This window comes from Streptomyces sp. PH9007, assembly GCF_059813725.1.
The window spans coordinates 2,431,767-2,547,109 of record NZ_CM187440.1; the positions used below are offsets into that span (position 1 = coordinate 2,431,767).

94 protein-coding genes, 2 tRNA genes and 3 CRISPR repeat arrays (2 of these 99 cut by a window edge) are annotated in these 115,343 nt (G+C 69.7%); of the genes, 45 read left to right on the forward strand and 51 right to left on the reverse strand.

The features are described from left to right. The 5 genes from ACTFAP_RS11060 to ACTFAP_RS11080 form a co-directional block, all read left to right on the forward strand. Positions 1-1,013: the 3' portion of a VgrG-related protein gene (locus ACTFAP_RS11060; RefSeq protein ID WP_500468929.1), read on the forward strand. Its footprint begins 847 nt before the window's first position; the window shows 1,013 of its 1,860 coding nt (coding positions 848-1,860); its start codon lies beyond the left edge, outside the window; it ends in the stop codon at positions 1,011-1,013. Positions 1,014-1,124: 111 nt separating this feature from the next. Continuing rightward, positions 1,125-1,562: a GPW/gp25 family protein gene (locus tag ACTFAP_RS11065; protein ID WP_390124176.1), complete on the forward strand. Its 438-nt coding sequence runs from the start codon at positions 1,125-1,127 to the stop codon at positions 1,560-1,562. Next, on the forward strand, positions 1,562-3,520 hold the full coding sequence (locus tag ACTFAP_RS11070; protein WP_400012839.1) for a putative baseplate assembly protein: 1,959 nt from the start codon (positions 1,562-1,564) through the stop codon (positions 3,518-3,520). Before ACTFAP_RS11065 ends, ACTFAP_RS11070 begins: the two co-directional genes overlap by 1 nt. Continuing rightward, on the forward strand, positions 3,517-4,074 hold the full coding sequence (locus ACTFAP_RS11075; RefSeq protein WP_453856904.1) for a phage tail protein: 558 nt from the start codon (positions 3,517-3,519) through the stop codon (positions 4,072-4,074). Before ACTFAP_RS11070 ends, ACTFAP_RS11075 begins: the two co-directional genes overlap by 4 nt. Beyond that, a complete protein-coding gene (locus ACTFAP_RS11080) occupies positions 4,071-5,300 on the forward strand; it encodes an NADase-type glycan-binding domain-containing protein (protein ID WP_500468930.1) in 1,230 nt (409 codons plus the stop codon). The genes ACTFAP_RS11075 and ACTFAP_RS11080 overlap by 4 nt, the downstream gene beginning before the upstream one ends. A gap of 65 nt (positions 5,301-5,365) precedes the next feature. Here ACTFAP_RS11080 and ACTFAP_RS11085 read toward each other — a convergent pair whose 3' ends face one another. Continuing rightward, positions 5,366-5,866, reverse strand: a complete 501-nt coding sequence (locus tag ACTFAP_RS11085; protein ID WP_495684408.1) for a peptidase inhibitor family I36 protein — start codon at positions 5,864-5,866, stop codon at positions 5,366-5,368. Between the two features lie 387 nt (positions 5,867-6,253). On the opposite strand from ACTFAP_RS11085, the gene ACTFAP_RS11090 reads away from it, so the two are divergent. From ACTFAP_RS11090 to ACTFAP_RS11105, 4 genes are read left to right on the forward strand one after another with little or no spacing between them, the layout of a single operon-like run. Further along, positions 6,254-7,171, forward strand: coding sequence for an ABC transporter ATP-binding protein (locus ACTFAP_RS11090; RefSeq protein WP_500468931.1), 918 nt, complete (start codon positions 6,254-6,256; stop codon positions 7,169-7,171). Further along, positions 7,168-8,037: an ABC transporter permease gene (locus tag ACTFAP_RS11095; protein WP_500468932.1), complete on the forward strand. Its 870-nt coding sequence runs from the start codon at positions 7,168-7,170 to the stop codon at positions 8,035-8,037. The genes ACTFAP_RS11090 and ACTFAP_RS11095 overlap by 4 nt, the downstream gene beginning before the upstream one ends. Positions 8,038-8,072: 35 nt before the next feature. Beyond that, positions 8,073-8,765, forward strand: a complete 693-nt coding sequence (locus tag ACTFAP_RS11100) for a response regulator (protein ID WP_495684411.1) — start codon at positions 8,073-8,075, stop codon at positions 8,763-8,765. Further along, entirely contained in the window at positions 8,762-10,246 is a 1,485-nt protein-coding gene (locus ACTFAP_RS11105; protein WP_500468933.1) for a sensor histidine kinase, read from the forward strand. The genes ACTFAP_RS11100 and ACTFAP_RS11105 overlap by 4 nt, the downstream gene beginning before the upstream one ends. A gap of 128 nt (positions 10,247-10,374) precedes the next feature. On the opposite strand, the gene ACTFAP_RS11110 is transcribed toward ACTFAP_RS11105, so the two are convergent. Both ACTFAP_RS11110 and ACTFAP_RS11115 read right to left on the reverse strand, forming a co-directional pair. Beyond that, entirely contained in the window at positions 10,375-10,545 is a 171-nt protein-coding gene (locus ACTFAP_RS11110) for a hypothetical protein (RefSeq protein ID WP_500468934.1), read from the reverse strand. Then, complete coding sequence (locus ACTFAP_RS11115) at positions 10,542-11,240, reverse strand: methyltransferase domain-containing protein (protein WP_495684414.1); 699 nt, start codon at positions 11,238-11,240, stop codon at positions 10,542-10,544. Before ACTFAP_RS11115 ends, ACTFAP_RS11110 begins: the two co-directional genes overlap by 4 nt. Before the next feature lie 296 nt (positions 11,241-11,536). Here ACTFAP_RS11115 and ACTFAP_RS11120 point away from each other — a divergent pair, with 296 nt between their 5' ends. Continuing rightward, a complete protein-coding gene (locus ACTFAP_RS11120; protein WP_495684415.1) occupies positions 11,537-12,034 on the forward strand; it encodes a helix-turn-helix domain-containing protein in 498 nt (165 codons plus the stop codon). Between the two features lie 197 nt (positions 12,035-12,231). Here ACTFAP_RS11120 and ACTFAP_RS11125 read toward each other — a convergent pair whose 3' ends face one another. Next, the gene (locus ACTFAP_RS11125) at positions 12,232-12,828 is read right to left on the reverse strand and encodes a helix-turn-helix domain-containing protein (RefSeq protein ID WP_500468935.1); all 597 of its coding nucleotides are present in this window, start codon (positions 12,826-12,828) and stop codon (positions 12,232-12,234) included. 105 nt (positions 12,829-12,933) lie between these two features. Between ACTFAP_RS11125 and ACTFAP_RS11130 the strand changes: the two genes are divergently transcribed. The 3 genes from ACTFAP_RS11130 to ACTFAP_RS11140 are packed head-to-tail and all read left to right on the forward strand — an operon-like array spanning position 12,934 to position 15,136. Then, positions 12,934-13,554, forward strand: a complete 621-nt coding sequence (locus ACTFAP_RS11130; RefSeq protein WP_500468936.1) for an SAM-dependent methyltransferase — start codon at positions 12,934-12,936, stop codon at positions 13,552-13,554. A 29-nt stretch (positions 13,555-13,583) separates the two neighbouring features. After that, entirely contained in the window at positions 13,584-14,072 is a 489-nt protein-coding gene (locus ACTFAP_RS11135; protein WP_500468937.1) for a DinB family protein, read from the forward strand. Between the two features lie 29 nt (positions 14,073-14,101). Beyond that, entirely contained in the window at positions 14,102-15,136 is a 1,035-nt protein-coding gene (locus tag ACTFAP_RS11140; RefSeq protein ID WP_500468938.1) for an alpha/beta fold hydrolase, read from the forward strand. A 348-nt stretch (positions 15,137-15,484) separates the two neighbouring features. On the opposite strand, the gene ACTFAP_RS11145 is transcribed toward ACTFAP_RS11140, so the two are convergent. Continuing rightward, a tRNA-Tyr gene (locus tag ACTFAP_RS11145) sits at positions 15,485-15,585 on the reverse strand. 29 nt (positions 15,586-15,614) lie between these two features. Between ACTFAP_RS11145 and ACTFAP_RS11150 the strand changes: the two genes are divergently transcribed. Continuing rightward, positions 15,615-16,121 (forward strand): hypothetical protein, encoded by a 507-nt coding sequence (locus ACTFAP_RS11150; protein WP_500468939.1) that lies wholly within the window; start codon positions 15,615-15,617, stop codon positions 16,119-16,121. Between the two features lie 149 nt (positions 16,122-16,270). Further along, a CRISPR array of direct repeats spans positions 16,271-20,202; the repeat unit is 29 nt; unit sequence CGACCCACCTCCGCTCGCGCGGAGAGCAC. 18 nt (positions 20,203-20,220) lie between these two features. On the opposite strand, the gene cas2e is transcribed toward ACTFAP_RS11150, so the two are convergent. From cas2e to mobF, 9 genes are all read right to left on the reverse strand, one after another. Next, positions 20,221-20,529 (reverse strand): type I-E CRISPR-associated endoribonuclease Cas2e, encoded by a 309-nt coding sequence (gene cas2e, locus ACTFAP_RS11155; RefSeq protein ID WP_500468940.1) that lies wholly within the window; start codon positions 20,527-20,529, stop codon positions 20,221-20,223. Positions 20,530-20,554: 25 nt separating this feature from the next. Next, positions 20,555-21,553: a type I-E CRISPR-associated endonuclease Cas1e gene (gene cas1e / locus ACTFAP_RS11160; protein ID WP_500468941.1), complete on the reverse strand. Its 999-nt coding sequence runs from the start codon at positions 21,551-21,553 to the stop codon at positions 20,555-20,557. Next, on the reverse strand, positions 21,550-22,224 hold the full coding sequence (gene cas6e, locus ACTFAP_RS11165; RefSeq protein ID WP_500468942.1) for a type I-E CRISPR-associated protein Cas6/Cse3/CasE: 675 nt from the start codon (positions 22,222-22,224) through the stop codon (positions 21,550-21,552). The genes cas1e and cas6e overlap by 4 nt, the downstream gene beginning before the upstream one ends. Then, the gene (gene cas5e, locus ACTFAP_RS11170; RefSeq protein WP_500468943.1) at positions 22,221-23,084 is read right to left on the reverse strand and encodes a type I-E CRISPR-associated protein Cas5/CasD; all 864 of its coding nucleotides are present in this window, start codon (positions 23,082-23,084) and stop codon (positions 22,221-22,223) included. Before cas5e ends, cas6e begins: the two co-directional genes overlap by 4 nt. Continuing rightward, the gene (gene cas7e, locus ACTFAP_RS11175) at positions 23,081-24,262 is read right to left on the reverse strand and encodes a type I-E CRISPR-associated protein Cas7/Cse4/CasC (RefSeq protein ID WP_500468944.1); all 1,182 of its coding nucleotides are present in this window, start codon (positions 24,260-24,262) and stop codon (positions 23,081-23,083) included. The genes cas5e and cas7e overlap by 4 nt, the downstream gene beginning before the upstream one ends. A gap of 60 nt (positions 24,263-24,322) precedes the next feature. Beyond that, entirely contained in the window at positions 24,323-25,057 is a 735-nt protein-coding gene (casB, locus tag ACTFAP_RS11180) for a type I-E CRISPR-associated protein Cse2/CasB (RefSeq protein ID WP_500468945.1), read from the reverse strand. 50 nt (positions 25,058-25,107) lie between these two features. Then, positions 25,108-26,664, reverse strand: coding sequence for a type I-E CRISPR-associated protein Cse1/CasA (casA, locus tag ACTFAP_RS11185; protein WP_500468946.1), 1,557 nt, complete (start codon positions 26,662-26,664; stop codon positions 25,108-25,110). A 231-nt stretch (positions 26,665-26,895) separates the two neighbouring features. Continuing rightward, positions 26,896-29,745, reverse strand: a complete 2,850-nt coding sequence (cas3, locus tag ACTFAP_RS11190) for a CRISPR-associated helicase Cas3' (RefSeq protein WP_500468947.1) — start codon at positions 29,743-29,745, stop codon at positions 26,896-26,898. 171 nt (positions 29,746-29,916) lie between these two features. Further along, positions 29,917-32,325: direct repeats of the CRISPR family, unit length 29 nt; unit sequence GTGCTCTCCGCGCGAGCGGAGGTGGGTCG. An 85-nt stretch (positions 32,326-32,410) separates the two neighbouring features. Next, positions 32,411-32,988: direct repeats of the CRISPR family, unit length 29 nt; unit sequence GTGCTCTCCGCGCGAGCGGAGGTGGGTCG. Positions 32,989-33,172: 184 nt separating this feature from the next. Further along, positions 33,173-37,111, reverse strand: coding sequence for a MobF family relaxase (gene mobF / locus ACTFAP_RS11195; RefSeq protein ID WP_500468948.1), 3,939 nt, complete (start codon positions 37,109-37,111; stop codon positions 33,173-33,175). A 242-nt stretch (positions 37,112-37,353) separates the two neighbouring features. Here mobF and ACTFAP_RS11200 point away from each other — a divergent pair, with 242 nt between their 5' ends. Beyond that, positions 37,354-37,728, forward strand: a complete 375-nt coding sequence (locus ACTFAP_RS11200; RefSeq protein ID WP_500468949.1) for a hypothetical protein — start codon at positions 37,354-37,356, stop codon at positions 37,726-37,728. A 69-nt stretch (positions 37,729-37,797) separates the two neighbouring features. Here the strand turns inward: ACTFAP_RS11200 and ACTFAP_RS11205 are convergent, their stop codons facing one another. The 8 genes from ACTFAP_RS11205 to ACTFAP_RS11240 form a co-directional block, all read right to left on the reverse strand. Continuing rightward, positions 37,798-38,139: a hypothetical protein gene (locus ACTFAP_RS11205; RefSeq protein ID WP_500468950.1), complete on the reverse strand. Its 342-nt coding sequence runs from the start codon at positions 38,137-38,139 to the stop codon at positions 37,798-37,800. A gap of 145 nt (positions 38,140-38,284) precedes the next feature. Next, positions 38,285-38,923 carry a hypothetical protein gene (locus ACTFAP_RS11210; protein ID WP_500468951.1) on the reverse strand — a complete coding sequence of 213 codons (639 nt, stop codon included), beginning with the start codon at positions 38,921-38,923 and terminating at the stop codon, positions 38,285-38,287. Between the two features lie 451 nt (positions 38,924-39,374). Beyond that, the gene (locus ACTFAP_RS11215; RefSeq protein ID WP_500468952.1) at positions 39,375-40,082 is read right to left on the reverse strand and encodes a hypothetical protein; all 708 of its coding nucleotides are present in this window, start codon (positions 40,080-40,082) and stop codon (positions 39,375-39,377) included. Positions 40,083-40,165: 83 nt separating this feature from the next. Next, positions 40,166-40,912 carry a hypothetical protein gene (locus ACTFAP_RS11220; protein WP_500468953.1) on the reverse strand — a complete coding sequence of 249 codons (747 nt, stop codon included), beginning with the start codon at positions 40,910-40,912 and terminating at the stop codon, positions 40,166-40,168. A gap of 422 nt (positions 40,913-41,334) precedes the next feature. Continuing rightward, complete coding sequence (locus ACTFAP_RS11225) at positions 41,335-54,459, reverse strand: helicase-like domain-containing protein (RefSeq protein WP_500468954.1); 13,125 nt, start codon at positions 54,457-54,459, stop codon at positions 41,335-41,337. Positions 54,460-54,463: 4 nt separating this feature from the next. Further along, on the reverse strand, positions 54,464-54,988 hold the full coding sequence (locus ACTFAP_RS11230; protein WP_500468955.1) for a hypothetical protein: 525 nt from the start codon (positions 54,986-54,988) through the stop codon (positions 54,464-54,466). Continuing rightward, complete coding sequence (locus ACTFAP_RS11235; RefSeq protein WP_500468956.1) at positions 54,985-55,515, reverse strand: hypothetical protein; 531 nt, start codon at positions 55,513-55,515, stop codon at positions 54,985-54,987. The genes ACTFAP_RS11230 and ACTFAP_RS11235 overlap by 4 nt, the downstream gene beginning before the upstream one ends. Continuing rightward, positions 55,508-57,310 carry a type IV secretory system conjugative DNA transfer family protein gene (locus tag ACTFAP_RS11240; protein ID WP_500468957.1) on the reverse strand — a complete coding sequence of 601 codons (1,803 nt, stop codon included), beginning with the start codon at positions 57,308-57,310 and terminating at the stop codon, positions 55,508-55,510. Before ACTFAP_RS11240 ends, ACTFAP_RS11235 begins: the two co-directional genes overlap by 8 nt. A gap of 77 nt (positions 57,311-57,387) precedes the next feature. Here ACTFAP_RS11240 and ACTFAP_RS11245 point away from each other — a divergent pair, with 77 nt between their 5' ends. Next, a complete protein-coding gene (locus ACTFAP_RS11245) occupies positions 57,388-57,879 on the forward strand; it encodes an NUDIX hydrolase (protein WP_500468958.1) in 492 nt (163 codons plus the stop codon). Between the two features lie 5 nt (positions 57,880-57,884). On the opposite strand, the gene ACTFAP_RS11250 is transcribed toward ACTFAP_RS11245, so the two are convergent. From ACTFAP_RS11250 to ACTFAP_RS11270, 5 genes are read right to left on the reverse strand one after another with little or no spacing between them, the layout of a single operon-like run. Further along, complete coding sequence (locus tag ACTFAP_RS11250) at positions 57,885-59,255, reverse strand: putative type IV secretion/conjugal transfer ATPase (RefSeq protein ID WP_500468959.1); 1,371 nt, start codon at positions 59,253-59,255, stop codon at positions 57,885-57,887. 5 nt (positions 59,256-59,260) lie between these two features. Further along, positions 59,261-60,760, reverse strand: coding sequence for an SCO6880 family protein (locus tag ACTFAP_RS11255; protein WP_500468960.1), 1,500 nt, complete (start codon positions 60,758-60,760; stop codon positions 59,261-59,263). 3 nt (positions 60,761-60,763) lie between these two features. Further along, positions 60,764-62,299: a proline-rich domain-containing protein gene (locus ACTFAP_RS11260; RefSeq protein ID WP_500468961.1), complete on the reverse strand. Its 1,536-nt coding sequence runs from the start codon at positions 62,297-62,299 to the stop codon at positions 60,764-60,766. After that, the gene (locus ACTFAP_RS11265) at positions 62,277-63,026 is read right to left on the reverse strand and encodes a DUF8175 domain-containg protein (protein ID WP_500468962.1); all 750 of its coding nucleotides are present in this window, start codon (positions 63,024-63,026) and stop codon (positions 62,277-62,279) included. Before ACTFAP_RS11265 ends, ACTFAP_RS11260 begins: the two co-directional genes overlap by 23 nt. A 41-nt stretch (positions 63,027-63,067) precedes the next feature. After that, positions 63,068-63,388, reverse strand: coding sequence for a DUF8827 family protein (locus ACTFAP_RS11270; protein WP_453856853.1), 321 nt, complete (start codon positions 63,386-63,388; stop codon positions 63,068-63,070). Positions 63,389-63,600: 212 nt separating this feature from the next. On the opposite strand from ACTFAP_RS11270, the gene ACTFAP_RS11275 reads away from it, so the two are divergent. The 9 genes from ACTFAP_RS11275 to ACTFAP_RS11315 all read left to right on the forward strand — a co-directional run bounded on the left by ACTFAP_RS11275 (position 63,601) and on the right by ACTFAP_RS11315 (position 72,787). Beyond that, entirely contained in the window at positions 63,601-64,665 is a 1,065-nt protein-coding gene (locus ACTFAP_RS11275; protein ID WP_500468963.1) for a hypothetical protein, read from the forward strand. 30 nt (positions 64,666-64,695) lie between these two features. After that, entirely contained in the window at positions 64,696-64,878 is a 183-nt protein-coding gene (locus ACTFAP_RS11280) for a hypothetical protein (RefSeq protein ID WP_500468964.1), read from the forward strand. Positions 64,879-64,941: 63 nt separating this feature from the next. After that, positions 64,942-65,685 (forward strand): hypothetical protein, encoded by a 744-nt coding sequence (locus ACTFAP_RS11285; protein ID WP_500468965.1) that lies wholly within the window; start codon positions 64,942-64,944, stop codon positions 65,683-65,685. 668 nt (positions 65,686-66,353) lie between these two features. Then, positions 66,354-67,184, forward strand: coding sequence for a quinone oxidoreductase family protein (locus ACTFAP_RS11290; RefSeq protein WP_500468966.1), 831 nt, complete (start codon positions 66,354-66,356; stop codon positions 67,182-67,184). A 31-nt stretch (positions 67,185-67,215) separates the two neighbouring features. Continuing rightward, complete coding sequence (locus ACTFAP_RS11295; RefSeq protein ID WP_500468967.1) at positions 67,216-68,031, forward strand: IclR family transcriptional regulator; 816 nt, start codon at positions 67,216-67,218, stop codon at positions 68,029-68,031. A gap of 154 nt (positions 68,032-68,185) precedes the next feature. After that, positions 68,186-69,775, forward strand: coding sequence for a hypothetical protein (locus ACTFAP_RS11300; RefSeq protein ID WP_500468968.1), 1,590 nt, complete (start codon positions 68,186-68,188; stop codon positions 69,773-69,775). Between the two features lie 162 nt (positions 69,776-69,937). Further along, positions 69,938-70,972, forward strand: a complete 1,035-nt coding sequence (locus ACTFAP_RS11305; RefSeq protein ID WP_500468969.1) for a helix-turn-helix domain-containing protein — start codon at positions 69,938-69,940, stop codon at positions 70,970-70,972. Positions 70,973-71,006: 34 nt separating this feature from the next. Then, the gene (locus ACTFAP_RS11310) at positions 71,007-72,242 is read left to right on the forward strand and encodes a helix-turn-helix domain-containing protein (RefSeq protein ID WP_500468970.1); all 1,236 of its coding nucleotides are present in this window, start codon (positions 71,007-71,009) and stop codon (positions 72,240-72,242) included. A gap of 125 nt (positions 72,243-72,367) precedes the next feature. Further along, a complete protein-coding gene (locus tag ACTFAP_RS11315) occupies positions 72,368-72,787 on the forward strand; it encodes an ATP-binding protein (protein ID WP_453856844.1) in 420 nt (139 codons plus the stop codon). A gap of 104 nt (positions 72,788-72,891) precedes the next feature. Here the strand turns inward: ACTFAP_RS11315 and ACTFAP_RS11320 are convergent, their stop codons facing one another. Continuing rightward, a complete protein-coding gene (locus ACTFAP_RS11320; RefSeq protein WP_500468971.1) occupies positions 72,892-73,050 on the reverse strand; it encodes a hypothetical protein in 159 nt (52 codons plus the stop codon). Between the two features lie 342 nt (positions 73,051-73,392). Between ACTFAP_RS11320 and ACTFAP_RS11325 the strand changes: the two genes are divergently transcribed. Genes ACTFAP_RS11325 through ACTFAP_RS11335 form a run of 3 tightly spaced genes read left to right on the forward strand, consistent with a single transcriptional unit; the run spans position 73,393 to position 75,082 of the window. Then, complete coding sequence (locus ACTFAP_RS11325; protein WP_500468972.1) at positions 73,393-74,466, forward strand: hypothetical protein; 1,074 nt, start codon at positions 73,393-73,395, stop codon at positions 74,464-74,466. Beyond that, on the forward strand, positions 74,457-74,717 hold the full coding sequence (locus ACTFAP_RS11330; protein WP_500468973.1) for a hypothetical protein: 261 nt from the start codon (positions 74,457-74,459) through the stop codon (positions 74,715-74,717). The genes ACTFAP_RS11325 and ACTFAP_RS11330 overlap by 10 nt, the downstream gene beginning before the upstream one ends. 2 nt (positions 74,718-74,719) lie before the next feature. After that, a complete protein-coding gene (locus ACTFAP_RS11335) occupies positions 74,720-75,082 on the forward strand; it encodes a hypothetical protein (RefSeq protein WP_500468974.1) in 363 nt (120 codons plus the stop codon). A gap of 75 nt (positions 75,083-75,157) precedes the next feature. Here ACTFAP_RS11335 and ACTFAP_RS11340 read toward each other — a convergent pair whose 3' ends face one another. Genes ACTFAP_RS11340 through fxlM form a run of 5 tightly spaced genes read right to left on the reverse strand, consistent with a single transcriptional unit; the run spans position 75,158 to position 81,496 of the window. Continuing rightward, complete coding sequence (locus ACTFAP_RS11340; RefSeq protein WP_500468975.1) at positions 75,158-75,967, reverse strand: thiopeptide-type bacteriocin biosynthesis protein; 810 nt, start codon at positions 75,965-75,967, stop codon at positions 75,158-75,160. Continuing rightward, the gene (locus tag ACTFAP_RS11345) at positions 75,949-77,088 is read right to left on the reverse strand and encodes a lanthionine synthetase C family protein (RefSeq protein WP_500468976.1); all 1,140 of its coding nucleotides are present in this window, start codon (positions 77,086-77,088) and stop codon (positions 75,949-75,951) included. The genes ACTFAP_RS11340 and ACTFAP_RS11345 overlap by 19 nt, the downstream gene beginning before the upstream one ends. Then, a complete protein-coding gene (locus ACTFAP_RS11350; protein WP_500468977.1) occupies positions 77,085-79,982 on the reverse strand; it encodes a lantibiotic dehydratase in 2,898 nt (965 codons plus the stop codon). Before ACTFAP_RS11350 ends, ACTFAP_RS11345 begins: the two co-directional genes overlap by 4 nt. 30 nt (positions 79,983-80,012) lie before the next feature. Then, positions 80,013-80,204 (reverse strand): FxLD family lanthipeptide, encoded by a 192-nt coding sequence (locus ACTFAP_RS11355; RefSeq protein ID WP_495684464.1) that lies wholly within the window; start codon positions 80,202-80,204, stop codon positions 80,013-80,015. Positions 80,205-80,257: 53 nt separating this feature from the next. Continuing rightward, positions 80,258-81,496: a methyltransferase, FxLD system gene (gene fxlM, locus ACTFAP_RS11360; protein ID WP_500468978.1), complete on the reverse strand. Its 1,239-nt coding sequence runs from the start codon at positions 81,494-81,496 to the stop codon at positions 80,258-80,260. Positions 81,497-81,663: 167 nt separating this feature from the next. Between fxlM and ACTFAP_RS11365 the strand changes: the two genes are divergently transcribed. The 4 genes from ACTFAP_RS11365 to ACTFAP_RS11380 all read left to right on the forward strand — a co-directional run bounded on the left by ACTFAP_RS11365 (position 81,664) and on the right by ACTFAP_RS11380 (position 87,034). Further along, positions 81,664-82,452: an aminotransferase class IV gene (locus ACTFAP_RS11365; protein WP_500468979.1), complete on the forward strand. Its 789-nt coding sequence runs from the start codon at positions 81,664-81,666 to the stop codon at positions 82,450-82,452. 30 nt (positions 82,453-82,482) lie between these two features. After that, positions 82,483-83,433 (forward strand): SUMF1/EgtB/PvdO family nonheme iron enzyme, encoded by a 951-nt coding sequence (locus ACTFAP_RS11370; protein ID WP_500468980.1) that lies wholly within the window; start codon positions 82,483-82,485, stop codon positions 83,431-83,433. Between the two features lie 1,680 nt (positions 83,434-85,113). Further along, entirely contained in the window at positions 85,114-85,563 is a 450-nt protein-coding gene (locus tag ACTFAP_RS11375; protein ID WP_500468981.1) for a hypothetical protein, read from the forward strand. A gap of 103 nt (positions 85,564-85,666) precedes the next feature. After that, positions 85,667-87,034, forward strand: a complete 1,368-nt coding sequence (locus ACTFAP_RS11380) for a VanZ family protein (RefSeq protein ID WP_500468982.1) — start codon at positions 85,667-85,669, stop codon at positions 87,032-87,034. A gap of 364 nt (positions 87,035-87,398) precedes the next feature. Here the strand turns inward: ACTFAP_RS11380 and ACTFAP_RS11385 are convergent, their stop codons facing one another. Continuing rightward, the gene (locus ACTFAP_RS11385) at positions 87,399-87,611 is read right to left on the reverse strand and encodes a hypothetical protein (protein WP_500468983.1); all 213 of its coding nucleotides are present in this window, start codon (positions 87,609-87,611) and stop codon (positions 87,399-87,401) included. A 73-nt stretch (positions 87,612-87,684) separates the two neighbouring features. Next, the gene (locus ACTFAP_RS11390; RefSeq protein ID WP_500468984.1) at positions 87,685-88,026 is read right to left on the reverse strand and encodes a hypothetical protein; all 342 of its coding nucleotides are present in this window, start codon (positions 88,024-88,026) and stop codon (positions 87,685-87,687) included. Positions 88,027-88,164: 138 nt separating this feature from the next. On the opposite strand from ACTFAP_RS11390, the gene ACTFAP_RS11395 reads away from it, so the two are divergent. Both ACTFAP_RS11395 and ACTFAP_RS11400 read left to right on the forward strand, forming a co-directional pair. Beyond that, on the forward strand, positions 88,165-89,247 hold the full coding sequence (locus ACTFAP_RS11395) for a hypothetical protein (protein ID WP_500468985.1): 1,083 nt from the start codon (positions 88,165-88,167) through the stop codon (positions 89,245-89,247). A 797-nt stretch (positions 89,248-90,044) separates the two neighbouring features. After that, positions 90,045-90,557, forward strand: coding sequence for a hypothetical protein (locus ACTFAP_RS11400; protein WP_500468986.1), 513 nt, complete (start codon positions 90,045-90,047; stop codon positions 90,555-90,557). Between the two features lie 235 nt (positions 90,558-90,792). Here the strand turns inward: ACTFAP_RS11400 and ACTFAP_RS11405 are convergent, their stop codons facing one another. After that, positions 90,793-91,446 carry a hypothetical protein gene (locus ACTFAP_RS11405; protein WP_500468987.1) on the reverse strand — a complete coding sequence of 218 codons (654 nt, stop codon included), beginning with the start codon at positions 91,444-91,446 and terminating at the stop codon, positions 90,793-90,795. Continuing rightward, positions 91,443-92,486 carry a hypothetical protein gene (locus ACTFAP_RS11410; protein ID WP_500468988.1) on the reverse strand — a complete coding sequence of 348 codons (1,044 nt, stop codon included), beginning with the start codon at positions 92,484-92,486 and terminating at the stop codon, positions 91,443-91,445. The genes ACTFAP_RS11405 and ACTFAP_RS11410 overlap by 4 nt, the downstream gene beginning before the upstream one ends. A 347-nt stretch (positions 92,487-92,833) precedes the next feature. Between ACTFAP_RS11410 and ACTFAP_RS11415 the strand changes: the two genes are divergently transcribed. Both ACTFAP_RS11415 and ACTFAP_RS11420 read left to right on the forward strand, forming a co-directional pair. Beyond that, positions 92,834-93,022 carry a helix-turn-helix transcriptional regulator gene (locus ACTFAP_RS11415; protein ID WP_500468989.1) on the forward strand — a complete coding sequence of 63 codons (189 nt, stop codon included), beginning with the start codon at positions 92,834-92,836 and terminating at the stop codon, positions 93,020-93,022. 65 nt (positions 93,023-93,087) lie between these two features. Beyond that, positions 93,088-94,458: a site-specific integrase gene (locus ACTFAP_RS11420; protein WP_495684477.1), complete on the forward strand. Its 1,371-nt coding sequence runs from the start codon at positions 93,088-93,090 to the stop codon at positions 94,456-94,458. Between the two features lie 172 nt (positions 94,459-94,630). Here ACTFAP_RS11420 and ACTFAP_RS11425 read toward each other — a convergent pair. Next, positions 94,631-94,712 (reverse strand) — tRNA-Tyr (locus ACTFAP_RS11425). A gap of 152 nt (positions 94,713-94,864) precedes the next feature. Between ACTFAP_RS11425 and ACTFAP_RS11430 the strand changes: the two genes are divergently transcribed. Then, positions 94,865-95,353 carry a YajQ family cyclic di-GMP-binding protein gene (locus ACTFAP_RS11430; RefSeq protein WP_030736462.1) on the forward strand — a complete coding sequence of 163 codons (489 nt, stop codon included), beginning with the start codon at positions 94,865-94,867 and terminating at the stop codon, positions 95,351-95,353. On the opposite strand, the gene ACTFAP_RS11435 is transcribed toward ACTFAP_RS11430, so the two are convergent. The 13 genes from ACTFAP_RS11435 to ACTFAP_RS11495 all read right to left on the reverse strand — a co-directional run bounded on the left by ACTFAP_RS11435 (position 95,340) and on the right by ACTFAP_RS11495 (position 106,907). Next, on the reverse strand, positions 95,340-95,657 hold the full coding sequence (locus ACTFAP_RS11435) for a hypothetical protein (RefSeq protein ID WP_500468990.1): 318 nt from the start codon (positions 95,655-95,657) through the stop codon (positions 95,340-95,342). The two genes, ACTFAP_RS11430 and ACTFAP_RS11435, sit on opposite strands and share 14 nt — an antisense overlap. A 301-nt stretch (positions 95,658-95,958) precedes the next feature. After that, positions 95,959-96,363 (reverse strand): YccF domain-containing protein, encoded by a 405-nt coding sequence (locus tag ACTFAP_RS11440; protein WP_495684479.1) that lies wholly within the window; start codon positions 96,361-96,363, stop codon positions 95,959-95,961. A 12-nt stretch (positions 96,364-96,375) separates the two neighbouring features. Further along, entirely contained in the window at positions 96,376-97,236 is an 861-nt protein-coding gene (htpX, locus tag ACTFAP_RS11445) for a zinc metalloprotease HtpX (protein WP_386539699.1), read from the reverse strand. A 123-nt stretch (positions 97,237-97,359) separates the two neighbouring features. Beyond that, positions 97,360-98,841 carry an NADH-quinone oxidoreductase subunit N gene (locus ACTFAP_RS11450; protein WP_390124216.1) on the reverse strand — a complete coding sequence of 494 codons (1,482 nt, stop codon included), beginning with the start codon at positions 98,839-98,841 and terminating at the stop codon, positions 97,360-97,362. Continuing rightward, complete coding sequence (locus ACTFAP_RS11455; protein WP_495684480.1) at positions 98,838-100,391, reverse strand: NADH-quinone oxidoreductase subunit M; 1,554 nt, start codon at positions 100,389-100,391, stop codon at positions 98,838-98,840. The genes ACTFAP_RS11450 and ACTFAP_RS11455 overlap by 4 nt, the downstream gene beginning before the upstream one ends. 10 nt (positions 100,392-100,401) lie before the next feature. Further along, a complete protein-coding gene (locus ACTFAP_RS11460; protein WP_500468991.1) occupies positions 100,402-102,318 on the reverse strand; it encodes an NADH-quinone oxidoreductase subunit 5 family protein in 1,917 nt (638 codons plus the stop codon). Next, on the reverse strand, positions 102,315-102,644 hold the full coding sequence (gene nuoK, locus ACTFAP_RS11465) for an NADH-quinone oxidoreductase subunit NuoK (RefSeq protein WP_030736481.1): 330 nt from the start codon (positions 102,642-102,644) through the stop codon (positions 102,315-102,317). The genes ACTFAP_RS11460 and nuoK overlap by 4 nt, the downstream gene beginning before the upstream one ends. Further along, complete coding sequence (locus ACTFAP_RS11470; RefSeq protein ID WP_390124223.1) at positions 102,644-103,159, reverse strand: NADH-quinone oxidoreductase subunit J family protein; 516 nt, start codon at positions 103,157-103,159, stop codon at positions 102,644-102,646. The genes nuoK and ACTFAP_RS11470 overlap by 1 nt, the downstream gene beginning before the upstream one ends. Beyond that, positions 103,156-103,632: a 4Fe-4S binding protein gene (locus tag ACTFAP_RS11475; RefSeq protein WP_046725576.1), complete on the reverse strand. Its 477-nt coding sequence runs from the start codon at positions 103,630-103,632 to the stop codon at positions 103,156-103,158. The genes ACTFAP_RS11470 and ACTFAP_RS11475 overlap by 4 nt, the downstream gene beginning before the upstream one ends. 47 nt (positions 103,633-103,679) lie before the next feature. Continuing rightward, a complete protein-coding gene (locus tag ACTFAP_RS11480) occupies positions 103,680-104,639 on the reverse strand; it encodes a complex I subunit 1/NuoH family protein (RefSeq protein WP_500468992.1) in 960 nt (319 codons plus the stop codon). Beyond that, entirely contained in the window at positions 104,639-106,000 is a 1,362-nt protein-coding gene (locus ACTFAP_RS11485) for an NADH-quinone oxidoreductase subunit C (RefSeq protein ID WP_500468993.1), read from the reverse strand. Before ACTFAP_RS11485 ends, ACTFAP_RS11480 begins: the two co-directional genes overlap by 1 nt. After that, positions 105,997-106,500: an NADH-quinone oxidoreductase subunit B gene (locus ACTFAP_RS11490; RefSeq protein ID WP_390124373.1), complete on the reverse strand. Its 504-nt coding sequence runs from the start codon at positions 106,498-106,500 to the stop codon at positions 105,997-105,999. Before ACTFAP_RS11490 ends, ACTFAP_RS11485 begins: the two co-directional genes overlap by 4 nt. A 35-nt stretch (positions 106,501-106,535) precedes the next feature. Next, on the reverse strand, positions 106,536-106,907 hold the full coding sequence (locus tag ACTFAP_RS11495; RefSeq protein ID WP_030736494.1) for an NADH-quinone oxidoreductase subunit A: 372 nt from the start codon (positions 106,905-106,907) through the stop codon (positions 106,536-106,538). A 138-nt stretch (positions 106,908-107,045) separates the two neighbouring features. On the opposite strand from ACTFAP_RS11495, the gene ACTFAP_RS11500 reads away from it, so the two are divergent. The 8 genes from ACTFAP_RS11500 to ACTFAP_RS11535 all read left to right on the forward strand — a co-directional run. Next, on the forward strand, positions 107,046-108,242 hold the full coding sequence (locus tag ACTFAP_RS11500; protein WP_500468994.1) for a sensor histidine kinase: 1,197 nt from the start codon (positions 107,046-107,048) through the stop codon (positions 108,240-108,242). Further along, positions 108,239-109,588 (forward strand): sensor histidine kinase, encoded by a 1,350-nt coding sequence (locus ACTFAP_RS11505; RefSeq protein WP_500468995.1) that lies wholly within the window; start codon positions 108,239-108,241, stop codon positions 109,586-109,588. The genes ACTFAP_RS11500 and ACTFAP_RS11505 overlap by 4 nt, the downstream gene beginning before the upstream one ends. A gap of 68 nt (positions 109,589-109,656) precedes the next feature. After that, a complete protein-coding gene (locus ACTFAP_RS11510) occupies positions 109,657-110,316 on the forward strand; it encodes a response regulator transcription factor (RefSeq protein ID WP_030736500.1) in 660 nt (219 codons plus the stop codon). Between the two features lie 161 nt (positions 110,317-110,477). Next, positions 110,478-112,406: a 2-oxoacid:acceptor oxidoreductase subunit alpha gene (locus ACTFAP_RS11515; protein ID WP_390124238.1), complete on the forward strand. Its 1,929-nt coding sequence runs from the start codon at positions 110,478-110,480 to the stop codon at positions 112,404-112,406. Further along, positions 112,396-113,481, forward strand: coding sequence for a 2-oxoacid:ferredoxin oxidoreductase subunit beta (locus tag ACTFAP_RS11520; protein WP_500468996.1), 1,086 nt, complete (start codon positions 112,396-112,398; stop codon positions 113,479-113,481). The genes ACTFAP_RS11515 and ACTFAP_RS11520 overlap by 11 nt, the downstream gene beginning before the upstream one ends. 103 nt (positions 113,482-113,584) lie before the next feature. Then, complete coding sequence (locus ACTFAP_RS11525; RefSeq protein WP_495684489.1) at positions 113,585-114,181, forward strand: Uma2 family endonuclease; 597 nt, start codon at positions 113,585-113,587, stop codon at positions 114,179-114,181. A 129-nt stretch (positions 114,182-114,310) separates the two neighbouring features. Continuing rightward, complete coding sequence (gene rarD, locus ACTFAP_RS11530; protein ID WP_453874557.1) at positions 114,311-115,228, forward strand: EamA family transporter RarD; 918 nt, start codon at positions 114,311-114,313, stop codon at positions 115,226-115,228. Between the two features lie 10 nt (positions 115,229-115,238). After that, positions 115,239-115,343, forward strand: the 5' end (the start) of a protein-coding gene (locus ACTFAP_RS11535) for a phosphotransferase family protein (protein WP_500468997.1). The gene runs 801 nt beyond the window's last position; only the first 105 of its 906 coding nucleotides appear in the window; it begins with the start codon at positions 115,239-115,241; its stop codon lies beyond the right edge, outside the window.

A 115,343-nucleotide genomic window follows, 5' to 3' on the forward strand; every position in this document is an offset into this window, starting at 1 on the left:
CGCAGGTGGAGCGGGCGGCCAAGGCGCTGGCGGACGATGTGGCGTCCTCGTTCGCCGAGTTGGAGCTGTCGGTGCACGGCAACCCGGAGCTGCGGCCCGGCCTGCCGGTGTACCTGGACGACGTGGGCAAGCCGTTCGAGGGCCGCTACACCGTCACCTCGGTGCAGCACGTCTTCGGCGAGGAGCCGTACCGTACGCTGGCCACCGTCAGCGGCCGGCAGTGGCGTTCGCTGTACGGGGTGGCCTCCGGCGGCGGTGCGGGCGGCCAGGGGGGCGGCGTGCAGCTGCCCAGCGTGGTGATCGCGATCGTCACCGATGTGCGCGACCCGCTGAAGCAGGGGCGGGTGAAGCTCAAGTTCCCGTGGCTGGACGACACCTACATCAGCGACTGGTGCCGGGTGACGCAGTGGGGCGGCAAGGGTGGCGGCGGGATCTTCCCGCTCGATGTCAACGACGAGGTGCTGGTGGCGTTCGACCGCGGTGCGTTCGACCATCCGTACGTCGTGGGCGGGCTCTACAACGGGATCGACAAGCCGACGCCCGTCAAGGACGTGCCGCTGCACGACGGCCTGAAGAACGAGGCCGCCCGGCACACCCTGTCCGACCGCCGGGGCAACCGCGTCGATCTGCTCAGCCAGCGGCCGGGCAAGAACGGCGTGCGGATCGCGAGCGGCGACGACAAGCTCACCATCCACCTGGACCGCTCCAAGACGAAGATCATCGTGAACAGTGACGGCGCCGTCGAGATCAAGGGCGACGGGGCCGTGTCGGTGGAGGCGGGCAAGAACCTCACGCTGAAGGCCGGCCGCAAGCTCAGCCTCTCCAGCGGCGGGAACCTCGACATCAAGAGCCGGGGCAGCGTCAACGTGGAGGGTCTCGGGGTGGTCGGCGTCAAGTCGATGGGCCTGCTGAGCCTGGACGCGATGGGCCTCGTCAAGGTGAACGCGCAGGGCGCGGTCCTCATCAAGAGCATCGCCCCCTCGCTGTTCAACAAGCTGCCCTTCCCGCCGTGACCGACCCGGCCACGGCCGGCGCCCGGCCACCCGGGCCGCCACCGCCGTGGCCGCCGCCCCGTGTCACCACCCCCTCGCAACAGCGCCCGGAGAAAGGCAGGTACGCGGCCCATGGCCGAACAATTCGTCGGATCGGGATGGTCGTTCCCGCTGCGGATCTCCCCCACCGGGGGCATCGCCCTGGTCAGCGGGGAGCAGGAGGTCGAGGAGTCGATCCGGCTCGTGCTGGCCACCGCGCCCGGCGAGCGGCCGATGCGCCCCGAGTTCGGCTGCGCCATCCACGACATGGTGTTCGCCCCGGTCAACGAGCAGACCGCGGGCCGGATCCAGCACGAGGTGCACACCAGCCTGGACCGGTGGGAGCCACGGATCGACGTGCACGAGGTCGAGGTGACGGCCGGCACCGACCGCAGCGTGCTCTACATCGACATCCGGTACGCGGTCCGCGGCACCAACAACCCGCGCAACCTCGTCTTCCCCTTCTATGTCATTCCGTCCCACGACGAGCCGCACACCGCTTCAGGTCCGGCATCCGAAAGCGACCACTGATGGCCCTGCCCTCCCCCAATCTCGACGACCGCCGCTTCCAGCAGTTCGTCGACGACGCCAAGCGCTACATCCAGCAGCGCGCCCCCGAGTGGACCGACCACAACGTCTCCGACCCCGGGGTCACCCTGGTCGAGACGGTCGCCCACCTCGCCGACCAGATCGTCTACCGGCTCAACCGGGTCCCGGAGAAGAACCAGCTGGCGTTCCTGGACCTCATCGGCATCAGCCTGTTCCCGCCCACCGCCGCCCGCGCGGACGTCACCTTCTGGCTCTCCGCGCCGCAGGAGGAGACCGTGACGGTGCCGGTCGGCGCCGAGGTCGCCACCTCCCGCACCGAACACGAGGACGCGGTGGTCTTCGCCACCGAACGCAGCCTGGCCATCGTCCCCTGCGAGCTGCGGCACCTGGCCGTGCAGCACCGGGGCGAGGCGGTCACCGACCGCACCACCGACCTGGCCGAGGGCAAGGGCCCGATGTGCTTCAACGAGGCGCCGTCGCCCGGTGACTGCATGCTCATCGGGCTGTCCGCCGCCGTGCCGAACTGCGCGGTCGGCATCGAACTGGACAGCCGGGTGGACGGTGTCGGTGTCGATCCGCGGCAGCCCCCGCTGGTGTGGGAGGCGTGGACCGAGGACGGCTGGGCGGAGTGCGAGGTCGGGGAGGACGGCACCGGCGGGCTCAACCGGCCGGGCCACGTGGTGCTCCACGTCCCGGGCGGGCACGTGCGCTCCCGCAGCGGCGGCAAGACGGCCGGCTGGCTGCGCTGCCGCGTCACCGAGCCGCGATCCGACCAGCCGTTCTATACGACGTCGCCGACAGTGCGTTCGGCGGAGGCGTTCACGCTGGGCGGCACCACGCCGGCCGTGCACGCCGACACGGTGTACGACGAGGCGCTGGGCGAATCCACCGGGCTGCCCGGTCAGCGGCTGCGCGTCGCGCACCCGCCGGTGGTCGGCGATGACCCGCCGGTGCTGCTCCAGACCGCCGAGGGCGAGGGGTGGGCCGACTGGGACGTGGTGCCCAACTTCGCGTCCTCGCTGCCCCGCGACCGGCACGTCACGCTGGACGCGACGACCGGCGAGATCGCGTTCGGCCCCAGCGTGCGCGAACCGGACGGCTCCCTGCGGCAGTACGGCATGGTCGCCCCCAAGGGCGCCGTCATCCGGGCCCGCCGCTACCGCACCGGTGGCGGGCGGTCCGGCAATGTGGCGCGCGGCGCCGTCCGGGTGCTGCGCACCTCCGTCCCCTACATCTCGGAGATCATCAACCGGGAGGCCGCGCTCGGCGGGGTGGACGGCGAGACGGTCGAGGAGGCGAAGCTGCGGGCGCCGATCTCGCTGCGCGCCCAGGAGCGGGCGGTGACCCTGCGCGACTACGAGGAGCTGGCGCGGCGGGCGGCGCCCGACACGGCGCGCATCACCTGCCTGGAGGGCGAGGAGTCCGAGCACGGGGCGTACGCGGTACGGGTGCTGGTGGTGCCGCAGGCGGTGGTGGACCGGGGCGGCCGGCTGCGGTTCGAGCAACTGGTGCCGGGTGACGCGCTGCTGAGCCGGGTGGCCCGCTACCTCGACGAACGCCGCCCGATCGGCACCCGGTTGGCGGTCGGCCCGCCCTACTACCAGGGGCTCACGGTGGTGGCGACAGTGCACGCGTACCGCGGGACCGACATCGACCAGGTACGGCAGCGCGCCCACGACGCGCTGTTCGAACACCTCGACCCGATCACGGGCGGCGCCGACGGCACCGGGTGGCCCTTCGGGCGGCCCGTCCAGGCGGGCGAGATCTTCGCGGTGCTGCAGCGCGTCCCGGGGGTGGAACTCGTCGACCAGGTGAGCCTGCACCCGGCCGATCCGCTGTCCGGCAAGCGCGGCGACGCCACCGACCGCGTCAATCTGGGGCCGGGGGCGCTGCCGTTCTCCTTCGACCACCGCGTCCGGGTGATCGGGGACAGCGCGTGAGGGGCTCGGTCGACGGGCTCGGCTCGTCCTCACCGATCGGTACGATGCTGCCCGCGGTGTTCGCCGACGACGATCTGGCGCAGCGCTTCGTGGGCGGGCTCGACGACGTGCTCGCCCCGATCCTGAACACACTCGACTGCCTGGACGCGTACTTCACCCCCTCGCTCGCGCCCGAGGACTTCACCCGCTGGCTGGGCACCTGGGTCGGGGCGGAGACCGACGGCACGGAGCGGGAGGAGCGGCTGCGGGCGACGGTCGGGGCCGCCGCGTACCTGCACCGGATCCGCGGCACCCGGCGCGGCCTGGCCGAGGCGGTGCGGCTGACGTTCGGGGCCGAGCCGGAGATCACCGAGAGCGGCGGCACCGAGTGGAGCGCCCGCCCCTACGGTCCGGTGCCCGGCGAGCGGCGCCCGCGCCTGCACGTCCACCTGCGGTTGCCCCACCCCACCCCTGCGGACGAGCACCGGCTGGACACTCTGGTGGCCGCCGCGCGCCCCGCCCACATGCCGTACACGGTCCAGGTGACGGCCGCTGAAAGGACCTTGGAGAGATGAGTACCCTCAACTGCGCCGACTGCGGCACCCGCGCCGAGCCCGGCCAGTCGTTCTGCGAAGCGTGCGGGGCCGTACTGAGCTGGCGGGAGGAGCGCGACACCGGCGCGCGGGCGGCGGAGGCCGCCGGCGGTGCCGCGATGCTGGGTACGGAGGACACCACCAGCCGGGTGGCGCGCGGCGGTACGGCGACGGTGTCCCGGCTGGGCAAGGGCGGGGATGAGGCGGAGGACCCGGATCTGACGCCGACCCCGGCGACCGGCACGGATGTCTCCGCGGCCGTGGAAGCGCCGGCGCCCGCGCGGGAATCGGCGGAGGAATCAGCGGAGGAGTCGGCCCGCCGCGCGCGTGAACTCCTGGTGCCGGTGGCCGATCCCGCCGCCCCGGCCGAGGTTCCGGCGGCGGTCGCCCCCACCCTGCCGGGGCGGCCCGCCGCCGCGCGGCAGCAGGTACGCGGCCCGGGGCGGGAGACGGACGCCGAGGGCGGCGTCCCGTGCCGCTGGTGCGGCATCCACAACCGCCCCGACCGGCACTACTGCGCGCGCTGCGCCATGCCCATGGTGACCGAGCAGCGGGACGACGAGCGGCTGCCCTGGTGGCGGCGGCTGCTGGACCCGAACAATCGCGAGACGCCGTGGGCCGGTGACCGGCCGCGGCTGAACCGCAGCTTCGGCCACATCATGAAGTGGGTGGCCGCCGGGCTGGTGGCGGTGCTGGCGATCTTCCTGATCGTCCGCATACCCGACGGCATCCAGGCGACCCGGGACCACTTCGCCAAGCGCGCGCCCGTCTACCCCGACAGCGTCGACGCGTCCCGCTCGTTCCAGGAGCACGGCCCGGAACTGGCCTTCGACACCCGCAGCAACACGTGGTGGGGCCCGGGGGTCTCGCATGCGGGTGAGGGCGAGTGGATCGAGGCGCGCTTCACGAACCCGACCGACCTGCTGGACATGGTCATCACCCCCGGCGTCTCCGCCCGTGCCGCCGACCTCAACGAGTCGGCGCTGCCGCGTGTGCTGGAGGTGACGGTCACCCGGGCGAACGGCTCGGAGGCGACCCACGAGGTCACCCTCGACCAGGGCGCGGGCGGCCAGTTGCGCAAGCTGCGGGCCAAGGAGGTCGTGCAGATCCGCTTCACCCTCGTGTCGGCCCACGGCATGTCGGACGAGAAGCAGGTCGCCATCGCCGAGATCGAGTTCTTCGGCCGCTCGGCGGACGGCCTGTTCTGACCGGGCGTGAGCCCCTGACCGTCGCGGTGACGGTCAGGGGCTCACGGCTTTCCGGGCCGGACCGGTCAGTTGGGGCAGCCGCTGGCGTTGTGCCGGCACAGTGATCCGATGAGGTAGTTGCCGGCGAGGTTGCCCCGAGCGCCACTGAGGGTGCTGCCGATCCGGTTCTTGAAGTTCTTGTCCAGGTAGTAGTGGTAGCGGTAGGACGTCCGGTTCCAGACGGACTTGGCGGCCGTCCCGCTCTTCATCCAGGTGCACTCGGGCCGGGTGTCGGGGTTGAGCGCGGCGCACCACTGACACTTGCCGCCCCCGCCCCCGGTGGCGGAGAAGAAGCAGATGTACCCGTCCTCGCAATCCTCGTAGGCGAGTGCCTCGGTGTCCTCGAACCCGACGGCCTCTCCCGGGGCGAGTGCGAAGCCGGCCTCGGCGGCGGCCGACGCCTCCTGCTGAACGGCCACGTCCGCCTCCGTCGCGGCACCGGCCGGACCCACCCCCGAGCCCAGCAGACCGCCCAGCGCCGGCGCGGTCGCCGCCGCCGTCATGGTGAACCTCTTCCGCCGCTTCATGCCGTCCCCTCCTGTCATGCGCACGGCTGTACACACCCCTACGCTGCCCGCCGCGCCGGCCGGCCGGAGGTCCTTTCACTTCTGCGTGAAAACTGACTGACGCGGCCACCCGCGTGGCAGGGCCGCACCCGGGCCGACCCCGACCGCCGAGCGACCCCGACCGCGTCTCCGCCGGCCGCGGGGATGTGAGTTCGCTGTGTGCCCCGCCCCTGGGGAGCGACACCGCTCCGGACCGAACGCCCCGGCCTGGGCGTCTTCGGCCTCCCGGCGGCCACCGCTCCCATGCGGCACACAGAATTCCCCAGGTGCTCCCAGAGACCGCGGGCAGTCTCGGTCCCGGACGCACCGCGGCGGTGTGCCATCCGAACACCGCACCTGGAGGATTCAGTGATCGACGTTCATGGACTGACCAAACGCTACGGCGAGGTGACGGCCGTCGACGGCCTGAACTTCACGGTCCGTCCCGGGGAAGTCACCGGCTTCCTGGGACCGAACGGCGCCGGCAAGTCGACCACCATGCGCATGATCCTGGGCCTGGACGCACCCACCTCAGGAACCGCCACCGTCGGCGGCCGGCCGGTTGCCGCCCAGCCGGTGCCGCTGAGGGCCGTGGGCGCGCTGCTCGACGCCGGCGCGCTGCTGCCCAGCCGCAGTGCCTACCACCACCTGCTGGCGCTCGCGGCAAGCAACGGACTGCCGCACCACCGTGTCGACACGGTCCTGGAGGACGTGGGGCTCTCGGGCGTGGCCCGGCGGGCAGCCGGCACGTACTCGCTCGGGATGAAGCAGCGGCTCGGCATCGCCGCGGCCCTTCTCGGGGACCCTCCGATCCTCGTGCTCGACGAGCCGCTCAACGGGCTCGACCCCGAGGGCATCGTCTGGATCCGCACGCTCATGCGGCGCATGGCCGCCGAAGGGCGGGCCGTGATGGTGTCCAGCCACCTGATGGGCGAGATCGAGCTCACGGTCGACCATCTGGTGGTCATCGGCCGGGGGCGGCTGATCGCCGACTCCGGCATGGCCGAGTTCATCGACGCGCACTCCGGCCGGGAGGTGGTCGTGCGCAGCCCGCAGGCGGAGGCGTTCGGCCGCCGGCTCACCGCGGCGGGCGCCGCCGTGCGGACCGACAGCCGGGATCGCCTGTGCGTGACCGGCCTCGACTCCGCCGGGATCGGCTCGCTGGCCGCGTCCGCAGGCGTCGAACTCCATGAGCTGACGGTCCGGCAGACCCCTCTCGAAGAAGTCTTCATGGAACTCACCCGGGACAGCGTCGAGTACTCCGCCGACAAGGAAGTGGCCCGATGAACAGCACCACCCTGCTCCGCGCGCCGCGTCCCTCCCGGCGGAGGGTGCGGAACCGGCCGCCGTCGCCGGCCCGCCGACCTGCGGGCCGGGCCGCGTTCCGGCACTCCCTGCACGCCGAGTGGATCAAGATCCGCTCCATGCGTTCGACGCTGTACGTCATCCTCGGCACCCTCGCTCTCGGCGCGGCGCTCGCGACGCTCAACGGCTCGTCCGCCGGGGGCGAGTACGCCACCATGACGGCCGCGGACCAGCTCGCCTTCGACCCGCTGGCTCTCAGCCTGAAGGGCTACCTGGTCGCGCAGATCACCATCGCGCTCCTGGGCGGCCTGATCATCACCGCGGAGTACGGCAGCCGCACGGTCGTCAGCACACTGAGCGCCGTCCCGAACCGGAACCGGGTCCTCGCGGCCAAGGCCGTTGTCCTGGCCGCGATCGCCTTCCTCACCGGGCTGTTGACCACCTTCACCGGGTTCCTGGCCGGCCAGGCGGCGCTCAGGGGCGCTGACGCGCCGCATCTGCTGCTCTCGGACCCCGGCGCGGCGCGGGCCATCCTCGGCGGCGCTCTCTTCCTCACGCTCGCCGGGCTCCTCGGGCTCGCCGCGGGCACCCTGATCCGCAGCACCACAGCCACCGTGACCACGCTGTTCGCCGCGTTGCTGATCATGCCGGCGTTCGGGCCCGCGCTGCCGGGCCGCCTCGCGGACTGGGCCGCCAAGTACTGGCCCCCCACGGCGGGCGGGCAGATCATGACCGGCTACCGCGATCCGGCGCTGCTGGATCCGTGGCCCGGTCTCGGCGTACTGGCCGGGTGCGTCACGGTCCTGCTGACCGCTGCGTTCCTCACCTTCCGCACACGGGACGCATAGGAAGATCGGAAGGAGCCGATCAGGAGGGTACGGCCATGACAGAACACCTCTTGGTGGTGGAGGACGACACCACGCTGCGTGAACTGCTCTCCGCGAGCCTGCGGCTGGTCGGCTTCACCGTGACACCGGTCATGACCGGAACCGAGGCGCTGGCCGCCGTGCCACAGGTGCGGCCCGATCTGATCGTGCTCGACGTGATGCTGCCGGACGTCGACGGCTTCGAAGTCGTACGGCGACTGCGCCGGGAGGGCTCGCCGCCGACCGCTCCACCGGTGCTGTTCCTCACCGCACTCGACGCGGCCGAGGACCGCGTCAGCGGGCTGACGGCCGGCGGGGACGACTATGTCACCAAGCCCTTCAACCTGGAGGAGCTGATCCTCCGCATCCGGGCCATCCTGCGCCGCACCAGCGGCCAGCAGCCGGACGGGCTCCTGGTCGTCGGTGACCTCACGCTCAACCCCGAGAGCCGGCAGGTGACACGCGGAGGGCGCACGGTCCCGCTCTCGCCCACCGAGTTCAACCTGTTGCGCGTGCTGATGGAGCACGTCGGGCAGGTCCTGTCGAAGGATCAGCTCCTCGACCTGGTGTGGCACTACGACTTCGGCGGGGACGACAGCATCGTGGCCTCCTATGTCAGCTACGTGCGCCGCAAGATGGACACGGAGGAGCCCAAACTGATCCACACGGTGCGCGGCACCGGCTACGTGCTCCGCCGGCCGCCGCGGTGACCACGGGGGGCACCCGCCGAAGCCGGGGACTCTCCCTGCGCGCCCGGCTGCTGGCCATCACCCTGCTGTTGCTGGTCGCCGCGCTGCTCGGCAGCAACGGTCTGCTCCTCGGCCAGCTCCACCGCGATCTCGTCGAGCAGATGGACGAACGGATCAGGGGCGTCGCCGCGGTGACCACCCGCCTGCCCGAGCTGCCGGACCTGGTCGGTGAAGACGCGCCGGAGGTGCACCACCTCGTGGAGCAGGAGTGGATCCGGGACGTCCACATCGTCTACGTCGGCCCCGGCGGCCATGTCGAACGTGTCCTGCGGGCCGCCACGGGACCGCTGCCGTCGCTGCCCCGCCTCGACGAGGCGGCGGTCGACGAGCGTGACGGAGCCCCCTTCACGGTCGCATCCCCGGACGGTGGTGACCGGTGGCGCGTCGTGGCCGTGCCGGTCACGGCGAGCGGGGCCGGCCCGGCCACGGGCAGCGTGGTGGTGGCCGGATCGCTCAGCGCCGCCGACGCGTCCATGCGGCACCTCACCGGCCGGGTGCTGCTCATCGACGCGGCGGTCCTGGCCCTGCTGGGCCTCGCCGGATGGTTCGCGGTGCGGGCCGGGCTGGGCCCGCTTCGCCGGATCGAGTCCACCGCCGCCGCCATCGCTTCCGGAGACCTCTCCAGCCGGGTCCCGGAGCTGGCCGCCCCCCGCACCGAACTCGGCCGGCTGTCCACGGCGCTCAACGGCATGCTCGACCGGATCGAGGCAGGCGACGCCGCCCGCGCCGACGCCGAGCAGCGCATGCGCCGTTTCATCGCCGACGTCAGCCACGAACTGCGTACACCGCTCGCCGGCATCAAGGGCTTCACCGAGCTGTACCGGATGGGCGGCATGCCCGAGCGGGACGACGTCGACGCCTCGATGAGGCGCATCGAGCGCGAAGCGGCACGGCTGGTCGACCTGGTGGAGGAGCTGCTGCTCCTGGCCCGCCTCGACGAGGACGGCGCCGCCGCACAGACCCTGCAGCTCACTCCCATGGATCTGCGCACGCTGGCGGTCGACGCGCTGCACGACCTCCATGCCCTCGACCCGCGGCGTACCGTCACCCTCACCGGACTCGGCGGCGGGCCACCCTCCCCGGCACCCGTCCTCGGCGACGAGGCCAGACTCCGTCAGGTCACGACCAACCTCATCGGCAACGCCGTCGCCCACACCCCGTCCAGCGCTCCGGTCCGCATCGGCGTCGGTACCGAGGACAGCCTCGCGGTCCTCGAATTCCAGGACGAGGGGCCCGGCATGACCCGGGAACAGGCCGAGCGGGCCTTCGACCGCTTCTACCGCGGGGATGTGGCCCGTGCCCGTGCCCGTGGAGGGGCCGGCGCGGGCCTGGGGCTGGCCATCGTCGACTCGCTCGTACGCGCCCACGAGGGCCGCGTCGAGATCCACACGGCTCCCGGCGCCGGTGCGACCTTCCGCGTCCTGTTGCCGCCGCAGCGCTGAAGCGCCCTGCTCGTCTCGTGCGGTTACCGCGAGCGAGCGGCCGGCACGGCTTCCAGGCGTGATCGCTCGCGGAGCGGTGGCGGACGTACCCCGTTGTGTGCGGGTCCCTTGCCAGTAACCGGTGCTCCTCAGACCGCTGCCCACGTAGTGGCGATCTGGTTGACCAGGGCGAGGACGTCGGCCGGGTCCCGGGCGGGGCTGAGTTCCCCGGCCTGCTGAGCCTGGCGGAGCTGGCCGAGCCTGCGGGTGCGGGCCGCCGGCTCCTGAGCCGACGGCCCGCACCTGCGGGCGGAGGTCATGCCTTCGTGAGGACGAAGAACAGGAAGCACGCGAACCTGCCCGACTCCCGCTGCTCGAAGATCTCGGGAAACCGTTCGCGGGCGCCGGGCCCCGGGGCCGGTTCACTCAGGACGTCGATCCGGAAGCCGGCTGCGGTGAACGCGTCGGTGATCGCGTGCAGCGGCCGGTCCCAGAAGGTCATCAGGTGCTTGGTGCCGCCGAGTTCCCACCACTGGGAGGTGGGGCGGATCGCGAAGTAGTCGGTTCCGGGCGGTGCCGTCATGTGCTGGACGAAGGGGTGGTGGATGGACCCGATGAGGCGGCCGCCGGGCTTCAGCACGCGCCGCAGTTCCGCCAGGGCCGTCGTCCAGTCCTCCAGGTAGTGCAGGACCAGGGAGGCGACGACGTCGTCGAACTCGGCGTCGGTGAAGGGCAGCGGGCCGCCCAGTTCGGCGCGTTCCAGCACCACGCCGTCGCCGAGCCGCCGCCGGGCCAGCGCCAGCATCCCGGCGCTGGAGTCGAAGCCGGCGACGACGGCGCCCCGCTCGCGCAGGTCTGCGGCCACGGGGCCGGCGCCGCAGCCGGCGTCGAGGATGCGGCGGCCCGCCACGTCGCCGGCCAGGTCCACGATCGCGGGGCGCGCGTAGTAGGCGTTGAGCAGGCTGGTCTCGTTCCCGGCCGCGTACGCCTCGGCGAAACTGTCGTAGTCGTTCACCCTCTCCCCGGGCCCCGGAGGCGCCTCGACGGGACTGACCCAGGACGCCGTCTGCCGGTTCGATGGGACATCCGCGTGTTCTGCGGGGCTTTCGGGAGCGGCGGTCCCGCCGGTGGTTCCGGGGCGGTTCGACATGGTTGACCTCGTTCGTTCGGGCCACGGTGGGCGTGGCGGGAGATCCGCGGATCCCCGGGCTGCGAAGGGCACAGCGAAACCCTGAACGAGTGATTGGGTTTTGTCAATCACTCGTGTCCGGCCCTTCCCCGGGCTGCCCGCTCTTCAGTACGCTGCTGGTCATGACCGAACGCCGGCCGGCTACCGACGCGGAGGCGAAGGCACTCGCCTCCGCCCTCCGCCTGCGCATCATGCGCATCTGCGTACGGAAGCCACACACGAACAAGGAGATCGCGGCGATCCTCGGCCGAGACCCGGCCAGCGTGCTGCACCACACCAGAACGCTGGTCCGTACCGGATTCCTGGAGGCGCAGGAAGAACGGCGCGGCGCGCGCGGCGCACGGGAGATCCCGTATCTGACGACGCACAAGAGCTGGCACCTCGAAGGACCCGCGCTGGACCGGCCGATGATCGACGCGTTCCTGGAGGAACTCGCCCTCGTCCCCGAGGCCCAGGCCGAGGGCACCAGGATGGCGCTGCGCCTGCCACCGCCACAGATGGAGGAGTTCCGCACCCGGCTCAAGGATCTGCTGGACGAGTTCGCCGCCCGCCCGGACGACCCGGCCGCGCCCGCCTGGTCGCTCTTCATGGTGGTGCACTCCGACCCGAACCGGCCCTGACGACGGCGTACGGCGGCAACCCCCGCCCAGGCCCGGCGCAACGAGCCGACGGGCAAGCGTCCAAGGCCAGTCGCCGCTGTGCCCGCGCCCCGCACCGAGCGCCGATCCGGATCGGGTACGCCCGCACGTCCACCGCCCGCCAGGAACCGGCGAGCCCGCCCGAAGCCTCCACCGGGCGGAATGCCACGGCCCCTGGTTCACGTCTCCTGTGGTGCCCGGCCGGGACCGGCGCGCAGGTGCGCACGTGTCCCCTGCGGACCGAACAGGACGAGGAGTTCGACCGCGCCGCCGTCCGCGCTGCCCAGCCAGTGGGGCAGTGCCGTGTCGAATTCGGCCGCCTCGCCGGATGACAGGACCAGGTCGCGCTCACCGACCAGCAGCCGCAGCCGCCCGTTGAGCACGTACAGCCATTCGGACCCCTCGTGGGTCTGCGGCGTCGGCACCAGCGGTTCCGGGCTCGCCGGGATGATCATCTTGAAGGCCTGGGTGCCACCCGGCCGGCGGGACAGCGGCACGAACACCATGCCGAACCGCCGGATCGGCTTCAGGTGGATGCGGGGATCGCCGGTGCGCGGGGCGCCGACGAGGTCATCCAGGGGGACGTCGTAGGTGCGGGCCAGCGGGAGCAGCAGTTCCAGGGTCACCCGGCGGCGCCCGCTCTCCAGCCGGGACAGGGTGCTCTCCGAGACCCCGGTCACTTCCGCGAGTGCGGCCAGGGTGATGCCGCGTTCGCGGCGCAGCGCCCGCAGCCGGGGCCCCACGGAGCCGAGCGCGTCCTCCGGTTCACCGTTCATCACGCCATCTTGCAGGAACTGCAAGATGGCGTGCCAATTCACGACGGGCCGGGCAAGAGTGGGCCGCGTTCCCCGCAACGGCAAGAGACGAAGAAGGAGCGCTCGATGAGCACCACTGATCCGGTCGCGTTCTGGAACGGCCTGTACGCGGGCCGCCCGGCACCCGCCGATCCGCAGCCGAACGCCACGCTCACCGAGACGGTCAGCGGTCTGCCGCCCGGCACCGCGCTGGACCTGGGGTGCGGCGAGGGCGGTGACGCGCTCTGGCTCGCCCGTCAGGGGTGGCGGGTCACCGCCGTCGACGTGTCGGCCGTGGCGGTCGGGCGCCTTGCCGGCCTCGCCGCCTCGCACGGACTGGCCGGGCGCATCGCGGCCGAGCGGCACGACCTGCGCGAGACCTTCCCCGGCGGCACGTTCGACCTCGTCTGCGCCCACTACCTGCACACCCCCTTCGACCTGGACAAAGCGGCCGTGCTGCGTACGGCCGCGCACGCCCTGCGCCCGGGCGGGCGGCTGCTGGTCGTCGACCACGGCTCGGCCGCTCCCTGGTCATGGGAGCAGGACGCCCGCTTCCCGTCCCCGCGGGAGGTCGCCGCCGGCATCGCCCTGGACGCGGGGACATGGGCGGTCGAGCGTGCCGCCGCGCCCCGCCGGACCGCCACCGGCCCCGAAGGGCAGACGGCCGAGGTCACCGACCACGTACTGGTCATCCGCCGCGCCGGCTGAACCTGCCCGGCCCACCGAGAGAAGGCACGATGCCCGCCGCCCACCGCCGCGACACCCCGCCGCCCCGCACCGGAAGCAGTGAGACCGAGGTCCTGCGCGGATTCCTCGGCTACCTGCGTGACTCGATCGCCGCGAAGGTCGAGGGCGCTCCCGAACCGCAGGTCCGCACGTACAGAACGCCCTCGGGCACGAATCTGCTCGGCCTGCTCCACCACCTCACCGCCGTCGAGCGGGCCACGTTCCTCGGCGAGGAGGTCGCCGACTGGCAGGCGACCTTCGACGCCCCCGCCGCGGACAGCGTGGCCGATGTCGTCGCCCGCTACCGGGAGACCGTCGCGCGCGCCGACGCCGTCCTCGACGCGTGCACCGGCCTCGGCGCGCCCGTACCCCGCGCGCGGACGCGCGGACCCGCTCCCAGCATCCGCTGGGCACTCGTCCACATGATCGAGGAGACCGGCCGCCACGCCGGGCACGCGGACATCCTGCGCGAGCTGACCGACGGCACCACCGGACGCTGACCCACGACCGCACCAGAATCACAGGACACATGACCCCCGCAGAACGACGCTTCAGCCGCCGCCCGTCCCGCCTCACACGCACCCTGGCCGCCACCGCGCTCGCCTTCGCGCTGACGACCGGTGCCACCGCCTGCGCCACGCAGGACGCCGGCGTCCCCGCCCACGCCGCCGCCACCCACGACGACCCGGAGTTCACCGGCACCTTCCAGCACGAGTTCGCCGACGTCGAGGACGTCCGCATGCACTACGTCAAGGGCGGGAGCGGCCCGCCGGTAGTACTGCTGCACGGCTGGCCGCAGACCTGGTACAGCTGGTGGGAGATCATGCCGGAACTCGCCGAGCACCACACCGTCTACGCCGTCGACCTCCCCGGCCTGGGCGACAGCACCGGCTCGCCGACCGGTTACGACAAGGCCACCCTGGCACGGTACGTGCACACACTGATCGCCGAGCAGCTCGGCGTGCGTGACGCCCGGGTCGTCGGACACGACCTCGGCGCCGCGGTCGCCTTCCAATACGCCGCCCAGTTCCCCCAGGACACCGAACTCCTCGGCTACCTCGACCTGCCGCTGCCCGGGCCCGCGCTGGACGGCGCCGCGTACCGCTCACTGAGCTGGCACATCGCCTTCCACTCCCAGCCCCGCGTCCCCGAGGCCGTCGTCGGGGACAACGTCCGCGACTACCTGGAACTGTTCTACCCCCAGGTCGCCTACGAGGGATCATCGTTCGGCGGCACCGCGCAACAATCCCCGTTCAGCGACGAGGAGATCGACGAATACGCGCGCACCTACAGCCGGCCCGAAGTCCTGTCGGGCGGCTTCGAGCTCTACCGCAGCCTCGACCAGGACGCCGCCGACACCGAAGCGGCCGCACCGGTGGAGACCCCGGCCCTGCTCATGACGGCACAGGGGCAGCTCGAGGGCGTGCGCTCCACCGTGGCGGGGCACATGACCAACATCGTGCGGGCCGTGGACGTGCCCCGGGCCGGCCACTGGCTGGTCGAGGAGAACCCTGGATTCGTCACGGAGGAGTTGCTGCGCTTCCTCGGCGGCACCCGGTCGTAATGCCGCCGGCCCAAGCGCCGCACCACCGGGCTCTCCGGGCAACTCAGCGCGGGCATCGCCCGGCGTGCCGGCCACAGCGTCGAGGTGCTGCTCCGGGTCTACGCCCGCGTCATCCACGACACCGACGACGACGCCAACCGCCGCATCAGCGACTGGTTCCAGCAGGGGGGACAGGCCCGCTCGGCACCCCGTCTCCCGTCCACGCATAGTCCACACGCAGCGGACAAGAAGTGGATTCCAGCGGGACAGAACGGGAAATAGAGCCTATTTGGCCGATCCCGTCTGAGTGCTCCAACAAGTAAGCCCCCGACCGCGTTTCCGCTGGTCGGGGGCCACTCTCACCCAGTGTGGCGGCGCCAGGATTCGAACCTGGGAAGGCTGAGCCGGCAGATTTACAGTCTGCCGCCGAAATGCCCCTGACCAGGCAGTTCTTGGGCCCTGGCGCCTCCCACCCCACACCCACCCCACAGGCACCGGAATGCCCATCTCCACCACGCTCTGGCACACCTGGCTGACCGACCCAACCGTCCTGGCCCGCTTCGAGAAGAAGCGCTACCGCCCCTCCCCCACGGCCTGCTGGCACTGGCTCGGCGCGATCTCCTCAACCGGCCACGGCAGCTTCCGCGCCGGTACCCTCCCCGGCCCCACCCGCCGAGGCACCATCCCCGCCCACCTCTTCGCCTACCACCTCCACCACGGCCCACCCACCACCACCGACCTCGTCCTCTGCCACCAATGCGACGAAGCCGGCTGCGTCAACCCCACCCACCTCCGCCCCGGCACCAAAGCCCAAAACCGAACCGAATGGTCAATCCGCCGCCACAACCCCCACAGCCCCCTCGCCGACACCCGAGGCCCCGCAGCAAGATCCCGAGCCATCGCCAAGGCAATCCGCGCCGCCCGCACAGCTGGCGAACCCGCAGACACTATCGGCATGCTTATCGGGACGGTGCAGGCTGACGGCCGCCCACTTGTCCTGTGGTGAATGGCCAGGACACTTCGGATGTGGCCCTTGGACAAAAAGTCCACTGTGCAACGACCAGACATGAGCTCGTCTCGTGAAGCTCGTGCCGCCCGATCTCTGTACTCGCACGGAGATCAGGCGGTAGCGGCACCCGTATCTGTTGGGCAGGGCGACCAACCTCCGTTCGCGCGGAGAGCGCCACCCTGTAGGGAATCCGGATGGTTACTGGCCCGACCCACCTCCGCTCACGCGGAGAGCACTGCCACCAGACCCAGGCCGGGTGCTGGCCCGGCGACCCACCTCCGCTCGCGCGGAGAGCACCCAGCTCCATAGAGGCGGGCTATATCCGGCTCCGACCCACCTCCGCTCGCGCGGAGAGCACCGGGCCACGACGGACGGGCTCCGGATCTTCAGCGACCCACCTCCGCTCGCGCGGAGAGCACACGACCGGTACGGGGGTGCGGCGGATCAGGTGGGACCCACCTCCGCTCGCGCGGAGAGCACCCACCCGGCGACCTGGTCGCCGCACAGGGCGGCGACCCACCTCCGCTCGCGCGGAGAGCACCCACATCTGTCCCGGGGGGGCCAACGTTGTTCGACCCACCTCCGCTCGCGCGGAGAGCACGTAGTCGGGGGCCTCGAAGTAGTGCATGGTCACGACCCACCTCCGCTCGCGCGGAGAGCACGCGAACTCGTCGCCGGTGGCGCCGCTGACCGCCGACCCACCTCCGCTCGCGCGGAGAGCACCTCACCCACACCCTCGCCGCGGCCCGGTCGCTCGACCCACCTCCGCTCGCGCGGAGAGCACTCCTACCTGCTCCAGCACACCGACGGCCGCACCGACCCACCTCCGCTCGCGCGGAGAGCACCCGGCCCCTCGTCGTCCTGCGACACGGCGAACGACCCACCTCCGCTCGCGCGGAGAGCACATGATGGCGCACGAGACGAACGCCGCAGTCATCGACCCACCTCCGCTCGCGCGGAGAGCACCACCACTCCGGCTACCGCCTGCTGCTGCTCTCCGACCCACCTCCGCTCGCGCGGAGAGCACCCACATCTGTCCCGGGGGGGGCCAACGTTGTTCGACCCACCTCCGCTCGCGCGGAGAGCACCGGACGGCGTGGCAGTGGTCGATGTAGCCGGTCGACCCACCTCCGCTCGCGCGGAGAGCACTCCGTCTCCACCACCGTCAGCGCACACCAACGCGACCCACCTCTGCTCGCGCGGAGAGCACGGTCTCCTCCTGGGGCTCCTGGCTCCAGTCCTCGACCCACCTCCGCTCGCGCGGAGAGCACCGTGTAGACCGGCTCGTGCCCGGCGAGGTCCGCGACCCACCTCCGCTCGCGCGGAGAGCACACATCCCCTGACCCTGCCGAACTCCCGCTCCGCGACCCACCTCCGCTCGCGCGGAGAGCACGACACCGCCCCCGGGTTGCCCCCCGGGGGCATCGACCCACCTCCGCTCGCGCGGAGAGCACTGGTGAGCTACCGGATGATGCAGTGGGCGCAGCGACCCACCTCCGCTCGCGCGGAGAGCACTCGGCGGTGTTGTCACGGACGTTTTCGACAGCCGACCCACCTCCGCTCGCGCGGAGAGCACTCGTTCTGCGTGCCCTCGGACCGCAGCGCCGTCGACCCACCTCCGCTCGCGCGGAGAGCACCGCGGGTTGTAGGCGTCGGCGTCGGAGACGTCCGACCCACCTCCGCTCGCGCGGAGAGCACACCAGTTGCTGGCCCTGGCATCCGCGGCACCGCGACCCACCTCCGCTCGCGCGGAGAGCACCGTAGTCCTCGTCCACCGGGCAACCCCACGAACGACCCACCTCCGCTCGCGCGGAGAGCACTTCGGCCACGGCTCCATCGACACCGCCCACGTCGACCCACCTCCGCTCGCGCGGAGAGCACGGCGTCGAGGTCCAGCTCACCCTGCCCGCCGGCGACCCACCTCCGCTCGCGCGGAGAGCACGCGCGAGTGACGCCGGGGAACAGGGTGCTGCACGACCCACCTCCGCTCGCGCGGAGAGCACAGCACGGCCGCGCGGAAGCGCCGCCGATGCGTCGACCCACCTCCGCTCGCGCGGAGAGCACACCCCGGACCGCAAGGCCAACGTCCTCGCCGTCGACCCACCTCCGCTCGCGCGGAGAGCACGAGAAGTGCTACGCCTGCCCTCGCATCAGGCGCGACCCACCTCCGCTCGCGCGGAGAGCACCGCGCTATTGCGGAGGGGCGAGACCTGCACAGCGACCCACCTCCGCTCGCGCGGAGAGCACCACGCCGCCACGCACGTCACGGTCTGCGGCGCCGACCCACCTCCGCTCGCGCGGAGAGCACCACGCCGCCACGCACGTCACGGTCTGCGGCGCCGACCCACCTCCGCTCGCGCGGAGAGCACGCGGCCAAGGTGGCAAAGGGGCAAGCGAGGAAGGACCCACCTCCGCTCGCGCGGAGAGCACCATGTCTTCCCGGCCTTCGCCGGTGAACTGGGCGACCCACCTCCGCTCGCGCGGAGAGCACCTCTCCCTTCGGGAACGACGTAGTACAGAGCGCGACCCACCTCCGCTCGCGCGGAGAGCACGTCGTCAGGGTGGGGATGACCTGGGGATATATCGACCCACCTCCGCTCGCGCGGAGAGCACGAGTTCATCGACCCGAGGCAGGGCGACATCACCGACCCACCTCCGCTCGCGCGGAGAGCACTCCCGGCGCCCCTTGCCTGCTTTGGACCGGGATGACCCACCTCCGCTCGCGCGGAGAGCACTGGGCCAAGGCGATCGAGTCCCACGCTGCGAACGACCCACCTCCGCTCGCGCGGAGAGCACGTGCGGCTCCCACGCCGGTACGGGTCGATCTGCGACCCACCTCCGCTCGCGCGGAGAGCACGCACGCTCGGATATCGCGTACCGCCTGGCGCGCGACCCACCTCCGCTCGCGCGGAGAGCACCGCCCCGGCGAACTCGTCATGGTCCATGTACCCGACCCACCTCCGCTCGCGCGGAGAGCACGAGGTCACCTTCTCGCTGCACGACTGCGAGGACGACCCACCTCCGCTCGCGCGGAGAGCACAGCCGGGCCAGGTGGTGAGGTCGCCCCACCGTCGACCCACCTCCGCTCGCGCGGAGAGCACGACCTCGCTCCCGATGGCGGTTGCCAGCTCGGTGACCCACCTCCGCTCGCGCGGAGAGCACCTCTCCGGGCTGTTCCTGCTGGTCAACCTGGTCGACCCACCTCCGCTCGCGCGGAGAGCACGAGCCGTGAACGTCGACGAGTTCCTGGATCGCCGACCCACCTCCGCTCGCGCGGAGAGCACATGCCGAAGCAGGCGGCATTGTCCGAGTGCTGCGACCCACCTCCGCTCGCGCGGAGAGCACGACGGCGTTGCGGGTGAGCTGATCCGCTCGTACGACCCACCTCCGCTCGCGCGGAGAGCACGTCCCACACCTCGCCCGTGACGCGTTTGATGGTGACCCACCTCCGCTCGCGCGGAGAGCACCGCAGACGGGCGCCGGTAGAAGTGGGGGTACGCGACCCACCTCCGCTCGCGCGGAGAGCACTGGCCGTTTCCAAGCGCCTCCGCTACGAGATCCGACCCACCTCCGCTCGCGCGGAGAGCACCCGCCCTTGAGCAACCTGTAGACCTGCGGGGCCGACCCACCTCCGCTCGCGCGGAGAGCACCGAGAACTGGGAGGCGTTCGTCGATGAGCTGTCGACCCACCTCCGCTCGCGCGGAGAGCACCCAGGACGAAGGGCTGATCCCGCCCGGACAGTCGACCCACCTCCGCTCGCGCGGAGAGCACATCGCCGACCTCACGCCCGAGCAGAGGCTCACCGACCCACCTCCGCTCGCGCGGAGAGCACGTGCTCAACTCATTTTTTTCGGCAGTTTATTGCGACCCACCTCCGCTCGCGCGGAGAGCACTGCTGCGCCACCGCGACGGCTTCGAGATCAGGCGACCCACCTCCGCTCGCGCGGAGAGCACCGGCTCCTGGGCGATGCGCTCGGACAGGTCTACTGACCCACCTCCGCTCGCGCGGAGAGCACGCTGTCCCCTGCCGCAGGATCCGCGACAACTCCGACCCACCTCCGCTCGCGCGGAGAGCACCCTTTTTGACCTGGGCTTCTAGGAGGGCTTTGCCGTTTCTTGACCTTTCTGGAAGGCGATGAGGGTGAGGCCGTCGAAGTCCATGGGATTGCGGCGTCGGGTTCCTGCTGTGCGGAGGGTGAAGCCCTGTTCGTTGTTCTCCGGATGGATGAGGACAGCGTGGCCGTCGCCGATGGTGGCGGTGACGGCTGCCCAGAGTTCGTCGCGCACGCGGGCGGAGACTGTGCCGGCATACAGCTCCGGTGTGACTTCGAGGAGCCAGCGGGCCAGCGCCCCGCGAAGGTGATCGGGGACGGCTGTGGCAGAGATGACGATCATGGACGACATGTGTCACGACCTCTAATCTGAGCGGTCATGTTGCCGTTCCGTGGTTTACGCCCCCTGGGACGATTCCCGTGACGGGGTCCCACAGGTCGACGAGCTCTTCCTCGGGGTCTGGCGTTTCGTAAGCGTTCTCCGGGTCGAGGAGTTGCTGGAGGTCGGTCACGATGCGCGGCAGCAGTTTGAAGAGGCGCAGGCCGTTGCGGAAGGAGCGGCGTGCTTCGGCTTCAGGGTTGGTCGAGTCGTGCAGGGAAAAGGCCAACGGGATGGTGAGTTCGGCCTTGTAAAGGTCACCCAGGTCATAGACGAGGGACTGCTGGTTCCCGCTGTGGATGTAGCCGAGGGCCGGCGAGCAGCCAAGGGCGAGGATGGCCGCGTGGACGATGCCGTAGAGGCAGCTGTTGGCTGAGGAGAGAGCGAGGTTGACGGGGTCCTGGCTGTCCCAGGAGTCGGGGTCGTAGGAGCGACGGAATCGGCCGATCTTGTACTGGCGGGCCAGCAACTGGTAATGGGCCTTGACCCGGGCACCTTCCATGCCGCGCAGTTGGTTGTATGTTGCGCCCTCGGTGACGGATCCCGGGCCGAAACGGAGTTCGTACATCCGGCGTGCGACGGCCAGACGCTTCTCGTCGTCAGCCCATGCCCGGACCTGTCGTTCGAGCCAGAGCGTGGTGAGGGAGCCGGGCGTGGTTGCGGCGTAGCACCGTACGCCGCCGGAGCCCGTGATCAGCACGGTGGTTCCGTGCCGGGCGAAGGTGGCCAGTGCGCGGGAGGTGATGGAGGTTCCGGGCCCGAGGAGGACGCAGCTGAGGGCGGCGGTGGGGATGTAGACGCTCTCTGCGCCCCGTTCTTGTGTGGTGATCTCCGCGCGGACGCCGGTGTCGTCCTGGTGGATGCGGACGACGTCGAGGTAGAGGAAGGACAGTGAGTCCGCCATGCGGGGCAGCATGGCGAGGGTGGGCGCGGCGAGTCTGCGGCGGGCTTCGGTGGGGGTGTGCCGGCGTGGTTCGGGTGTGGTGGTGCGCTTCATCCGGCGGCCTTGGCGGGGGCGATGCTCAGGAGTCCGCATCCGTAGGGTTTGCCGCGGCCGATGCCGTGGGTGATCTTGGTGCGGAGCAGGTTGGGGTCGGTGATGGTGGCGGTGCCTTCGAACTGGGTACGGGCGTGCCGGATGACCTGTTCTGCGGCCGGCCCGTGCGTACCTCGTCGGCCGTGAACGGTGTCGAGCGGCACGGCGTTGAGGGTCAGGGGTTTCAGTCCAGCAGCCTCGGCCTGACGGTTCCACCAGTCGTCCGCCGCGTCGCCGGTGAGGGGGACGACGGCGGGCAGGTTGTAGAGGGCGCGGGTGGTGGCGCCGGGCTTGCGGATCGGGTTGGCGACGCAGCGGTAGCGAACCGGGAGTCCGGCGCGCACGGCGTTCAGCAAGGGCTCCAGGGAGCGGGTGATGGCCGTTCCGTACTCCTCGGGGAGGCGGCTGAGGTCGGGCTCGTGCGTGCTCTGGAGCAGTAGGTGGGTGCCGGCGGGGGTGTTCTCCGTGCGGAAGAGCACTCCGTAGTGGGCTCGGGCGTCCTCACCGGCGTGGTCGGGGAAGAGAGACATGAGGCGGCGGTGCAGCCGGATGCCGCCATCCTTGCGGTGGACTTCGCGCTGGGCGTCGACGAAGTGCGGGTTGGGGACGATGCGTGTCAGCCAGAGGGTCACGTGAGGCTCCCTTCCGGGCCGTCGAGGTGGTCGCGGAGGTAGTCCGCGAGGCGGGTGAGCTGCTGGGTGCCCATTCCTGCGTACTGCGTTTCGGGCAGCAGCAGGGTCCGCCGGTACAAGTCGCGCTCTCGGTAGGCGCGCTGCCGTGCGTGGAAGGTCAGGGGGTCGTCCTTCACCTTGCCGGACGGATGGGAGGCATCGTGGCTGTCGGGTGTGGTCAGCTCGTCCGGGACGGGGAGGCGGTCCAGGGGCTGGTCGGAGAGGAACTCGACTCCCACGCGTGACTGTGACTTCGGGGGATTGGCAGCCAATGGAAGGGAGATGAGGTGCCGGAGAGGGTCGCCGGTCAGGCCCAGGAGTACGGGGCCTTCCGGCGGACAAGAGCGGCGTCCGAGGTAGAGCGGCCATTGTGGGGAGCACAGCGCGCGGGCACAGCGGGACAGGGTCTCGGTGTCCTGGGTGTTGTCCGTGCCGGTGATGGCGACGGTGAAGGCGGCGTCGGCCAGGTAGTCACGGCGGGTGACCAGGGTTCCTGTGCCGCCGCTGCGCTTCTTGCCCTCGGCCGTGGTGACCGTACCGCTGGGCGGCAGGCCACCGCCGACGGTGTGGAAGTCCGTCAGGACGACGCCGGGCCGGTCTGCGCGCACGGTCAGGGAGAGGCGGACGAGATCGTCCAGTGGTTCTCCTCGGCGGCGTCCCAGCGCGGCGGCCAGCAGCCCGATGACTCCGGACCGGGTGGGAAAGCGTGCGGTGTCACGGTCGTTGTAGTGGCTGTGCTCGCCCCAGGACTGAAGAGGGCCGGAAAGGCGCAGCAGCAGCCCGGGGCCTGTCGTTGTCTTCCGCGTGTTGTCGGTGGTCACGCGGTGGCCCCGGTGGTGTCCTGGTTCAGGGCCGTGTTCACGGCGGCGGCGATGAGATCGTCGAATGCGTTGTGCTTCGTGCCCAGGCCTTCCAGCTCTGTGTGTTCCGGGCTGGCCCAGCCGCTGGTGAGGATCCGTCCCGTTCCGAGGAGGGTGTTCGCCTTCAGCGCGTAGTCATCGAGGTGTTTGACGGAGGGGGCTTCGAAGCCGCCACCGCGCGCGGAACGAACGGGCTTCTCGAACGCGGCGGCGAAGGACAGCGGGCGGTCGGAGCGGACGGCCAGGTGGACGAGGCCCGGGATGGTGTGGGCCGCGGTGGAGTTCTTCTTGGCCTGGGGCAGCGATTCGATGAAGGACCCGAGGAACGCGGTCACCAATTCACGGGCGGCCCGTTCGTCGTCGCCGATGTTCGCGGCGAGGTCGCGCAGATCGACCGTGGCGAAGCGGTAGAAGGTGCCGGCGCTGAATTCGGCGTGCCCCATGTGGCCGCTTCCGGTGCTGTCGTCCCAGGCGGCGGTGACGTCGTCGACGGCGGAGAAGTAGTCGAGTTCGACGTCCGTTTCGTGGGTGGTGAGCGCGTGCGCGACCTGGAGGGCGCCGTCGACGCCGGCGTCGTCGACCTCGGCGAGCATCCGGCCGAACAGGTTGATGACACCGTTGCGGGAACGCAGGATCGCCTCGATGCGGTCCTTGGGCAGGACGCTCTTGTCTGCCGGCTTCTTGATGTCCTTGGCCGCTTCCAGGGCATCGCGGTGCTCGGCGGCGAGGTCGGCCAGATCGCTGACGGCCGCTTCGGGCACGTAGACCATGGCGTTGGTGAGGACCTTGTTGGGAACGGTCTGCTTCGGGTTCTCGCGGTCCTTGGCGAGTTCGAACTTGATGCTGCTGCCTGCAGCCGCGTGGGCGCCCGCCCGCTGGGCGAGATCGGTGGGCCAGCCCCGGCTCTCCAGCTCCCGGGTGACCCGTTCGCCGATCCGGCGAGTGCGCACGGCTTCCTGCCCGATGCGCTCCTGGAACAGTTCACGGGCCGCCCTCTTCCAGGACTGGCTGCTCACACGCGTACGCAGAACATTGCCATACTGCACGCTTTTCACACTATTGAGATCATCACGGTTCAAATTGGCGAACGGAACCGACTGGAGAAGGTGGATATCGATGAAGCGGGCAGGCTGAATCACTGTGCTCTCCCTGGAGACGCGGATGGGGTTGTACGGAGCTGGTGACGGCGGAGCGGAACGTCAGTCCTCGGCGTCGCCGGGATCGGGGACCTGCTGCTCGTCCTTCTCTTCGTTCAGGCGTTCCTCTTCCCGGGTGCGCAGGCGGTGAAAGTCCTGGAGCCAGCGACGGGAGATCCGGCCGGACTGCGTTGGCCACCTGATGAGGTCCTGGAGCAGTTGCGCCCAGTCCACGGGAACGTCCAGGTCCCGCAGGTACAGCACGGCTGCGGGCAGATGCCGGTGGAGGCCGTTGGTGCTCTGCCGGGTCAGCAGGTGCAGAGTCCGTTCTGCGGTCTCGGTGCGCATGAGACGTTCGCGTGCTGGTGCGTCGATGGCCGCGTGTGCGAAGGCACTGCCAAGGCTCTGACCGTAGGGCGCCGACTTGGCGGGGGCAGTGGAGAGAGCGGCGGCCCCGTCGGCGTCCGCGTGCTGGTCCGGGTCCTGCGATCCGCTGTCGGCAGCCGGCACGGATTCTTCATCCGTGCCTCGCCGAATACGGGGCTGGGCCGCGATCAGAGCGGCCACCGTGTAGTACGCCCGCTGCTCTTCATCGGAAGCGCCCTTGGGGAGCCACCTGGTGACGTAGCGGTGCATTGGCTGGACACGCTTGTGGTCCAGTGGCATCCGAAGCCCGCCTGCGAGCTGCCTGCGCATCCCGGGGTCATCCCGGCACCTCTCGGCAATCCAGGAGGTGTAGCGCAAGCGCATCTGACGCGGAGCGGGCGGGTTGCCGGAAACGGTGAGGGGTGTCGTCATCGTGGATACTCCTTCGCGGATCTCGGGGAAGTCATCGCGGACTGCATCGGCTACGTGCTCTGGCCGGGGCGGCGGAGAAGGAGCCGGGCATCGGCCACAGCCCTGGCACCGCGTTGGGTCCGGACCACGGTGCGGGTGACCGTGTCATAGGCGTCCTCGGCGATCCTCAGGAATGCCCGTCGCGCCGCCGCCTCGTCGAGTCCGGCGTTCAGCACCTGCCCTGTCTGGTCCAGGCGGCGGAAGCGAGCCCAGAACTCTTCCTCGGCACCGGGCCAGTAGCGAGCCTCTGCTTCCTTCACCCAGGTGTCAGCCTTCGCCTTCGGGTCCTCGCGGTAGGCGGCCCAGGCTTGCCTCACCGCTCGCCGCAGTCGGAACCCGTACCGTTCGCCGAGCTGGCGCAGCGTGGCAACAGCCGGCGCGGTCTGCGGGGACTTGGCCTCGACGAAGCCCAGCACCGGAGGGGTCGAGGCGTCGACGAACTGGACGTCGCGGGCCTGGCCGTCCTGCTCGAATCCCAGGGCCCGCACCCGCAGATCTTCCGAGACCTCGGCAGCGGAGTCGAACACCCTGGGGTGCTTGGGCTGAGCCGAACCCACGGGATGATGCAGAAGCAGCGCGTCCAGATCCCGCCACAGAGCCCGCCGTGAATCGGCCGGGCGAGGGTAGGGGTTGTTCTGCTGGCTCGTCTGCCAGATCAGGTAGGCGTCGCCCCGCGGAATACGCCCGGTGCGATACGCCCAGGTGATGAACGCGTCACGCACGAGTTCCGGGTCTTCCTCGTCCTGGACCAGGAGCAGGGCGTGCTGAGAGCACGCGGTCCACCGGGAGCAGGGGCCCTTGGGCAGGCGGGGCTCACCGGCGGGGTCCGGCATGTCCTCCCACTCCCAAGGGCACTGATCCTCATCGGGATTGACGGAGGTGGAGGGCGGCAACAGTCCAGCCAGCAGCGTTTCGAAGAGGTTTTCGCCCTCGGGGTGGTAGGACAGCGCTGTCCGCAGAGGCCCCGCTGCGGTGTTGGCACTGGACTTCCCGTTCACCTCACGAGCCGAGCAGCGTCCCGACGGACCCCAGTAATGCCAGATCAGCAGATTCATCACGGCCTCGGGGGCCCCCGGGAGGTCCGGGGAGGCGTCGGTGCCGTGCCGGAACCAGGCGTGGTTGTTGCCTGAGGGGCGGGTGACGATCAGCTTGTTGACCCCGGCGGACTTCTTCGGGTCACACTGTGTCGCCAGCCGTGCGTCCTGCATCCACGGTCGCCCGCCGCCCGGATCGAACACGTAGAACCGGTGATGGTACCGACTGACGTACTCGTCGATGCCGTTCAGCGGCAGGCAGCCCGCGTCCTGAACCGTCTCGCGCCGCTCACCCCAGTCGGTGGTGCCTGCGCGGTCCAGCCCGGTCACCCGTGCAGTGAGCGCGTACAGGATCCGCAGCAGCGCAGCGTGTGCCGGCGGCTCGGGAACCGCCAGTCCGGCGATCTCCTGGGAGCGCCGCAGCAGTTCCTTCAGGCCGACGCGAAGCGGCAGATCGCTGGAGGGAGGAGCGCCTGCCTTGGCGCCCCATCGCACGGGGATCCACTGCTCGTCCAACAAATTATAGGTACTCATGGAGGTGTGGCTCCTGTCACAGTCCACAATGAAGGCGAAGGGTCCCCGTGGATGAACGGGGGTCAGTCGGCCATCGGCGATGGCGGCTTGGGCCCGGCGTTCCCCATGCCCGCGCAAGCGGGTGCACGCTCCGGTTGGTGGGCTTCCCCGTGCACGCGGGAAGCCCACCAACCGGACAACGTCATCGTATGGCCAAAGGCCATAGGCGAAGGAGGCACAGGTGAGAACGCGTCACGCAACCTCGAGTCCCACTTCCGAGATCCGGATGGTTCGTTCACCGTGGTCACAGGTCCACGCCCCCTCACCGTCCGGTCGCATCACCAGCGCCACCAGGTCCTCCAGGATTGGCCGATTTCTCCACCCTGCGGGCCGGTTGAAGTCCTCGTCGGCTCCGGTCAGCCACCTACCGGGAACAGGAACGGTGCAGGAGATGATCTGGGCGAGCTCCTTCGGCGTTGGCCCCTGGGAACCACCGAGCGGAAGAGGTAGCTCTCCGGAAGCGTCGAGGGCGAGACGGCCGTTCGCCTGCTCGTACAGGCAGAGCACCCGCCCGGTATCAGCACCGAGACGCGTGGTGAGCAGTTCCTCGGTCACCCCGAAGTCTCGCCGACTCAGCTCGTAGAGGTTCCCCCTGACATCTGCGGGACTACAGATGGAGACCATCTCGGCGAGGTGTTCCTCGGCGGACTGCTCAGCCATCCGCTCGACATCCAGTTCACGCAGCTCGCGGGCGGTGGCCGCGTCGAGCCCGTCGACGAAGTCGTCTGCATACACGGCGTCAATCAGACGCTGGACATTGCCGGGCACCTCGATGCCGTCCTGCTCACACTCACTCAGCAGCAGCGCGGTGCGGCGCAGCAGCCCTTCGTCGTACACGGCTGCCATCCCTGGGGGAACAGTCATCACTCCCTCGCCATCCACGGGCTCCAGGACCACCAGCTGCGGACGGTTCTCCGGCATCGCCCACTCGGGCCGGCCTCGCTGGCCGCGGTGATGGCGGCGGCCCCGGCCGGCGCGCTGGAGGAGTTGTGCCAGCGGTGCCAAGTCACTGATGACCAGGTCGAAGTCCAGATCGAGCGACTGTTCGACGATCGCTGTGGCCACAAGAACGGACGCCGGACGCGGAGACAGCTCATCTGCCGGCTGGGTGGATTTGCCATATGCCGCTTCGCAGTCGGCGGTGATCCGTTGCCGCTCCACGCCCGGATAGCGCGAGTGCAGCAGCCTCAGTCCTCCGTCGTGGCGAACGAGTTCAGGGAATGCCTCGCAGAGATAGCGATACGTGGCCTGTGCTTCGGCCACCGTCGTACAGCACACCAGCGCGGTCCCGCTGCCCTCCGACACCAGCGGGCGCAGTGCCTCCTTCAGAGCTTGCCGCCTGCTACCCGCTCGCACCGGTGAAGCCGGCTCCTCGCGCGTATCCCAGAACACTGGCCGGAGCGAGAGGTCCAAGGTTCTGGGGCGCTCGGTTCCGGTACCGCGCGGTTCGATCACCTTGCCGGTGCCGACATCGGCAAATACCCAACCCGGATACCGTGGCTCGACAGCCGAGGGCTCGACGAAGCCGGCCCCACGACGGTAGGCGTCAACGAGCGAGGCCGCTGTCTTGCCCGTCAGCGTGGCGGACAGCAGAACCACCGGCGCCCGCAATGCGCCCAGCCACTCCAACAGCCGTAGGAGCAGCTTGTGCATCCACGGGCCGTAGGCATGGGCCTCATCCAGAACGAACACCTTGTCCGCCAGCCCGAACAGGCGCAGCGCGTTGTGTTTCACCGGCAGTACGGCGCTGAGCACTTGGTCGATCGTGCCTGTCCCCAGTGAGGCGAGAAGTGGCCGCTTCGCCCCCCTCAGCCAGGCGCCCGCTTCGACCACCGTCGCGCTGTCGCTGCTCACCTCCACTTCTTCTGTCTCGCGATCGGCATTCTCAGCGGCGGTGTAGACGGGGCTGAGCCAGGCCATCGAGTGCAGCAGGGTCAGCGCGCGCTCACCGGTGAGCGACTTGTCCGCGAAATCAGCCACCCGGGGGAACATGGCGTCCGCTGTGGCCATGGTTGGCAAGGCGAAATACAGGCCCCGGGCATCGGCGGCCCGGCCCAGAACCGATGCCGCGAACAGCGCGGCCTCCGTCTTGCCGTCCCCTGTGGGTGCCGTCACCAGGACCAGCCCCGGGCCTCGCTCGGCGACGTGGCGTGGAAGGTGCTCCTCGATATCTCGCTGAAGCGCGTTGGGGTGGAACGGAAACATGTCCGTGAACCGTTCGGCCGCGAAGGCGGCCCGCCCCAGCCGCGCATTCCTGACCCAGTCAGGGGCGGATTCCTGAGCCCTGCGCCAGTGATCATCGAGTTCTGCCGGAGTCCCTCGCCATGCCGCTGGCGGCTGCATCGCCTCAACGTGCGCCGTCGAACTCGCCAGCCAGTCAGCCACGACCACCAACCCGCTGACGACCACAGCCAACTCCGGAGGAAGCCCGCTCTTCGGCACGGCTGCCGCACCGATCACACGGCCCACCCCATCGAAGTGAGCGCGACGTTGCCTCGCCCATCCCTCCTCACCGAGACCACGCTGATAGGCACTCCCCGCAGCCAACTCCTTGGCCTTCAGCACCGCGCCGTACCGGCCGTGATGGCCCCCGAGCAGCTGCGCAATCTGATGGCTTACCGCCCGCCGCATCTGGCTGGAGCTCGGATATCCCACCTCCGCGAAGAGCCCAGCGAGGGCCCAGTGAGTCGCCATCTCATGGCGGAACTGCTTCAGCCCGTCCGCCCCCGGCGCGAAGAGGTAGGTGGGATCGTCCCGAATCGGGCCGAACGCCTCGGGCACCTGTGCCTGGAACGGTGGCGAGATCTTCCCGATGTCGTGCAGCGCCGCCCAGAAGGACAACACCGAGCGCGCCTCAGAGGTGGACAACCCGAGAGCCCCGGCGATCCGCCTGCGCATCCGGCCCCCCAGGACAACATCCCAGAGCACCCCGAACACAGCCCCCGAATCCAGAAGGTGTCCCACCACGGGGTACGGGCGTTTCAGCCCCTTCTGCTTCCCCCAGAACCGACAGTCCACAGGCACGACATCGCGACGATCCATCACGACAGCATGTCTAACAGCCGCCACTGACAGCGGCCTTCGAGCAACCTGTCCGGCACGGGAACCGAAAGCCCGTGTCATACACTCCCCGCCATGTTCTGTGCTCCTCAAGCGCTGCGATCGAAGCGTAAAGAAACAGCAAAGCGCCTCTAACGCCGCAGTTCAGAAAGGGTGCTCTCCGCGCGAGCGGAGGTGGGTCGCCCCGCCCCTGACCATGAGAGGGGGCGGGGCTGTGCTCTCCGCGCGAGCGGAGGTGGGTCGCCGAAATGCAGGCTGCATCGCTGGCGTAGAGGGTGCTCTCCGCGCGAGCGGAGGTGGGTCGTTACACCTACGCACACCCAGCACTCTGGGAGCGTGCTCTCCGCGCGAGCGGAGGTGGGTCGATCCTCAAACGGGTACCGCTCAACGTCCAGCGGTGCTCTCCGCGCGAGCGGAGGTGGGTCGTACGTCCGCGCCTCCGCCATGCCGATCAGCAGGTGCTCTCCGCGCGAGCGGAGGTGGGTCGGCCGGCCTGCCGACGCCGCCGTTCGCTCCGTCGTGCTCTCCGCGCGAGCGGAGGTGGGTCGGCCGCGGCCCGCCGCATGGTGCAGCTGGGCATGTGCTCTCCGCGCGAGCGGAGGTGGGTCGCCGTCCAGCGCCTTATCCAGGGTCCCGCCCAAGTGCTCTCCGCGCGAGCGGAGGTGGGTCGCGGTTCGACGAGAGCTGACCCACCCCGCTCCGGTGCTCTCCGCGCGAGCGGAGGTGGGTCGCGGAAGGCGTAGGTGCCGGCGGGGACGATCTGGTGCTCTCCGCGCGAGCGGAGGTGGGTCGCTGCGGCCTTCCAGGGGCGGGGCGTTCAGCATGTGCTCTCCGCGCGAGCGGAGGTGGGTCGCCCCCTGAACTCCGCAACCACCGCGCACCGGAGTGCTCTCCGCGCGAGCGGAGGTGGGTCGCCGCGGTGCTCTCCTGGCTGGGCGACATCTCCGTGCTCTCCGCGCGAGCGGAGGTGGGTCGCTCCCGTCGATCCCGCGGATTCGTCGAATCGAGTGCTCTCCGCGCGAGCGGAGGTGGGTCGACGGCGCCGGAGGACATCGGGCCCGAGCCCGAGTGCTCTCCGCGCGAGCGGAGGTGGGTCGCTCCGGCGTGTCGCTTGCTGCGGCTAGTTGTGGTGCTCTCCGCGCGAGCGGAGGTGGGTCGGCCAGCGTGCTGCCCGGCGCCCACATCCACGTGTGCTCTCCGCGCGAGCGGAGGTGGGTCGCGCTGGCCTGATGTGTAGGGAGGCGGGACGATGTGCTCTCCGCGCGAGCGGAGGTGGGTCGGCACTCGGGCCGGACAGGTAGGCGTTGGCGGCGTGCTCTCCGCGCGAGCGGAGGTGGGTCGGAGGCCGCCACGGCCAACGCACCGCTGCGCACGTGCTCTCCGCGCGAGCGGAGGTGGGTCGCTCTACGAGGTCGGCCCCACCTTGATCGGCGCGTGCTCTCCGCGCGCGCGGAGGTGGGTCAGACGGGTGCGGCGGGCTCGCTGTGGGACGTCCGTGCTCTCCGCGCGAGCGGAGGTGGGTCGCCCTTGCCGGGGATCTCCAGGAAGACCGGCGCGTGCTCTCCGCGCGAGCGGAGGTGGGTCGCTGGCGGGTCCGATTTTCTCCGGGCTCATGTCGTGCTCTCCGCACGAGCGGAGGTGGGTCGTCACGCACGGCGAGGCCAACGGATGGCACGCGGTGCTCTCCGCGCGAGCGGAGGTGGGTCAGTCGAGCCCGTACCGGAATGAGGCCGCCTACCGTGCTCTCCGCGCGAGCGGAGGTGGGTCGCTCGACAAGCGCAACGACGACCAGGTCGCCGCGTGCTCTCCGCGCGAGCGGAGGTGGGTCGCACTTGGAGCAACTGGCCTGGTGGGCTTCGCCGTGCTCTCCGCGCGAGCGGGGGTGGGTCGGTGTACGGCGCGTCCTGGTGGCGCGGGCCGATGTGCTCTCCGCGCGAGCGGAGGTGGGTCGTTCGTGCGGGCGGGCAACGCGGCGCTCGGTCTGTGCTCTCCGCGCGAGCGGAGGTGGGTCGATGCGCGTCCCGTCGGGCAGGGTCACCTTGATGTGCTCTCCGCGCGAGCGGAGGTGGGTCGATGGGCACCGGGCCGCAGTGGCAGCTGTCGTGGTGCTCTCCGCGCGAGCGGAGGTGGGTCGTACCTGGTGGCCAGCACCCGGTACTCGTAGGTGTGCTCTCCGCGCGAGCGGAGGTGGGTCGACCCGGACCAAGCTGGCCCGTCAGCGCGCCAGGTGCTCTCCGCGCGAGCGGAGGTGGGTCGGAGGGGCACGGCCCGCGACCCGACCCACACCAGTGCTCTCCGCGCGAGCGGAGGTGGGTCCGCGTCATAACGGCCGGGTCTGAACCCCACGATGTGCTCTCCGCGCGAGCGGAGGTGGGTCGGCCGCCGCCGAGCGCGAAGCCGCCGAAAAGCGGTGCTCTCCGCGCGAGCGGAGGTGGGTCGTCAGAGCCGCAATCGCAGAGATCACCGACTCCGTGCTCTCCGCGCGAGCGGAGGTGGGCCGCGGCCCTGGACGCCGGGCGGACCACGCAGTACGTGCTCTCCGCGCGAGCGGAGGTGGGTCGAGGACGTAGACCACGGGCACGCGGGGGCCGACGTAGACCACGGGCACGCGGGGGCCGACGTAGACCACGGGCACGCGGGGGCCGGGGTGCTCTCCGCGCGAGCGGAGGTGGGTCGCTGGTCACGCAGAGACTTGAGGTGGTCGACCAGTGCTCTCCGCGCGAGCGGAGGTGGGTCGGTTTCCGTTGCTTCGAAATCGCCCATGGTCTCGTGCTCTCCGCGCGAGCGGAGGTGGGTCGAACCATGTCCCATCCGGCGTTTCCGCCAGATAGTGCTCTCCGCGCGAGCGGAGGTGGGTCGTCGGTGACGGTGGCGTAGAGGGCGCGGAGGGCGTGCTCTCCGCGCGAGCGGAGGTGGGTCGGCGCCGGTTAGGACGTCGTGCCGGTGCATGGTGTGCTCTCCGCGCGAGCGGAGGTGGGTCGATCTACGTGAACGGGCGCAGCTCGGACCAGAAGTGCTCTCCGCGCGAGCGGAGGTGGGTCGGCCGCGGTCACGCCGCTGCTGCTGGCGGTTGAGTGCTCTCCGCGCGAGCGGAGGTGGGTCGGCCGCGGTCACGCCGCTGCTGCTGGCGGTTGAGTGCTCTCCGCGCGAGCGGAGGTGGGTCGGCGGAAAACGCTGATACCGGGGCCGCCGCGTCGTGCTCTCCGCGCGAGCGGAGGTGGGTCGCGCTCGGAGGAGCGCTGCCGCGGAACAAGGGGGGTTCCCCGGGCGAGTGGGCGTGGTTCGTGGATCATGGGCGGCAGCGCCGTGACCCAAGGGTTTTCCCGCGCGAGCCAGGGCGGTCCGGACTGAGCAGCGCGGTTCCCGCTCGTGCAGGGCTCTTCCCACCCGGGCGACGGCCATCCACTCGTCATGGGTGAATCCTGCGACATGCCGATGCCCGTGGGGCGTCCGAGTGAAGAACGCTCGGCGGCTTGTTGGACGAAGTCCTGGCGAGTGCCGGTGCACGGACGCGGCGAGCCGTCTTTTGAATGCGCTCGTGGAGCATCGCCCAGGCACAAGCGTCCTCGGGTTTCGTGGGTTGGTCTCCGATGCCGGGGGTATCAGGGTTGGTGACGCCATTGCGGATTCGCCAGGCTTCGGCCAGGGCTGCCGTTTCTTCCCATCCTGCGCGGAGTGGGCTGTGCCGGTCCGGAACGGGGCCGATGACAGCTGCCCAGCGGGGAGGGGTCAGGGCCAGAGCGGAACCGTTGTGGGCCAGGCGGTCCGCCAGCGCGGCGCGGCGTTCGGCGAGGTGGGTTTTCCATTCGGTCGGAGTGTCGGGGCTGTGCAGCGCCCCTGTTGGGGCCAGCCATTCCGGCACGGCTCCTGAGTGATCCGCCTGCGGTGGTGGACCGTCGGGAAGGCGGCTGCGGAGGCGTTGCTCGGCGCGGATGCGTTCGGTGATGGCCGGCCCCGGCTGTTGGTGGGCTCGGGGTAGGTGGGCGAGTTCTTCGGCTGCTGCTCGGACGGCTTCGGGCTCGTGGGTGTGCTGGGCGAGGCGGAGTCGGTGGCGGGCCTCGGCGATCGCGTCGCCGGGGCTGGTCTGACTGAGGCGGGCGAGGGCTTGGTCGCTGAGGTGTTTCAGCGGGCGGGGGCGGTGGTCGGTGCGTTCGGCGGTGGCGCGGGCTTCGGTGATGTGGGCGTGGATGCGCCAGGCCAGGACGGCGGCGGGGTCTTGGGCGTCGGTGAAGCCGCTCATTGCGTAGGCGCGGGTGAGGATGCGGGCGGTGGTCCAGCCGTCCGCTTCGGCGGTCCGGAGGGCGCGTTCGACGGCGGGCCAGGCGTCGGCCGTGATGAACTGCTCGACGGCCCGGCCGAGGGTGCGGCGGGCCAGGTTCTTCAGGCGTTCGGTGTCGGCGCGGTGGTGGGCGTCGGTGTACTCAGCGGCCAGCTGGGCGATGCCGTAGGCGTGGTCTTGTTCGGTGCGGATGGTTTCGTGGGCGGAGATCGAGGGCCGGCTGGAGTGGGCGACGGTGTCCAGGACGTCGTGCATGGTCTGGCCCTCGTCGGCTGCCACGTGCAGGTGGTTCGTCCGGCGCCCTCGGGTGGCCATGACGTAGGCGGCTTCGCGGCTGGTGCGGGCGGTGATCAGGCCGTGGGCGGTGTCCACGGTCAGGCCCTGGGCGCGGTGGGTGGTGCTGGCGTAGCCGAGTTCGACGTGCCGGTGCAGGTAGCGGGCGGGGAGGGTGGTCCGGCCCCCGTGGGCGGTGTGGCGGACACGGGCGTTGCCTGTGCGGTCGAGGTGTTCGATGTGCCATTGGTCGCCGTTCTTCACGAAGTCGCGGGCGCCGTTGACCGGGAGGCGGCGTTCGTTCTTGCGGGTCACGATGACGTCGCCCACGGCTGCGTGGAGCTGGTCCCGTAGCGGGATCGTGCGGCTGAGGTCGAGGTAGCCGGAGGCGATCTGGAATGCCTGGGCGCGGGCGTTGAGCGCGCGAACGCTCTCGGTGTCGTCCGCCATCATCAGCGACCCGAGACCGGCCTCTGTGTCCGTCTGCCAGGCGGTGAACACGGAGTCCAGCATCGTCTCCGCGTCGCCGCCCACCACGCGGTTGTGGGCGGCGTGCCAGCGGAACGCCTCCTCTGGAGCGCCGTCCCGCAAGGTGAGGGTTGCCTCTGCCTCGCCCTCCGTTCGGAAACGGTGCAGCGCCTCCAGCTCAACCGCGCCGACCTCGTGGGCGACCAGGCGCAAGGCTCCACCGGACTCCACCGCGCCGAGCTGCGCAGGGTCTCCGATCAGGCGGACGAGAGCGCCTACCTGTTCAGCCTCGGCGACGATACGGGCGAGGTTTCGTGTTCCGGCCATTCCGGCCTCGTCCACCACGATCACGTCGCCGGGGTGGAGCTGGTAGACATCCTTGATGCGGCGGCCTTCGGCCAGGCGGTCGCGGTGTGCGAGCCAGCTGTGCAGGGTGTGGGCGGCGGTGCTGAGTTCGTTCTCCAGTACCTTCGCCGCCCGGCCGGATGGCGCCAGGCAGATCAGGCGTCCGCCGCCAGCGGCCACCGCGTCGCGTACCAGCCGGAGCGCGGTCGTCTTGCCCGAACCGGCCGGGCCAATACCGGCGGCGACCTGTTTGTCCGAGCAGGCGAACACTTCGGCCAGTCGCTCTTGGCCGGCGTCCAGCCGGGGCCCGTTCCATCGCTCGGCCGCGACCCGGAACCGTTCCCGAGAGCAGGCCGGGGCGACCGTCCGACGAGCCGCGTGCAGGACGCGTTCCTCGTTCATCAGGACCTCGGCGGAGGTATACAGCTCGGACTCACGACGGCGGTAGATGCTCGTGCCGTCCGCCCGCTGGAGCGGCGCGAACGGGGTGTGGAGATCTGGCGGGGTGATGTTCAACGAGCCCTCGTCGAGCGCACGCTGCGTGATGATTTCGGCGAGTCCAACGGTATCTCCCCGGCCTCCGGTGATGCGCACGATCTGGCGACGTGCTTCGGCAAGGACGTGGCGACGGCCCCACACGGCGCGTTCGCCCGACACCACCTCCAGCACGACGTTCACCGTCTCGGCCACGTCCACCTCGGCGGCCGGTGGGGTCGCCGTGCGGCGGCTGGTGTCGAGCAGGCTGATGACGCGGGTGGCACCGAATAGGCGGATCGCTTCAGTGCGCCAGGTGGCGCGGAGGTCGACCAGCGCTCGGGCCTTCTTCTTCGGTGGCCGGGTCTGCTGCGCGGCGCGTTCGATCAGGGCCATGCGGGCACGGACGTCCGGTTCCTTGCCGTGGCGGGCGCGGTACTCGTCCAGGAGGGGTTCGAGGTGGGCGCGGATGTCCTGGGCGCGTTTGGAGAAGGCTTCCATCAGGTCGTCGTCCAGGCCGCTGATGGCCATCACCGGGCGCTTTCCCGGCGTGACCTCGCGTTCTTCGGCCCGGACACCCAGGCGGCGGCACAGCTCCTCGACGACGCGCTGGTTGTACAGCTCGCTGGCCGCCACGCCCATCGCGTACAGCAGCTTGCCGTCGATGGAGCGCCACTTGCCGTCGAGGCCGCGGACCTTGTTGGCGACGACGACGTGGTCGTGGAGCAGCGGATCGCCGAGCCGGCTGTCGTAGTGGCGGTATCGGGTGGCGATGAGTCCGCCGCGTACGTCTTCCTGGGCGATGCCGTTGATGCCGGTGCGGGTGGCGAGGGCGTTCTTCTCGATCCAGGTGAGGGTCTCGGCGATGGCCTGTTCGTGGGCGGCTTCGACCTGGAGGCGGGTCTCCTCGTCGCCCAGGGCCCACAGGATGGAGCCGTACTTGTTGCGGAAGACGAGGTCGTAGCCGGCGACCGGCTGGCGCTGGCAGCGGGTGTTCGCGGTGATGTACCTGCTCAGCTCCTCCGCGTTCTTCGGGGAGCGGCCGAAGTCCTCGCGGAAGGCAGAGGCGCCGACCGTGCCCCGGAGCCTGCGGCGCTCCTCTTCGGTGGCGGGCCGGTCTTTCCGCGCTTCGAACTGCTCGATCGCGTTCTGGATGCGGGCGGCCAGGGGGCCCTCGGTCTGCTCGTAGCGGTAGTAGCGGCGGCCCAAGCGGGCGCGACGGATGGCCTCGGGCGGCGTGCAGCCCTGGTCAATGGCTTCTTCGATGATGCGGTCGGCGTCGGGGTGGAGTCCTTCGCCGAACAGGGCCTTCATCTGGTGCTCGGAGACCGTGCCGGACACTCCGAGTTCGGCGGTGCCGGAACCGGTCCACACACCGGGGGGGTTGCCTTCGGCCGTGTAGTAGTCGCTCAGCTCGCGACGGCCGGACCGGCGTTCATCGCCGGTGGCGATCTCGCGCGTGTAGTACAGATAACCGTCACCAGCGGTCAGCTTGTGAATGGTCATCATGGAACGCACGTTACCTCGTGACATTGTGAATGCAAGAGCTTCGACCGTTTTCCGTCCGGGGCGTTTTACCCCGGACGGAAAACGGTCCGCTCCGCGCCGCATGGTGTCCCAAGTGAGTTCTCCTGAGCACACTTGGGACACCATGCCACGACGATATCCACCGCGTTGCCGACTTTCCCTTCCACTCGCGGCATCATCTATCCAAGAAGGCTGTAATTCGGCGTCATGAAAGGAGAAAGGGAATGGCGGGACGCAGGAAACCACGAGCTGTCGAGGCGCGCGAGAAGGCCCGTGCCCGGACTGTGGAACGACGGGCGCGGGAGCAGCGACTGGAGGACCTGGCGACCAACTGGTTCGCAGCGGAGGACGAGATCGCCGAGATCGAGGCAGGGGCGCGGCGCAGGGTCGAGGCGTACGCGGCTCGGGTCCGTGCCGAGTCCGAGAAGGATGTCGGCAGGTTGCGGGAGGGCATGGCGCAGATCGTCGCTCAGATGCTGACGTTGGAGCGTGTTCGCTCCGTGGCCGGGCGGCTGGGCGTTGCCGAGTCGGCCGTGCGCGCCTTCAGGATCGCCGAGGGAGCGGCTTCGGAGCGCGAAGGCGCTGCTGTCAGCTTGTGATCACGGCGGTGGCCCCGCTCTGACGTTACGGCGTCAGAGCGGGGCCACCGGTTGTTTGTGCTGTGGGTGCTATCGGTGCGCGGTAGCCGGCGGCATCCAGGCCGGGTGTGGGTGGAGCGGTGCGGGCTGCGCGGGTGGTGCCGTCGGCACCGGTGGGGCTTGCGGCGGGTAGAAGTCGTTGGTCCGGCCGGCTGCTTCCTGTTTCATCGCGCAGACGATGCGGTTGCCGCCGTGGATCTCTGTCCGCCAGGGGTGCTCGGTGCTGAAGAGGATCCAGATCGGTTGGTCGTCGCGTACGGTCTTCTCGTATCGGGCGAGGCGGAAACCGGCGCGGGTTCCGTCCGGGGTGCTCACTTCCATGGCCACCCCGATCAGGCAGGGGTTCAGTTCTTCGATCGGCAGCTCGATCATCCGGTTCGGTGTCACAGTTGCCCTTTCCATGCGTACGCATTGTGGGTGCGGTGCGATGGGTGACAGCATCACGGTATACGCGGTCACGTGGACGGATATCCGAACCGAGTCGCGGACGGAAATGGGAAAGCCGTCTCGCCCTGTTTCAGTCGGGGTTTTTCCGTGCGGTATTGAGAATACGGTTCCAGGTGGAGCGCGACGCGGGATGTTCGTTCTGCAACCCGGGGATGAGTTCGGAGTTGCGCGCTGCGGGGCGCTCGGCGAGCGCTCGGCGGGCGAGTTCGATGCGCGAGTCGTGCCCGGATCGGGGTCGCCGACCGCCCTGCTGCCCTCGGTAGGTGCGGCGATCCGCGTACGCCCACATCCGGCCCAGCTTCCACTGAGGGCGTCGCCTGCCGCTGGGCAGGTCGATCCAGGTGTCGGGCTCGGGGAAGCCGGCGGGCGGTTCGTTCAGCCAGTGGCTGATGGTGGAGGTGTCGGCGTGGCCGCAGGCGCGGGCGAAGTCGGCCGGTCCGCCGAGGTCGTCGGGGCTGCCGGTGCGGCTGGTGTCGCCTCGGCGTTCGGCGAGGTATGCCTCGTACCATCGGCCCCATTCGCTGACCGTCCAGCGGGGGCGCGGCGGGCCGGGTCGGCCGGTGGAACGGGTGACGGGCGGCGGGTGGCCGTTGGTGTCGCGTTGGGCCCATAGGCGTTCGAGTGTGGAGACGCTGACACCGAACCGTGCGGCGAGTTCGGCGCGGGTGGCCAGCTGCGTACCGGCGTCGGCTGCGGGCGCGGCGTCCACGGGGTCTCGTTTCGTCGGGCATGGATCGTTCGGTGTGCAAGTGTGACGCAACGAAGGGCTGCTCGCTTACGATGGGGGCTCCTACGGTTGCGTTGTTTCCTTGGTGAAGGGGATTCGCTCAGTAGGCGGACGGTCGGCCGGTTGCCCGCTTGTGCCGACCGTCCCTTTTCATACGGCAGTGCGCCGCAGCCCGTGGGTGGGCTGCGGCGCACTTCTCTGTGGTCGTGGGTCAGTTCTCCTCGCCGGTCGGATGTGGGAGCGGCCAATCGGGGGAGGGGGTTCCGCCGGTCTGACCGGGCTTGCGGCGCCCGGGAATGGGGAGCCGGGGGATGGCGGGCTCGTTCCAGTCCTCAGGGTCTGGCTGGGCGGGGTGGTTCATCGGGTGGCCTTCTCCTTGGTGAAGGGGGGTGGTGGCGCGTTGCCCTACGCCGTTTCGTGGTGCCCGTGTGGTTCAGGAGAACGAGAGGTCGGTGAGGGACCACAAGCAGTACGACAGCTTCGTCTGCGCGATCCCCCGGTACCTGGTGTGCGCCTTGACGGTTCCGGCGATCTCGACGGTGGCGTGCCGATCGGGGATCCGTTCGGTGGTGGCCTGCCAGAGGTAGATGTTTCCGCTGGTGTCGCGGAGCTTGACGAGGTGGGGGTGCTGTACGGCGTTGCCGTAGTACCGTTCCGCCAGCCGGATCACGGCGACGACTTCAGCGGTGAAGGTGAGACGTTCGCCGAGCTGGCCCCGGTAGCGGGAGCGGCGGGCGTCGAGGGCCAATTCGGTCTCGATCTCCTCGCGCTGGCGGTCGCTCAGCCAGGCGCCCACGGCCGACGCGACGAGGGCGAGATCCTTCTCCCCCATGCGGCCGGACTTCACCAGCCGGGCCAGCCGCGTACGGTACTTCGTGCCTTCACTCGCCCCGGCGATGCACCAGGCGCACACGGCGGCGGCCGTGTCGGCGGCTTCGGCGACGGCGGCATCGAAGTGCTCGCGGTCCTCCGGTGCGGCCAGCTCGGCGCCGGAGAGATAGTTCGCTACCTCCCGGGCAGTCGGCACCCCGGTCTCTCCGGTGCAGCGGACGGACCGGTAGCCACCGCGTACGGCGACGACGGCGGCAGCGGCCCTGATGACGTCGAGCGGGGTGAGGGTGAGTGTGGGGATGGTGGTCATACGAATACCTCTCCTCGGTGAAGGGGTGGGATGGGTGGTCGACGCGGGGCGCGGAGGTTGCCCTCTCCGAGCCCCGCATCGGGTCAGAAGATGCGGAATCCGACGCGTCCAGCACAGGCATGCGCCGGGCAGGCGATGGTGCCGTCGCGGTGGTCCTCGGCGGCGTCGAACGACCACGAGGCGTCGCTCAGCCGCTCCGGGCGGAACTGCCACGATCCGTCCTTGGCCCGCCACCGGCCGCCGCACGTTCGGCACTCGGCCTGGGCGCGGGACACACCGGGGCCGCTCAGCTGCGGCGCCTGCTGCGTGTAACCGATCGCGCGGATCGTCATCCGGACATCGCCGGTGGAGGCGATGACGTAACTGCCCGCCGGTACGCCGAGCACGCCCGTCAGTGTCCAGTCGTGCCCCGGCTGCCCGTCACCGTGCCGGTAGGCCACCGTCACCACCTTGAACGGCTTCCGGACGCTAACCGCCTCGAAGGCACGACCAGTGTCGAGGTACGTGTCGTGCGCTGCGTCGTGGCGTACGACGGTCGGGCGCCCGGCCAGATACCCGGCCGAGGTCAGGCACGCCACGGCGTCGGAGCTGCTGGCGCGCCAGGGCATTTCGAGTACGTCAGCGGGGACCACTCCGCCCGGAGCCACTTCGTCGCGGCCCAGCACGCGGTCACTGTCCATGACGAACACGGCCCGGTCGTGTCGGGCGAGGAAATGCAGCAGGTCGCCCCACAGGGCTCCCCGCCGGGTGTCGAACTGACGCATCGCCACCCTGATGGTTTCCACAGCGGAAACGCTGAGGTTGTGGCGCGCGACGGTCATCGTCGCCATATGACTCTCCTTGGTGAAGGGGAGGTACCCAAGGGGCGATTGCCTCTTGGGGGTGTTGAACGGGGTTGCCCTCCCGACCAACACCTTTATTGAACCACCTTTAACGGCGTGTCAGGGGTGGCGGCGCACGGGCCGAACGGGTGATGTGCCGAAGATGATCAGCGGACTGGCACGACGTGCCGGCGCGCGCCCGCCCAGGGGGAGGCCGAGTGGGGTGGGGTCCCTCCTTGGGCGGCGATCACGGTGTGGCCGGGCGTCGCCGGGGGCGCGGTTTGCCCCCGGCGACGTCTGGCAAGGTGCGGAGCGGCGTCCGAGGAGGGACCCCGCTCCGCGAGCCCTCACCGCCACCACCCACCACCGGAACCCGACCGAGGCGTCCATCCCCCTCCGCAGGGTGGCCCGCCGGAGGCGTTCTTTATCGGTTACCGGCGGCCGGTCGAGACGCCGGCCAGGTGTCGTTGCGGATCGTGGAGCTGTTGCTGGGAATGTCGGCTCCGGTCAGGGGCCGGGGGTGCTTTCTTCGGGACGCGCGATCGGTCCTGCGCGGTGGTCTCCGTCTCGGCTGCGGAGTGGGTCGGGGCGCCTTCCCCCTGGTGTTCGTCCTGCCCTGCCAGCAGTGCCGGGATCTCGTCGCTCCGGCCGTTCAGGTACAGCTCCATGGCCTGGTTGGCTCGCTGGCCGGCGTCGTCCCGGTCGGTCTGGCCGAGAGCGACGCGGCGGCTCTCGTGGAAGAGGAGGTTGATCACGTCGCCGCGGGTGAGGCTGCCCTCGGGTACAGGTTCATGGGGAAGTGTCTGGCGAACCTCGGTGAACCAGCGGGTGCGGAATGGCTCGTGGGTGGGGTTCCACCTCGGTGCAGCGTCCTCTGCGGCGCGGGCTTCGTTGATGACGCGGGTCGCTTCCTCGGAGGTGGTCAGGACTTCGCGCAGGCGTGCGCGTTGCGGTGACCCGACGATTCCGAGGTCTTCCAGGCGCTGGAGCAGTCCGCCCGCCTCGGCGTAGCTGATGTCCATCCGGCTCTGCAAGCTCACCGGTGAAGCGACGTCGGCCTCGCTCACGATGTCGGCGGCGCGTTGGAGTCCGTCCCAGCCTTCGGCGCTGGGGGCTGGGTTCTCGGAGGCTGCCGAGGCGGCTCCGGGCTCGTAGTACGTGCCCAGGGGGCTGTTCTCCTCGGCGGGGAGGTATCCGCGTAGATGGGAGAGGTGTTCCTCGGTGGTGTGGTGGAGGAGGTGGAGGGTGTTCCAGCGCAGGCCGTCCCGATTGCCGCTCCGGTCGAGCCGGTCCAGGAGCGCGCGGGCTGCCTGGGCGATCAGCTCGACCGTGCGGGTCCACAGCATGCGGACGGTGCCCAGGGTGGTGTCGTCCGCCGACAGGCGGTAGGTGCCGAGGCGGGCCTTGTCCAGTACTTCCTGGGCGGTTTCGAAGGCGGTGGTGGCGCGCTGCCACAGGGGGTGACGGGTCAGCTCGCCGAGTTGGTCGGCGGTGGCGTGGTAGCGCTGCTTCACCGACTCGAAGCCGGTCGCCATCAGGATCTGTGCCTTGGCCGGTGCTCCGCTGGTGGCGGTCATGCGGGCGGAGAGCCGTTGCCATGCTTCGCGGACCTCGATGGGGCGGTCGATCCGTTCGTCGGCGGGGAGGTTGCCCGCGAGCCGGTCCGCCTGGGTGGTCGCCGTGCGGTGTAGCTGCCATACGGCGTTCCAGGCGTCCGTGTCCCGGTGGCCGGCTGCGTCGAGGCGTCGGGCGAGCGCGAACGCGTCGTGCGAGAGTGCCCTCGCGGTGAGCGACCGTACGGTACGGTCCAGCTCCGCCGTGGATACGAAGGAAGCTGCCGCTCCGGAGCCGATCGCGGTCATCAGGTCCTGCTCCGCCTGCCGGAGCCGGCCGATGCTCTCCCATTCGGGCGCGTCTGCGAACTGCTCCGACTCGTCCTGTGCTGCCGCGAGGGCGGCGTCCAGTTCGGTGTCGTCAACGGCGGGGAGCACCACTTTCGGTGTGATGGTGCCGATGTCGGAGCTGCCGAGAACGCGGTTCAGCAGGTCGCCCACGGCCTTCAGCTGGGACAGGAGCTGCGTGTCGTCCCTGTCCAGGGCGGCGGCGATGCCCTCGACGTGCTGGCTGGCGTTCTCCGGTGCGGGGGTGGCTGGGACCTTCTCCTGCGTCTTGATGGGTGCGCTGGGCTTCTCCGGTTCGCCGGTCTTCCCTGGAGCAGCGGGAGCGGGCTTCGTGAGGTTCGCCGGTTGGGCGTCGCCTTCGCCGACATGGCGGATCCGGTCGAGGGAGCCCATGTCCTGCTGGCTGGCGTTCTCCGGTGCGGGGGTGGCTGGGACCTTCTCCTGCGTCTTGATGGGTGCGCTGGGCTTCTCCGGTTCGGCGGTCTTCTCGGGAGCAGCGGGAGCGGGCTTCGTCAGGGTCACCGGCTGGGCGACGCCTTCCCCGACGTGACGGATCCAGTCGAGGGAGCCCATGTCGAGTTCCTTCTTGGCGCGGGTCACCGTGACGTACGCCAGGCGCAGTTCCTCGGCCGGAGGAAGGGCCACTTCGCCGGTTTCGGTGTCCTCCTTGGGCTGCGGGAAGTCCCCTCCGATACGGACCCGGTCCCATTCCCGCCCTTTCGCCTTGTGGGCGGTGGAGACCACCAGGTCGGGCTTGTTCTCCGGGTCTTCGCCGCTCTCCGGTACCAGGTCCGCGATCAGGCGGAGAAGTCCCTCCGGGGAGTACCGGTCAACCAGCCGGACGAACGTCTGGAGGGTCGCGTCCGATTCCGTCTCCGCGTACTCCCGCACCTCCTGCCAGCTGCTGAAGCCGCCCAGCTCCGGATGGTTGGTGCGGCGCCCCCGCTGGAGGTCGCGCGCGGCCCGTGCGGTCTCCTCGATCTCGCGTCCGCCACCGACGAGAGCGACCCGCTGGCCGGCTTCGAAGCCGGCGAAAACGGCGGCGATCGCCCCCACGTTCGTACGGGTCAGTACGGCATCGATGTCGCCCGCCGGACCCACCGTGGATTCCAGGGCAGGGTTGCCCTCCAGCGTGAGTTCGGAGCCGAGCAGCCGCAGGTAGCTGTTACCGACCTCCGCGACTCCCGGGCCGAATCGCCAGCTCTGGGTGAGCGGGAGGACAACGTCCGCCGGCCAGTCCTTGAGCGCGTCGACGGCGCCCCGGAACTCGTAGATGCTCTGGTTGCTGTCCCCGACGACGATCGTCTGGGCGCGCTGGTCCTGGATGACCTTCTTGAGGACGGGGTTGATGTCCTGCGCCTCGTCGAACAGGATCACGTCGTACGGCAGCAGGGGGTTGGACAGGGCCCACAGTTTCAGGTAGTCGTCGTGGGAGAAGAACAGCTTGTCGCCGATGGGGTCGGCGATGTCCGCCCAAGCGCTGCGCGCGAGATCCACCAGGGCGTGGGCGGCCGGGCCCCAGGCCATCGGGTTCTTGCCCAGATGCTTCGCCGTCAGCTCGGGGTCGGCGCTCTCCCGGAAGCTCCGTACGGCGGTCATCACCATCCGGGCGGCGTTCTCCGGCTCGATGGTGCCGGTCTGGAAACGGAGGGGGGCTGTCAGGCCGAGCGCCTCGGCCACGTCCTTGGGGCGGCGGGCGCCGCCGTTGCGGCCTGCCTTGCTGATCTTGTCCATGAGCGGGGTGTTCCGCATCGCCGCCCGGGCGAAGGAGTGGCTGGTGTCCGCCGTGACGTTGGGCGGGAACTTCCGCTTGGCCTCGTCCGCGATGCTGCGGTTGAACGCGACGTACGCGATCCGCTTGTCCGCCATCCGCCGGGTGACCATCTGGAGGGTAGAGGTCTTGCCGGTGCCGGCCAGGGCCTGGACCGCGACATCCTGCCCGGCGACGCAGGCGTCGATGATGCGCTGCTGTTGCGGGGTCGGCGGATATTCCGGGGCTGCGGCCCGTGCGGTCTTCGTGTCGCGTGTGTCCCGGTTCCGCAGGTAGGCACGGACCTCGTTGATGACGGTGTCGCGGTCGGCGCTGTTGCCCTGGTACTTCCAGCGTCCGCCTTTGAAGGCGAAGTTGCGGTTCTTCTTCAGCAGCGAGCGCAGCTCGGCTTCCTCGGCCCAGTGCTGGCCCCCGGTCCCCGTGATGTACGTGGCCCGCCCCTCGGTGACGATCTGGATCCTGCCGGACCACGAACTCACTGTTACCGGTGACGCGGGAGGGGGCACCTGCTTCTCCTTGTGATGTCCGACCGGCAGATTGCGGGGGATGTCCCACTCGTAGACGTCGTCGGGGTCGTCCACGGCAGCGAGATTGATCTTGATCAGGCCCGGCCGCATCGGCTCGCCCACGTCGAGGACTTCCAGCAGCGGGGCGTCCGGGCTGGTGCCCCAGCGGATCCGGTCCCCGACGCGCAGCCGGTCCGCGTACTCATGACCTTCCGGGGGCGGCGTCCGGTCCGGGTGTACGGCCAGCAGCTTCCAGACCCGGATGGCGGAGGACGTGTCGGGGCTGAGGCCCAGCCGCCGGTCGAAGATCGCCCGCTGTTCGAGGACTTGGCGGTCCAGCTCGAAACGGGCCGAACCCAGTTGGTCGGGGGAAGGAAGCGCCGCCCAGTCGACAGGTTCACCGAGGCTGTCTCTGAGCGCGGTGAGCCGTTCCGCGAAGGCCACCGCTTCCGCCTCGGAACGAAGCCCCGTCATCACCTGGGGCGGGGATTCCGGCAGATTCGCGTACGAGTCGACACGTCCGTACCCGGCGGAGCCACTGCCCGTCGCGATCAGCGACCATCGGTCGCCGGGGCTGTCCTGGACGATCCTGAAGGGCTCCCGGCCGGCGGACCGCGGGGCACTCGGCGGACTCTGTGCGGGACCCAGGGGCAACGCTTGCCGTGCCGCGTCCGGCGTCATCGCGGCGAGTTCCCCGACCTTGCTCCAGGGGACCGGCGCGGCCAGAGGAAGCACGCGGGCGTCCGCCATGGCGAGCAGGTCGGAGAGGAAGTAGCGGCCGTCGAGGCTGGTGGAGACGAGGCTGTTCGCCGGCACGATCTGTGCTCCGTGCACGATCGTCTCTCCGCCTTCGAAGTCCTCCGTCTCCACCGAACGCAGGAGCAGCAGGGCGCCATGCACCTCTCCGTCCGGGAGGTGCAGTGTGGTGACGACGGCCAGCCGCGCGTCGTCACCCGACCCGTGTGGAAGTGCTTCCAGGTGGTGGCGGGTCAGGCACGGGCCATCTGCTGGGGGTTCTTGATCCGGTGGGGTGAACAGGGTGTCCTGCTCGGACTTCGGTTCCGGTTCGGTTGCGGGTACTTCGGTGGCGCTGGTGGGCGGCGTCTCCTCAACCACGCGCCGTGCGTAGACCTCCCGCTCGACATCGGCGAGCGCCGGCCGGAAGCCGCCCTTGGCCGTCCGATCCGCGTAGTGTCCGGCGACGGATTGCGCGGCCTGGTACCGGTAGCGTCCGCGCCGCTGCTCCCACACCAGGTTGAACTTGCGTGGCCCTTGATCGGTATGGGCCTCCAGGGACAGCTCGTAGAGGGAGAAGTAGCTCTTGTTGTCCCACTTCTCCCCCACCTGCCACCCTCTGGCCCGGGCTTGCTTCACCAGCAGCGCGGCCCGTTCCGGGACGGGCCGCTCCGGTCCTGGCTCCGCGACCACCGCACCAGCGCGGTCCTCGGCACGCTGGTTGGCGACGCTCGGTGTGGTCACGGTCTCGGCCTCGGCGCGCTGGTTCTCCTTCGGCTCGCTGAACAGCTGGTCCCACAGGCCGTGCTGCTGCACCGTGGCGTTGATACGGGAGGCCAGCAGCGTGGCGTACTCGGTCATCACCCGGAAGTGACGCTGCGCCACCGGGTCCTGGTATCCCTCGCTGGCCCGGTTGGCGGCCAGTGTCTGTGCCGCACGGGCGAGTTCCGTGCACCGCCGGGCCACGTCAGCGCCAGGGTGTGCGAACGGGTCACCGCCACCGGCCGCCGGTCCTTGCCGCAGGTCCTCCAGCGCCAGAAAGACCGCTCTGCCGTCCGGGCGGGCATCGGCGTGCCTGGTGATCAGAACGCGGCCGACGTGGGTGTCCTGCATCCTCCGGTAGCCGCCAAGCATCGCCTCGAAGTCCCGGGTGGCCTCCGCCTTCGACGCGTACGGTTCACCGGCCGGGATCCCGGCCTCGGGTTCCGCCACCCGGTGGGGGCAGCCGAGGTGGGTCAGTTCGTCCAGCAGTTTCCGTACCCAGGTGTTCCGGCTCGCCTCGGACATGCGGGTGGGCAACTGCCAGTGGCCCTGCTCGGCGGAGAGCTCGAAGCCGTGGCGGCCAAGGGCTGCTCGTACAGCTGCGTCGGCTTCGCTGTCCGTGGGGCCTCGTACGATCGTGGTGCGGAGGCAGTGCTCGATCTCGACCGGTGTAGCTGGCCCCGCGTCCTGGGACGCTGGTTCGGGTGCGAGGCTTTTCCGCCGTTCTGCCAGGTCGTGGAGTACGGTCGCGACGACTTCGGGTACCTGGGCCGAGGCTTGGCAGCTGGCCGCGTGCTCGTAGCAGGTCCGCACGAGTCGGGTGAGGTGTTTCTGGTCGCCCGGGTCTCGGTAGGCGTCGTCCCGCAGGCTGAGCACCAGCGCGTAGGCGGTGTGCGCGAGCTTGGTGGTGCGGCGGGTGAGTTCGTCGAGTGTTCCGTCGTCCGCTCCGGCCGTGTCGGCCGCGTATCGGGCCTCGCGGAGTTGTTCCATCCGCTCGGTCAGGTGCCGAGCGGTGGCCGTCTCCAGCCAGGTGTTCCATGCCGAATCGACCTGCTGCACCCCGGCCGCGAAGGTGTTCCCGAGACCGTACGGGGCCGAGCTCGCGGCGGCCAGCTGGCAGGCGGCCAGGCTCTGCTGGTGCCGGTACGCCCGTTGCGCCACATCGCGCAGCACAGTCCGGCTCTCCGGTTGGCCGGCCTCTTCGGCCGCCGACAGGGCGTGGGCGACGATCTGGTTCCAACCGGTCAGCGCGGTCCCGACATCAGTGTCGGACATCTGCCGGATGTCCCACATGGCGCGGCGCAGCTGGTTACTTGCCTCGCCCTCGGTTCCACCGTTGACCTGGGGCCATCGGTCGTAGGCCTCGAAGATCAGGCTCCGGGCGAAGTTCAGCTGTTCGCTGTCGAGGTAGGCGGTGGGCCGTTCCTTCAGGGGGTCGTTGCGGGACAGCAGCTCCCATGAGTTGGTGTCGAGCGCGGCGGCGTCGAGCAGCAGGTCGTGCAGATCGTCGCCGGCAGCGTGCAGTCGTCCCAGGTGGCGCTCGGTGCGCTGGGTGAGTCGGCGGGCGCGTTCGGCGGCTTCGCCTTGTGTGGTGTCAGCGAGCTGCTCCGTGGCGGCAGCCAGCCGGTCGTATCGGGCGAGGACATCCGGTGGTGAGATCTGCTCGATGTCGGAGAGCGCGTCGCTGGCGCGGGCGAACTCCGCCCGGGGTGCTTCCGTTGCGGTGCCGGGGTCCAGAGTGTCCCGCAGTTGAGAGATGGACTGGGTGATGAGTTCGCGGCCGGCCGCCAGCTCTCCGCCGCCCGTGTAGTGGCCCAGCAGGACGGCCATGCGCTGTGCCCGTGGGTTCGACGAGCCGGGCGTGTGGGGGGTGAGGGGGATGATCTCGAAGCGGCTGCCATCCGGTGCGGCCAGGGTTAGTCCGCGCCGGCCTTGCTGAACGGTCAGTCCGTCCGCGATGAGCTGGGCGATGCCCGCTGCGAGGTCCACGCCGTTCGCCGGGTCTGTGCGCCGGCCATCCGGCCCGGTGACGGTGTACTGCTCGAACAAGGAGATCCCTGGGATGGACTCGGCCGCTTCCGCGTCGGCGACGGTGATCGGCTCCTCATCCGCTGCCCAGCGCTGGATGGCCGCGCTCTGCGGGCTCTCGAAGGTTGCGCGGTAGCGGGCCGCGTGGTCACGGACCTTCGCGTACATATCCCAGGTGCCGCTGACCGTGCGCGGCCCGCGCTGTTCCCGGTCCCACTGCTCGGCGACGGCGCGGGCACGGTCAGCGAGGTTGTCGGTGAGCTGCCCGTCCGGGTACTCCACCAGGCCGAGAAGCCGGGCACGTCGCGCCTCCTGGCTCGCGGCCAACATGGCTGTGGCGACCGGCGCGAGGGCCCGTTCCGGTTCGCTGCCTTCCAGCAGCCGCGTGCCGTACTCCTGCGCCCATTCCCGGTAGGCCGCCAGCGTGGACTGCTCAGCCTTCCAGTACTCGGCGCGGTCCGCGTACGGGGCGGTCGGCGGCTCTAGCGTCGGAGCCGCAGCCGCGGAAGGTGGTGACTCCGGCTCCGAGTCCTGCGTGTCGGGGGCGTCTGGCACGTACGCTTCGATCTCGGCTTCGAGACGGGCCTGGTCGGCGCGGGCGCGGAGCAGCTTGTCCTTCTTCGTGAAGGGCTGATCGACCAGCTTCTGCGCTCGGTGGATCTCCTGCTTGAGTTCGTTCTGAACGGCCAGCAGGGTGTTGTGCAGGGCATCGAGCTTCTCGACCTGGTTCTCCAGCCGGGACACAAGGCCCAGAGGCGGCTTGTCCTCGCGGATCAGTCCGTAGACGTCATCGATGACGAAGCCGGCTTGTCGAACGTCGCGCAGGCCGTCGAGCGTGAACTGTGCTTCGTCGCCGCCGGTGCTGATCCGGACGAGGAACCGCTGGCCGCCCAGGGTAGCGGCGTGCTGCCAGGGGGAAGCGCCTCCGTACCCCTGGTTGTACATCAGCATGAGCTTGCGGCGCAGCGCCACGGCAGCGTCCTGGCGCTTGGTCACCGTCGTGCCGTCCGGCAGTTCCATCCGGAAGGCGTCGCCCTTGGTTTCGGTCCTGCGCCGGCCCGCCTGCTCAGCCACATCGGCGAGCCGCTGCGCCTTCGCCAGCGTCTCGTCCCCGGTATCGACAACGGTCCGCAGATGCTCGTTGGTGCGCCGCCAGCTCTGGTACGCCGCCTCCAGCTGGCGGACTTCCTCGTCCGCCTGCAACTTCTTCATCAGCAGCGGGTTGCCGGTGGCCAGCGCCTTGATCTCGCCGAATTCGAGATAGTCCTTGCCAAGGTCACCGTCGAGCGCCCGGTCCTGCTCGTCCGGGTCCCGGCCAGTACGTACCTGGTCGATGAAGCGGGCCTTGCGCTCCACCGTCTGCCACATGAAGGAATCGAACGATCCTTCCTTCACCCACCGGTAGAGATGGACTGGGATGTTGAGGGAGAAGTGCTGGTTGAACTGGCGGAGGATGCGGCCCTCGCGCTGGGTGACGTCGCTGGGCCGCCAGGGGCAGTCAAGGTGGTGCAGGGCGATGGCACGGTCCTGCACGTTGACGCCGACGCCCATGGTCTCGGTCGAGCCGATGAGCACGGCGACCTTGCCCTTGCGGCAGTCGGCGAACAGCTGTTCCTTCTCCTCGGCGGTCTGGGCGCTCTGTGCGAACCGGATGCCGTCCTCGGGGACGCCGCGCGCGATCAGTTGGTCACGCAGATACGCGTAGGCGATGAACTTGCCCTTCTTGCGGGCGTCATCGGACGGTGTGCCCCGGTCGGCGAACACCAGCTGGAGTGCGCCGGGCAGCGGACTCGGGGTTCCTTCGCGGTCGGTGTAGGAGTGATGTCGGTACTCGTGCCAGATCTGGGCGATCTTGTCGGCCGCCGCGTGCAGCTTGCCGGGGCCGTCCGGAGTCAGCCCGACCATCCGCAGGTCCATCGCGGCCATCCGGCCGTCGTTGGAGATCTTGAGGAGGTTGTCCACGGTCGCGTCGACCATGCCGTCTCGTACCAGCTCGGCGCGGTCGGCGATGTCTTCCATGTACGCACGGTCGTTGCCGGTCGCCGGGACGACGACGGTGTCGCTGGTGTGGCGGGGTACCGGGAGCTGGATGTCGTGCTTCGTCTTGACATCCGCCATGGACTTCCACAGCTGGCTGAACTGCCGGGCGTTGCGGAAGGCTCCGATGCGTTCCTTGATGCGCGGAATGCCCTCGGGGGAGATCTCCGGGGCGACCACTTCCATGAGGTACTGCGCCTGGAAGGAGGAGAAGGCGGAGATCTCGGCCGCTGTCAGCAAGTCCGGGCGGAAGTAGTCGAGCATGACGTACGCCTGGGGCATGGCGTTCGGGAACGGCGTGCCGGTGGAGCCGAGCCCGACCTTCGGGCCGTGCGCCTTGGCCATGGTGCGCAGCTTGACCTTGAGGCCCCGGGCCTGGGCGGAGACGGGCAGTGACAGCTCACTGTTGTTGGCTCCCACCGCAGCGTTGGCGAAGTCCTGGACCTCGTCGACGGCGATGAAGTCGATGCCGGTCTGTTCCCACGAGACACCGGCCGCCGACTGCTTGACCAAGTTCCTCTCGGCGCGCCGGCTGTGGCGCTTGAGGTCCCCTTGCAGGTTCTTGACTGTGTTCCGGGCGGTTGTGGGAAGGCGCGCGCCCTGGGCGCTGTGCGCGGCGGCGGCCACCCCCAGGGCGTCGGCGATGAGCGGATCGCCGCCCGGGTTGTGTTCCTCGGAGAGTTCCGCGTCGCTGCCCGTCAGCATCTTGTGGATGCGGGCCCGGTACTCGGCGGTCTGGTCGGCGACGAACTGTGCCTGTCCGCGCCCGGACATCGGGATGCGGTTGAAGAGGCTCTGGGGCAGGATCACCGCGTCCCAGTCCCCGTTCGCGATCTGGGCGATGTAGGCGGCGGCCGTCTCCTTGGTGAACTCGGCGCTGTCGATAGCCAGCACCCGCGCCTGCGAATAAGCGCGCAGGAAGTCGTTGCGGAAGTCGTTGACGGTGGGGTTCTTCACCACTACGCAGGGCTTGGCGGCCATGCCCAGGCGTTTCATCTCCATGAGCGTCATGGCGATGGTGAGCGTCTTGCCGAACCCGACCTCGTAGTCGAAGAAGCTCCCGCCCGGCTCGACCAGCGCGCGGGCGACCCCGGCGCGCTGGTGCGGGCGCGGGGTGATCGCGTCGGACAGCCCGGGGAAGGTCAGGTGGCTGCCGTCCCCCTGGTAGGGGACGTAGGAGTTGTGGAGCCGGTTGTACGTCGCCAGGACGTACTTGGTGCGCTCGGGTTCCTGCCACAGCCAGTCGGCGAACAGCCGGTTGAGTTCGTCGGCCTTGGCGACGACCTGCTCCGTCTGCTGGGCTGCCCAGCGTTTTCCGTCCTGGATGTCCTGCGGGCTGGCGTCGTCGTCCTGCTTGGGCGGGTGGACGACGAGGGAGGCGCGGCGCAGTATCCGATGGGCGAGTTCGACGGCGTTGCGCTTCTCGGTGCCGTACACCTTGGTCGCGGCCCGTGATGTGCGTACATGGCTGGGTGCGTCGATCTCCCAGTCGGCACCGGAGGTGCGGGTGACGGTCAGATACCGGGTTTGGAGCAGCTGCTGGAGGAACTGTTCGTAGTACTTGGGGTCGATCCAGGTGGCGCCGATCCCGACGTCCTCGATGTCTCCCGGCTCCTTGTCCGGCGGGAGTACCCGGCGCAGTGCGGCGACGTTGCTCTGCAAGGGATGGTTCGGCCGGATCTCGTCGGAGACCATCCGCAGGATCTGTTCGGCCTTCTCCAGCTTGTCCCGGACGTTGCCGCTCAGGTACTCAGCCGCCGGGATGAGCCGCTGACTGCCTGGTTCGTTGAAGACCAGATCCCCGAGCGCTTCCCGGGCCGTGTCCAGGGAGTCGGCGCCCAGCAGGCGCGCGATCTCGCCCAGCCGGACCTCGCCGTGGGTGTTGAGGCTGATGGCCAGGGCGTCCTGGGCGGTTTCGGCGGTCGTCGCCTCCACCTGGGGTTTCCCGACCGCCCGGGTGAAGATCGCGGACTTCTTCGCCGTGCCGCTGTCGCGGTCGTAGATCTCCAGCGCGTACACGCCAGCGGCATACGGGTCGGACCGGAAGGCACCATGGGTCGAACGGCGGTCCCGCCTGGTCTCACGGGCGTTGAGAAAACCGTACTTCGCGGTGTGGCCGGCGTAGCGCTGGTCCAGCTGGGCACGCAGTCGGCCGGCCGATTCCTCCTCCCCCGCGGATTCGGCGCCCAGCAGGCCGACATAGATGTCCCGCAAGCCGAGCAGCGAGCGCAGTTCCTCGACAGCGTTACTGAAGACGGGGCGCTCGGCGAGTTCGCCGCCAACAACCTGGAGGAACGTGCCGTCGGCCTGGTCGATCAGAGTGCCCTCAGCGCGTTGGAGTTCGTCGCCGAACATCTCCTGAGCCCGGCGGATCCGTTCCATGCGTTGTTCGACCGCTGTGCGCTGGGCGGCTTCCGGGGCCGCGCTCATCGTCAGGCCCGTCTCCCGAGCCTGGTGGGTGATCGTGGTCAGGGCTTCGGATAGCGCCGTGGACAGGTCGGCCCCGGGACGAGGCCGAACCGTGACGTCGTCCCTGCCGTACGGGGTACTGGTCACCCCGATGGTGCCGAGGACCATCTCGGGGTGCTCGGCAAAGTAGCGGTTGACCAGAGCGTGGCTGTCGGAGCCGACTTCCACCGGGGCCAGGCCGACCCATGCGGGATGGGCGTCCCGGTGATCGCCGTCGCGGCGCCGCAGAATCAGCACATCGGTGACCGCGTCCGTACCTGCGCTCTTGCGGTGCGCCCCGGCCGGGAGGCGTACGGCGCCGACCAGGTCCGCCCGGTCGGCGATCTCCAGCCGGGCGGTCTTGCCCATGGAGTCCAGGGTGTACCGGCTGGTGACCACGGCGACGAGGCCGCCGGGGCGGGTGAGGTTCAGGGCCTTGACGATGAAGTGGTTGTGGGTGGCCAGCCGCAGCGGGTTGTGCACGGGGTCGGTGAGGGCGATCGCGTCGAACGGCACGTTCCCGATGGCGGCGTCGTAGTAGCCGTCGGGGACGCGGGTGGCGACGAAAGACTCCGCCCGGATCTCCGCGTCGGGGTGGAGCGCGGCGGCGATCTCGGCGGTGACGGGGTCGAGTTCGACGCCGGTCATCCGGGCCTGGGCCGGGGCGGCGGCGAGGAAGTTGCCGCTGCCACAACCGGGCTCCAGCACCCGTCCGCCCTCGAACCCGAGGTCCCGCAGGGCCTGCCAGATGGGTTCGACGAGGGCGGGATCGGTGAAGTGGGCGTTGCGGGTGGTCGCCTCGGCGGCGTGCCATTCCTCCTCGGTCAGCAGGGAGCGCAGCTCGGCGCGGGGCTTGTCGTACTCGGTCGCACGCGGGTCGAAGATCTTCGGGACGGCGCCCCACGAGCTCCAGCGCTCCAGCGCCGCTCGTTCGGCGGCTGTGACCGGGCGTTGCTCTTCGCGCAGGGTGTGGAGGGTGCGGAGCGCGGCGAGGTTCGCACGGATGCGGGTCATCGGGCCGGAGGGGGCGGGGCTGCGGGTGATCTCGGCGAGGACGCGGCGCTCCGCTGCGGCCGGCTCGTCGTCTGCGGCAGCGGTTTTCAGGGTCTCGGCGAGCCGGATGAAGAGGTCTTCGGCCGGCTGACCGTGCGGGATGTGTTCGGGTGTCGCGACCTCGTGAACGGTGTTGTCCTCATTCACCCGCACGAGAACGAAGGGATCGCTCCCGGAGCGCTCCGGGCCGACACCATAGAGGCGGTACTCCCACGGGGCGGCGTCCGGGGCAGTCGCGGCGCGCAGGGACAGGGCTCCGCTGTGCGCGCCATCGTCCAGCGCGGAGCGGGTGCGGGGCGTCTCGTACCTGGTCATCGCGTTAGATGCGGCGGCCTGCGGCGTGCAGGTCCTCGATGGAGGTGCCCAGCAGCCGGAGGAAGGACGGGGTCAGATAGTCCAGGATCTGCCGGACCTGTTCGTCGTCGAGGTCGTCCAGGGTGACGGTGCCGTCGATGAGCGCGTCGGCGGTGGTGCCGAGCCATTCGGTGTGCTCCTCCACACGCCGCATGCGCGCGGCGAACTGTTCGTCGCTCTCCAGCAGCTCGTCGTCATCCACGTCGTACGCGGCGCCGGCCTCGGGCTCCAGCCGCACCATGTCGCTCAGCACCTCGTGCTCCGCCTGCGCCTTGAGCAGGCCGAGGCGCCCCACGCGCTGCTCGTGGGTCTCGTCGGCGGGCACCGGGTCCGCGATCACCAGCTGGTCCCACAGGTCGCCCACCTGCTGCTCCACCTGTTCGCCGAGGTTGGTGAAAAAGGCGATCGGGTCGGGGAGCGCCGCACAGCGCTCGGGCAGCCACCGCCGCCAGTACGCCTGGGCCTCGACGCCGTATCGGTTCATGGTCATGTCGTCGCTCCTTGTGTGGTGAAGGTGAGGATGGGAGTGAGGTAGGGGCCATCGCCGGACCAGGCGGTGCGGTGCCGGTCGCGGTGCTGGCCGTTGCGGCAGGGGCCCAGCCAGTGGCGGCCGATGCGTTCGATGGCGCGGGAGAGCGCGTCCTGCCACAGGTACGGGGCGGCGCCGGCGTCCTCATCGCCTCCGTACACCGAGCGGTGCGAGGTCCACAGCGCGGTCAGTTCCTCGACCACCGCGCCGTGCCGCCACCAGCAGGCGCTCGGCAGCTGGTCGGTCGTCAGCTCGTACCGGTCGGCGAGCCAGACCACCCAGGCGACGAACTCGATCCAGCACGCGGGCCGCTCGTCCGGCGACATCTCCGCCCAGTTCACCGGGGCACCGGCCGGACGCCCGCTGTCCTCCGGAGCACCGGGCGCCGGGGCCAGCTGCTCCAGGACCAGGACCCGCTCACCGAGCAACGCCAGCTCGCCGCTGACGGCGGTCAGCTCGTCGAAGAGGTCATCGGATGGATCAGCCATGGCCGACCGCCTCCACGAGATCGCGGGCCCGGCGGGTCGCCTGCCGGATCTCCTCGGCGCGCGGGCCCTCATGGGCACGCACGAAGGACACCAGGGTCGCGGGCGTCCGCCGGTGGATGACGATCCCGCCGCGTTCCGGAATCATCCGGATGTCCGCCGGTTCCAGCACGGGGCGGCGGCGCAGCGCGGTGGAGACGGAAACGTTCCCGACGTGGTCGGCGCTGACCGTCTCGACATCCTCGTCGAACTCACCGGTCAGCGTGCTGTACGCCTTCAGCTCCTCCGGGTCCGAGATGCCGCCCAGGAAGATCTTCACCGTGCCGGCCGCGTACATCTTCCGTACGCCGAGCTGGCCCCAGCGCTCCTCCGCCTGGGCGTAGGACTGGAGGACGGCCATCACGAAGATGTTCTGCGACCCACTCACGCTCATCAGGCTCGGGATCTCCGGGAGTGGTGCGACGTTGGCCAGCTCGTCCAGGAAGCAGCCGAGCGGGAGCGGCAGCCGTCCGTTGGGGGCGCGGCCGGCGATCGTCTTCGCCGTGTCGAAGAGAGCCTTGGCGAAGGCGGCGTTGAGCGGGGCGAGGGCGCTGCCCTCCTCGTCCTCACCGATGAGGAAGAGGGTGCCGCCCTCGGTGAGGTACTGCTCGATGTCGAAGACCTCGGTGTCGTCGGCGTCCGGGGCGAAGATGGCGGCGACCTGGTCGTCGTACAGCGCGATGAACGGCTGCTGTGCGGTCCGCCAGGTCGCGCTGCGCTCCTCCTCAGCTGCGGCGTGCTGGCCGGCGAGCGCCTCGGCCAGCGCGTGTTTGCCCTGGCGGGCGAGCAGGTCCACCGCTTCCCGGTTGTCAGGGTCGGCGGCCCAGCTCAGTACGTCGGACACCGGGCAGCCGTTCAGTGCGGCGGCGTGCAGCCAGCAGGTGATGAGGGTCTTGGCGTTGAGGTTGAAGTACCCGCCGTTGCTGGTGCCCTCGTCGCTCTTGGTCGTGCCGACCAGCGTCTCGGCGCGTTTGCGGGCGACCTGGTAGCGCTCGCAGCTCGCGGTGAGCGGCCAGCGCAGTTGATGCGGCCAGCCGGACAGGCCGGTCGGGTCGAGAACACGCACCGGTCCGTACGGTTCGCGCAGTACCGCCGTCGCGTACAGCACATCCGTCTTGGAGCTGGTGGCGAGCACGGTGCCCTGGAAGTCGAGGATGCCGGGGAGGATGATCTGGCTAGTCTTTCCCTCCCGGGGCGGGGCCACCAGGACCACGCTCTCCTCGATGGGCGCCCACAGCGGGATTCCGGCCGGCTCGGAGCTGCCGACGTGTACGGCAACATGCCGGACGGTGACGGCGTCCGGGTCCTCGGCGTGCAAGGCAGGGCGCAGGGATGCCGCGCGGTTCAGGGCCTGGTGCTCGCCCATCGCGCGCTCCAGTTGAGCAGCACCGGCCCGGCCGTTCGCGCCGTCCGGGCCACGGCGCAGCCACCACGCCCACAGCAGGCGTCCACCGGCGGTGGTGGCGACAAGCAGCACGGTGAAGCCGCTCCAGAAGGCGAACGGGCCGCCGATTCCACTCCCCGGCGGCCATGCGGCGGCCGGGTCACCCGGGTGCCTGAGCAACGGCAACAGAGCTGCCGACACGGATTCCCAGCTGGTGAAGGCCGGGCGGCCATAGGCCAGTACGCCGGAGGTGGCGGCGGCCAGCCAGATGAGCAAGGTGAGTCCAAAGGCGACCACGAGCGGCACCATCCACACGGCGTCGCGGCCGAGCCGCAGCCGCCCCGCCGTCATGGGCACGGCAGGTTTCGGCATCATGCGGCGGGTCCCTTCCGCAGCGGGATCACCGGGACGGTCGGCCTTCCCCGCGAGCAACCCCTGCCATCGTGTGTCCCATGGGTGAACTGGTAGAGCGGGTCGATGAGCGGGATCAGGTCGTGGCGGTCGTCGACCGTGGGGAGGCGATTCGGGAGAAGTGGCCACACCGCGTGGCGACGATCGTGTGCCGTGACAGCGAGGGACGCTTCCTCGTGCACCGCCGTCCGGACGACGCGTCCCGCTTCCCGGGTCAGTTCAACTGGATGCTCGGCGGTGCCGTCAACGTCGGTGAGTCGTACGAAGAAGCCGCGGCACGCGAACTGGCCGAAGAACTGGGGGTCAGCTCCAGCCCCCGCCTCGTCTTCAAGTTCCTCTGCGCGGGCGCGATCAGTCCATACTGGCTGGGCCTTCACGAGGTCGTCATCACGACGCGGATTGAGCCCGACCCCCTGGAAGTCGCCTGGTGGAACTGGCTTACTGAGCCCGAGCTCGCGGTCCTCGTCCGGAGCCAGGTGTTCGTCCCGGACGCCCGTGAGGCGCTCGACCGCTACCAGGCGCTGCGCGGCTAGGTTCGTCATCGGCCTGCCGCCCTTGGGTTCATGGGGATCAAGACGTCGGTATGTGTGAACTCGTGCGCCTTCTCGGTCATGCGCCGGTTGGTGTCGGTCAGCCGGATCTCGGTGGCGGTGCGGATGTGTTCCACCAGGTTGATCCGGGATCCGACCTGCCAGATGGCGCGGCCGGGGGCGCAGATGTTGGCGCCGTCCGGGAGGGCCTTGCGGGCCCAGGCGGTCAGCCCCAGGTAGTCGGCCGTCACCTCGGCTTCGTCGCGGTCGAGGTGGTACAGCACCCTGGTCGCCGTCAGTTTCAGAATCGCGGCAGCCTCCGGAGCCTCTTCCAGCGAGAGGTCGGCGAGGTGGTGCAGCACCGCCCAGAACGACAACCCGAGCCGGCGCCCGTACCGCACGAGTTCCTCGAAGAGCCGGGCAACAGGTCGGTGGCTGAGGATGTGCCATGCCTCTTCGACGATCAGCGTCCGCTTGACGGTGTCGCCGGGCTTGATCCAGCCGAAGCGGATCCAGGGTCCGATGACCGCCATCAGCAGCGGCATGGCCTCGCCCTCACGCGGCAGGCGGGTCAGGTCGAACACGATGAGCCGGGCGTCGAGATCGATCCCCTCGCTAGTCGGGCCGTCGAACAGCCCGGCCAGTTCGCGTTCGGGGTTGCACAGCTCGTCCAGAGCGAGAGCCGCCGGCCGGCCCCACTCGGTGAGTTCGTCCGGGCCGACCCGCTGCTGTCCGAGCCGGGCCTGCCGAGGCGCGGTGAGCGCGTCGAGCACGTCGGAGAGGACCACCACCCGCTGCTGCGCGCGGGCCGTCGCCACCGCCATCCGGTGTGCCTCGGCCAGGGCGAACCGGGTCGTCGACGCCAGCGGGCCGCCGCTCAGGATCTCCATCATCGAGAGCAGCACCTTGAACTGGTGCTCCTGGGGGATGCGCGGATCGAGCGGATTGATGCGGACACCGTCGCGGGCAGCCGTGTCCCCGTACACCAGCCGGATCGGGGTGATGCCCAGCTCGCGGGCGATCCCGTCCCACTCCCCCGTGCCGTCCTCGCCCTGGGCGTCGAGCACGCAGAAGCTCCGGTCGCGGAACCGCAGCTGGCGCAGGACGTACGTCTTCTCCAGCGCCGACTTGCCGTGCCCGCTCTTGCCGAGCACCAGCACGTGCCCACTGGGGAGCCGGACGCGGGCCTTGGGGTCGTAGAGGATGAACGGATCGAAGATGTACGCCTTGCCGCTGTACGCCTCCCGCCCGATCACCACGCCCCGCGGATCCATGCCGGCGGCTCCGACCGCCGGGTACAGGCCGCACGCGTTGGCCGTGGTGGAGCGGATGGCGCGGCGGCGGGTCTGCGTCTGGGTGCGCAGCAGGTCCAGCACCACCGTGATCAGCGCCCTTCCGGAAGCAGGCCGCCGGCGAACGGCAGCGTGTTGGCGAAGGCGCGGTGGTGCTCGCGGTCGCACCACTCCAGGCGCAGGCCGCTGCGGGTGGCGGCGTGCCGGATGGTGTCGGCGTCGCGGCGCAGCGCCTCACCGCTCGGGGAGGTGACGGTCACCCAGCCGGTAAGACGGGTACCGGCGGCGCCGTTGGCGATCTCCCGCATGGTGGCGAGCGATGCCTGCTGGGACTTCTGCTCGCGCGGATCCTCGATCTTCCCTGCGCGCTTGTCGGCCTGGCCCAGCTCGTTGGTGGCATCGGCCATGGCCTCGGTGATGGCGCGTTCCGAGGGGACGAGGTCCATGGTCACGGCGACCGAGACGATGACGTCCTGGACGTACAGCAGCAGCGGAGCCAGGAAGTTCACCCCGGCGGGGAGCAGCGGCCACTCCTTGACCCACGCGGTTCGGGAGTGCCAGGCGTTCTCCGCCGACTCCCAGCTCCGGGAGACCATGTGGCCGGCGGCGCGCGCGTCCAGCTCGGCGGGCCAGGCGGTGACCCGGTCCATGCCGGTGGTGTCGTCGATCCAATGCCCGGGGTCGTACGCGTGGTGCAGGTACGAGGCCAGCGCCCCTTCGTCCAGGTTGCGGACGTGCCGGAGCTGTCCGCGCGCCAGGTTGCGGATGAACGCCTCGATCTCCTTGCCGAGCGCCACGGCGTATCCCTCGTGGAGGGTCGTGTACCGACGGGCCTCGGCCACCAGCTCGGGGGTGTACGGGATGCCCAGGGCGAGGATGAGCCGCCGGTCCTCTGCGGTAACAGCGACCTGGCGGATCAGCTCGGCGTACGAACGGTCGAGCCAGGTGGGGGCCTCCGGGTCGCGGCGCGCGGCGGCGTCGCGGGCGTGGGTGTTGGGGTCGGTGGGGATGATCCGGGTGATCCACTGGAGTCGGCGGATGCGACCGCCCCCGTCCGCAGTGGCCTTGAGCAGGAATTCGTACGCCTTGATCAGCGATTCCTTGTCGTCAGTGTCGAGGCTGCCGAAGTCGCGCATCGCCTCGACCTCGATGGCGGCCGTGAACATCCGCTCGTGCGGCTGGAGGAGGATCGCGATCTCGCCGAACGCTGTGCGGGCGGTGATCCACTCCAGGTCGCGCGGGATGCCGGGCGGTACGTCGATGGCGATGCGCCGACCGTGCCCGTTCCGGCCCGCGTGCGGTGCCCTGGACCGGTAGAGGAGGGAGCCGTCGCACAGGAGTCTGCGGTGGGTGCGGTTGATCTCGTACCACTGGAGGTACGTGCGCCCCCGGTAGGGCGCGAGAGCGGCCCAGGCGCAACCACCCGCGAAGAGGCCGAAGACGGCGATCTTAGGGATGGTGCCGCTGATCACCCAGGCTGCCATGAGGCCACCGGTGAATCCGGCGCCGAGCACCAGTTGTTCGTCGCCTTCCAGCCGGCGCCCGAGAAGTCCTCGTGGCCGGGGCCGGGGGAAGGAGAAGGTTCGGGCCATCGGTTATCTCCCGCTGTTTTCCGGTTGTGGTGGGGTGCCTGATTCGGGCTCGGCGGTGGGCTGCGGTCTCTGGCCGGGGCCTCGGTCCGGGGGCCGAGCGGTCTCCGGCGGGTCGGCCCAGGGATCGGCCGTGTCGGTGTCCGGCCGCTCGCGCTGCGCCCCAGCCGGCTGTCCCCGTTCTGGTGGAGCCGGAGAAGGCGGGATGTCCGGGGACTCCGCCCCGGAATCGCGGCTCTTCGAGTCGGCGGACTCCTCCTGAGTGGCGGTCTCCACGCCGCGCTCGGCGGTCCGTTCCACGTGCTCCTCGGCCGCGTCGACCGTCTTCTTTCCCGCCACGGCGACGGCGCCGACGCCGGTAGCAGAGGCCGCGGCTTCCCCTCCGCCGACCCCGGCCTCGGCACCTGCACCACCACCGGCGGCGTCCGCCCCCTCTCCTTCGCCGCTCTCGCCACCGAACCGGCCGCTGAGTTCGCGGAAGGTGTCCCCGCCCTTGGCTCCGAGGTTCTGGGCCCGGCCGGTGAACTCGTCCCGCGCCTGGTACAGCCCCTGGATGTCATCACCGAGCAGCGGAAGGAACTTCGACAGTTGGAAGGGCAGGTAGAGCGCCAGCCAGAGCAGGGCGATGGCGGTGAAGACCGTGGCGAAGGACTGCACGATCGACGTTTCGCCCCCGGCGTCGCTCGCGAGCATGCCGGTGGCCAGGGCGATCGTCGTGAGCACCACGTATTTGCTCGCGATGATCGCGCCCATGACCCCCACCCAGCGCTTCACGTGGCTCCACAGGCTCCGGTCGACGAGCCCGCTGAAGACCGTGGCGCCGAAGATGAGTCCGGAGAGGATGAGGGCGTCGCGGATGATGAGGATCATCCAGACCCCGGAGACGGCTGCGAGCAGCGCCAGAGCGAGGAAGGAGACGATGATCGGGCCGCCGGGCGTGACCATCAGTGCCGCCATCGCGGCGGTCACCGTGACGACGAGATCGGCACCGTCGTCCGCGACCGGTGCGAACATGGCCTCGGCCGCCCGGTCGAACAGCTCCGTCACATAGGCGATCGCGGCGGGAGCCAGCGCCGTGGCGACGACGGACAGCAGGAGGAAGCCGATCGACTCGGTCACCGCCTGAAGGGCGGGCGTCCCCTGGATCACCCGCTTGGCGACCGCGATCAGCCACAGGATCACGGTCAGGACCGAGGAGACGGCGAACGCCATGCCGTACGTACGCAGGAAGCCCGCGTCCGACCAGTCGATCCTGGTGGTCGACAGCAGCGCGTTCATCATCGCGCCGAACACGAACGCGACCGCGTCGTGGAACATCGCGGCCAGGTAGCCGACCGGGTCGCTGGCGAACTCGTACACCTCGCGGGCGTTACTCACGACATCGCACAGCGTGTCCGCGAAGGGGATGGAGTCGCACCAGCCGGTGCGTACCGCGGCCTGAGCCTGTCCGGCGACGAACAGCGTGTGCAGGCCGGTCAGAAGTCCGACGGTGATCACACGCCATCGGCCCTGGCCCGGATCAGCGGAGATAGGGAGGCGCATCGAACTCCTTGTCCGCGCGGCGGAAGTCGTCGACCGTGCTGGGCGTGCCGCCTCCGGAGGCGAGCGGCGTCGGACCGGGCTCGGAGCTGACCGCGGCGAGCTTCCAGTCGTCCTGCTGCCACTGAAGGGTGAGGGTGTAGGTGTTCCAGGAGGCGGAGACCGGCAGCGGGGCGCTCTTGCCGGTCGTGCCGATCACCCCGGCCACCCACACCTGGACGGTGGCTTCCCGATCGGAGAAGCCGCTGAGCCTGACCCCCATCGGCGCGGCTCGGGCGACGAGGGTGTCAGCGGCGCGCTTACCGACGCCGAGTGAGACAAGGGCCAGGTCCATGGCGGCGTCGTCGTTGCGTTTGAGGGTGGCGAGGGCATCGGAGGTCGCCATACCGGTCAACACTCGGCTGCGGGCCGATCGGTCCACGATGTACGAGACCGATGACCGGGCGAGCTGGTAGTTGACGGCGGCCCGGGTGGCGCCGGACTCGGTTCGGGGATAGCCGACCGGCGGCCCTTCGTCCGGTTCACGAGCGGCCGGGAGCGTCTCTCCTCCAGCGCCGTCCTCCACCGGGACGACCGCCGTGCGCTGAACGGAATCGTCGGGATCGGGAGACGGAAACGCATGCAGGAGGACAGCCAGCACCAGCAGGCCGACGAATCCCCCACCCGCGATGGCGGCGCCGCGCCACCAAGGTCTGCCTCCGACGCCCGGCGCCTCGTCGCTCTGGAGCACGGTGGTTCCGCGCCGTGGTTGTGACTGTACGTCCGGCATGCTCAGATCCCCATGCCGTAGACGATCGTGAAGACGGTCCCGAGGGACGCCACCACGAACGCCCCGACGAGGGCCGCGCCCACGTCCTTCTTGCCCTTGGACACCTGGGCGACGTCGTGCTGGCTCTCTCCGATCTTGATGTGGAAGGCACCGAAGGCCGCGCGGCCGAGAAGCGCCACGATGACGCCGGCCATGATCACCTGAACCACGGTGCGAGCGGTGTCACCCAGCGCGGCGAACGGACCCCAGTCCGGGGCCACGCCATTGACCAGACTTCCGATGCCGCCGTTGGCGGCCAGGACCAGCGTGTGTGCGAACGACACGTCACTGCCTCTCATCCATCGTCGGGATATACCCGGCATATACGGAATGCGGCACAACGTACCTGACACGTCGTTGTCAACACACGTTTATGCACCGGCGAGGCGTTACGCTGCAAAAAACTCGGTCCGATGATCTAGAGGGCCGTCTCCGATGCTTACCATTCGGGGCGACAACTCGTCGAAGCTATACACATTTGTTTACGGGGAGGACAGTGAAGACGACGCGCGCGACCGCCATGACGCTGCTGGCCGCCAGCTGCTCCCTGCCGCTCCTGATGACCCTGACCGTTGCCGGAGCCGCCACCCCTGGGGGCAGCGGGCTCTGCTCAGATCAACGTCCTCACCTCGTGGGCGATGGCGAAACGATCGCTGTGCCGCTCAGCCCCCAAGGGGCGCAGACCGATGCGAACTGGAGCGACGAGCAGGTCCGCAACGCGAACACCATCACCGACGTAGCCCGGTCCCGTTCCTTGCCACCCCGGGCAGCCGTGATCGCCGTCGCGACGGCCATGCAGGAATCGAGCCTGCACAATCTGCGCCACGGTGACCGGGACTCCGTCGGGCTCTTCCAACAGCGGCCGAGCCAGGGGTGGGGGACAGCCGCCGAGCTGAGGGACCCGGTGTACGCCTCCGGAAAGTTCTACGACGCGCTCCTGGACGTGTCCGGATGGGAGAGCGCACCACTCACCGAGGTCGCGCAGTCCGTGCAGCGCAGCGCGTTCCCCGATGCCTACGCCCGCTGGGAGAGGGCAGCCGGAAAACTCGTGGCGGAGAGCTGGGGCTCCAGCGCGACGACATCGGAATTCACCGCCTGCGCCGGTGAAATCGGCGACGAACCGACGGCGAACTTCTCCGCCACCAATCCCCGCTCTCCGGCACGAGCGATCGCCGCCGCGCGGGAGACCGCTGGAGAGACCGGCTGGTACCGGCGTTGCGGCCAGTTCGTCGCCGAGGCATACGGCTACGCGTACAGCGGCTCGGCCACGGCAGCGATTCATTGGGACCGGCTCCGCGCAATGGGTCTCACTCATTCCGGTGAAGAAGCCCCTCCGGCCGGCGCGCTCCTCTTCTACGAGACCGGCGAGGCCGCGGGGCACGTGGCCCTTTATCTCGGCAACGACCTGGTGGCGAGCAACGACATCATGGACAGCTATGTAGGAGAGGGCAAGATCGCGCTCGTTTCGCGACGGGAACTGACGGATGGCCAGTGGCGTTTGCGCTATCTGGGATGGGCCGAACCAGCATTCCCGGGAGCGGGTGGCACCAGCACCATCTGACCGGAGAATCACCGAAAGAAGGACCCCGCCATGAGCCTCATCCGTCGAGGGCGCACCGTTCTCTTCCTGCTTCCCTACGTTCTCATCCTCTCCGGCGTTCTCGTCGCCGGGAAGGCGGTCGGTTCGCCGGGAGGGACACCGGTGGTTCTCCAGGCGCTCATCGTCGTTTCCATCGGAGTCGCCTGGTCGTACGTGCGTGCCCGTCGCTCCTGACCTCCCGCCGTCAGGACGAGCGATAGGCTCTCCGCGACCGCTTACCGGAGGAGGGAGAAGCCGATGGCAGACGACGTCCGCCGGCCGAAGACCCTGGCGGAGAAGATCCAGTGGCTCCGCGAGCTGAAGACGCCCAGAGGCGAGCAGCCACCCTCCTACGAGGCGACCGCCCGGCAGGTTTCCGACAGCACGGGCATCAGCATCTCCGGCCCCTACGTCTGGGAGCTGGCCACCGGGCGCACAACCAACCCAAAGCTGCATCACCTTCAGGCGCTGGCGAAGTTCTTCGCCGTGCCGATCGGCTATCTCAGTGACGACGAAGCAGACTTCACGCAGCTCGAAGCGGAGCTGGAACTCCTCCGCACCCTCAAGCAGCGCGGCGTCCAGAACATCAAAGTGCACGGGGCTGCGCAGGAACCCGCCGACCTCGCCACGGTCCAAGAACTCCTCGGCCGTCTCAGGCAGCTCGAACTCACCGAGGACAACGAGGTGCGGGACCGCCTGAGGTCACTGGGCGCGGACCAGCGGGAAACCATCCGGGGTGTCCTCGACGACACGACGGTGCTCAGGGCTCTCGGGGACCCGGGCCTGCGGGACCTCACCCGCGCCGCCGCACCGCTCACCACTGAACAGGTCGCGACTGCGGGCGCGGTGGTCCGCGCGCCTCGCCTTCTCGACGCCGTCCAGGAGGACAGCGTCCGGGAGATCGCGATGGGGGCTGCCGTCCTCACAGAGCCAAGCCGAAAGGCCGTCCTCGCCCTCATCGCCCATCTCCAGCAGGTCGAAGAAGCAGCGTCCACGGCTTAGGGGAGACCGCCGACCGGCCACCCCAGGACCTCGGCGATGAGTTCGGGCGACAGGCTCGGCATGAGCCAGCTCGCGGCACGCAGTGCTTCCTCGCGTCCTCTTTCCCCACCAGCGCCACCCGAAGATGCCAATACCAGGTGGGTCACTCCTGCGGCATCACTTGCGGCCGAGATCGGCAACCGGAGGCTGTCGCCCTGATCCGTGCTCAGCCAAACGCTGACTGGCCCATGCCGTTTCCCTTGAGACGAGCCAGGAACATGGTCTTCGAATTCGGTTAGCACATTCTGCTGATCACACACTTTTCCCGCGACTGCATTCATGACTCACCTCAGATGCCTTCCGCGTCAAGAGCCGAACGCGCTCTGTCTATCTTGACAAAACACCCATGTCAACACAGAGTTGGCGAGCCGGGAGTTTTCGATCCCGTTTCTCGCGTGACGAGAAGGTTGAATATTTTCCCTTCTCGTCACGCGAGAAGGGAAACATCCTCCAGGGCAGCCACAGCAAACAGAAAGGCATGCATGGGATAGCGTTTCAGGAGAAAGGAGAAGATCATGCGAGCTATCACCATGGAAGAATTCGGCGGGCCGGAAGTCCTACGGCTGACTGAAGTTCCCGACCTTGAGCGGCGAGCCGGTCATCATATTCTCAACGTCATTCGTTCGGGAGTGAACTACGCCGACGTCCACGTACGCGGGAACACGTATCTCGCCCCGGTGGAACTGCCCTACATCCCGGGCAACGAGGTTCTGGGCACGGCACCGGACGGTCGCCGGCTGGTGGGTCTCACCCGGGGTGGAGGCTACGCGGAGCAGGCGCATCTGCACCGCCGCGTCGCCTGGGAGGTGCCGGACGACATCAGCGACGACCAAGCCGTCTGCCTGGCGCTCCAGGGCCAGTCGGCCTGGCACATCCTCTTCACCAGCGCCGGCGTCCAGGCCGGCGAGCGCGTGGTGATCCCCGCGGCGGGCGGCGGGCTCGGGTCGCTCGCGGTGCAACTGGCCAAGAACGCCGGAGCGAAGGTCATCGCGCTCGCCAGCACCGAGGAGAAGCGCCTTCTGGCCGCCAACCTGGGCGCGGACGCGACCGTGGACTCCACCACCGACGACCTGACCGGCGCGATCATGGAAGCGGCCGGTGGGCCAGTCGAGGTCGCGCTGGAGATGACCGGCGGGCCGGAGCTGCCCGCCGCACTCGCCGCCTTGGCGCCCCGGGGCCGGCTCGCCGTCTACGGCTTCGCCTCCGGACAGCAGGGCAATCTGCCTCTCCGTCTTCTGATGGAGAAGTCCATCACCGTCTCCGGCTTCTGGCTCCCCAGCCTCTACGGAGACCGCACGGCTCTCCCCGCCAGCATGGAGGAGCTGTTCAACGCGGTACGCACCGGCGACCTGCGCACCATCACGGGCGGGGTCTATCCCCTCGCCGAGGCGGCGGTCGCTCACACGACCCTGGCGACCCGTACCCACAGCGGGAAGCTGTCGTTGGACCCCACGAAGTGAGGGTGCTGCCTCGCCCGACCCGAGGAGACGCATGCACAACAACGCCGCCGCCTCATCCCGCTCCGGAGGAAGCGGCCACGCCGAGCGCGTGTTCCGCGTTCAACGCGCCTTCACCGACCTCGGCGGGAGCGTTCACGGTCCCGGAGAACTCGCGGAGAAGTCCGGACTGGACGACTCCACCGTCTTCCGCATCCTCCAGTCCGGCGTCTACCAGGGCGTCTTCGAACGCGTCGGGCGAGGCAGATACCGCCTCGGCACCAGCACCGCGCACCTCTCCCTCCACGCCCTTGCCCACGCCCCGGGCAACGGCGCGCACGCCGCCCTGGAGGAACTACGCACAGCGACCCACGGCGGTCTCGTACTGCTCTACATGCTCGCCCCGTTCAGCGGCGCGCACCGCCAGTGCGTCGACATGGCGGTAGGCGACTCGGACCTCGCCGAACTCGGCCTGACCACCCGGGAAGTCCTCACCGTCACCCGCTCCCTGCGCACCGGCGCGAGCGGGCGAACGATCCTGGCCTATCTCCCCGAGGGCATCCAGTACCGCGTTCTCGCCGAGCCCGTCCCGGATGGTGCCGGCCCCGGGGTCTACCGCGACAACGACGCACTCCTGCGCTCCCTCGCCGACATCCGCGACCAAGGCCACGCCACCGGCTACCAGGAGTGCATGCCCGGCTGGAACAGCTGCGCCGCCCCCATCCTCTGGCACGACTCGATCGTCGGCTCCACGCTCCTCCTCAAACCGGCCCACCTCATGCCGGAACCACCCCTCGCGGTGATCGAAGCCACCAAGACCACCGCCGCCAAGCTCAGCAGTTACTCGTCCACTCCGTTCCCCTTCAACTGAGAAGAACCGCCTTCGAGCACACACGTCCGGTGAACGAGCCACGAAGCAGAAAAGCTGCTGCTCCTGAACATCCGATGAGACAACTGTTTTGTCAGACCCTGCTGGTTCCATGGTCCTCGCGATGTCCGACCAAATGAGGAGCGAGCGGGCCACCATGCCACACAGCGACAGGCCAGCCAGGACTACCACAATCAGCCAACTCGTTGAAGTGCAGGGCGGGACAGAAGCCTGGGCAAAAGCGGAAGACGAGTTCGGAAAGCTCGGCTGGGGGTTGCGAGACCCCACTCCACGCGAACGACGTATCGCGCGACGTGCTTACGGCACCGATGGCGACACACGTTTCCATTGGGTGGACGTGCCAGTACCGGGTTCGCCTTGGCGGGCCCACAGGCGTGCATCATGGATGATTGAGGATGTGGGCCAGCGGGCCGAAGTTGTCATGCATGCCCGGCTCCCTCGGCGCAAGATAGCCGATCCGACGATGCAACCAGCGTGGCAAGTTTATTCCACCAAGCATCAGCCCCCGGCTCAACCGTCGGCTTCGTCGCCCCTTTGGACCCGGTCGCTTTGGCGAATACGACACCGAATTCACCAGACTGCTGTGCACCTCGGCGCGTATGACCTCCCCGGCGAACGCATTACCGGAAGGCGAGAGGCCGCACTGAGGGTGGCGAGGGAGATTTCTTCGGGTACCCCGCGTACTGACATCGATATCCGCCCGCTGAACGGACTGGGACGCCCGGGCACCGTACTGATCGGGGAAAAAGCGAATCAGACCGCAGGAATGATCTTCATAGGGCTGCTGCTCGCCAGTGGGTTTTTTCTCGTTGTCGCGCGTGAAGCGCCTACAGCGGGGAAAGTTCTGTTTGGCAGCCTTGCCATCACTTCGCTGGCAATCGGCTGGTGGAAGGCGCTGAAGCTTCCGATTGGGAGAAGCCGCCGCGAGACGGTTCTTATGGCCTCGATAAGTACTCTGGTGATCCTCTCAGTTTTCCTCGGAGTCCCGGGCCTTTCAGAGGGATGGTCCCGGAAGGACGCTGTTGTGCTCGCAGCGGCAGTATATTATCTAACGGGACTGGTTCTACTCGTCCGACGCTGGCGCTGGCAGGGACTTCTCGTTGGCGTGCTGCCTCTACTCGTCACCGTCGTGGCTGCTGCGCTACCGATAACCAGCAGAATGCTGCACGACATGTACGCCGACGCGCTCCTGCTCACCCCCAGTGAAACGGCAGTGAGCACGACTTGGCAACTTATGGCAGCTGTGAAGCTTCTATGGCCCACGCTACTTTCTGTACTTGGTGTCGGCGCCGGCTGGGGGCTACTGCGGTATCTCAACTACATTCGCCCAGGAAGCGTACTGGGGCTAAGTGTCTTTGCTTTCATCATGGTGATGGCGATATTGACGGCAGCCACCCATGCAATGGAATCGCCGCGTGATGCCGCATCCGCACTGCAACGCGCCGCGACCGACCGCACTCCAGCACCGCCTTATTTCGGTGTGCGCACTACCTGGTCTTGCGTTAGACCGACGGTGGCCTTGCCCGAACTCGCGGAGAAGGGAGGCCAGCTGAATCCCCGCCTTCCCTATCTTTCCTTTGGTATCGCGGACGGTCATGTCGTCCTGTGGAACGCGCATGCTGCCGCGCCGCTACGCATTCCGGCCGAACAGGTTCGGCTGACCTCGACGAGTACCTCGGAGCGCATCGAGGGCAAATGTCAAGATTATGAGCCTTCTGCCCGTTAATCACCCGTGGTGGCAGGACGTGGCTCGTTCGCCGAGGCAGGGCAACCCCTGCCCCAGACCGTCGACCTCGGAGCCGCAACGTCCGGGCCCGAATGCTCGCCTTGGTTTGTATCCGCTCGGCGCTCGCCCGGCAGTGCGGTTGACGCACTCCACTATGCGACGATGCGGAAGATGGACAGGCAAGGCACCACCGATTCCCCTGGCCCGATAGGTGCTGCTGTTCAGCGCATCAGGGCCAGCTGGCAGATGACGGTTGACGAGCTGGCGGTGCGCGCTGACCTCGGTGTTGCCACCGTGAGTGATCTCGAAGGTGGGCGTAGCTGGGTCGCGTCGTACGGCTCTTTGATTCAGCTCGCGGACGCTCTGGGGGTGAGCGCCGTCGAGTTGTCGGGCAGACCTGCTACGCCCGGCGGCCAAGCCGAGGCTGAGCTCCTCAGCACGGCCTTCTTTGTCCGCCGTCTCCTGGTAGACAGACCCGTCCGGGCCGTTGATGGCCGCGAGCGTACTTTGGACCGGCTCCTCCTTGCCGAATCGGACGGGGACGAATCCGATCTCGCAACGGAGTTGTTGGTCTGCATGAGCGCCGGTTGCTCGCGACCGGAGATGTACACGGCGGGCGCCGGGCTGCTGCGGCGGCTGGGCTACGTGGATCTGGCCTGGCTGATGCTGCATCGAGCGCGCGCACCGGAACACCGTGCTGTCCTCACTGAGGAGGCACGCCTGCTACTGGAACTAGGCCGGCCCGAGGCTGCCCTTATCCGGGCGGGTCGGGCGATGTGCGCTGAGACGCTGATCGTACAGGCGACGGCACACGCCTTCCTCCGGAACCATTCCGCGGCGCATGCCGCGCTGGCGGCCGCTGCGCAGCAGGCCGAGTCAGCGGCAGCGGCGGACCGCGTCCTGGCGGCTCGGGCGTCGGTCGCACTCGAACTCGGCCGGCCCGACGAAGCCCTCGACCACATAGGGCGCGCCATGGACGGGTCTTTGCCCCGCGCTCAGCGGTACGACGTTCTGGTCGTCGCCGCCCGCGTCCACGCCCTACTGGACCGCAGTCTCGACGCCGCCGAACATCTCGATCAGGCCCACGGCTACGCCCCGCTCCGGCTCGCCTCCGACCCACTCGCCCGCGAGGTGCTGCACCACCTCTGGCGAACCGGGGTAACCACCCGAACGCCTCGGTCCGATCGCGTACGCTGAGACATACATCACTTACCCAAGGCGGGTGTCGGCGATGGATGACGAGCGAGCTCAGGCGATCGGTTCACGGGTGCGCATGGCCCGGCTGCGGCGCGGTCTGACAGTCAAGGAGACGGCGCAGGCGGCCGGAATCTCGGTCGGCTTCCTGTCCATGGTGGAGAACGGGAAGCGTCTGCTGGACAGCTCGCGCCACATCGCCTCGCTGGCCGAGGTCCTCCAGACGACACCGGTCGAGCTGGCTGGCCGTCACCTCCCCCCGTCCGACCGCGTCTCAGCTGACGCTCACGCCGCAATCCCGGCACTCCGGCTCGCCCTGATGGGTGCGGGTATCTGGTCCCGGCCCCCCGGGCCTCCTCCGCCGGAGCAGGTACTGGCCGAGCGCGTGGCCGAGGCCAACCGTCGATACCACGCGGCGGGATTCGGAGAGCTCTCCGCCACCCTGCCCGACCTCCTGGCTGATCTCCACGCGGCGGTCGACACCCACACCGGATACCAGCGCCGACGGCTCCTCCGCTTGCTGATCGCCGCCTACAACCCGGCCACCGTCATGCTGCTCAAGTACCTGGGTTACACCGACCTCGCGTTCCTCGCGGTCACCAGGGCGGCCGACCTCACCGCGGAGTTGGAAAACCCGGCGTACAGCGCCCTGTCGGGCTTCTTCACCGCCCACGTGCTCATGGCCGCCGGCGCACCCACTCAGGCGCTCCAGCACGCCACCGATGCCGCCGACACCCTGGAGCGGCATCTCACCACCCCCGCCTCCCAGGCTCTGCTCGGCGAGTTGCATCTGATCCGTGCCACGGCGACCACCCTCGATCGTGCACGCTCCGGGAAGAGCCGCCTCACTGATGTCAGGGACCACCTGGCCGAAGCCACGAAGCTCGCCGACCGGATCGGCGAATCGCGCGCCTGGTACCTCAACTTCGGCCCGGCGAACGTCGGCATCCACCAGGTCAGCCTGAATACCGATCTCCACCAGTACGGGACGGCCATCGCTGCCGGGACCGGCCCCCACGCGGATCTGTCCGTTCTACCCGCCGGGCGTCGAGCCGCATTCCACACCGACCTGGGCCGTTCCCTCGCCCACACCCGGGGCCGCGAAGCCAGCGCCGTCGCCGCGCTGCTGACCGCCGAGCGCCTCGCCCCGCAACGTGTCCGGGGCAATCGGCTCATCGCCGAGACCGTGCGAGAACTTGCCCGCCGCCGGCTCACAGACCGCATCCGCCGCGATGTACAAGGGCTGGCCCACCGCATCGGTATCGCCACCTGACACCTCGTCGCACAGCGGGTTCACCACGGTGAACCTTCAGGCTCCTTCGGCCCCTACTTTCGGTGGCGGCAGCCCGGAACACCGTTCCGGCCGGACCGAAGGACCGCTATGTCGGGCGAGGCGCCATGACAACGACTTCCGTACGAGCCACGTACGACCAGCACGTCTACGGACAGTCCCTGATCGTCAATGCAACAGAGATCGCACACTGGCGCCGGGCAGCGGCCGAGGTACTGCTGCGCTGGGGCGCACATGACCAGGCGGTGGAACTCGTACGGCTCGGCGTCAGCGAGTTGCTGTCCAACGTCGCCAAGCACGTGGACCACCCCCGCTGCTATCTGCGGATCACCCGCATCGGGAAACGGGTGACCGTACAGGTCTTCGACCGTTCCCGGAGGCTCCCCCGCGTCGATGCCGAGCCCGACTGGGAAGCCGAATCCGGACGCGGGCTCTGGATGCTCCGCGAGATGGCCGCAGCCTTCGGAACCGAACTCACCGAACGCTGTGACGGCAAGATCGTCTGGTTCAGCTGTGACCTGGTCTGAGGGCCGCGCCCTCCCATCCCCCACGTCTTCTCCGTTCGGAGGCCCTTGTGTTCGCTGAACACCGACCCATCCTTCACCAGGACAGAACGAGCAGATCCCACCTTCTACTGGAACGCCGCGTCGACGCGCTCATGCGGGAGCTGGAGAACGCCTACCGAGACGCTGCTGTCACCCCGGGCGGGGTGAGCTGGCTGGACGTCCACCATGTCCCGGCCCGACGACTGCTGACGCAGATCGTGCGGCACGTCCTGTCCACGCGGCATGATGACGAGCGGCCTCCCCCGACATCCAGGGGCGGGACGACTGCCCTGCGCGGCTCATGGTTCACGGACACCACCGGCGAAACGGGCCTCGGGTACGGGCGCCCGCCGAGGCAGCGACCTCAACTCGCCCGATACGATCATCGGCCACCACCTCGCACCTCCAACCGGGCGCTCGTCACAGCCATCTCCTGCCGCAGACCACACGCGGAAACCCTGCTTCCGATCCTCGACGACCTGGCCCGGCGTGGCATCACCAGCAGCGTGATCGATCTCGCCGGCGATACGCACCACCGGTTCCCCGTACCATCGCATCCCGCCATCGCGATCATTCGCCCTCCGGATGTGATCCCCCAAGGCGGTCTCCCCGTCGGCTCGCTCCACGCGATCCGCGACGAACGGACCGTACGGGTGGGATTCCACGACCTCCCCGTCTCCGGGGTGGCGGATCTGATCGCCCGCACCATCACCCGGTCCTCGTCCGTCACCGGGCCATCCTGGGCAACCGCCGTCGCCATGGAACGGTGGTTGGACAACGTGCTCGGCACCGTCCGGCCGAAGGCGTTCCTGTGCGCCGACGACACCAACCCGCCTGGACTGCTCGCCACCCGCTGCGCCGAGCGTGTGGGTGCGGAGACCGTCTACGTCCAGCCCGGTGCCTGGGTAGAGGGCGAGGTCGCCTGGCGGGCGCAACACTGCAAACACATCGCCCTCATGGGCCCCCGAGACCTGGAGCGATGCAGCGGCTGGCAGCGCCACCACCGCGAGACGCGACAGTACGTGACGGGTCAGCCTCGCTTCGACGGGCTGGCCGCTGTGGACCGCCGTGCCCAGCGGGACTATCTGGAGGCGCTGTTCACCGTCCAGGCGGGGACGGTCCCTCGGCGCATGCTGGTCTGGGGGACGCAGCCGCACCCGGAGGGCCGGCTACTCGCTCACTTCCGCGTACTTCTCGACTCGCTGCGGCAGATCGGCCCGTGCTGGGGCCTCGCGATCGCTCCCCATCCCGCACAACGCCTGACCGCGATCCAGCCGTTGCTCCGGTTCGCTGGAGGAGAGCCCGTGGTCCTGGCCGGTCCGCACGTCGGTGCCCGCGGCTGTGTGGCCGGGGCCGACGCGTTCGTCACGGGCTACTCCAACTCGGCGCTCGAAGCGCTTCTGCTGAACATCCCCGTACTCGAACTCGTACCGCCCGGCGATCCCACACTCGCCCTCGCGCACCACGGCGCTGCCCAGCGCTGCGCGGGGAGTGACGGAGTCGCCGCGGCCCTTCGCCACATCGAGCGCATGCCGATCGGCTCCCACGTGCCGACGACGGTCAAGGACGAAATCTGCCGCTGGACCGGAGACAGCGCCCGCACCGTGGCCGACCTCGTGATCCGCGTCCTCACTCCGGAGAAGGAGTCCCCGTGTTCGTGAACGTGGAACTGCACCTGCCGGTGGAAGCGGTTCGAGCCCGCGACGTGATCTCGGTAGCCGGGCAACCGGAGACGGTGATGTCCGTGACGGTGCTGCACAACGGCCGCAGGCTGCACACCCTGAACGGCAACCATCTGACCTTGTGCGCCGGCCGGGAAATGACGGTGCTGCGGAGAGTGCTCACCGGTCCGGGCCAGGTGGACGAGTCCACCGCCGATGCACCCGCCGCTCAGCTCACCAGGAGGTACTGACGATGCCTGTGGATTCTCCCTGTCACGTCTACGTGGAGACCGACCTCGTCGCCGGCTGGACTGAGAAGGGCCGCTGCCTGATGTGCGACCGGGACGGAGTCGACGTGCTGTGGCTCGGTCCCGTCATCAATCTCGGCCGGGCCAAGCCCTTCCACGCCTGCATTCGCTGCACCGAACGCCTCACTCTCTGGGTTCGCGACATCGACCCCCCACGCGGCCCCACCCACCACGGACGCGGCTTCCTCCGATTCATCCCCACTACGTCAGCGAACGTCGCCACACACGGCGCCTCGACGGCCGTCACCATGATCTGCGTCGCGACGCTGGCGGCGAGCGTGGCCAGCGTCTGGTGGGCCTTCGCCTGAACACCCCAGAACTCCTCGGCCCCGGTGTGTGACGGCACCGGGGTCGAGGCAGCGGCTGTCAACACGGCTGGAAGTTCAGCGGTCCCGTCCTGGGTCCGGTCCCGGTACGGGCTGGTGGAGGATGGCACTCATTGCCGCGTGGGCCAGGGTGGATTGTGTTCGTGTGGGCAGGCCGAGGCGATTCCAGTGGAAGATGATCTGGTAGGCGAGGACCGCACGCAGTCCCCTGGTCAGGGTTCCTGTGTGGGCAGCTCGGCCGAGGAACGTGCCCGCCCGACGAAAGTCGTCAGCCCAGGTGACGGCGAAGGAACCCGGTCCGCCCCGTCCCCAGACACCTCCCGACGCAGCCGTGTCAGCGCGAAGTAGAGGCCGGACAGAGACGGCCAGAGCCGCGAGGGAATCCGGCTCGATCCCCATGGCTACAGGCCGTTCCGAAGCGACCCGGTGCCAGACGTCGCCCATCTCGTACCACTCCAGGCGGGCAGCGCGTAGCAGGGTGGAGCACAACAGGAGGGACAGTTCCTTACGGCCGAGTGGGCTGCCCTGGCGGTTGGTGGTGAGGATGGCCCGGCTGTCGGCGTGGAACAGAGCGTGGGCGGTGTCCATGGCCGCCGGCCCTCCGAAGGCAGCGATCTCGGGTTCGTAGATGACCTCCCGGTGGCTCACCACGCTGCCTGCGGAACGCATCGCGGCCAGCGTCTGGTGCAGCTCATCCGTGATCGAGGTTGCTCTGAGGCGCCAGCAGGGTTGTTTGCGGATGAACCACCAGGAGGATCTGGTCCGCTCAAGCACGGGAGCGAGTCGAGTCGACATCGTCTTCTCCGCCTCGGCCCAGTCGGCGAACTCAACGTTGATCTGCCGCCACATCAGCTGATCAGCAGGCATGCGTCCCATCCCGTGTGCGGTGCGTGGTTGGTGGTTGCGGTGAGCAGACCGAGGCCGGTTCCGGCGGATCCGGTGAGGAATCCCGGGTCCCTTTCCGAGGAGAGGGCGTGGTGGTGCAGCCGTTCGGCCAGGACCGGCAGGCGCTCATCGATGTGCCTCGTGGCGGCGTCCTGGTTCGCTCGCCAGGCGGTCTGGTACGTCCCGGCCCAGCCGTGGCAGAGTCCCGCGTCGGTGAGCCGGTCAAGTTGTCGGTCGTCGGCCAGGCATCGGACGAGGGCGTTCTCGTATCGGAGCTGCCGCGCCGGTTCCCGGAGAGCGCGAGCGGCGAGCTGGCAGGCTCGGGCGATGCCGGGCGTTCCATAGCACCAGCTGGGGCGTGCCGGGCCGCGCTGGGTGGGCCGGCCGCTGCGGACCTGGTCCAGGGTGAGGTGCTCCGGCCACCATGGCCCTTCGTCCGCTTCCTGCTGCCAGGTGTCCATCCAGTCGAGGATGGCGCTGATGGCCTCGCGCTGACCGGGGACCTGCGCGCCGGCCGACCGGGCGAGGCTCAGCAGCGCCAGCGGGCCGCAGATGCCGTGTGCCACTCCGAGGTTGGCGTGGCCTTCCGCGTAGCGGCTCGCCGTCCGCGAATGAGGGTCGTGGCCCACCCACCAGCCGGGGACCGCGAGTCCGTCGAGGCGGAGCGGTCGGGTCAGGGCGACCAGATAGCGCAGTACCGCCTCCAGCGCGCTGCTGCCCGGGTGCCGCAGCAACAGGAGCGCGCCGATGCCGGCCAGCCCGGTGAAGACGTCGTACTCGCGAAACGTGGCGGGCTCGCCGCGTTCGACACGGGCCATCGCCGCGGCCGACCTCCGGTGGGCAAGACGCGTCAGGTGAGGGTCCAGGGCGCTCAGCGCCGTTGGGTAACGGCCGACGGCGTGCAGTACGTACGTGATGGCCGGTAGGCCGTGGAACAGTCCGGCCGCGTCGTCCGCGATGATGTCGGCCGCCGTGGACCGGCTGATCCAGCCGTGGGCGGTCTGCCAGTCGCCCAGGCCGCGGTGCGCGCGTTCAACATGGAGCAGCGCGGTTCCGGCGGCGCCATCGGTCAGTGACTGAGGGGGCGAAGAACGGCCTGTCACGCGGCACCTCCGGTGGCGAGCAGGCGCTGCGCGCCGGCCCGTGCGAGGTGGCATACCGTGCGGTGGACGGCGCGTTCGTGGCCGAGTGCCCGGACAATGTGGGCGCGGATCAGGGCGGGAAGGCGCCCGAGGATGTCCGTGTAGCCGGATAGCGCTGCGCCGCGCGCCATCCAGGCCCGCTCGACCTCGGCGCCCCCAGGGAACGCCCCGACATGGTTCCCGAGCGCGCGGACCTCGTCATGGAGTGTCCGGTCCACCGGGACGGGGTCGTGCGGAAGGGCTTCAATGAGCTGCGCGACCCCGAAGCCGCGGGAGGCCCTGAGCAGGCCGGCCGCCGCGATGGCTTCGCGGCGGAACTCCCCGCGCGCCGCGAGACGCAGCTGGGCAAGAGAGGCGACGGAGTCGGTGGCGAACACCTCCGCCAGACCGGCATGCCCGTCCGGTAACGCCTCGCTGACAAGAACCCTCGACACGAGATTCTTCGCCCGCAGAGTCCGGGCCCAGTTGTTCACCAGCCCAGCGGTCTGCGCGTACTCCTCGTCCCGTCGCAGCGGCAAGGTGAGGAGGAGCAGACTCTGGGCGTCCGGGCGCGGTGCGGCGCGCTGCCGGGTGAACCACCACGGCGCCGCGCCGAGATCCCGGAGCAGTTCGGGCAGCCAGTCCAGCAGGATCTCGTCATAGCGGTCCGGGTGCCCGTGGATCTGCGCTGTCAGGGCGGTGGTGTCGCAGGCGCGGCGTGCCGTGCTGGGAGCGGGTGCCGGCCGTGGTGCGGTGAGGCGCAGCGGGATGAGGAGTTCGTGCGGTCTGCCGAGCCATCCCGTCGCATCCTCGGCCGGTGTCTCTCGCAGACGCAGTTGGCCGGCGGCGTTGAGTCGGCGGCGGAGGAAGAGCCGGTGTACGGGGTGGGTCAGGTCGAGCCGCAGGCGTTGGTCGTGGTCCGCGAGCACCACCGTCTCGGGTACGCGGAGCCGTGACCTCCAGGTCGCGAGGCCGCTTTCCCACTCCCCCACTGGCCCGCCGGACGAGGGCAGGTCGTCCGCGTCCAGCAGCCAGCGGGCCTCGGCGAGCGTCGTGCGGCGGTACCGGACGCGCGGCAGGTACGGCAGCCGAGCAGCTGCGCCGAAGTCGAAGGATCGGTAGACGGCGCTTCGCGCGTTGGTGATTTCGGCGAGGAAACGGGCGAGCGGCGGCGTGCGGTGGACGGCTTCGAGCGCGTGCGGCACGCGGGGCTCGATGAAGCGGCCGGAGGACATCTGGATCAGCTGGAAGTTCGTGCGGTCGGCCGTGACTCCGATGTCCGTCAGGGCGATCACTCCTGGGCCGGGCGCGTGGTGTTCGCCCAGCGGGATCACGTGCGGCAGCAGCCGGCCGGTACGGGTGATGTTCCCGCTGCGGCTGCGCCGTGGTGGGAACGACAGCTGGGCCGCGATGGTGTCGGCGCGCGTGCTGGTGAAGGTCTCCGCGATCGCTGCGCGTTCGTCTGCCGTCAGCAGTGGGGCGAACCGGCCGGCCATGCTGCTGCCGGGCCGCGGGGTGCCGGTGACGGTGAGCCGGAAGTGTCCGCGTGCCAAGGCGTCGATCGTCGGGGCATGTACGGCGACCGCGATCTCGATCCGGTCGGGGACGGCGCGAGCGGGCTCTCCGGCGAGCTGGTCGATGAGCCGGTCCGTGAGGACGATCTCGTCGCGGCCCTCCAGTTGTACGCGCTGAAGCAGGGCGAGGAGGTGTTCGTCCCGTGCGGTGAGCTGCCCGGCGGGGCGCTTCCACGGACTGCCGGGGAAGCCGGCTGGGAGACCGAGGCCACTGTCGGCCACCAGCTCCAGGAGCGGTACGACGGTGCCGCTGCCGTATCGAGCGCGGAAGCGGCCGTGGTAGTCGCGCCACGCGGGATTCCCGAACGGGTGGGGAGAGAGCCGGATCAGCGCGGTTGCGGCATCCCGCGCCTCCTGCGCGACCGCTTCGGGCACGCCGACCCGGCAGTCGACAACCGTGTCGACGGCGACGGGCACCGCCGGTGTGGGGCACCACTGGGTCATCTCGCCGATCACGGCCGAGGGCGAGACTGCGTTCAGGGAGCGATGGATGCGACGGAAGGCAGCCGCTTCCTCGGCGCCCACCTGTTCCAGGACGGTGCAGAGGTGGTCCAGCGGGTCGGTGGCCGTTCTCGGTGCACGGAGCGAGGCGATCAGCAGCCCGCTCTCCACCAGGCCCCGCAGCAGCGCATCGACGCGATCAACGGCGACACCCGGCCACCGTTCAATGAGCGTTGCGCGCAGCCGCCCGTACGGGACCGACTCGCGGGCCGCCGCTACGGCCTGCGCGACGGCCTCCGTACAACGCACCGATACCTCGTCCGCCGTCTGCGCCGAGATCACATAGCGGCCGCCCCGGATCTGAGCCTCCGGAGCGGTCTGAACGCGGAGCCGTTCGAGCAGATGCGGCTGCCGCTCAAGGCGTTCCGTGACGGTCGAGACCCACTGGGCGTCCGCCCGTACGACGTGCTGGTGTCGATCTCCCCAGCGCACTTCCGGCACGCCGCCGCCCATGCGCACGGCGGCCACGCCGGCGAACACCCCAAACGGTGTGGGCCGCTGTTGCCAGCGCAGCAGGTAGCCGACGACGGCCAGCACCGAACGGCGCACCTCGCGGGCGTCACGGGAAGGGCCGTTCAGGATCCGGTCGATCTGCGTCTGCAAGGACGGGCTGGTGAGGGCGATGGCATCGCGCACGTCGTCCCGCCCCCAGACCTTCGCGAGCCAGGCGGCGCCGTCCTCGACTGCCCGTTCACCGGTCAGATCCAGATCGCGCGGCACCTCAGGAGTGCCGGGGTCGGTGGTGACCCGCAGCAGAGCACCGTCCCGCCACGAGTAGTCGGCATCGGATGGAGCTGTCACCGCGGGCCTCCTCCGGCTCCAGGGCGTAGGTCAGGCAGGTTCCTCGATGAAGGAGTCGCAGGCGCTGGCGCCGTTCTCGCAGGTGGCGCCGCAACCGTCGTCGGTGGGGCAGTTGTTGTGCAGAGGGCTGCGCTGGGCGGCCAGGACGACGCGCACGTCGAGCGTGAAGTCGTCGTCCTCGTCGATCGGTGGCAGCAGGTCGGCCGTTGGGCTGTGCGGCATGGCACACCTTCCTTGTGGTCGAGGTGGTGCGGTGGCCCGGCCACCGGGCAGGGTCAGGAGGCCCTGGTCCGGGGCCAGGAGATCGTGACGCGGCTGTGGACCTTGTCGATGGTCCGGTGGACCGTGTCGGCGGGCTCGGGAGCGTCGGTCCCGGCCGGGTGGACAGTGAGCCGGGGCCCGGGACCGCCGCGCTGCTCGCGGTCCCAGTCGCGCAAGTGCTGGACGGTCGCCTCGGCGAGCGATGCGGCTCCGGGCCCGAAGGCGTGGACGCCGTACTCGAATGACTGGCCGTCCGCCGTCAGCCTTGGGGTGATGTAGGCGAAGTCGGCCCCCCGGACGGTTGCCATCGAGAACCGCTTGTTCCTGGGCTCGACCTCGCCGGTGTCCCGGTCGGGGTCGACGGACAGGGTGCAGAAGCCGTCCAGCGCGGTGGCGAGGTAGAGCTGGAAGGTGTCCTCCATGGTTCCGCGCGGAATCGTCACGCCCGACCAAGCCTCCACGCGGGGCGTGCGGATGGCGTTGTCGAGCAGACCCGGATCGGCCGGAAGTCCTTCGTCGAACCGCAGCCGGACGCCACCGCCGGCGCCGTCCACGATCAGCAGCTGGTCCTGGTGCTCGCCGGCTCCTCGCATCGAGACGAACCCGCACACCCGAGTGGACACGCTCTCCAAGTGGTCGCCTGTGCGGTCGAAGGCGATGCTCCGGGTCAGCCCCTGCACGCGCAGCGGCACCACCAGGCGCCCAGTGGGCGTGAGCTGTTCGACCCACGCGGGCGGGATGTCCCACGCGCCGACCGTCACCAGGATGCGGTCGTACGGGGCGTCCTGCGGTACGCCTCGCTCGGCGTCGGCGAGAATCACGCGGACCCGCCCGTAGCCGTTCTCCGCGAGGAGCTTCTCCGCCCGCTGCGTGACGTCCGGGTCGATGTCGACCGTGGTGACCTCGCCGCTCTCGCCGACCAGCTCGGCGAGATAGGCGGCGTTCAGTCCGCCGGAGCCCACTTCGAGGACGCGCATCCCCTCTTCGACCCCGGCCTGCTCCAGCATGATCGCCTGGATCTGCGGCGCGGACACCGAGCTGACCGCGATCCCGTCCTCGTCCCGCTTCGTCACCACGGCGTTGTACGGGTGGTACGCCTCGGACAGCGGCGCCTCGGGGGTGAACCGATGCCGCGGGACGGCACGCATGACGGCCGCCACCCGCTCCGAGGTGATCCAGTCCTGCGCGATCAGCTCGTCGATGACGGATGCGCGCAGTGCGGTGCCGCTGTCGGGGGCGAGGGAGTCGGTCATCCAGGTGTTCTCCTGCTTCGTGCTGGGTGGGGAGGATCCGGCCCGACCAGCATGCCCGTGGCCGGTCACCGTTCCCAATGAGCCAGCACCGCCCCAGCCCTGAACCGGCACCGAACTTCCGTCTCGGAGCCGTCTGTCGGGGTACGGCGGGATGACAGACTGGCCGCATGGCGGAACTCGACGGCAGGCCGGTTTCACCCGAGCAGTTGCAGACGCTCGCCCTCGTCAACCTCGGTCACTTCACGTCCATGCGCGTGGAGGACGGCGCGGTGCGCGGGTTGACGCTCCACCTCGAAAGGCTTGTGCGCGACTGCCGCACGGTCTTCGACGCCGACCTGGACGCGGTGCACGTTCGTACCCTCGTCCGCCAGGCGCTGCTCGCCCAGGACACCCCCGGGTCCTGCACCGTACGGGTCACCGTCTTCGACCCGGCCCTGGACCTCGGCCACGCCGGCCGCGACGCCACCCCGCACATCCTGGTCACGATCCGCCCGGCCGCCGCCTTTCCGCCGCCACCGCTCACAGTGCAAGCCCGCCCGTTCCAAAGGGACCTGGCGGCCGTCAAGCACACGGGCCTGTTCGCCTCACTCCACCACCGCCGCCGGGCCCAGCGCGCCGGCTTCGGCGACGCGCTGTTCACCGGCCCGCACGACGGGCTGGTGAGCGAGGGTGTCACCTGGAACGCCGGGTTCATCGACACGGACGGCAACGTCATCTGGCCAGACGCCGACGTCCTGCCCGGCGTGACCCTCCAGCTGCTCAGGGACGCCGGACACGGCATCACGAAGCCGCTGCACCGGGACGCCTTCCCCACCCTGCAGGCGGCGTTCGCGACCAACACCAGCATCGGCGTCCGCCCCATCGCCGCCATCGACCACATCCCCCTGCGCACCGACCACCCGACGCTCACCGCTCTCCAGGAGAGCTACGCGAAGATCGCGGCGGAACGCGTCTGAGGCCCGGCGCGCACGGGGAGGAGGGGCGCGATGGTCACGGTCATGACCTGGACGGGACGGGAAATCCGGGCGTTACGCCAGGCCAAGCGGATGAGCCTGGTCGCCTTCGCCCAGCACATCGGCGTCAGCGAGCGCATGGTCTCCAAGTGGGAAGCACGGGGAGCATCGATCACCCCCCGCCCCGCCAATCAATCCGCCTTCGACGCCTCGCTCTCCCTCTCTCCTCCGGATGTGCGCGACCGCTTCGCCGCGCTGATCGCCGCGACTGTGAGCAGCGGCCACCGGGCCGGCCCTTCGGGCCCGGACCAGGTTCTCCACCCGCTCAGCGGAGTGCCCATGGCCCGCGTCCCGGAAGGGCTGTTCCTGTCCGGCCCCGACGACGAGCCGGTCTGGCTGTCCGACTTCTGGATCGACGTGCACCCGGTGACGAACGCCGCATACTCCTCGTTCACCACGGCGACCGGGTACCCCGTCCCTCAGCACTGGAGGGGCCCAGAACCACCCGCCGACCTGGCGGATCACCCGGTTGTCTGGGTCACTTGGGACGACGCCAGCACGTACGCCACCTGGACCGGCCGTACCCTGCCGACCGCGTTGCAGTGGGAGAAGGCAGCGCGCGGCCCGGCCGGCGCTTCCTACCCGTGGGGGAACACCGACAGCATCGGCAAGTGCAACGTCCGCGAGTCCGCCATCGGGCGGACCACCCCCGTCCACCGCTTCCACTCCGGCACCAGCCCGTACGGCGTCTACGACCTGTGCGGCAACATCTGGGAATGGCTCGCCAGCCCTACGACTCCGGGCCGCTACGAACTCAAAGGCTCCGCCTTCACCAGCCCCTTCGCCCGCGCCGCTCCATCAGCGTTCAACGACGCCGACCACACGATGTGCGACGACGACACGGGTTTCCGATGCGCGACCGCCGCGCTGGGCAACTACGCGAAGCTCGTCTCGGCGAAGGAGTACCCACCGCGCTCCGCGTGAGGAAGAACCCGCCGGGCGGCCAGTCGTGGGGGCTGCCGGCCGAACTGACGAAACCCCGCCGCCCGGAACTTCAGGTCGAAGGCGTGCCCCTCGATGTGCCACAGCGGCTCCGCCGAATCGTCCCCGGTCCCCGCAACGCGTAACTGACGTCTACCCCGAAGACGCCGCTCATCCTTAGCAGGAAAGCCAAGTGCTTCGAGCTCTGGCCTGGCCTTTGATCACCACCATCCACCTCTGGGGAATCCGCCACGTCGACCCGCAGCCGGACGCCCTCCGCATCACCTTCGAGGATCTCCTGTGAACCGCTGGTTCGCCAGCACTCCAGGGCCCGCGAACTCGCCCGCAGTCTCGTCCCCTCCATCCACTCAGACAGCGAGGTCACGGGAGTGCCCGCCTTCGGGCCACGATCGAGGGCCGCAACGTCGCACTGCGCACGCTGGGTTCTCCCGCATCCATCGTCCTGGATGGCGTCATGCCGAGGGACTGGCAGGCCGCAGTCGAAGCCGAGTAGTGCGAGGCTGCCTTGGCCGGGTCGCTCCCCTGCCACCGCGAACGTCCACTGAACTGGCGTCCATCTGAGCGAGTTCACGCACGCGACCCACGCCACGCGTTCGGCATGGCTCGCCAGCGGACTCCTTCGCCGAGTCGGCATCCTCCGAACCGCTGGCATCCCCTTCAGTACCACGGCCGGAGCAACCTCGTCCGCAACGGTGGTGAGGAATGGATCGTGGACCACATCCATGCACCCCAGCAAGACACCCTCGGCTTCCGCGACGCCACCGCAGCTCGCCTCACCCACTCTGAGTGGGGACTGCCCATTGCCGAGACCCGGGCCGTTGCACATGCGACCTGGAGCAGGGACCCGCCGCCCTCAGCGAATGCTGCGTTCAACTCGCCTCGACCGACCACCCCGGTGTGCTGCAGCTACGCTACACCCGCTGTCGGGGCAAATCCTGCGACGGCACCGCGCCGACGATGACCAGTACCCGGACCGCCAGGAGCTGTATGTGCGGTCGTTCCGGCCCAACCACGTGAGCCGAGTGGGCAGTGGCATTAACCGGGTTAACGGCCCGACGGTGCCGGGTCGCCGACGGACGCCAATGCCGCCGCAGCATCCTCAGCCGTGGCGTGCTACCACCCGGCATTAGACGGGGCGGCTTTGCCCAGTCGCCGGGTAACCCAGTACTCCCACCGGCGGGGCCCAGAGTCGACCCGCGCGCCGCCCCTCACCAGCGGCGATCGAGAGACCGACGAGCAGGAAGACGTTACGGCTATGACTTTGAGCAGTAGCCGGGCATGGATCTTGTGCCCTCCACTCGCACCGTCTTGCACGCGCTGGCTGTGACGGCTAGTCGGTGACCTGCGCGCATGCACGGGAGGCGCGCTGGTTTCAGCCAAAGATTGACCTGATCACTTCACTTGTTTCGGCTTGCGGGCCAATTGGCTGCCTCTCTCATCGATGCCCCCCGGCCTCAAGATCCTTGCGGGTAAAGGCCTGTTCAAACTGTCAAGCACGCCTGAGCGCCTGCCCGCCATGTCCGCCGGGCGTCGTTGACGATCACTCACCGGGACTGCACGATTACGTCGCTCAAGTGATCATCTGACTGACAAGTTCACGGTTCCTGCACATCGAGGGGCCCGATTTGTCATGTCTGTCTTCATGTCGGAGGGAAATACATCATGACAAAGCGACTTCGAGTCCTGAGCGCGATCATCGCCGCCGTCGCCGCCCCCGTCTTCGCCGCCCCCGCAGCCATGGCCGACTCCACCGAGATCACCCCCATGCACCACTGGGGGAGCTGCAGCAACAGCGGAAACACAAACGATGCGGGCGCCCGATGCACAAGCCTGAGCAACGGCACCCTCTACATACGGAAGACCAGCGAGCCCTCGGTCACCGTGCAGTACTACAAGAGCGGCGGCAGCAGCATCTACGCCCGTCTGGGCTTTGAACAGAACGGCACAAACACCTGGGACACCTACAAGACGATGACCTACGCCTCGGAGGTGGCCAACCGGCACTTCAGCAGATCCTGGAACAAGGACTTCGTTGGGTGCACCCCCGTGATCGGCAAGCTCCACGTGCAGAACGGGACGACCTACCCGACTCCCACCATGGGCATGTGCTAAGCAGGCGACTCACCACTTGACGTACTAGCCGTTGGGCCCAGCGCGTTCCAGCACTGGGCCCAACGGTTCTCCCAGAAAGATCTGCACACCTGTGCTTGACGCTGTGTTCAGCGGACACCTCGGCTTCGTGGTCGTGGCCTGTCTCATTGCCGCCGCCGCCAGCTATCTGACCTACAAGGCAACCCGCACGAGATGGCACCGTCCGGCCATCCATGCCCTGTGGGCTTCATCAGCAGTCAGCGTCGTCCTGCTGACGATGTGGAGCCCTGGGGGCGGCATATCCCCCGCCAGCGAATGCGTGATCAACAAGGACGTGGCCGAGTCGTTCACCCAGACCCAGGGGCTCATGAACATGGGCATGTTCATACCCTTCGGCCTGCTGGGCGTCCTCGCCACACGGCGCCCCGGTTTGGTGCTTCCTGCCGGGATCCTGTTGTCCGCCACCATCGAGATCACGCAAGCATCAGTCCCCTTCCTCAGCCGAACATGCGACACCACCGACTTCCTCTCCAACTCAGCCGGCACGGTGATCGGTGTCGCCCTCGGCCTGCTCCTGACCCTGTCTGACCGCCAGACACCCTCACCCACGCGACTCCCCGGACGGCACCTGGCGATAGGCATCGTGGCCATCACAGCAGCACTTGCTGGGGCATGGACTCTGTTCGTGACACCTGTCGTCATCCAGTGGAGCAATAGCGCGACCTCCGCCTCCGCCGAACAGCGCCGCGCCATTGAGGAATCGGTTCAGCAGGCTTTCGACGGCCACTACACCGTGAGGTCAACCGAGTTCGTCCGCGGGCAGGACGGCACGGGAACGATCACAGCCATCCTGGACTCCGGAGTTGAAACGGCATCCGGCTCTGCGGAACTCAGTTGGCCAGATCAAGAGACCTTCGATGTCCACGTGCTGCCCAGCGTCTTTGAAGCCGGGCACTCCTACCCGATAACAGAGACTGCAGGGTCCGTCTCCACACAGGAGGAAGCCGAGACCATCGTCAAGGCCTACGCCGAGCGCTTCATGCCCTGGGGAGTGCAGGACTCCGAGCTCATCATCCAGCCCGTGGAAAACGGAAACCTCGGCTGGCTGGCCAGCTGGCGACGCTGGGACGGTGACGTCCTCCTTCCGATGCGCCTGGACGTCACGATCGAAGCCGATGGCAACCTGACCGACCTGCTGACCCGACAGGTCGATGACCCCGAACTGCCGGAGGTCACCGTCACCGAAGACGCAGCCTGGCAGTTGCTCGAAGCACACTTCTCCCTTGACCCCGCGGACACAGAGCGCTTTGAGCCTGTGCACTTGGCGGCACGGTACGAGGGTGAGTGGCGTGTGCACTGGCTCATGAACCTGGAGACCGATACCGAGACGATCTATGGCACCGTCGACGCGACCACAGGGGAGATCCACTCAGACGGTCGCTACGAGACTCCCGCCGAAGATGATTCCGAGTTTGCCTACTCCCGGCCCTGAGATGCCACTGAATGGTGACACAGCACGGCATGTGAACGCCATCGATCCAGCAACGTGGAGCGGGCTCGGGGGTCGTTCTGCGTCGACCCCGACCGGGTGGGTAAGGGCTCTCTCGTGCGCCAACCGTGTTGGTGACCGACGAGGTTAGAGGAAACCGTCCGTAGAGGCGCAGTTCTTCAGGGCGGACCTCTCAGAGCGCCCCCTCCGCCCTTCGCCATCGGCAGTCCATTCCCCGGGACATCGTCCCGGCACTGACGGCCCGCGTCGTCTACGTGCGGATGCCCGGGTGGTTGTTGTCCGCGGACAACAACCACCGAGGCGTCTCCGTGCCTGCTACTCGTGATGCAGGATGACTGGTCCCGCATCACCTACTCACCGGCGGAGGCTGTGTCCGTGGCACGGCTTCCTTTGCTTCCATCACCCGCCGCAGCCCGTCCACCGTCAGCTCGGGGAACCAGCCGGAGAAGTCCAAGTCGGTCACGTCCTCGAACACCAAGATCGCCGGCGCAACCGGGTGGACCCACTGAACGATGCAGTCAAGATCGAGCACATCCCATGGATGGTGACGTCGTGCCACGACATCACCTCCAGGTCGGCGTCGCCCCAGATCGCCTTCCGCAATCCGGACGCCGGGTGATTGCCGCTCTCCATCAGTCCCTGCCCGCCAGCACGGCATCGTGCCACTGCGGAGGAACGAAAATCGCTGCTGGCCGACCGTAGCGGGTGATGGCGGCATGGGCGCCCTGGTACTCGACGGCGTCCAGCACGCGCGTCAGATCCTCGCGCCCATCTCGTGAGGTCCACGACTGCGGTTCCGGCGCGGGGTGATCCCGGCGGGCCTCCTCGTACCACGTGGGCGGCACCAAGACCGCGCACACCCGATCGTTGCGGGTCACCTCGCGATGCACGAAGCGGTGCTGCGCGTCGGCGAGCGCCGACCCCCAGTGCAACCGCAGGTGCTCGCTCGGGTCGCGGCGGGAGTCGTGAGACATCCGGTCATTCTAGATTGCGCGAGTCTTGTAAGTTATGTAAGTCTCGTAGGACTCTGACAGCAGAGCGCCCCTGGGGCCAGCGGTGACGCCAGACCCCGGGATCCGACCGCCTTCTCATCAAGCTGAGGAGAACGAGCTGTGGGACAACCGCACAACACCGCTCCACCGCAGACCGCCGAGCGCATCACGCGGGCGAGGGCCCAGGCGAACGCCATCACCTGCTTCATCGCCGCCATCGGAACCGCGGCGTCCTTGATCGGCATGTGGCCGGCCACCCGAGTGGCCGTGGTCGCGGCCGGCGTGCCGGACGACATGGTGGCCCCGCTGGCGCTAACCGCGCTCGGGCTGCTCGAAGGGACGATCATCGCCTGCGGCCTCCGCGCCCGCGCCAACGTGATGGAGACCGGCCGTGCCGGAGTCGATGGCGTGGCGCTGTGGTTCGCCGTGAGCGCCTCGGCCACGGTATCCGCCACCGAAGCCGCCCTGGCGGCACCGGCAGGCACCCCACCAGGTGAGCAACTAGTGATCGTGCTGGTGCGTTTGATCGCCCCCGTCACAGCCGGCTGGCTCTGGGAACGGGGCCTCGCACCAGAACGCCGCGCCACAAGAGAAGGCTCCCCCGGCATCATCGCCACATACCTCGCCCGCCTCCGGGCTGCCCTCCTGCCCCGAGCCAGGGACGAAGATTCCGGGGAACTTCACCGGCGTCGCGCTTGCGCCCGGGCGGCTCGGCTCACCGACCGCCTCAGCGGGGCGGAGGAACATGACCTCTCGTTCTGGCAACGCTGGACACTCGACCGCCTGCGTCGGGCCATCCGAGCCTCCGGCGCCGCCCAGCACCCCGATCAGCGCCGCTATCTCCTCAACGACATCGCTGCCACCCGCAACGCCTTCGAGCTGACCCGCATGCAACCGCGCTCTCCATGGACCTGTTGCCCGACGGCCCTCCGTGTCCGAGATTTCCCCGCCCCCACCCAGCATCGGGAAATCATCGTCCGAGCTCCGGAGAACCTGGCGAACGGGCACGGCGCAACTTACTTTCCGAGCGGCAGGCAAGCCTTCTCTGCCGAAGAACTGGACATCACCCGCTGCCTCTTCACTGAGAGCATCAGAACGACTGGCGGCGAACCCTCGGTCAACGCCGTTGCCAAAGCCGTCAACCGCCGCTGGGAACGGGCAAAGCGCCTCCACGAAGCCATCCAAAAGGAACGCGCCGCCTAACGTCTAGCGCCTTGGGTGACCAGGATGGCGAGTCGGCTAACCGCCTCAGGAACTGCTCCCTCGACATAGGCTTCGCCCCAACGGTGTCGGTTCGTCGGCATAGTGAACCCGCCTGCCGCTTTGGTGGTTATCTGTCCACCTCGATTGGACAGCCCAGGTATGGTGAGTGCTCATTGGTCCTTCGTCTCCCCAATGCGTCCCGGTCGCGCCCAGTGACTGGGGACCTCATTCAGTGAGGTCGTTCATGGAGATGGGAGCCCAATGGAGCAGAACAGGCGCCAGCCCCGGCAGGAAGACCTCTTACTGCCGGTGTGGGTACGGTCAACGGTCGCGATTTTGACCGCCCTTACCCCGCTCGCGTTCTGCGTGTCGCTGGTACTGCGGTAGCCCCGTAGCACCGGGTGGGCCGAAGTCGGCTGGACGAATGGATAGGTCCGGCCGCGAAGCAGTCGGCCGGACCTATCAGCGTACGCACTGGTCGGCCCCCGGTTGCCCCCGGGCGGCCGACTCTCTGCGACGCCGCACGAGGTCACGCAAAGTCACCAATATGAAACTTAGCGTTCACTGCACACGTACGCGTGTAGTAGCTGACTCTACAGGCAAGATATGTGTTGGTGTGCAAGCCTGGCGCCGGAAGCTGTTTCTCCACGGCCGCCATTCACACATCACGCCGTCCCGCAAACGCACTTCGGATGAATGACATCAGACTCTGTCGACTCCGCGACCTGGGACCAGGATAGGACTTCGGGAGCCGGACCGCCCCGCATGACCTTCCGCTGGTCGGGAACAATCGCTGCGTGACCGTCGCAGAGTTCATAGTCGAGACGCAGTGGACGCTGCTGATCCTGCTCACCCTTCTGCCACTGGCAATCGGCATGGCCGCCAGCGAGAGCTTCCGGCGGGCTGTCCTCGCACGCAACTGGCGCGTTGGACCGGAAGGAATCTCCGTAGAACTGCCACCCCCGCCGGCTGACGCTCTCCACGCGGCAACTCAGACCGACGAGGAGGCTGCCTATGCCCTGGTCACCGAAGAGGATCCCGTGCCCGGCCCGGATGCGATCGCCGCCCGTCGCCGCGAGGCGATTGAGGTACTCCTTCGGGACGCGGCACTGCGCGGCTGGGAGAGCCGCAGGGCTGGCAGCCAGGCACCGCCCGAGCCCGAGATCGGGTGGACGGGCGACAACAGCCCCAGCATCAGCTACAGCAGCGCGGTGCAACATCATGTGAACAAGTCGACCAGCTCCCACGACAGCCACATCCTCATCACCGTGAACGATGGAGCCGCCGTCTACCTCACCAACGAGAAGTGAACCAGACAAAGCAGATACTCACTTGAGTGTGTGGATCGGGTGCACCTACACACGTGCGTAGGTGCACCGCAACGTTACTCACGTAGCCTCACCGCCAGGGTTCTTCCCCTCGCTGTGGGCCAGCACGCCTAAGCAACCTCCACCACCGCCCCCGGGGGCCAGCCTTTGCCGGCCTGGGATATCGCTTCCACTGTGCAGCGCTGGCCGACTGCGGAAGTGCCCGGCAGTGGCGCCATTACTCACCTTGTGGATGCGGACGCCTCTGACCACTGATACTCCTCTCCAAGGCCGCCCATTGGATGCGGCGGAGGTGGGCCGGGTCAAGGCTAGTGATCGTTTTGACTTCGGTGAAGCGGTCGGCGTCGGGGCCGGTGGGACGGGTGCCCTTGATGTGGGGTGGGAGGGCTTCACCGATCGCTTCGTAGTAGGCGTCGCGGGCGGTGGCGACCTCATCCACCAGGCGCTGCGCCTCGTGGAGTTCGGCGAGTGCGGTGTCGGGGTCGGCCAGGCGGCGGGGTAGGCCGGCCTTGTGGCGGCGAGCCAGTTCGGTCTCGTAGAGGTTCCGCACGTTGCGCTCGGTCTGGCCGATCAGGCGGGCGATCGCCGGCCTGCGGCCTCGTCCGGGGATCGGCGGGTTCTTCTCACCGCGGGCCTTCCTCTGTTCGCGGAGCGCCTTCTCCTCGTTGGTCAGCGGGTCGGCGTGGGCATCCGTCAGGAGGCTGTTGCGGCGAGCTTCGCGGTCCGGCAAGAGCTCCTGGAGGCGATCGAAGCGGCGCTTCGCCTTCTTGAGAGCGGACAGGGAGTCGGCGACGGTCATCGGGTCATGCTGGACAAGCAGGAAAGGCCTGAGCAACTCCGCTGGTACATCGGTGGCCGTGGTGAGCGTCATCGGTCTTCCAGAAGGGTGTTGAGAGCGTCGGCAGCGGCCTGCCATTCGTGTTCGTCCTCACCGCAGGTACGGCACAGGCCGTTGCCGCCGGGGATAGTGCGGCGACGCTGGCAGCCTTCGCAGATGGGCCAGTCCATGCAGGCGGCGCACCGGCCGTAGCCGGGGACGGGTGGGACTCCGCAGTCCTCGCACTCGGGCAGAGGTGGCGTGCCCGCGTGGTTGCCGAACCGGGGTGGGGCGTACGTCTCGCCGCCGGTCTGCGGAACCGGATCGGCCGAGGGGAAGGTGGTAGGCGCGGCGGGGATGGCGTCGATGCGGCGGGCCAGGAACCCGGCCGGGCTGGTCACCCGAATCGGCAGTCCGCCGGTCAGCGCGGTGTGCAGGTCCGCAGCCGACCATCCCGTTGCAAGCAGGGAGTCCAGTCGCGCGCCCAACTGGCTGAGGACCTGACCGCCGATCCCGAGCCTATGATCCCGGGCCCCGATCCCCAGCAGCAGCGACACCCCGGAGCTTGCCGGCGCGGGCTCCGGCGGCGCCGTTCCCTTCCGCTTTTCGGAAGCGGTCTCCTTCCGCGCTGTGCCCTGGCCGGAGGGAGGGGAGGGTCGGGTCTTCTGGTTGCTGGTCTTCTTGATCTTGGTCTTCTTAGGCTTCGGATCACCCGTTGCCGGTTCACCCGTTGCCGGGTTTTCCGTCAACGGTTCCGACCTGGGGTTTTGTGGGTTCTCGGGCCGTGCCGGGGAGTCGGTGATGCGGTAGACGGCGGTACCCAGACGGCCCCGCTCGTCACGTTCCTGGTGCCGCGCCAGGTACCCGTACCGCTCGAGTTCCTTGAGGCCGCTGGTGATGGCGTCGCGCCCTTCCGGGCCGGTGCGGACCAGGGCTTCCACGGTGATGCCGAAGCCGTCGCGGTGCGAGGCGATCTCGGCGAACAGGCCGCGGGCCTTGCGGCTCAGTCTGCGGTCGCGGACGAGGTCGTTGGAGATCTGGACGAACCGGTCCGCCGCCATGTAGCCGCGCTCGATGCGGCCGTAGCGGCTCATCGGGTCCCCAACCCGGGTGCGGTCGGGCCTCGAAGCCCGAAGGGGTACGGCATACTCGGTGACCTCCGTAGATTCACGACACAGGCGGAGAACCAGGCGGTCCGGAGGGCCTAATCTCCGGACCGCCGCCTTCTTGCATCAACTATGGACGTCACTTCCGGAAAATCAGTCCATAAATGCGGATGGCGCGAGGATTCGCCCGGCCATTCACACGCGTTGGTGAACGGTCTCACTCGTCCGAGCGACGCGAGCGTCAATCATCGGCTGTAGACGCGATTTGTCACCGTATGGTTCATAAACATTCGTTTATGGGCACCCAGAGAGGCGCCCTTGGAAGGGACACGACCATGCGTCAGACCGACATGCTCAAGCTGCCGGAGGTCCTCCAGACCATCCGGATGAGCCGCGCCGGCTTCTACCGGATGCGCTCCCGGGGGCAGGCCCCCCGCCTCCACAAGCTGCCGAACGGACACATCCGGGTCCGCCGGGCCGACCTCGACGCCTGGCTGGACCGCCTGGCCGAGAACGCCGCCTGACCAACCGCCACAACCACATCGGCGCCCGGCAACCCCGGGCGCCGCTCCATGAAAGGAGAGCCCCGTTGGGGCACACCTTCAAAGTCAAGATCTGGTCGATCCGGGAACGGACCTGGGCCAGCAAAACATCGTTCGAGGTGCGGTGGAGGGTGGGCTCCGAGACTCCATCGGAAACCTTCGACACCTTCACCCTCGCCGACAACCGCCGCTCCCAACTCATGGTCGCCGTCCAGCAGGGCGAAGCCTTCGATGAGGCCACCGGGCTGCCTGTCTCGGAGCTGCGACGCCGCAACGATGTCCCCTGGTACCGGCACGCCCGCGAGTACATCGACATGAAGTGGACCGACTCCCCCGCCTCCACCCGCCGTACCCTCGCTGAGGCCATGGCCACCGTCACCCCGGCACTCGTCACCGACACCCGGGGCATGGCTGACAACCGGACCGTGCGCACCGCCCTCTACAGCTGGGCCTTCAACCAACACCGGTGGGATCAGGATCCGCCCGAGGAAGTCCAGAAGGTGCTCACCTGGTTCGAGCGCAAGTCCCTGCCCATGTCCGCGCTGGCCGATCCGCTCGTCACCCGCAAGGCGCTGGACAGCCTCAAGCGGAAGCTGGACGGGACCACCGCGGCCTCGATCAGCATCCGGCGCAAGCGAGCCATCTTCCACAACGCCCTTGAGTACGCGATCGAGGCGGGACGGCTGACCGAGAACCCGATCCACAAGGTGAAGTGGTCACTCCCCGACCCCATCGACGAGGTCATCGACCCCGCCATCGTCCCCAACCCCCGACTCACGGGCAAACTCCTCAACGCCGTTCGGGCCCAGGGAGCCAGAGGACGGCGGCTCCACGCGTTCTTCGGGTGTCTGTACTACGGGACCGCCCGGCCGGCGGAAGCGGTTGGACTCGATCGAGCCGGATGTCGCAGTCTGCCCAAACACGGCTGGGGGCTGCTTGGCTATCAGCGGACCCGGCCCCGGGTCGGCACGGCGTGGACCAACAGCGGGCAGGCTCACGACGACCGCGGGCTGAAGAAGCGGCCCAGCAAGGCCGTACGGCTCGTGCCCATTCCACCGGAGCTGGTCGCCATGCTCCGCTGGCACATCGACGCCTACGGCTTCGCCCCGGACGGCCGCCTGTTCCGCACCAACCGCAACGGGCTCCTCCAGGACACCGGATATGGCGAGGTATGGCAGCGGGCGCGCAAGGCCGTGCTTCCGCCGCACCTTCTCGACACCGATCTCGCCAAGGACCCCAGCAGCCTGCGGCCCGCCGGGCTCTCCGGACAGCTCAGCGCCGGCGTCGCCCCGCAGACCGTCGCCCAGCGCGCCGGCCACAGCGTCGAGGTCCTGCTCCGGGTCTACGCCCGCTTCATCCACGACACCGACGAGGACGCCAACCGCCGCATCAGCGAGTGGCTCCAGCGCTGGGGATAGCTCCCTCAGCACCCTGTTTTCCGTCCGCGCATAGTCCACACGCAGCGGACAACACGCGGATTTCAGTGGGACAGAACAGGACATAGGGCCCATTTGAACGAGCCCGTCTGAGTACTCCAACAAGTAAACCCCCGACCGCGTTTCCGCTGGTCAGGGGCTACTTTTCCCAGTGTGGCGGCGCCAGGATTCGAACCTGGGAAGGCTGAGCCGGCAGATTTACAGTCTGCTCCCTTTGGCCGCTCGGGCACACCGCCTGGGGTTGTCGCGCGCTGGCGACGTCGTAAACGATACCTGATGCGCGGGGGTGGTTCGCCACTCGGTTGTTCGGAGGGTGGGGGCGCGGCGGGTGACTAGGCTGTGCGGGAATCCAGCCCAGACGATCTAGCCCTCAGGAGCCAGTGACACCATGGCCGACTCCAGTTTCGACATCGTTTCGAAGGTCGACCGGCAGGAGGTCGACAACGCCCTCAACCAGGCCGCGAAGGAGGTGTCCCAGCGCTATGACTTCAAGGGCGTGGGCGCCTCCATCGGCTGGTCGGGCGAGAAGATCGAGATCCGTGCCAACGCCGAGGAACGGGCGAACGCCGTCCTGGACATCTTCCAGTCCAAGCTCGTCAAGCGCGGGATCTCGCTGAAGGCGCTGGACTCCGGCGAGCCGCAGCCCTCCGGCAAGGAGTACAAGATCTTCTCCACCATCAAGGAGGGGATCAGCACCGAGGACGCCAAGAAGGTCGCCAAGCTGATCCGCGACGAGGGCCCCAAGGGGGTCAAGGCGCAGGTGCAGGGTGAGGAGCTGCGGGTTTCCTCCAAGAGCCGCGACGCCCTCCAGGAGGTGCAGCGGCTCGTGAAGGAGAAGGACTTCGACTTCGCCCTTCAGTTCGTCAACTACCGCTGAGCGACAACTGCTCCGTCTGTTCCCCGTGGTCGTCCTCGTCCGGGACGACCACGGGGAGCAGGCGTTCATCACCCGGGGGCGACAGCCAGGAAGCCGGGCAGGGGCCCACCCCGTGGGACTGTGTCTCCACCCGTACGGAGCCGTCTCCGGCCGCTTCGTCCAGCCCCGTGAAGACCGTCCGGAAGCACCGCGTCACGGAGCCGCCGAACGGATTGATGGCCCGTTCGTAGAAGCCGGCCACCATGAGCACGAGCACCGCCCGGTCGCCGTCCCGCGTGAAGTGGAGCACCAAGGTGTCCGGCACGGCCACCCCGTCGAGATCCGCCGTTTCCCGAGGGAATCCGTCGGCCGCCGCAAGGCGGGCGACCTCCGCGATGTAGCGTTCGACCAGTTCCGCCGTGGCCTCGAACGCCTCCTTCTCACGCCGGTCATTGGCCCGCTAGGAGTGGATCAGCAGCCCCGTTGCCCCGGCGGCCAGGAGCACCATCCCCGCGAGGACGATCCAGAGCAGGATCGCAACGGCCGGCGTGCCTCTGTCCGCGGTCATCCGTGCTCCCCTCCATCCGACCGTCAGTCGTGCCGGACCGCCCCCGTGCAGGTGATGACTACCAGCGGTAGTGGGGGTAGGCGGCCGGGGCGTCCGTGGAGACGATCTCCTTGCCGAGCGGCATGAGGGAGACCGGCACCATCTTGAAGTGGGCGATCCCGAAGGGGATGCCGATGATGGTGAGGCAGAAGGTGACGCCGGCGATGATGTGGCCGATCGTGATCCAGATGCCGGCCACGATCAGCCAGATCACGTTGCCCAGGGCCGAGGCGACGCCCGCGTCGTGCCGGTCCCGGACGGTTTGGCCGAACGGCCACAGCGCGTACACCGCGATCCGGAAGCACGCGATGCCCCACGGGATCGTGATGATCAGGATGCAGCAGATGAGCCCGGCCACCGCGTAGCCGATCGCGAGCCACAGGCCCGAGAAGATCAGCCAGATGAGATTGAGAAGAGTCCGCATCCGCTCATCGTCTCAGTAACGGCCGCCCGCCATGTGCTCAAGCCGCGCGATGCGTTCGGCCATGGGGGGGTGGGTGGCGAACAGCTTGGTCATGCCCTCGCCGCGCCGGAAGGGGTTGGCGATCATCATGTGGCTGGCGGTGTTCAGCTGCGGCTCGGGCGGCAGCGGGGCCCGCTGGGTGCCCGTCTCCAGCTTGCGCAGCGCGCTCGCCAGGGCCAGCGGGTCGCCGGTCAGCCGGGCGCCGGAGGCGTCCGCCTCGTACTCCCGGGAGCGGCTGACGGCCAGCTGGATCAGCGAGGCCGCGATCGGGCCCAGGATCATCATCAGGAGCATCCCGAAGAGGCCGGGTCCTTCGTCGTCGTCGCGGCCGATGGGGATCAGCCAGGCGAAGTTCACCAGGAAGACGATCACCGAGGCCATCGCGCCGGCGACCGAGGAGATCAGGATGTCGCGGTTATAGACGTGGCTCAGCTCGTGACCGATCACCCCGCGCAGCTCGCGCTCGTCCAGCAGCCGCAGGATGCCCTCGGTGCAGCACACGGCCGCGTTGCGCGGGTTGCGTCCGGTCGCGAAGGCGTTGGGCGCCTCGGTCGGGGAGATGTACAGCCGGGGCATCGGCTGCCGGGCGACCCCGGCCAGCTCGCGCACCATCCGGTACAGCTGCGGCGCCTCGAACTCGCTGACCGGCCGGGCCCGCATGGAGCGCAGCGCCAGCTTGTCGCTGTTCCAGTACGCGTACCCGTTGGTGGCCAGCGCCACCAGCAGGGCGATCACCAGGCCGCCCCTGCCGAAGAGGCTGCCGATGAGCAGGATCAGCGCCGACATACCGCCGAGGAGCGCGGCGGTACGCAGGCCGTTGTGCCGGCGGTGCACGGTGAGCCCTCCTGGTCGTGCTGAGCGGATGGGAGCGGGGGATAACAGAGTTTCTCCACTCACAGTGGACACTCCCGATGGGGACAACGCCACGCGGGCGGCATCCGTTCCCCCGCCGCCGCGCTACAGGAGTTCCCCGGAGGTCAGCGTCAGGATCAGCTGGGGCAGGACGGACAGGACGGCTCCGGCCGCCGCGGCCAGGGTGAGGGCGGACCGGACGGGGAGGGCCACGGCGGCCCGTTCCGCGTCGGGTGCCGCGGGTGCCTTCTCGAAGAGCAGCGCCGTCCAGCGCAGGTAGTAGTAGAGGGCGATCACCACGTTGAGGGCCATGATCACCGCAAGGACCCCGAGGCCCGCGTCCACGGCCGTGGAGAAGACGGCGACCTTGGCGAACAGGCCGATCACCCCGGGCGGCAGTCCGGCCAGGCACAGCAGGAAGAAGCCGAGCGCCAGCGCCGCGCCGGGGTGGCGGCGGTACAGGCCGCGGTAGTCGTCCAGCCGGTGCTCGGGGGCGCGGCGCGCGACGTGGGCGGCCACCGCGAACGCGCCCAGGTTCACCGCCGCGTACATGAGCGCGTACGCCACACTCGCCCCGACCGCCGACGGCCCCACGTACGCCGCGGCGGCCAGCGGCACCAGCAGGTAGCCGGCCTGTCCCACCGAGGACCAGGCCAGCAGCCGGATCGTGCCGCCCGGCGCGGCCGGGTCGGTGCGCAGCGCCGCCACGTTCCCGGCGGTCATGGTGAGCGCGGCCAGCACCGCGAGCACCGGCCCCCACAGGTCGCCGAAGCCGGGGAAGGCCACCGTGGTCACCAGGATGAGCCCGGCCAGGCCGGCGGTCTTGCTGACCACCGAGAGGTAGGCGGCGACCGGCAGCGGCGCGCCCGTGTACGTGTCGGGCACCCAGAAGTGGAAGGGCACCGCGGCCGTCTTGAACGCGAAGCCCACCAGGGTGAGCGCGACGCCGGTCTTGGCGAGGGTGGCCAGCTGGGGGTCGGCGGAGGGCAGGGCGGCGGCGATCGCCTCGAAGTGCAGCGAGCCGGCCGCCGCGTACACGAAGCTCACGCCGAGCAGCGCGATGGCCGTGGCCGTCACCGAGGTGAGGAAGAACTTCAGCGCGGACTCGGGGCCGCGCCGGCTGCCGCGCCGCAGGCCCACCAGGGCGTACGCGGGCAGGGTCGTCAGCTCCAGGGCGATGATCAGTGTGGCCATGTCGCGGGCGGCGGGCAGCAGCGCCGCGCCCGAGGCCGAGGCGAGCAGCAGGAACCAGAACTCCCCGGCGGGCAGGTCCTTGTCCAGCGGTTGTGCGAGCAGCGCCGTCAGCAGGGCCCCGGCCAGGACCAGCAGTTGGATCCACAGGGCGAAGGTGTCCGCCGCGTACGCGCAGGGGCCGCCGTCCGGCGCGCAGAAGCTGGTGCGCTCCCCGGCCCGCAGCGGCAGCAGCGCGAGCGAGGCCAGGACCAGGCCGCCCACCGTCAGCGCGCCCAGCCACCCCTTGCGGGCGGCGGGCAGGAACAGGTCGGCGACGAGGACGGCCACGGCGGTGACGGCCACCAGTGTGGGCGGCGCGATCGTCACCCAGTCGACGCTCTGGACGAGGTTCATCGGGCGACTCCCGGCAGGAGGTGCTGCACGGCGGGATCGGTGAGGTTCAGCAGGACGGCCGGCCACAGGCCCGCCACCAGGGTGAGGACGACGAGCGGGGTGAAGGCCGCGTACTCGTGCCGGCGCAGGTCGGCCAGCGGTTCCTCGTACGGGCCGGCCGGGCCCATGCACACCCGGCGCACCATGAGCAGCAGGTACGCGGCGGTGAGCAGGGTGCCGAGCCCGGCGACGGCGAGGTAGGTGAGGTACGCGGGGCGGCTGAGGCCGTCGGCGGGGTGGAAGGCGCCGAGCATGGCCAGCAGTTCGCCCCAGAAGCCGGCCAGGCCGGGCAGTCCGAGGGAGGCGATCGCGGCGAAGGCCAGCAGCCCGCCGAGGCGCGGGGTGCGGCCGTACAGGGCCGCGCCCGCCGTGCGGGTCAGCGTGTCCAGGTCGGTGGTGCCCAGGCGCTCCTTGACCGCGCCGGCCAGGAAGAACAGCAGGCCGGTGACCAGGCCGTGGGCGACGTTCGCGAACAGCGCGCCGTTCACGCCGGTGGCGGTCAGGGTGGAGATGCCCAGCAGCACGAAGCCCATGTGGCCGACGGAGGAGTACGCGATCAGCCGCTTCAGGTCGCCGCCCGCGCCCTCCCGTACGAGCGCCAGACAGGCCAGCGACCCGTAGATGATGCCGGTGACGGCGAAGGCGGCGAGGTACGGGGCGAAGGTCCGCATCCCGTCCGGCGCGATGGGCAGCGCGATCCGCACCAGGCCGTAGGTGCCCATCTTCAGCAGCACGCCGGCCAGCAGCACCGAGCCGGTGGTGGGCGCCGCCGTGTGCGCGTCCGGCAGCCAGCTGTGCAGCGGCCACATGGGGGTCTTGACGGCCAGGCCCAGGCCGATGGCGAGGACGGCGAGCAGCTGGGTGGTGTGGGTGAGGCCGGCGCCCCGCGCCTCGGCGAGCGCCACCATGTCGAAGGTGCCGCCCTGGATGCCGATCAGCAGCAGGCCGAGCAGCATGACCACCGAGCCGGTGACCGTGTACAGGACGAACTTCCAGGCGGCGGGACCGCGTCCCTCGCCGCCCCAGCGGGCGATGAGGAAGTACATCGGGATGAGGACCATCTCGAAGGCGAGGAAGAACAGCACCAGGTCGAGTACCGCGAAGGTGGCGAGGGTGCCGGCTTCCAGGAGCAGCACCAGCGCGGTGTACGCGGTGGCGTTCGCGGGGCGGACGACGTACGTGTACACGGCGCACAGGAAGCCCAGCAGCGCGGTGAGCGCGATCAGCGGCAGGGAGATGCCGTCCACGCCCAGGTGCAGGCGGATGCCGAGCGCCGGGATCCAGGCGATGTCGGTGGTGCCCTGCATGCGGCCCGGCTCGTCGTGGTCGAAGACGGCGAGCAGCGCGATCGCGGCGGCGAGCACGGCGCCGGTGACGGTGACGCCGTGCCGCAGGACGGCCTGTTCGGGGGAGCTGCCGCGCAGTCCCGGAGGGGCGGGCAGCAGGGCGGCGGCGGACCCGATGAGCGGGAGCGCCACGACGGCGATGAGGAGGAGCTGAGCGGTGGTCATGGTAGTGGGCTCACCCTCCGGCGGCGACGAGTACGGCGGCGACGGCGAGCACCAGGGCGCCGCCGATCAGGGCGGCCAGGTAGGTCTGGACGTTGCCGGTCTGGGCGCGGCGGGTGAGCGTGCCCAGCAGCCCGGGGGCGGTGGCGGCGCCGCGTACGTAGGTGTCGATGACGGTGCGGTCCAGGAACCGCACGAGCGTGGCGGCGGCCCGGGTGGGGCGGACGAACACGGTCCGGTAGGCGGTGTCCAGGCCGAAGCCGGCCCCGGCGGGGGCGAACAGCGGGCCCAGCAGGGCGGGTCCTGGGTCGACGGCGGCGTCCGCCTCGTACGCCCGCCGCCAGCCCGCGTACATGATCAGACCGCCGGTGAGGGCGGCGGCGGTGGCCAGCACCGAGGTGGTGAGGGTGGGGGCGAGCGAGCCGCCGTCCAGCCAGTCGGGCAGCGCCCGGTAGGTGAGGCCCAGGAGCAGCGCGGGGACCGCGAGCAGCCACAGGACGGTGGTCATGACCGGCGTGGAGTCCTCGTGGACGGCGGCGGCCGGCAGGGGTTCGGGGCGGGCATGCACCGGATCGTGGAAGGCGACCAGCCACAGCCGGGCGGCGTAGGCGGCGGTGAGCAGCGCGGTCAGCAGGGCGGCGACCAGCACGATCCAGCCGGCGACGGAGGCGGAGCCGGAGCCGCTGTCGAGGGCGGCGTGTTCGGCCGCGCCTATCACGGCCTCCTTGGAGAAGAAGCCGGAGAACGGCGGGATCGCGGCGAGCGCGAGCAGCCCGATGGTCATCGTCCAGTACGCGTCGGGGGCGCGTTCCTTGAGGCCGCGCAGCCGGGACAGGGCGCGCAGCGAGCCGGTGCCCGCGGTGTGGATGATGACGCCGGCGGCCAGGAAGAGGAGGGCCTTGAACGCGCCGTGGGTGAGGAGGTGGAAGACGGCCGCCTCGCGGTGGGCGACGGCCAGCGCGCCCGTCATCAGGCCGAGCTGGCCGATGGTGGAGTAGGCCAGTATCCGTTTGATGTCGTCCTGGGCGAGGGCGGCCAGCGCCGAGCCGGTCATGGTGAGCGCGGCGAGGACGGCGAGGACGATCAGCGCGGCGGCGGAGGCGGTGAACACCGGGAGCAGCCGGGCGATGAAGTACACCCCGGCGGCCACCATCGTGGCGGCGTGGATCAGCGCGGAGGCCGGGGTGGGGCCCGCCATGGCGTCCGGCAGCCAGGTGTGCAGCGGGACCTGCGCGGATTTGCCCGCGACGCCGGCCAGCAGGAGCAGCGCGATGAGGGTGGGGTGGCTCAGCTCGAAGGAGGACAGGGAGGAGGTGAGCCGGGCGACGATGGTGGAGATGCGGAAGGTGCCGGCGTCCGAGGCGAGCGCCAGGATGCCGATGAGGAACGGCACGTCGCCGAGCTTGGTGACCAGGAACGCCTTGAGGGAGGCGGCGCGGGCGGCGCCGGTCTCCCAGTAGTGGCCGACGAGGAAGTACGAGCAGATGCCCATGACTTCCCAGCCGACGAGCAGGACGATCAGGTCGTCGGTGTAGACGACCAGCAGCATCGCCGAGGTGAACAGCGAGACGAGCGCGGCGTAGGAGGGGTAGCGCCGGTCGCCGCGCAGATAGCCCGTGGAGTACAGCTGGACGCAGGTGGCGACCACCGCCACCAGGACGGCCACCAGCACGGCGAACCCGTCCAGGCGCAGCGCGAGTTCGATGGGCAGGTTGTCGTTGCCGGTGGGGGCGAGCCGGTGCGCGGCCGTCAGGGGTTCCTCGCCGCCCTGCCGCACCGCCACGAAGACGGCGAGCCCGGCGGCGGCGAGGGTGGGCAGCACGGCGAGCGGCTGGACGAAGCCCGGGGCGCGGCGCCCGGTGAGGAAGATCAGCGCGGCGGCCAGGGCGGGCAGCAGCGGTACGAGGACAGCGGCGGTCGTAACGGTCACTGGGCCTTCTCCCGGCGCTCCCCCGTTTCGCGCAACCGGTCAACGGAGGAGACGCCGCGGTTGCGGTAGACGAGCAGCACGATGGCGAGGCCGATGCCGATCTCGGCGGCGGCGAGAGCGATGAGGAAGAGGGTGAACACCTGCCCGGAGTGCAGGGTGTCGCGCAGCCAGACGTCGAAGGCGACCATGTTGAGCATGACGGCGGCGAGCATCAGTTCGACCGACATGAGGACGAGGATCGCGTTGCGGCGCGCCAGCACCCCGTACAGACCCACGCAGAACAGCAGGACGGCGACGAGCGCCGGGTAGAGCAGGTGGAGTTCCATCAGCGGCGCTCCTCCTGGTCCTGGCGGGTACGGGAGACGACGATCGCCCCGACCAGCGCGGCGAGCAGCAGGACGGACAGCGCCTCGAAGGGCAGCACCCAGTGCGAGAAGAGGCTGTCGCCGATGGCGTCGGTGCGGCCGTGCGGGGTCTCCACGTCGATCACCTCGCCCCGGAACGCGTCCGCGACCAGCACCACCAGGGCGACGGCGGATGCCCCGGCGACGGTCAGCGCGACGGGGCGGTTGCCGGAGTCGGCGTCCGGGGAGGGGCCGATCGGCGCCTTCGTCAGCATCAGGCCGAACAGCAGCAGGACGACGACCGAGCCGAGGTAGATCAGCACCTGCACCCAGGCGACGAACTCGGCGGTGAGCAGCAGGTACTGGACGGCGAGGCCGCCCAGGGCCACCACCAGCCACAGCGCGGCCCGCACCAGCCGGGTGCTCGTCACGCACAGCACGGCGGCGCCGAGGACGACGACCGAGACGAGGAGGAAGATCACCTCCAGGAGGTTCACGAGGCCGGGCCCCCGCTCTGCCGTTCGGCGGCCTTGCGGGCGGCGGCGATCTCCTTCGGCTCCTCGGCGGCCTCGGTCAGCGGCGGCGGCTCGGGCACCGTCCACATCCACTCGCGCAGCCGGTCGCGTTCGTGCGTCAGCTCACGGATGTCGGTCTCCGCGTACTCGAACTCCGGCGACCAGAACAGCGCGTCGAACGGGCACACCTCCACGCAGATGCCGCAGTACATGCACAGCGAGAAGTCGATCGCGAACCGGTCCAGGACGTTGCGGCTGCGCTCCCGCCCGCCGGGGGCCGCCGCCGGGATCGTCTCCTTGTGCGAGTCGATGTAGATGCACCAGTCGGGGCACTCGCGGGCGCACAGCATGCACACCGTGCAGTTCTCCTCGAACAGCGCGATCACGCCCCGGCTGCGCGGCGGCAGTTCGGGCTGCACCTCCGGGTAGTGCTGGGTGACCGAACGCCGGGTCATGGTGCGCAGCGTGATCGCCAGCCCCTTCGCGAGACCGGATCCGTAACTCAAGAGATCACCACCTTGATGACGCCGGTGAGCGCGAGCTGCGCCAGGGCGAGCGGGACGAGGACCGTCCACGCGAACTTCTGGATCTGGTCCGCGCGCAGCCGGGGCCAGGCGACGCGCGCCCAGATGACGACGAAGCTGAGGGCGGCGGTCTTCAGCAGCATCCACAGCCAGCCGAGCGAGTCGCTGAGCGGGCCGTGCCAGCCGCCGAGGAAGAGAACGGCGGTCAGCGCCGAGATGACGACGATGCCCGCGTACTCGGCGAGCAGGAACAGCGCGAAGCGCAGCCCGGAGTACTCGGTGTACGCGCCGAAGATGATCTCCTCGGGCGCGATCGGGGCGTCGAACGGCGGGCGCTGGAGCTCGGCCATCCCGGCGGTGAAGAAGACGAACGCGCCCAGCAGTTGCCAGGGCACCCACCACCAGTGGAAGGCGGCGAGGATGCCGGTGAGCGAGAGCGTGCCGGCGGCCATCACGACGGAGGCGGCGGCCAGCAGCAGCGGCAGCTCGTAGGCCATCAGCTGGGCGGCGGTGCGCAGGGCGCCGAGCAGCGAGTACTTGTTGGCGGAGGCCCAGCCGCCCATGAGCGAGCCGAGGATGCCGACGCCGAGGACGGCGAGGACGAAGAAGATGCCGGCGTCGATGACCTGCCCGACTGCTCCATCGGGGCCGAGCGGGATGGCGACGAGGACGACCAGGTACGGGATCAGGGCGACGGCGGGCGCAAGCTGGAAGATCCGGCGGTCGGCACCGTCCGGGACGGTGTCCTCCTTCTGGACGAACTTCACGCCGTCCGCGACGAGTTGCGCCCAGCCGTGGAAGCCGCCCGCGTGCATGGGGCCGACCCGGCCCTGCATGTGGGCCATCACCTTGTGCTCCAGCTGCCCCACGAGCAGCGGGAGGACGAGGAAGGCGACGAACACGGCCGCCACGCGGACGGCGACGTCCAGCACATCCATCAGCCGTCCCCTTCCTCGTCCCGGTTCCGGTTCTCCTGCTCCTGCTGTTGCTCGGCCGGGGGCTGTTCCTGATCGGAAGAGGTACGCGCCCGCCGAGCGCTGTCCTGACCCCCGCCACGCGCCCGCGGGGGCTCGGTCCCGTCCGCCGTCTCCGGTGGCCGGCCGCCGTCGTCGGGGGCGGGGGCGGCGGGGTCGTCACGGCCGTCGTCAGGGCTGCTGCGGGGGGTGTCGGGGAAGGCGGGCTCCGGGTTGTGCCACGGCGCGTCGCCGCCACGGGTGGCGCCCCGCCGCGTCGCGGAGCCGCCGCCGTTCTCCGGGCGGGGCGACGTGGCCGCGGGGCCCTCCTCCGCCGGCCCCTGCGGCGTTCCCGGCTCGCGCTGGCTCGCGGAGCCGTCGGACGCGGAGCGCGACCGGCGCGGCGGGCGCGGAGCGTCCGGCGACGGGGCCTCCGGCTCGCGCTGGCTCGCCGAACCGTCACTCGCCGACCGCGACCGGCGCGGCCCACGGGGTGCCTCCGGCGGCGGAGCGTCGGCCGCCGGGCCCTCGGTGGCCCCCGGCTCGCGCTGGCTCGCCGAGCCGGCCGACGCCGACCGCGAGCGGCGCGGCGGGCGCGGAGCCTCCGGTGCCGCGCCGCCCTCGCCCGGGCTGTCGCCGGCGGCCGGCCGCTGGCTCGCCGAGCCGCCGCCCGCCGTACGGGTGCGGCGGGGCGGGCGCGCGGCGGCGCCCTCCTCGCCGTCCTGGGCCGGGCCCCGGCGCGGTCCCCGCGCGGGCCGGGACGGCGCCGGCGGGAGCTGGCCCTTCTGCGGGCCCCACTCGTTCGGATCGGGGACGCCCGGGGGCAGGGTCTGGCGGCGCTTGGGGGCGCCGTGGCCCGACTCGCCGGGCTCCTTCGCGCCCGGCCACGCCTTGGCCACCCGCGCCGCCAGGACGAAGTCCTTGCGCAGCGGGTGGCCCTCGAAGCTGTCCGGCAGCAGCAGCGGCGCCAGCCCGGGGTGGCCGGGGAAGTCCACCCCGAACATCTCCCGCGTCTCGCGCTCGTGCCACGCCGCGCCCGCGTACACTTCCGTCGCGCTCGGCAGCGACGGCGCCTCCCGGCCCACCAGCGTCCGGATCAGCACCCCGCGCGGCGGCGCGCCCAGCGCGACCACGTGCGCGCACACCCGGAAGCCGTCCGCGCCCTCGTCGACCGCGCTCAGCCAGTCGAAGAACGTGCAGCCCAGCTCGTCGCGCGCGATCGCCAGCGCGGCGAGCCACCGCTCCGCGGGCACGTCGACGGTCCGCAGCCCGTAGGCCACCGACTCGGTGGCGCCCTCCCCGAACTCTCCGAACTCTCCGAGCTCCCCGGACTCCTCGGACGTCACCGGTTGACCAGCCCGCTGGTCAGTTCCGCCGCCGACGCCCGCGGGGCGGCGGCGGGCCGCGCCCCGTACCGCTGCGCCGTCGACTCCTCGGCGATCTTCTCCTGGAGCTTCAGGATGCCCTGGAGCAGCGCCTCCGGCCGCGGCGGGCAGCCGGGTACGTACACGTCGACGGGGATGATCTGGTCCACGCCCTTCGTCACGGAGTACGAGTCCCAGTAGGGGCCGCCGCAGTTGGAGCAGGCGCCGAAGGAGATCACGTACTTCGGTTCCGGCATCTGCTCGTACAGCCGCTTCACCGCGGGCGCCATCTTGTCGGTCACCGTCCCGGAGACCACCATCAGGTCCGCCTGCCGGGGGCCCGGCGCGAAGGGGATGACGCCCAGCCGGATGAAGTCGTGCCGCGACATGGACGCCGCGATGAACTCGATCGCGCAGCAGGCCAGTCCGAAGTTGAAGACCCACAGGCTGTACCGGCGGCCCCAGTTGAGCACCACCTTCATCGGCTCGGGAGCCAGCCGGGCCAGGGCACCGAGTTTCACGTCCACGTCAGGACCCCCTTCTTCCACGCGTACAGCAGGCCCACCGTCAAAAAGCCGAGGAAGACGAACATCTCCACCAGCGTCGTACCGCCGAAGCCCTCGCCCGCGAAGACCGTCGCCCAGGGGAAGAGGAAGATCGCGTCCACCGCGAAGATCACGTACAGGAAGGCGTAGATGTAGTACCGCACCTGGGTGTGCGCCCAGCCCTCGCCGACCGGGTCCACCCCGCACTCGTACACCATGAGCTTCTCGGGGGTGGGCACCACGGGGCGCAGCAGCCGCCCGGCGGTGAAGGCCACCGCCACGAAGACGGCACCGACCACCGCGACAAGGCCCACGACCGCGTAGCCGTGGAAGTATTCCGGCACGGTTGCCTGCCCCTCCGGCGCGCCCGGTGATCTGTCAGCACGGGAGTCTAGGGGGTAGCGGAAAGGTGGGGGTAGCCCTACCGCGGTCCACCGACGACCCCCATGGTCCCGTCCGGCCCCACCCGGCAGTCTTGACGCATGACGAGCGGCACCACGACCCCCGCCGGCCCCACCGCGGCGCTACCGCGCCCGCGCCCGGCGCTCGGCGCACAGACCTGGCGCGAACTGGCCTATCTCACCACCAGCTGGCCGCTGGATCTGCTGGCCTTCTGCTACGTCATGGTGTGGATCGTCGCCGCCGCCCTGCTCTCGCTCACGGTGGTCGGGCTGCCGTTCCTGGCCGCCGGACTGACCGGGGTCCGGCTGCTGGGCCGCGCCGAGCGGGCCCGCGCCAGGGCCCTGCTGGACCTGCCCATCGAGGAGCCGAGCCCGCTGGCCGCCACCTACCGGGGCGCCGGCTTCTTCGGCTGGCTGTGGAACACCCTCAAGGACCCGGTGGGCTGGCGCACCGCCCTCTTCTTCCCGGTGCGGCTGGTGTGGGGGCTGTTCACCTTCGCCGCGTTCTTCCCCTGCTTCTTCCTGCTGTGGCCACTGCTGCCGTGGCTGGCGCGCGGCGCGAGCCACGTGGACCGGGCGCTGGTACGGGCCCTGCTCGCACCGTCCGACGGCCTGGAGCGGCGGATCGCCGAGCTGGAGTCGGACCGGGCCACCGTGCTGGACGCCTCCGCCGCCGATCTGCGCCGTATCGAGCGCGATCTGCACGACGGGGCGCAGGCCCGCCTCGTCTCGCTCGCCATGGACCTCGGCCTCGCCAGGGAGAAGCTGCTCAGCTCCCCGGACGACGCCGCCCGCATGGTGGAGGAGGCGCACGGCGAGGTGAAGCTGGCGCTGGCCGAGCTGCGCGATCTCGCGCGCGGCATCCATCCGGCGATCCTCACCGACCGGGGTCTTGGTCCGGCGCTGTCCGCCGTCGCCTCCCGCTGCACCGTCCCGGTCACCGTGGAGGACGCGCTCACGGTGCGCCCGGCCCCGGCCATCGAGGGCATCGGCTACTTCACGGTCTCCGAGCTGCTCCAGAACGTCAGCAAGCACAGCCGCGCCCGGCACGCCGAGGTCGCCCTGTGGCGTACGGAGGACCGGCTGCTGCTCCAGGTCACCGACGACGGGCACGGCGGCGCGGACACCACCGCCGGCTCAGGGCTCGCCGGCCTGGCCGAACGCCTCGCCGCCGTGGACGGACAGCTCGCCATCAGCTCCCCGCCCGGCGGCCCGACCACCGTGACGGCCGAGCTGCCCTGGCGCGACCGCACTCCCAGCGAAGGACCGACCTCATGACCGCCGCCCGGCCCACCGCCCCTCCGGCCCCGCACCCTGCCGCCCCGCTGGCCACCCACCCGGCCGGTCAGCCCTCCGGCAACCCCTGGCTGCTGCCCGTCGCCGCCCGCACGTGGCGCGAGGGCCTGCACCTGCTGCTCAACTTCCCGCTCTCCCTCGCCGCCGCCCTCTTCGCCGTCTGCGGCTTCGCGGTCAGCGGCGCCCTGCTCGTCACCCTGGTCGGCGTGCCGCTGCTGGCCCTCGTCCTGTTCGCGCTGCGCGGCTACGGCCACCTGGAACGGCTGCGCGCCCGTCTCCTGCTGCACTCCGATGTCGCCGAGCCCGAGCCGCTGCGGCTGCGCCCCGGCGCCCGGGGACCGCTGGCCTGGGTCGGCGCGATGCTGCGCAGCGGCGTTTCGTGGCGCACCGCCGCCTACTCCCTGGTGCACGCCCCGTGGGCGCTGTTCACCTTCTGCGCGGTGACGTTCCTGTGGACGTTCGGCTGGGCCGGCGTCACCTACCCGCTGTGGCAGTGGGCGGTGTCCGAGCCGATGGGCGTCCATCTCGACGGCGTGGGCGGCGGCTGGGTGTGGGACAGTCCGCCGGATTTCGTCGTGGTCGTGCTGCTGGGGGCGCTGGTCCTGTACGGGGCGGGGCTGCTCATCCGCGGCCTGGCGCATGTCGACCGGCTGCTGGTGACGGGGCTGCTGGGCCCGTCCGCCGCCGGGGAACGGGTGCGGCGGCTGGAGTCGGACCGTTCGGTCGTCGTGGACACCTCCGCGGCCGATCTGCGCCGTATCGAGCGCGATCTGCACGACGGGGCGCAGGCCCGGCTGGTCTCGCTCGCCATGGATCTGGGCATGGCGAAGGAGAAGCTGGCCTCGGACCCGCAGGCCGCGGCCCGCATGGTGGAGGAGGCGCACGGCGAGGTGAAGCTGGCGCTGGCCGAGCTGCGGGACCTGGCGCGCGGCATCCATCCGGCGATCCTCACCGACCGGGGTCTTGGCCCGGCGCTGTCCGCCGTCGCCTCCCGCTGCACCGTCCCGGTGGCGGTGGAGGTGGAGCTGCCGGTGCGGCCCGCGCAGGCGATCGAGGGGATCGCGTACTTCACCGCCTCCGAGCTGCTGCAGAACGTCAGCAAGCACAGCGGCGCCTCGCGCGCGCGGCTGGAGGCGTGGCGCACCGCGCAGGACCGGCTGCTGCTCCAGGTCACCGACGACGGGCACGGCGGCGCGGACACCACCGCCGGCTCCGGACTCGCCGGCCTGGCCGAACGCCTCGCCGCCGTGGACGGACAGCTCGCCATCAGCTCCCCGCCCGGCGGCCCGACCACCGTCACGGCCGAGCTGCCCTGGCGCGACCGATGAGATCCTGAACCCGGCCGGGCCGGGCAGGGCCGGTCATCGGGGTACGTCAGCGGGAACGGGGAGAGCTTGTGCGGGTGGTCATCGCCGAGGATTCGGTGCTGCTGCGGGAGGGGCTGACCCGGTTGCTGACCGACCGGGAGCACGAGGTGGTCGCCGGGGTCGGTGACGGGGAGGCGCTGGTGGCCGTGGTGCGTGAACTCGCCGCCCGCGGCGAGCTGCCGGACGTGGTGGTGGCCGATGTGCGGATGCCGCCCACGCACACCGACGAGGGGGTGCGGGCGGCGGTGCGGTTGCGGGCCGATTTCCCGGAACTGGGGGTCCTCGTACTTTCGCAGTATGTGGAGGAGGAGTACGCGACCGAGCTGATCGCCGGGTCCAGCCGCGGGGTCGGCTATCTGCTGAAGGACCGGGTGGCGGATGTGAGCGAGTTCGCCGAGGCGGTCGCGCGGGTGGCCCGGGGTGGCACCGCGCTGGACCCCGAGGTGGTGGCCCAGCTGCTGGGCCGCAGCCGCAAGCAGGACGTGCTGGCGGCGCTCACTCCGCGCGAGCGCGAGGTCCTAGGTCTGATGGCGGAGGGGCGGACGAACTCGGCGATCGCGGCCGCCCTGGTGGTCAGCCACGGTGCGGTAGAAAAGCATGTGAGCAATATCTTCATGAAGCTCGGTTTGGCACAGAGTGACACAGATCACCGTCGGGTTCTGGCAGTTCTGACCTATCTGAATTCGTAGCGGACTTGCGACGCTGGAGTGGGGAGGGGGATCACAGGACACCCTTTGAACGGGGTGCGGGTCGGGCAGGCCCGCCGTCCATGATGTGATCAGCTTCAGTAAGGCGATCCTTACCCACGTACGATGGCTGACAAGGGCCGCCTCAAGGAGGGCTACAAGCAGTGACCAGCCAGGTCGATCAGGTCGATCAGTCCGGCCAGGAGCGCGGCAGCGCTGATGCCAAGGAAGTGAAGCGCCTGGACCGGGTGATCATCCGCTTCGCGGGCGACTCCGGCGATGGCATGCAGCTGACGGGCGACCGTTTCACCTCCGAGACGGCTTCCTTCGGGAACGACCTGTCCACGCTGCCGAACTTTCCCGCCGAGATCCGCGCCCCCGCCGGGACTCTCCCCGGGGTGTCCTCGTTCCAGGTGCATTTCGCCGATCATGACATCCTCACCCCGGGCGATGCCCCGAATGTCCTGGTGGCGATGAATCCGGCGGCTCTCAAGGCCAATATCGCGGACGTGCCGCGCGGCGCCGAGATCATCGTCAACACCGACGAATTCGGCGGCCGGGCGATGCTCAAGGTCGGCTATGACAGCAATCCGCTGGAGGACGGCTCCCTGGAGGGCTACAGCGTCCACCAGGTGCCGCTGACGACCCTGACGGTCGAGGCGCTCAAGGGCTTCGAGCTGACCCGCAAGGAAGCCGGCCGCTCCAAGAACATGTTCGCGCTCGGGCTGCTGTCGTGGATGTACCACCGGCCGACCGAGGGCACCGAGGCGTTCCTGCGGGCGAAGTTCGCCAAGCGCCCGGAAATCGCCGAGGCCAACATCACGGCCTTCCGCGCCGGCTGGAACTTCGGCGAGACCACCGAGGACTTCGCGGTCTCCTACGAGGTCGCCCCGGCCACCTCGGCGTTCCCGGCCGGTACGTACCGCAACATCTCCGGCAACCTGGCGCTGTCGTACGGCCTGATCGCCGCCGCCCAGCAGTCCGAACTGCCGCTGTACCTGGGCTCGTACCCGATCACCCCGGCCTCGGACATCCTGCACGAGCTGAGCCGCCACAAGAACTTCGGCATCCGTACCTTCCAGGCGGAGGACGAGATCGCCGGCATCGGCGCGGCGCTGGGCGCGGCCTTCGGCGGGGCGCTGGGCGTCACCACCACCTCGGGCCCCGGGGTGGCGCTGAAGGCCGAGACGATCGGCCTGGCCGTCTCGCTCGAACTGCCGCTGCTGATCGTGGACATCCAGCGCGGCGGCCCCTCCACCGGGCTGCCCACCAAGACCGAGCAGGCGGACCTGCTCCAGGCGATGTACGGGCGCAACGGCGAGGCCCCGGTGCCGATCGTGGCCCCGGCGACCCCGGCGGACTGCTTCACGGCGGCGCTGGACGCGGTGCGGATCGCGCTGACGTACCGCACGCCGGTCTTCCTGCTCTCCGACGGCTACCTGGCCAACGGCTCCGAGCCGTGGCGGGTCCCGGAGGTCTCCGAACTGCCCGACCTGCGGGTGTCGTTCGCCACCGGGCCGAACCACACGCTGGAGGACGGCAACGAGGTCTTCTGGCCGTACAAGCGTGACCCCGAGACGCTGGCGCGCCCGTGGGCGATCCCCGGCACCCCGGGCCTCGAACACCGCATCGGCGGCATCGAGAAGCAGGACGGCACGGGCAACATCTCGTACTCGCCGAGCAACCACGAGTTCATGGTGCGCACCCGGCAGGCGAAGATCGACGGGATCGACGTCCCGCTGCTGGAGGTCGACGACCCGGACGCGGACGCGCGGACGCTGGTGCTGGGCTGGGGTTCGACGTACGGGCCGATCACGGCCGCCGTGCGGCGCATCCGCCGCGCGGGCGGCACGGTGGCGCAGGCGCACCTGCGGAACCTGAACCCGTTCCCGGCGAACCTGGGCCAGGTGCTGGCCGGCTACGACCGGGTGGTCGTCCCCGAGATGAACCTGGGCCAGCTGGCCTCGCTGCTGCGCGCCCGGTATCTGGTCGATGTCGAGTCCATCACGCAGGTGACGGGGCTGCCGTTCAAGGCGGAGCAGCTCGCGAACGCCATCCAGGACGCCGAAAGGGGCCCCTCCGATGACCACTGAGGCTCTTCCCGTGATCGACGCGCTGTCGCTGGTGCCCAAGGCCGGCGCCAAGCAGTCGATGAAGGACTTCAAGTCGGACCAGGAGGTCCGCTGGTGCCCCGGCTGCGGTGACTACGCGGTGCTGGCGGCCGTGCAGGGCTTCATGCCCGAGCTGGGCCTGGCCAAGGAGAACATCGCCTTCATCTCCGGCATCGGCTGCTCCAGCCGCTTCCCGTACTACATGAACACCTACGGGATGCACTCCATCCACGGGCGCGCCCCGGCGATCGCGACCGGCCTGGCGACCTCGCGGCGGGACCTGTCGGTGTGGGTGGTCACGGGCGACGGCGACGCGCTGTCGATCGGCGGCAACCACCTGATCCACGCGCTGCGGCGCAACGTCAACCTGAAGATCCTGCTGTTCAACAACCGGATCTACGGTCTGACGAAGGGCCAGTACAGCCCGACCTCCGAGGGCGGGAAGATCACCAAGTCCAGCCCGATGGGCTCGCTCGACACCCCGTTCAACCCGGTGTCGCTGGCGCTGGGCGCGGAGGCGTCGTTCGTGGCGCGGACGGTGGACTCGGACCGCAAGCACCTCACCTCGGTGCTGCGGGCGGCGGCGGAGCACAAGGGCTCGGCGCTGATCGAGATCTACCAGAACTGCAACATCTTCAACGACGGTGCGTTCGAGGCGCTGAAGGACAAGCAGCGGGCGCAGGAGGCGGTCATCCGCCTGGAGCACGGCGAGCCGATCCGCTTCGGCCTGCCGGGCGAGGACGGCCTGGGCACCCAGGGCGTCTTCCGCAACCAGGAGACGGGCGACATGGAGGTCGCGGAGATCACGCCGGAGAACGTCTCCCGGGTGCTGGTCCACGACGCGCACTCCACCTCGCCGACGACGGCGTTCGCGCTGTCCCGGCTGGCCGACCCGGACACCCTGCACCACACCCCGATCGGGGTGCTGCGCAGCGTGCGGCGTCCGGTGTACGACGACCTGATGGCGGACCAGCTGGACGAGGCGGTCAACCGCAAGGGCAAGGGCGATCTGTCCGCGCTGCTCCAGGGCAACGACACCTGGACCGTGGCGGGCTGATCTCCACCCCATCCGTCAACCCGACCATCTCCCGCTCGCACGTTCGAGTGGGAGATGGTCGTTTTTGGCGCGTACGCTGGATTCGTCGGCGAGGATCTGGCTCATGGGAGCAGTGATGAATGTCGAGCACGAGCCCGAGTACGACTGGCCGCGCCCCCCGGTGGGCGGCTACACCGCCGACGACCTGGACCGGCTGCCGAATCTGCCTCCCCACACGGAGCTGATCGACGGGAGCCTTGTCATGATGAGTCCGCAGACCGCCTTCCACTCCAAGGCCATGCGACTTCTGGAGAACGAGCTGCTGCGACTGGCTCCCCACGAGCTGGAGATCTTCAGGGAGATGACCGTCACCCTGGGCAAGCGCGATCGCCCGGAGCCGGATGTCATGGCGGTGAAGGCGACTGCCTACACCGACCCCGAGCAGACCTCGTTCCTGCCCGAGGACGTGGTGCTGGCCATTGAGGTCGTCTCGGCCGATTCCCTCAAGCGGGACCGCGAGGTGAAGCCCAGGAAGTACGCGGCGGCGGGCATTCCGCACTTCTGGCGGGTGGAGCGCGACAAGAAGTCGGGCCAGACGGCCGTCTATGTCTACGAGGCCGACCCGGCGACCAGGACGTATCTGCTCACCGGCATCCACCACGATCAGCTCAAGCTGGGTGTTCCGTTCGCGATCGACATCGATCTCTCGCGCCTGGCGTAACCAACGCGACAGGACCAATAGGTCCGTACGGGAATGACAACGGCCCACCCAGGCGCTACCTTCTTGCGAGGTTGACAGCATCACAAGGAGGCAGCGGTGGGTTCAGGGGCGGGCGGCGGCCGGGCCGGAATGGCGTTCGGGTTCGCGGCCTTCGGCATGTGGGGGCTGCTGCCGTTGTACTGGCGGCTGCTGGAGGACCTCGGGGCCTTCGAGATCCTGTCCCACCGCATCGTGTGGTCGCTGCCGACGGTGCTGATCATCCTCGCGGTCGTCCGCAGCTGGGCCTGGATACCCCAGCTGCTGCGGCAGCCCAAGCGCCTGGCGATGGTGGCCCTGTCCGCCTCGCTGATCTCGGTCAACTGGGGCCTGTTCATCTGGGCCATCGCCAACGACCGGGTCCTGGAATCCTCCCTCGGCTACTTCATCAACCCGCTGCTGTCGATCGCCGCCGGCGTGCTGCTGCTGGGCGAACGGCTGCGCCGCCTCCAGTGGGTGGCGGTCGGCATCGGCATGACCTCCGTGCTCGTGATGTCCCTCGCCTACGGCCAGGTCCCGTGGATCGCGCTGACGCTCAGCCTCTCCTTCGCCGCCTACGGCCTGGTGAAGAAGCAGACCGCCCTGGACGGGGTGCAGGGCTTCAGCGCCGACACCGCCTTCCAGTTCCTGCCCGCCATCGGGTACCTCGTCTACCTCACCGCGCGCGGCGACTCCAGCTTCACCGCCGACGGTCCGGGGCAGGCCCTGCTGCTGGTCGCCAGCGGGGTGGCCACCGCCCTGCCGCTGATCTTCTTCGGCGCCGCCGCCGTCCGGCTGCCGCTGTCCACCGTCGGACTGATGCAGTACATCGCGCCCACCATGATGTTCCTGCTCGGCCTCACCGTCTTCCAGGAGGAGATGCCGCCCGAGCGCTGGGCCGGCTTCCTGCTGATCTGGGCCGCGCTGTGCGTGCTGACGGTCGACGCGCTGCGCACCGCCCGCCGCACCCGCCGCACCGTGGCCGCCCACACCCCCGCACCGGCCGAGACCGCCGCGCCCGTCCCCCGCTAGTCTGCGGGTCATGCGGGAACGCACCAGGCAGTGGGTGGAACGTCAGCTGGCGGACGGCGAACGGATCGAGGCGGTGGCGCCGCTGGCCGGCGGCTGGACCTCCGAGATCCGCCGG

Bases quoted from the DNA above. Each gene is read 5' to 3' on its own strand.
- ACTFAP_RS11200 (WP_500468949.1), top strand. From the start codon at position 37,354: ATGGCGGGACGCAGGAAACCACGAGCTGTCGAGGCGCGCGAGAAGGCC.
- ACTFAP_RS11130 (WP_500468936.1), top strand. From the start codon at position 12,934: ATGAGCACCACTGATCCGGTCGCGTTCTGGAACGGCCTGTACGCGGGC.
- ACTFAP_RS11365 (WP_500468979.1), top strand. From the start codon at position 81,664: ATGGCGGAACTCGACGGCAGGCCGGTTTCACCCGAGCAGTTGCAGACG.
- ACTFAP_RS11095 (WP_500468932.1), top strand. From the start codon at position 7,168: ATGAACAGCACCACCCTGCTCCGCGCGCCGCGTCCCTCCCGGCGGAGG.
- ACTFAP_RS11135 (WP_500468937.1), top strand. From the start codon at position 13,584: ATGCCCGCCGCCCACCGCCGCGACACCCCGCCGCCCCGCACCGGAAGC.
- ACTFAP_RS11235 (WP_500468956.1), bottom strand. From the start codon at position 55,515: ATGGCTGATCCATCCGATGACCTCTTCGACGAGCTGACCGCCGTCAGC.
- nuoK (WP_030736481.1), bottom strand. From the start codon at position 102,644: ATGGAACTCCACCTGCTCTACCCGGCGCTCGTCGCCGTCCTGCTGTTC.
- ACTFAP_RS11085 (WP_495684408.1), bottom strand. From the start codon at position 5,866: ATGAAGCGGCGGAAGAGGTTCACCATGACGGCGGCGGCGACCGCGCCG.
- casB (WP_500468945.1), bottom strand. From the start codon at position 25,057: ATGACGACACCCCTCACCGTTTCCGGCAACCCGCCCGCTCCGCGTCAG.
- ACTFAP_RS11220 (WP_500468953.1), bottom strand. From the start codon at position 40,912: ATGGCGACGATGACCGTCGCGCGCCACAACCTCAGCGTTTCCGCTGTG.
- ACTFAP_RS11455 (WP_495684480.1), bottom strand. From the start codon at position 100,391: ATGACCACCGCTCAGCTCCTCCTCATCGCCGTCGTGGCGCTCCCGCTC.
- ACTFAP_RS11245 (WP_500468958.1), top strand. From the start codon at position 57,388: ATGGGTGAACTGGTAGAGCGGGTCGATGAGCGGGATCAGGTCGTGGCG.
- ACTFAP_RS11070 (WP_400012839.1), top strand. From the start codon at position 1,562: ATGGCCCTGCCCTCCCCCAATCTCGACGACCGCCGCTTCCAGCAGTTC.
- cas2e (WP_500468940.1), bottom strand. From the start codon at position 20,529: ATGTCGTCCATGATCGTCATCTCTGCCACAGCCGTCCCCGATCACCTT.
- ACTFAP_RS11320 (WP_500468971.1), bottom strand. From the start codon at position 73,050: ATGCCGCGTGGACAGGACGTGCCGCACGATCTGCGTCAGCAGTCGTCG.
- ACTFAP_RS11300 (WP_500468968.1), top strand. From the start codon at position 68,186: ATGCCACACAGCGACAGGCCAGCCAGGACTACCACAATCAGCCAACTC.
- mobF (WP_500468948.1), bottom strand. From the start codon at position 37,111: ATGATGACCATTCACAAGCTGACCGCTGGTGACGGTTATCTGTACTAC.
- ACTFAP_RS11405 (WP_500468987.1), bottom strand. From the start codon at position 91,446: ATGACGCTCACCACGGCCACCGATGTACCAGCGGAGTTGCTCAGGCCT.
- ACTFAP_RS11295 (WP_500468967.1), top strand. From the start codon at position 67,216: ATGCACAACAACGCCGCCGCCTCATCCCGCTCCGGAGGAAGCGGCCAC.
- ACTFAP_RS11120 (WP_495684415.1), top strand. From the start codon at position 11,537: ATGACCGAACGCCGGCCGGCTACCGACGCGGAGGCGAAGGCACTCGCC.
- ACTFAP_RS11280 (WP_500468964.1), top strand. From the start codon at position 64,696: ATGAGCCTCATCCGTCGAGGGCGCACCGTTCTCTTCCTGCTTCCCTAC.
- ACTFAP_RS11410 (WP_500468988.1), bottom strand. From the start codon at position 92,486: ATGAGCCGCTACGGCCGCATCGAGCGCGGCTACATGGCGGCGGACCGG.
- ACTFAP_RS11305 (WP_500468969.1), top strand. From the start codon at position 69,938: ATGCGGAAGATGGACAGGCAAGGCACCACCGATTCCCCTGGCCCGATA.
- ACTFAP_RS11355 (WP_495684464.1), bottom strand. From the start codon at position 80,204: ATGCCGCACAGCCCAACGGCCGACCTGCTGCCACCGATCGACGAGGAC.
- ACTFAP_RS11340 (WP_500468975.1), bottom strand. From the start codon at position 75,967: ATGCCTGCTGATCAGCTGATGTGGCGGCAGATCAACGTTGAGTTCGCC.
- ACTFAP_RS11110 (WP_500468934.1), bottom strand. From the start codon at position 10,545: ATGACCTCCGCCCGCAGGTGCGGGCCGTCGGCTCAGGAGCCGGCGGCC.
- cas3 (WP_500468947.1), bottom strand. From the start codon at position 29,745: ATGGATCGTCGCGATGTCGTGCCTGTGGACTGTCGGTTCTGGGGGAAG.
- ACTFAP_RS11255 (WP_500468960.1), bottom strand. From the start codon at position 60,760: ATGGCCCGAACCTTCTCCTTCCCCCGGCCCCGGCCACGAGGACTTCTC.
- ACTFAP_RS11230 (WP_500468955.1), bottom strand. From the start codon at position 54,988: ATGACCATGAACCGATACGGCGTCGAGGCCCAGGCGTACTGGCGGCGG.
- ACTFAP_RS11310 (WP_500468970.1), top strand. From the start codon at position 71,007: ATGGATGACGAGCGAGCTCAGGCGATCGGTTCACGGGTGCGCATGGCC.
- ACTFAP_RS11215 (WP_500468952.1), bottom strand. From the start codon at position 40,082: ATGACCACCATCCCCACACTCACCCTCACCCCGCTCGACGTCATCAGG.
- rarD (WP_453874557.1), top strand. From the start codon at position 114,311: ATGGCGTTCGGGTTCGCGGCCTTCGGCATGTGGGGGCTGCTGCCGTTG.
- ACTFAP_RS11100 (WP_495684411.1), top strand. From the start codon at position 8,073: ATGACAGAACACCTCTTGGTGGTGGAGGACGACACCACGCTGCGTGAA.
- ACTFAP_RS11240 (WP_500468957.1), bottom strand. From the start codon at position 57,310: ATGATGCCGAAACCTGCCGTGCCCATGACGGCGGGGCGGCTGCGGCTC.
- ACTFAP_RS11205 (WP_500468950.1), bottom strand. From the start codon at position 38,139: ATGATCGAGCTGCCGATCGAAGAACTGAACCCCTGCCTGATCGGGGTG.
- ACTFAP_RS11315 (WP_453856844.1), top strand. From the start codon at position 72,368: ATGACAACGACTTCCGTACGAGCCACGTACGACCAGCACGTCTACGGA.
- ACTFAP_RS11065 (WP_390124176.1), top strand. From the start codon at position 1,125: ATGGCCGAACAATTCGTCGGATCGGGATGGTCGTTCCCGCTGCGGATC.
- ACTFAP_RS11125 (WP_500468935.1), bottom strand. From the start codon at position 12,828: ATGAACGGTGAACCGGAGGACGCGCTCGGCTCCGTGGGGCCCCGGCTG.
- casA (WP_500468946.1), bottom strand. From the start codon at position 26,664: ATGAGTACCTATAATTTGTTGGACGAGCAGTGGATCCCCGTGCGATGG.
- ACTFAP_RS11500 (WP_500468994.1), top strand. From the start codon at position 107,046: ATGACGAGCGGCACCACGACCCCCGCCGGCCCCACCGCGGCGCTACCG.
- ACTFAP_RS11480 (WP_500468992.1), bottom strand. From the start codon at position 104,639: ATGGATGTGCTGGACGTCGCCGTCCGCGTGGCGGCCGTGTTCGTCGCC.
- ACTFAP_RS11415 (WP_500468989.1), top strand. From the start codon at position 92,834: ATGCGTCAGACCGACATGCTCAAGCTGCCGGAGGTCCTCCAGACCATC.
- ACTFAP_RS11440 (WP_495684479.1), bottom strand. From the start codon at position 96,363: ATGCGGACTCTTCTCAATCTCATCTGGCTGATCTTCTCGGGCCTGTGG.
- ACTFAP_RS11285 (WP_500468965.1), top strand. From the start codon at position 64,942: ATGGCAGACGACGTCCGCCGGCCGAAGACCCTGGCGGAGAAGATCCAG.
- fxlM (WP_500468978.1), bottom strand. From the start codon at position 81,496: ATGACCGACTCCCTCGCCCCCGACAGCGGCACCGCACTGCGCGCATCC.
- ACTFAP_RS11520 (WP_500468996.1), top strand. From the start codon at position 112,396: ATGACCACTGAGGCTCTTCCCGTGATCGACGCGCTGTCGCTGGTGCCC.
- ACTFAP_RS11375 (WP_500468981.1), top strand. From the start codon at position 85,114: ATGACAAAGCGACTTCGAGTCCTGAGCGCGATCATCGCCGCCGTCGCC.
- ACTFAP_RS11260 (WP_500468961.1), bottom strand. From the start codon at position 62,299: ATGCGCCTCCCTATCTCCGCTGATCCGGGCCAGGGCCGATGGCGTGTG.
- ACTFAP_RS11505 (WP_500468995.1), top strand. From the start codon at position 108,239: ATGACCGCCGCCCGGCCCACCGCCCCTCCGGCCCCGCACCCTGCCGCC.
- ACTFAP_RS11490 (WP_390124373.1), bottom strand. From the start codon at position 106,500: ATGAAGGTGGTGCTCAACTGGGGCCGCCGGTACAGCCTGTGGGTCTTC.
- ACTFAP_RS11475 (WP_046725576.1), bottom strand. From the start codon at position 103,632: ATGACCCGGCGTTCGGTCACCCAGCACTACCCGGAGGTGCAGCCCGAA.
- cas1e (WP_500468941.1), bottom strand. From the start codon at position 21,553: ATGAAGCGCACCACCACACCCGAACCACGCCGGCACACCCCCACCGAA.
- ACTFAP_RS11525 (WP_495684489.1), top strand. From the start codon at position 113,585: ATGGGAGCAGTGATGAATGTCGAGCACGAGCCCGAGTACGACTGGCCG.
- ACTFAP_RS11150 (WP_500468939.1), top strand. From the start codon at position 15,615: ATGCCCATCTCCACCACGCTCTGGCACACCTGGCTGACCGACCCAACC.
- ACTFAP_RS11225 (WP_500468954.1), bottom strand. From the start codon at position 54,459: ATGACCAGGTACGAGACGCCCCGCACCCGCTCCGCGCTGGACGATGGC.
- ACTFAP_RS11430 (WP_030736462.1), top strand. From the start codon at position 94,865: ATGGCCGACTCCAGTTTCGACATCGTTTCGAAGGTCGACCGGCAGGAG.
- ACTFAP_RS11370 (WP_500468980.1), top strand. From the start codon at position 82,483: ATGGTCACGGTCATGACCTGGACGGGACGGGAAATCCGGGCGTTACGC.
- ACTFAP_RS11140 (WP_500468938.1), top strand. From the start codon at position 14,102: ATGACCCCCGCAGAACGACGCTTCAGCCGCCGCCCGTCCCGCCTCACA.
- ACTFAP_RS11390 (WP_500468984.1), bottom strand. From the start codon at position 88,026: ATGTCTCACGACTCCCGCCGCGACCCGAGCGAGCACCTGCGGTTGCAC.
- ACTFAP_RS11335 (WP_500468974.1), top strand. From the start codon at position 74,720: ATGCCTGTGGATTCTCCCTGTCACGTCTACGTGGAGACCGACCTCGTC.
- ACTFAP_RS11080 (WP_500468930.1), top strand. From the start codon at position 4,071: ATGAGTACCCTCAACTGCGCCGACTGCGGCACCCGCGCCGAGCCCGGC.
- ACTFAP_RS11450 (WP_390124216.1), bottom strand. From the start codon at position 98,841: ATGAACCTCGTCCAGAGCGTCGACTGGGTGACGATCGCGCCGCCCACA.